The 115343-nt window shown below is 59.3% G+C and carries 97 protein-coding genes and 1 tRNA gene (2 of these 98 only partly in view); 35 read left to right on the top strand and 63 right to left on the bottom strand.

Annotated features, from left to right (window positions below):
- From nrfD to E6W33_RS08230, 4 genes are all read right to left on the bottom strand, one after another.
- On the bottom strand, positions 1-1115 hold the 5' portion of the coding sequence (gene nrfD, locus E6W33_RS08245) for an NrfD/PsrC family molybdoenzyme membrane anchor subunit (RefSeq protein WP_136416302.1). The gene continues 271 nt to the left of window position 1, outside the view; only the first 1115 of its 1386 coding nucleotides appear in the window; its start codon is at positions 1113-1115; its stop codon lies beyond the left edge, outside the window.
- A 19-nt stretch (positions 1116-1134) separates the two neighbouring features.
- Complete coding sequence (locus tag E6W33_RS08240; RefSeq protein ID WP_247869573.1) at positions 1135-4020, bottom strand: 4Fe-4S dicluster domain-containing protein; 2886 nt, start codon at positions 4018-4020, stop codon at positions 1135-1137.
- Positions 3999-4646: a cytochrome c3 family protein gene (locus E6W33_RS08235; protein WP_136416300.1), complete on the bottom strand. Its 648-nt coding sequence runs from the start codon at positions 4644-4646 to the stop codon at positions 3999-4001. Before E6W33_RS08235 ends, E6W33_RS08240 begins: the two co-directional genes overlap by 22 nt.
- A gap of 287 nt (positions 4647-4933) precedes the next feature.
- Positions 4934-5806 (bottom strand): MBL fold metallo-hydrolase, encoded by an 873-nt coding sequence (locus tag E6W33_RS08230; RefSeq protein WP_136416298.1) that lies wholly within the window; start codon positions 5804-5806, stop codon positions 4934-4936.
- A gap of 223 nt (positions 5807-6029) precedes the next feature.
- Between E6W33_RS08230 and E6W33_RS08225 the strand changes: the two genes are divergently transcribed.
- Positions 6030-7382, top strand: coding sequence for a sigma 54-interacting transcriptional regulator (locus E6W33_RS08225; protein ID WP_136416296.1), 1353 nt, complete (start codon positions 6030-6032; stop codon positions 7380-7382).
- A gap of 636 nt (positions 7383-8018) precedes the next feature.
- Here E6W33_RS08225 and cydX read toward each other — a convergent pair.
- From cydX to cydP, 4 genes are read right to left on the bottom strand one after another with little or no spacing between them, the layout of a single operon-like run.
- Complete coding sequence (gene cydX, locus E6W33_RS08220; protein WP_136416294.1) at positions 8019-8159, bottom strand: cytochrome bd-I oxidase subunit CydX; 141 nt, start codon at positions 8157-8159, stop codon at positions 8019-8021.
- 9 nt (positions 8160-8168) lie between these two features.
- Complete coding sequence (gene cydB, locus E6W33_RS08215) at positions 8169-9308, bottom strand: cytochrome d ubiquinol oxidase subunit II (RefSeq protein WP_211097263.1); 1140 nt, start codon at positions 9306-9308, stop codon at positions 8169-8171.
- Between the two features lie 9 nt (positions 9309-9317).
- Positions 9318-10868, bottom strand: a complete 1551-nt coding sequence (locus E6W33_RS08210; protein ID WP_136416289.1) for a cytochrome ubiquinol oxidase subunit I — start codon at positions 10866-10868, stop codon at positions 9318-9320.
- A complete protein-coding gene (gene cydP / locus E6W33_RS08205) occupies positions 10858-11064 on the bottom strand; it encodes a cytochrome oxidase putative small subunit CydP (RefSeq protein WP_136416287.1) in 207 nt (68 codons plus the stop codon). Before cydP ends, E6W33_RS08210 begins: the two co-directional genes overlap by 11 nt.
- 504 nt (positions 11065-11568) lie before the next feature.
- Between cydP and petA the strand changes: the two genes are divergently transcribed.
- The 3 genes from petA (at position 11569) to E6W33_RS08190 (ending at position 14219) form a co-directional block, all read left to right on the top strand.
- Positions 11569-12177 carry a ubiquinol-cytochrome c reductase iron-sulfur subunit gene (petA, locus tag E6W33_RS08200; RefSeq protein WP_136416285.1) on the top strand — a complete coding sequence of 203 codons (609 nt, stop codon included), beginning with the start codon at positions 11569-11571 and terminating at the stop codon, positions 12175-12177.
- 16 nt (positions 12178-12193) lie between these two features.
- Positions 12194-13624, top strand: coding sequence for a cytochrome c oxidase accessory protein CcoG (gene ccoG, locus E6W33_RS08195; protein ID WP_136416283.1), 1431 nt, complete (start codon positions 12194-12196; stop codon positions 13622-13624).
- A gap of 73 nt (positions 13625-13697) precedes the next feature.
- Positions 13698-14219 (top strand): DUF2478 domain-containing protein, encoded by a 522-nt coding sequence (locus E6W33_RS08190; RefSeq protein WP_136416281.1) that lies wholly within the window; start codon positions 13698-13700, stop codon positions 14217-14219.
- A gap of 28 nt (positions 14220-14247) precedes the next feature.
- On the opposite strand, the gene E6W33_RS08185 is transcribed toward E6W33_RS08190, so the two are convergent.
- Positions 14248-17988, bottom strand: a complete 3741-nt coding sequence (locus E6W33_RS08185; RefSeq protein ID WP_168798569.1) for an EAL domain-containing protein — start codon at positions 17986-17988, stop codon at positions 14248-14250.
- A gap of 541 nt (positions 17989-18529) precedes the next feature.
- Between E6W33_RS08185 and E6W33_RS08180 the strand changes: the two genes are divergently transcribed.
- Both E6W33_RS08180 and E6W33_RS08175 read left to right on the top strand, forming a co-directional pair.
- Positions 18530-19027 (top strand): protein-disulfide reductase DsbD N-terminal domain-containing protein, encoded by a 498-nt coding sequence (locus tag E6W33_RS08180; protein ID WP_136416276.1) that lies wholly within the window; start codon positions 18530-18532, stop codon positions 19025-19027.
- Between the two features lie 69 nt (positions 19028-19096).
- Positions 19097-19513: a DUF411 domain-containing protein gene (locus E6W33_RS08175; protein ID WP_136416274.1), complete on the top strand. Its 417-nt coding sequence runs from the start codon at positions 19097-19099 to the stop codon at positions 19511-19513.
- A gap of 64 nt (positions 19514-19577) precedes the next feature.
- Here E6W33_RS08175 and E6W33_RS08170 read toward each other — a convergent pair whose 3' ends face one another.
- The 5 genes from E6W33_RS08170 to E6W33_RS08150 all read right to left on the bottom strand — a co-directional run bounded on the left by E6W33_RS08170 (position 19578) and on the right by E6W33_RS08150 (position 26086).
- The gene (locus tag E6W33_RS08170) at positions 19578-20141 is read right to left on the bottom strand and encodes a phasin family protein (RefSeq protein ID WP_136416272.1); all 564 of its coding nucleotides are present in this window, start codon (positions 20139-20141) and stop codon (positions 19578-19580) included.
- A 53-nt stretch (positions 20142-20194) separates the two neighbouring features.
- The gene (locus E6W33_RS08165) at positions 20195-21913 is read right to left on the bottom strand and encodes an AMP-binding protein (RefSeq protein WP_136416269.1); all 1719 of its coding nucleotides are present in this window, start codon (positions 21911-21913) and stop codon (positions 20195-20197) included.
- A 196-nt stretch (positions 21914-22109) separates the two neighbouring features.
- The gene (locus tag E6W33_RS08160) at positions 22110-23516 is read right to left on the bottom strand and encodes a wax ester/triacylglycerol synthase family O-acyltransferase (RefSeq protein WP_168798568.1); all 1407 of its coding nucleotides are present in this window, start codon (positions 23514-23516) and stop codon (positions 22110-22112) included.
- 32 nt (positions 23517-23548) lie between these two features.
- Entirely contained in the window at positions 23549-25537 is a 1989-nt protein-coding gene (locus E6W33_RS08155; protein WP_136416265.1) for an SDR family oxidoreductase, read from the bottom strand.
- 472 nt (positions 25538-26009) lie between these two features.
- Positions 26010-26086: transfer RNA gene (locus tag E6W33_RS08150), tRNA-Arg, on the bottom strand.
- 576 nt (positions 26087-26662) lie between these two features.
- On the opposite strand from E6W33_RS08150, the gene E6W33_RS08145 reads away from it, so the two are divergent.
- From E6W33_RS08145 to E6W33_RS08125, 5 genes are all read left to right on the top strand, one after another.
- Positions 26663-28096: a histidine kinase gene (locus tag E6W33_RS08145; protein WP_136416263.1), complete on the top strand. Its 1434-nt coding sequence runs from the start codon at positions 26663-26665 to the stop codon at positions 28094-28096.
- An 18-nt stretch (positions 28097-28114) separates the two neighbouring features.
- Positions 28115-28765 carry a response regulator transcription factor gene (locus tag E6W33_RS08140; protein ID WP_136416261.1) on the top strand — a complete coding sequence of 217 codons (651 nt, stop codon included), beginning with the start codon at positions 28115-28117 and terminating at the stop codon, positions 28763-28765.
- A 243-nt stretch (positions 28766-29008) separates the two neighbouring features.
- A complete protein-coding gene (locus tag E6W33_RS08135) occupies positions 29009-30784 on the top strand; it encodes a GGDEF domain-containing protein (RefSeq protein WP_136416259.1) in 1776 nt (591 codons plus the stop codon).
- 91 nt (positions 30785-30875) lie between these two features.
- The gene (locus E6W33_RS08130; RefSeq protein WP_136416257.1) at positions 30876-33812 is read left to right on the top strand and encodes a tetratricopeptide repeat protein; all 2937 of its coding nucleotides are present in this window, start codon (positions 30876-30878) and stop codon (positions 33810-33812) included.
- A gap of 84 nt (positions 33813-33896) precedes the next feature.
- A complete protein-coding gene (locus E6W33_RS08125; RefSeq protein ID WP_168798567.1) occupies positions 33897-35378 on the top strand; it encodes a protein arginine N-methyltransferase in 1482 nt (493 codons plus the stop codon).
- Here E6W33_RS08125 and E6W33_RS27500 read toward each other — a convergent pair.
- The 9 genes from E6W33_RS27500 to E6W33_RS08075 form a co-directional block, all read right to left on the bottom strand.
- A complete protein-coding gene (locus E6W33_RS27500) occupies positions 35367-37877 on the bottom strand; it encodes a tetratricopeptide repeat protein (RefSeq protein ID WP_282183687.1) in 2511 nt (836 codons plus the stop codon). The two genes, E6W33_RS08125 and E6W33_RS27500, sit on opposite strands and share 12 nt — an antisense overlap.
- 70 nt (positions 37878-37947) lie before the next feature.
- Positions 37948-38712 carry a CmcI family methyltransferase gene (locus E6W33_RS08110; protein ID WP_136416253.1) on the bottom strand — a complete coding sequence of 255 codons (765 nt, stop codon included), beginning with the start codon at positions 38710-38712 and terminating at the stop codon, positions 37948-37950.
- 7 nt (positions 38713-38719) lie between these two features.
- Complete coding sequence (locus E6W33_RS08105; RefSeq protein WP_211097262.1) at positions 38720-39796, bottom strand: class I SAM-dependent methyltransferase; 1077 nt, start codon at positions 39794-39796, stop codon at positions 38720-38722.
- An 86-nt stretch (positions 39797-39882) separates the two neighbouring features.
- Positions 39883-40788: an NAD(P)-dependent oxidoreductase gene (locus tag E6W33_RS08100; RefSeq protein ID WP_136416247.1), complete on the bottom strand. Its 906-nt coding sequence runs from the start codon at positions 40786-40788 to the stop codon at positions 39883-39885.
- Positions 40785-41315 carry a dTDP-4-dehydrorhamnose 3,5-epimerase gene (gene rfbC, locus E6W33_RS08095; RefSeq protein WP_136416245.1) on the bottom strand — a complete coding sequence of 177 codons (531 nt, stop codon included), beginning with the start codon at positions 41313-41315 and terminating at the stop codon, positions 40785-40787. The genes E6W33_RS08100 and rfbC overlap by 4 nt, the downstream gene beginning before the upstream one ends.
- Positions 41312-42544 carry a class I SAM-dependent methyltransferase gene (locus E6W33_RS08090; protein ID WP_136416243.1) on the bottom strand — a complete coding sequence of 411 codons (1233 nt, stop codon included), beginning with the start codon at positions 42542-42544 and terminating at the stop codon, positions 41312-41314. The genes rfbC and E6W33_RS08090 overlap by 4 nt, the downstream gene beginning before the upstream one ends.
- Positions 42541-43602 (bottom strand): CDP-glucose 4,6-dehydratase, encoded by a 1062-nt coding sequence (gene rfbG / locus E6W33_RS08085; protein WP_136416241.1) that lies wholly within the window; start codon positions 43600-43602, stop codon positions 42541-42543. The genes E6W33_RS08090 and rfbG overlap by 4 nt, the downstream gene beginning before the upstream one ends.
- On the bottom strand, positions 43592-44368 hold the full coding sequence (gene rfbF / locus E6W33_RS08080; protein ID WP_136416238.1) for a glucose-1-phosphate cytidylyltransferase: 777 nt from the start codon (positions 44366-44368) through the stop codon (positions 43592-43594). Before rfbF ends, rfbG begins: the two co-directional genes overlap by 11 nt.
- On the bottom strand, positions 44365-50637 hold the full coding sequence (locus E6W33_RS08075) for a tetratricopeptide repeat protein (protein WP_136416236.1): 6273 nt from the start codon (positions 50635-50637) through the stop codon (positions 44365-44367). The genes rfbF and E6W33_RS08075 overlap by 4 nt, the downstream gene beginning before the upstream one ends.
- 696 nt (positions 50638-51333) lie before the next feature.
- Here E6W33_RS08075 and E6W33_RS08070 point away from each other — a divergent pair.
- The 8 genes from E6W33_RS08070 (at position 51334) to E6W33_RS08035 (ending at position 59082) form a co-directional block, all read left to right on the top strand.
- Entirely contained in the window at positions 51334-52884 is a 1551-nt protein-coding gene (locus E6W33_RS08070) for a flagellin (protein ID WP_136416234.1), read from the top strand.
- Positions 52885-52956: 72 nt separating this feature from the next.
- The gene (locus E6W33_RS27495; protein WP_136416232.1) at positions 52957-53331 is read left to right on the top strand and encodes a flagellar protein FlaG; all 375 of its coding nucleotides are present in this window, start codon (positions 52957-52959) and stop codon (positions 53329-53331) included.
- 100 nt (positions 53332-53431) lie between these two features.
- Positions 53432-56002 carry a flagellar filament capping protein FliD gene (fliD, locus tag E6W33_RS08060; protein WP_136416230.1) on the top strand — a complete coding sequence of 857 codons (2571 nt, stop codon included), beginning with the start codon at positions 53432-53434 and terminating at the stop codon, positions 56000-56002.
- Positions 56003-56014: 12 nt separating this feature from the next.
- Positions 56015-56497, top strand: a complete 483-nt coding sequence (gene fliS, locus E6W33_RS08055; protein ID WP_136416228.1) for a flagellar export chaperone FliS — start codon at positions 56015-56017, stop codon at positions 56495-56497.
- Positions 56498-56501: 4 nt separating this feature from the next.
- On the top strand, positions 56502-56840 hold the full coding sequence (locus tag E6W33_RS08050; RefSeq protein ID WP_136416225.1) for a flagellar protein FliT: 339 nt from the start codon (positions 56502-56504) through the stop codon (positions 56838-56840).
- Positions 56841-56950: 110 nt separating this feature from the next.
- Positions 56951-57994 (top strand): flagellar hook-length control protein FliK, encoded by a 1044-nt coding sequence (locus tag E6W33_RS08045; RefSeq protein WP_168798566.1) that lies wholly within the window; start codon positions 56951-56953, stop codon positions 57992-57994.
- Positions 57981-58268 carry an EscU/YscU/HrcU family type III secretion system export apparatus switch protein gene (locus E6W33_RS08040; RefSeq protein WP_136416221.1) on the top strand — a complete coding sequence of 96 codons (288 nt, stop codon included), beginning with the start codon at positions 57981-57983 and terminating at the stop codon, positions 58266-58268. Before E6W33_RS08045 ends, E6W33_RS08040 begins: the two co-directional genes overlap by 14 nt.
- A gap of 46 nt (positions 58269-58314) precedes the next feature.
- Positions 58315-59082, top strand: coding sequence for a flagellar brake protein (locus E6W33_RS08035; RefSeq protein ID WP_136416218.1), 768 nt, complete (start codon positions 58315-58317; stop codon positions 59080-59082).
- 63 nt (positions 59083-59145) lie between these two features.
- On the opposite strand, the gene fliE is transcribed toward E6W33_RS08035, so the two are convergent.
- Complete coding sequence (gene fliE, locus E6W33_RS08030; RefSeq protein ID WP_136416216.1) at positions 59146-59487, bottom strand: flagellar hook-basal body complex protein FliE; 342 nt, start codon at positions 59485-59487, stop codon at positions 59146-59148.
- 238 nt (positions 59488-59725) lie between these two features.
- Between fliE and fliF the strand changes: the two genes are divergently transcribed.
- The 13 genes from fliF to fliR all read left to right on the top strand — a co-directional run bounded on the left by fliF (position 59726) and on the right by fliR (position 70667).
- Positions 59726-61366 carry a flagellar basal-body MS-ring/collar protein FliF gene (gene fliF, locus E6W33_RS08025; RefSeq protein WP_136416214.1) on the top strand — a complete coding sequence of 547 codons (1641 nt, stop codon included), beginning with the start codon at positions 59726-59728 and terminating at the stop codon, positions 61364-61366.
- Positions 61359-62354, top strand: a complete 996-nt coding sequence (gene fliG, locus E6W33_RS08020) for a flagellar motor switch protein FliG (RefSeq protein WP_136416212.1) — start codon at positions 61359-61361, stop codon at positions 62352-62354. Before fliF ends, fliG begins: the two co-directional genes overlap by 8 nt.
- A gap of 81 nt (positions 62355-62435) precedes the next feature.
- Positions 62436-63083: a flagellar assembly protein FliH gene (locus E6W33_RS08015; protein ID WP_136416210.1), complete on the top strand. Its 648-nt coding sequence runs from the start codon at positions 62436-62438 to the stop codon at positions 63081-63083.
- On the top strand, positions 63080-64480 hold the full coding sequence (fliI, locus tag E6W33_RS08010; RefSeq protein WP_136416207.1) for a flagellar protein export ATPase FliI: 1401 nt from the start codon (positions 63080-63082) through the stop codon (positions 64478-64480). The genes E6W33_RS08015 and fliI overlap by 4 nt, the downstream gene beginning before the upstream one ends.
- Positions 64481-64509: 29 nt before the next feature.
- A complete protein-coding gene (gene fliJ / locus E6W33_RS08005) occupies positions 64510-64950 on the top strand; it encodes a flagellar export protein FliJ (protein ID WP_136416205.1) in 441 nt (146 codons plus the stop codon).
- A gap of 7 nt (positions 64951-64957) precedes the next feature.
- Positions 64958-66271: a flagellar hook-length control protein FliK gene (locus tag E6W33_RS27275; RefSeq protein ID WP_247869571.1), complete on the top strand. Its 1314-nt coding sequence runs from the start codon at positions 64958-64960 to the stop codon at positions 66269-66271.
- A 176-nt stretch (positions 66272-66447) separates the two neighbouring features.
- Positions 66448-66978, top strand: a complete 531-nt coding sequence (gene fliL / locus E6W33_RS07990) for a flagellar basal body-associated protein FliL (protein ID WP_136416198.1) — start codon at positions 66448-66450, stop codon at positions 66976-66978.
- Between the two features lie 4 nt (positions 66979-66982).
- Positions 66983-67984, top strand: coding sequence for a flagellar motor switch protein FliM (fliM, locus tag E6W33_RS07985; RefSeq protein ID WP_136416196.1), 1002 nt, complete (start codon positions 66983-66985; stop codon positions 67982-67984).
- The gene (gene fliN / locus E6W33_RS07980; RefSeq protein ID WP_136416194.1) at positions 67977-68396 is read left to right on the top strand and encodes a flagellar motor switch protein FliN; all 420 of its coding nucleotides are present in this window, start codon (positions 67977-67979) and stop codon (positions 68394-68396) included. Before fliM ends, fliN begins: the two co-directional genes overlap by 8 nt.
- A complete protein-coding gene (gene fliO / locus E6W33_RS07975; RefSeq protein ID WP_136416192.1) occupies positions 68393-68806 on the top strand; it encodes a flagellar biosynthetic protein FliO in 414 nt (137 codons plus the stop codon). Before fliN ends, fliO begins: the two co-directional genes overlap by 4 nt.
- Positions 68790-69566, top strand: coding sequence for a flagellar type III secretion system pore protein FliP (gene fliP / locus E6W33_RS07970; RefSeq protein ID WP_136416190.1), 777 nt, complete (start codon positions 68790-68792; stop codon positions 69564-69566). Before fliO ends, fliP begins: the two co-directional genes overlap by 17 nt.
- A 9-nt stretch (positions 69567-69575) precedes the next feature.
- Complete coding sequence (gene fliQ / locus E6W33_RS07965; protein ID WP_136416187.1) at positions 69576-69845, top strand: flagellar biosynthesis protein FliQ; 270 nt, start codon at positions 69576-69578, stop codon at positions 69843-69845.
- Between the two features lie 45 nt (positions 69846-69890).
- On the top strand, positions 69891-70667 hold the full coding sequence (gene fliR / locus E6W33_RS07960; protein ID WP_136416185.1) for a flagellar biosynthetic protein FliR: 777 nt from the start codon (positions 69891-69893) through the stop codon (positions 70665-70667).
- A 16-nt stretch (positions 70668-70683) separates the two neighbouring features.
- On the opposite strand, the gene flgL is transcribed toward fliR, so the two are convergent.
- From flgL to flgB, 11 genes are all read right to left on the bottom strand, one after another.
- The gene (gene flgL, locus E6W33_RS07955) at positions 70684-71889 is read right to left on the bottom strand and encodes a flagellar hook-associated protein FlgL (protein WP_136416183.1); all 1206 of its coding nucleotides are present in this window, start codon (positions 71887-71889) and stop codon (positions 70684-70686) included.
- 11 nt (positions 71890-71900) lie between these two features.
- Positions 71901-73859, bottom strand: coding sequence for a flagellar hook-associated protein FlgK (gene flgK / locus E6W33_RS07950; RefSeq protein WP_136416181.1), 1959 nt, complete (start codon positions 73857-73859; stop codon positions 71901-71903).
- Between the two features lie 87 nt (positions 73860-73946).
- Positions 73947-74813 carry a flagellar assembly peptidoglycan hydrolase FlgJ gene (flgJ, locus tag E6W33_RS07945; RefSeq protein ID WP_136416178.1) on the bottom strand — a complete coding sequence of 289 codons (867 nt, stop codon included), beginning with the start codon at positions 74811-74813 and terminating at the stop codon, positions 73947-73949.
- Positions 74814-74825: 12 nt separating this feature from the next.
- Positions 74826-75956, bottom strand: coding sequence for a flagellar basal body P-ring protein FlgI (locus E6W33_RS07940; protein ID WP_247869570.1), 1131 nt, complete (start codon positions 75954-75956; stop codon positions 74826-74828).
- Positions 75957-75972: 16 nt separating this feature from the next.
- Positions 75973-76644: a flagellar basal body L-ring protein FlgH gene (locus E6W33_RS07935; RefSeq protein WP_247869569.1), complete on the bottom strand. Its 672-nt coding sequence runs from the start codon at positions 76642-76644 to the stop codon at positions 75973-75975.
- A 24-nt stretch (positions 76645-76668) separates the two neighbouring features.
- On the bottom strand, positions 76669-77457 hold the full coding sequence (flgG, locus tag E6W33_RS07930) for a flagellar basal-body rod protein FlgG (protein WP_136416176.1): 789 nt from the start codon (positions 77455-77457) through the stop codon (positions 76669-76671).
- A 78-nt stretch (positions 77458-77535) separates the two neighbouring features.
- Entirely contained in the window at positions 77536-78279 is a 744-nt protein-coding gene (gene flgF, locus E6W33_RS07925) for a flagellar basal-body rod protein FlgF (protein ID WP_136416174.1), read from the bottom strand.
- A 31-nt stretch (positions 78280-78310) separates the two neighbouring features.
- Positions 78311-79804 carry a flagellar hook protein FlgE gene (locus tag E6W33_RS07920; RefSeq protein WP_136416172.1) on the bottom strand — a complete coding sequence of 498 codons (1494 nt, stop codon included), beginning with the start codon at positions 79802-79804 and terminating at the stop codon, positions 78311-78313.
- Between the two features lie 36 nt (positions 79805-79840).
- A complete protein-coding gene (gene flgD / locus E6W33_RS07915) occupies positions 79841-80512 on the bottom strand; it encodes a flagellar hook assembly protein FlgD (RefSeq protein WP_136416169.1) in 672 nt (223 codons plus the stop codon).
- 14 nt (positions 80513-80526) lie between these two features.
- Positions 80527-80931 carry a flagellar basal body rod protein FlgC gene (gene flgC, locus E6W33_RS07910; RefSeq protein WP_136416167.1) on the bottom strand — a complete coding sequence of 135 codons (405 nt, stop codon included), beginning with the start codon at positions 80929-80931 and terminating at the stop codon, positions 80527-80529.
- 2 nt (positions 80932-80933) lie between these two features.
- Complete coding sequence (flgB, locus tag E6W33_RS07905) at positions 80934-81347, bottom strand: flagellar basal body rod protein FlgB (protein WP_136416165.1); 414 nt, start codon at positions 81345-81347, stop codon at positions 80934-80936.
- 189 nt (positions 81348-81536) lie between these two features.
- On the opposite strand from flgB, the gene flgA reads away from it, so the two are divergent.
- From flgA to E6W33_RS07890, 3 genes are all read left to right on the top strand, one after another.
- Complete coding sequence (gene flgA / locus E6W33_RS07900; RefSeq protein ID WP_136416163.1) at positions 81537-82238, top strand: flagellar basal body P-ring formation chaperone FlgA; 702 nt, start codon at positions 81537-81539, stop codon at positions 82236-82238.
- A 121-nt stretch (positions 82239-82359) separates the two neighbouring features.
- A complete protein-coding gene (gene flgM / locus E6W33_RS07895) occupies positions 82360-82665 on the top strand; it encodes a flagellar biosynthesis anti-sigma factor FlgM (protein WP_136416161.1) in 306 nt (101 codons plus the stop codon).
- Between the two features lie 5 nt (positions 82666-82670).
- On the top strand, positions 82671-83141 hold the full coding sequence (locus E6W33_RS07890) for a flagellar protein FlgN (protein ID WP_136416158.1): 471 nt from the start codon (positions 82671-82673) through the stop codon (positions 83139-83141).
- Between the two features lie 63 nt (positions 83142-83204).
- Here E6W33_RS07890 and motD read toward each other — a convergent pair whose 3' ends face one another.
- The 28 genes from motD to E6W33_RS07750 form a co-directional block, all read right to left on the bottom strand.
- Positions 83205-83981 (bottom strand): flagellar motor protein MotD, encoded by a 777-nt coding sequence (motD, locus tag E6W33_RS07885; RefSeq protein ID WP_136416156.1) that lies wholly within the window; start codon positions 83979-83981, stop codon positions 83205-83207.
- An 8-nt stretch (positions 83982-83989) separates the two neighbouring features.
- Positions 83990-84727: a flagellar motor protein gene (locus E6W33_RS07880; RefSeq protein WP_136416154.1), complete on the bottom strand. Its 738-nt coding sequence runs from the start codon at positions 84725-84727 to the stop codon at positions 83990-83992.
- Positions 84709-85440, bottom strand: a complete 732-nt coding sequence (locus E6W33_RS07875) for an RNA polymerase sigma factor FliA (protein ID WP_136416152.1) — start codon at positions 85438-85440, stop codon at positions 84709-84711. The genes E6W33_RS07880 and E6W33_RS07875 overlap by 19 nt, the downstream gene beginning before the upstream one ends.
- A 50-nt stretch (positions 85441-85490) precedes the next feature.
- Positions 85491-86297 (bottom strand): MinD/ParA family protein, encoded by an 807-nt coding sequence (locus tag E6W33_RS07870; protein WP_136416150.1) that lies wholly within the window; start codon positions 86295-86297, stop codon positions 85491-85493.
- Positions 86290-87615, bottom strand: a complete 1326-nt coding sequence (gene flhF / locus E6W33_RS07865; protein ID WP_136416148.1) for a flagellar biosynthesis protein FlhF — start codon at positions 87613-87615, stop codon at positions 86290-86292. Before flhF ends, E6W33_RS07870 begins: the two co-directional genes overlap by 8 nt.
- Positions 87612-89699: a flagellar biosynthesis protein FlhA gene (gene flhA, locus E6W33_RS07860; RefSeq protein WP_211097261.1), complete on the bottom strand. Its 2088-nt coding sequence runs from the start codon at positions 89697-89699 to the stop codon at positions 87612-87614. The genes flhF and flhA overlap by 4 nt, the downstream gene beginning before the upstream one ends.
- The gene (flhB, locus tag E6W33_RS07855; protein WP_136416144.1) at positions 89696-90865 is read right to left on the bottom strand and encodes a flagellar biosynthesis protein FlhB; all 1170 of its coding nucleotides are present in this window, start codon (positions 90863-90865) and stop codon (positions 89696-89698) included. The genes flhA and flhB overlap by 4 nt, the downstream gene beginning before the upstream one ends.
- Before the next feature lie 177 nt (positions 90866-91042).
- Positions 91043-92257 carry an HDOD domain-containing protein gene (locus E6W33_RS07850; RefSeq protein WP_136416142.1) on the bottom strand — a complete coding sequence of 405 codons (1215 nt, stop codon included), beginning with the start codon at positions 92255-92257 and terminating at the stop codon, positions 91043-91045.
- Positions 92258-92312: 55 nt separating this feature from the next.
- Positions 92313-92957 (bottom strand): protein phosphatase CheZ, encoded by a 645-nt coding sequence (gene cheZ, locus E6W33_RS07845; RefSeq protein ID WP_282183686.1) that lies wholly within the window; start codon positions 92955-92957, stop codon positions 92313-92315.
- 1 nt (position 92958) lies between these two features.
- Positions 92959-93357: a chemotaxis response regulator CheY gene (gene cheY / locus E6W33_RS07840; RefSeq protein ID WP_136416137.1), complete on the bottom strand. Its 399-nt coding sequence runs from the start codon at positions 93355-93357 to the stop codon at positions 92959-92961.
- Between the two features lie 170 nt (positions 93358-93527).
- Positions 93528-94604, bottom strand: coding sequence for a chemotaxis response regulator protein-glutamate methylesterase (locus E6W33_RS07835; RefSeq protein WP_136416135.1), 1077 nt, complete (start codon positions 94602-94604; stop codon positions 93528-93530).
- Positions 94605-94668: 64 nt separating this feature from the next.
- Complete coding sequence (cheD, locus tag E6W33_RS07830) at positions 94669-95280, bottom strand: chemoreceptor glutamine deamidase CheD (RefSeq protein ID WP_136416132.1); 612 nt, start codon at positions 95278-95280, stop codon at positions 94669-94671.
- A gap of 3 nt (positions 95281-95283) precedes the next feature.
- Positions 95284-96171 (bottom strand): CheR family methyltransferase, encoded by an 888-nt coding sequence (locus E6W33_RS07825; protein ID WP_247869568.1) that lies wholly within the window; start codon positions 96169-96171, stop codon positions 95284-95286.
- A gap of 68 nt (positions 96172-96239) precedes the next feature.
- Positions 96240-97880 carry a methyl-accepting chemotaxis protein gene (locus tag E6W33_RS07820; RefSeq protein WP_136416130.1) on the bottom strand — a complete coding sequence of 547 codons (1641 nt, stop codon included), beginning with the start codon at positions 97878-97880 and terminating at the stop codon, positions 96240-96242.
- Positions 97881-98163: 283 nt separating this feature from the next.
- Entirely contained in the window at positions 98164-99882 is a 1719-nt protein-coding gene (locus E6W33_RS07815; protein ID WP_136416128.1) for a methyl-accepting chemotaxis protein, read from the bottom strand.
- A 253-nt stretch (positions 99883-100135) separates the two neighbouring features.
- Positions 100136-101857 carry a methyl-accepting chemotaxis protein gene (locus E6W33_RS07810; RefSeq protein ID WP_136416126.1) on the bottom strand — a complete coding sequence of 574 codons (1722 nt, stop codon included), beginning with the start codon at positions 101855-101857 and terminating at the stop codon, positions 100136-100138.
- Positions 101858-101909: 52 nt separating this feature from the next.
- Positions 101910-103631 carry a methyl-accepting chemotaxis protein gene (locus tag E6W33_RS27805; RefSeq protein ID WP_136416124.1) on the bottom strand — a complete coding sequence of 574 codons (1722 nt, stop codon included), beginning with the start codon at positions 103629-103631 and terminating at the stop codon, positions 101910-101912.
- Between the two features lie 113 nt (positions 103632-103744).
- Positions 103745-104257 (bottom strand): chemotaxis protein CheW, encoded by a 513-nt coding sequence (locus E6W33_RS07800; protein ID WP_136416122.1) that lies wholly within the window; start codon positions 104255-104257, stop codon positions 103745-103747.
- Between the two features lie 14 nt (positions 104258-104271).
- Positions 104272-106476 carry a chemotaxis protein CheA gene (gene cheA / locus E6W33_RS07795; protein ID WP_136416120.1) on the bottom strand — a complete coding sequence of 735 codons (2205 nt, stop codon included), beginning with the start codon at positions 106474-106476 and terminating at the stop codon, positions 104272-104274.
- Positions 106477-106533: 57 nt separating this feature from the next.
- The gene (locus tag E6W33_RS07790; protein ID WP_136416118.1) at positions 106534-106899 is read right to left on the bottom strand and encodes a response regulator; all 366 of its coding nucleotides are present in this window, start codon (positions 106897-106899) and stop codon (positions 106534-106536) included.
- A 60-nt stretch (positions 106900-106959) separates the two neighbouring features.
- Positions 106960-107505: a chemotaxis protein gene (locus tag E6W33_RS07785; protein ID WP_136416116.1), complete on the bottom strand. Its 546-nt coding sequence runs from the start codon at positions 107503-107505 to the stop codon at positions 106960-106962.
- Between the two features lie 52 nt (positions 107506-107557).
- Positions 107558-108508: a flagellar motor protein MotB gene (gene motB, locus E6W33_RS07780; RefSeq protein WP_136416114.1), complete on the bottom strand. Its 951-nt coding sequence runs from the start codon at positions 108506-108508 to the stop codon at positions 107558-107560.
- Between the two features lie 27 nt (positions 108509-108535).
- Positions 108536-109396, bottom strand: coding sequence for a flagellar motor stator protein MotA (gene motA / locus E6W33_RS07775; protein ID WP_136416111.1), 861 nt, complete (start codon positions 109394-109396; stop codon positions 108536-108538).
- A 201-nt stretch (positions 109397-109597) separates the two neighbouring features.
- Positions 109598-110395, bottom strand: coding sequence for a class I SAM-dependent methyltransferase (locus tag E6W33_RS07770; protein WP_136416109.1), 798 nt, complete (start codon positions 110393-110395; stop codon positions 109598-109600).
- A gap of 27 nt (positions 110396-110422) precedes the next feature.
- On the bottom strand, positions 110423-110983 hold the full coding sequence (flhC, locus tag E6W33_RS07765) for a flagellar transcriptional regulator FlhC (protein WP_136416107.1): 561 nt from the start codon (positions 110981-110983) through the stop codon (positions 110423-110425).
- A gap of 40 nt (positions 110984-111023) precedes the next feature.
- A complete protein-coding gene (gene flhD, locus E6W33_RS07760) occupies positions 111024-111341 on the bottom strand; it encodes a flagellar transcriptional regulator FlhD (RefSeq protein ID WP_136416105.1) in 318 nt (105 codons plus the stop codon).
- Positions 111342-112827: 1486 nt separating this feature from the next.
- On the bottom strand, positions 112828-114756 hold the full coding sequence (locus tag E6W33_RS07755) for an FTR1 family protein (RefSeq protein ID WP_136416103.1): 1929 nt from the start codon (positions 114754-114756) through the stop codon (positions 112828-112830).
- Positions 114757-114857: 101 nt separating this feature from the next.
- A protein-coding gene (locus E6W33_RS07750; protein ID WP_136416101.1) for a heavy metal translocating P-type ATPase crosses the window boundary here: on the bottom strand, positions 114858-115343 show its final stretch. Its footprint extends 1740 nt past the window's final position; the window shows 486 of its 2226 coding nt (coding positions 1741-2226); its start codon lies beyond the right edge, outside the window; its stop codon occupies positions 114858-114860.

Below are 115343 nucleotides of genomic sequence, written 5' to 3'. Positions count from 1 at the left end.
CGCACGCGGCGCGACCACAGCAGTTGCGGCAGCAGCACGTTGCAGACGATCATGGCCCAGTACACCGGCGCGTACGGTCCGGTCCAGCGGTTGATCGTCATGTATTGCTCGAATTCGTCGCCGCTGTAGAAGGCGGTAAAGATCTCCGACGCATAGCCGTAGATCACGATCAGGCAGGTCGCCAGCATCACCTTGGCGGCATTCGCGAGATGGCGTTGCGTGATGAAATCCTGCAAGCCGAAGAAATGCCGCAGCGGAATCGCCAGCGTCAGCACCATCGCAAATCCCGAGAACAAGGCGCCGGCCACGAAGTACGGCGGAAAAATCGTCGAGTGATAACCGGGCGTGTTGCCGATGGCGAAGTCGAGCGACACGACCGAATGCACCGAGATCACCAGCGGCGTCGCCAGCCCGGCCAGCAGCAGGTAGGCACTTTCGTAGCGCGCCCAGTGCCGCGCCTCGCCGCGCCAGCCCAGCGCCAGCAGACCGTAGGCGAAGCGTGCTCCGCGCCGCCCTTTCGAACAGGCACGGTCGCGCAACGTGGCCAGATCGGGAATCAGGCCGACATACCAGAACAGCAGCGACACGATCAGATAGGTGCTGATCGCGAAGATGTCCCACACCAGCGGGCTGCGCCATTGCGGCCACACGTTCATCACATCGGGATAGGGAATCAGCCAGTAGAAGAACCACGGGCGGCCGAGATGCAGGATGGGAAACAGGCCTGCGATGCCTGCCGCGAACAGCGTCATCGCCTCGGCGAAGCGGTTGATCGAGGTGCGCCACTTCTGCCGCAGCAGGAGCAGGAAGGCGGAGATGAAGGTGCCCGCGTGGCCGATGCCGATCCACCAGACGAAGTTGCCGATCGCAAAACCCCACGCCACCGGGATATCGACACCCCAGATGCCGATGCCCTTGGTGAACAGGTAGGCGGTCGCACCGAAGAACACCAGCGTGCCGGCGAACGTGAACAGAAACGCGGTCAGCCAGGGCCAGCGTACCGGTCGCGTGAGCACCAGCCCGGCGATCTTGTCCGACACGCTCGCATAGCCCCAGCCGGCGCGCAGCACACCGATATCCTTGGAGACGGGAGCTTGTTCCGATGCGTGGTCCATGATTGCCTCGTTACCTCCTTCAGCCCAATTCATCATCCGGGTTCAACACTACCGCAGCATATGTCGTCCGCGGCCGCGTGTTCAATTCCGCGAGCAGCGCGTAATCGAGCGGCGATGCCTTCGCCCGATTCACCTTGCTGCCCGGATCGTTCAAGTCGCCGAACACGATCGCCTCGGTCGGGCACGCGGCCTGGCAGGCCGTCATCACTTCCCCATCCTGCACGCGCCGCCCGAGCTTTTCCGCCTCGATGCGCGCGCGCGTGACGCGTTGCAGGCAGTAATTGCATTTCTCCATCACGCCGCGCCGCCGCACCGTGACCTCGGGGTTGTAGGCCGGTGCGGGCCGATCGAGGCTGGTCTCGGTGTACTTCAGAAAGTTGAAACGGCGCACCTTGTACGGGCAGTTGTTCGAGCAGAAGCGCGTTCCGACGCAGCGGTTGTAGACCTGGACATTGAGTCCTTCGCTGTCGTGCACCGTCGCGCCCACCGGGCACACTTCCTCGCAGGGCGCGGTCTCGCAATGCATGCAGGGCACCGGCTGGAATGCGCTGCGCACATGCGTGGCCGGGCCGATGTCGTAACGGTCCACGCGTATCCAGTGCATCTCGCGCCCGCGACGCACCTCTTCCCTGCCCACCACCGGGATATTGTTCTCCGCCTGGCAGGCGATGGTGCAGGCGCGGCAGCCGATGCAGGCGTTCTGGTCGATCGCCATGCCCCACTTGTAATCCTTGTACTGCCACTCGGCGTAGAGGCTGATTTCCGGCGTGCGTTCGCGCGGCTGGTCGTTGGCGAAATGCGGATTGCGGCGGAATTCCTCCAGCGTCGCCATGCGCACGATGTCGCGTCCTTCCATGCGCTGATGATTCTGCGTGGTGGCAAAGGCGATCTGGCGGCCGGTCTTTTCCAGCTTCAGCGCATGCGGGCCGCGCAGCGTCTTCAGCCGGTAGGCATCGAAGCCGACACCATTGCCCACATGCCCGGCCGCGCGCCGCCCGTAACCAAGATGCAGCGTCACCGCGCCGTCCGCATGCCCTGCCCACACCCATACCGGCGCCTCAATCGTCGCATCGGCCGTCGCATCCGTGCGATCCGCCAGCGACAGGCGCACCACGTCGCCGGTTTGCAGCTGCAATGACCGGGCGGTGTTTTCGCTGATCATGGCCGCGTTGTCCCAGGTCAGCGTGCTGAATGGCCGGGGCAGTTCCTGCAGCCAGGCATTGTTCGCATATTCGCCGCCGCCGACCGACGCATCGGGTGCGAACAATGCGCGCAATGCAGGACCTTCGAAGGCTGGCGGCGGCACCGAGCGCGTCGGATGCAGCGTCAAGACGGTGCTTTCGCTGCCGTCTATCACGCCCTTGCGCAACGCAGCTTCCCAGAATGCATCGAGATCGCGGGCCCCGCTTCTGGCCTGCCAGAAGCCGCGTACCAGCGCATAAGCGGAGCGCTCGCCCTCCCCGGATAACAAGTCGAGCAACTCGTGCGCCGAGCGGCCGCCATACAGCGGCGCGATCACCGGCTGCACGATCGAGGCACTGCCGTCGAACGCGCGTCCGTCGCTCCACTGTTCATAGCCGTGCGCCTGCGGCAAATGCCAGGTCGATACGCGCGCGGTTTCGTCGCGATACAGGCCGAGGTGCACCGAGAACGGCAGCTTGCGCAATGCCTGCTCGAAGCCGATGTCGGCCGGCGCGTCATACACGGGATTGGTGTCGAACATGACGAGCGAGCTGACCGCGCCGGCATGCATGTCCTTGGCCAGCGATGCAATCGATTCCGCATGGTTCTGCGGACTGGCCTCGACCGGCGCGATCGGCATGACGGTCTTGCCGAGGTTGCCGAGATGCGCATTCATCAAGTGCACCAGCGCGCGTGTCTGGGGCGAGAGGCTGCCGCCCGCCACGATCAGCGATGCGCCGCGATGCCGTGTCAGCCGGTCTGCCAACACCTCTTCCCATTTGCCAGCGCGCGCGTCGTTTGCGGGCGGAACCTGCGGCAGTCCCGCCATTCCCAATCGCGCGGCGATGCGCCAGACGGTTCTCTCGATATCGTGCGGCGGCAGCGCAATGCGGTTGTCCGCCATCGCGCCGAGCAGGCCCGGCGACGCCTCCAGCGTGTACAAGCGCTTGTCGAATTGCGCCGCGCTGCTGCGCCGTCCTTGCACGAAGTCGCGCGCGTAGCGTATGGCGCCCGGCCAGTCGCTGAAGGGATCGGCATCGAGACTAAACACGATGGCGGCCCGATCGAAACGGTACAACAGGTCCGCCGGCTGTCCGAAGGCCAGGCGCGTTGCCTCATACCCGGCGTCGTCATGCAGCGGATCGTGGCAATGCCAGCGCGCCTTCGGATAGCGCCGGAGCAGCGCCGCGATCTGCGCCGCCAGCGTGGGCGAACTGACAGTCCCGGTGAGGATGCGCAAGCCGGCCCCGCCGTCCGACTGCCACGCCTTGCGCCGCTCCAGCAGCTTCGTCTTGAAGGCATCCCAGGTCGCCAAGGTCGCGCCTTGCCGCACGGTCTGCGAACGATCCGGGTCCCATAGCTGCAGCACCGACGCCTGCGCGAACACGCCGCTTGCGCCGAGGCTGGCCGGGTGATGCGGGTTGCCCTCGACCTTGGTCGGCCGCCCCATGTTACTTTCCACCAGCACGCCCTGCGCGTAGCCGCGGTGCATGAATGCGGTGGCGTAGTACAGCGGCCGGCCGGGTACCAGCATTTCCGGCATCTGCACGTAGGGAAGGATGGGCTCGCGCGGCGGGCCGCCGCAGCCGCCGGCCGCCAGCGCCATGGACGCCGCCATGATCTTCAGGAAGCTGCGCCGCTCCGCGCTCTGCGGCTCGGCATCAATCGGCGTGATAGGAATGTGCGGACGGCGGCTCATGGTCAGCGGTGACAGGTCGAACAATCGGTCAGCCGCCGCGTGTCCTGCAGATGGTACAGGCGGGCCAGCTGCGCGGCCTCCTGCGGCGAGGGCCGCGCAGCCGTCATGGAAAACACCTCGGACTTCGGCCGGATGTGCTGCTGCGCGTGGCGGTGGCATTCCAGACACCACTGCATGTCGAGCGACGCTACGCGCGTGGTCAGCGGCATCTGGTCGACGCGGCCGTGGCATTCGACGCAGGCAACGCCCTTGCTGACATGAATGCTGTGATCGAAGAACACGAAGTCCGGCAGGTCGTGCACGCGATTCCAGCGGATTGGCGTTTGGGTGCGCGCGCTCTCATGCAAGGGCGACAGCATCGGCGCATCGCGGAACAGTTGCGAATGGCAGGTCAGGCAGATCTGCGTGGTCGGCAGTCCGGCGAACGAGGATTTCTCGACCGAGGTATGGCAATAGCGGCAGTCGATGCCATCGTCGCCCGCGTGATGCTTGTGGCTGAAAGGAATCGGCTGCACCACGGGTTGATTGATTGCATCAGCCGGCGACATGGCCCAGCGCGCAGCAGCAACCGCCGCAGCCAGCAAGAGCGCCGCGCCCAGGAAGAACAGCTTGATTGCAAGAATCTCAGGTTGACTGAACGCCTGCGCCATGGATGCCATCCGACAAAAGCCGACAGATTTGCCCGGTGCAATTCAATCCCGGGTTCACCTTGACGCAAGTCGGATGCCAGCGCTTTTACGGACGGTGCGATGACGCCAGCGAGGAACAAAGACGGACGCGGCAATGCCCTGATTGCCACGCTTGTCGGGAGTGCAACTACATTCGATCAAATATAAATTACAAGCGTTTGTAAATTGTCGCGCCGGCTCTTGCTGGGGATCGCATGAATCATGGCAAGGACAAGGCGGCAATGCCGCTGCGGACCGATGACGTCGCGTCAGCCGGAAGTTTCAGGATTGAATGTTCTCGTCTTCCAATTCGGAAAACGTCCCGCGCGCACATTGACCTGAACCGAAGGCAGGAACCGGTCCGGCACGTCCAGCACGGCATCCTGCCGCGCGCGCAAGGCAACGAACTCCTCTTCGCTGACGCCGTCGCGGACGTGGATATTCGCCTCGCGCTCCTCGGCGACCGTGCTGGAGAACTGCGCCTCGCCGCCATCGGATTGGACGCCGTGGCACATGTACAGACGTGTGTATGGCGGCAGGCTCAGCACCCGGTTGATGGAGCGATACAGGGCGCGTGCGCTGGCGCCCGGAAAATCGCAGCGCGCCGTGCCGAGCTCCGGCATGAACAGGGTGTCTCCGACGAAAGCCGCGATGTCGTTTTCGTCGCGCACCACATAGGTCATGCATGCAGGCGTATGGCCGGGGGTGTGCAGTGCGCGGCATGTCAGGGTGCCGACTTCGAAGCATTCCTCATCGGCGAAAAGATGGTCGAACTGCCTGCCTTCGCAGGAGAAGCCGGAGCCCTCATGAAACAGGTTGCCGAACATCTGCTGGACCGCCATGACCTGCTGCCCGGTGCCGGTCTTGCCGCCGAGCTTCTGCTGCAGGTAATGCGCCGCTGTCAGGTGGTCGGCATGCACATGGGTTTCGATGATCCACTGCACCGTTGCCCCGAGAGCATGCACGCGCGCGACCAGCTTGTCGGCATTGGCGCCGCCGATATTGCCGGTGCGCGGGTCGTAATCCAGCACGCTGTCGATCAGCGCGCATTGGCGCGACTCCGAGTCGAGCAGGAGATAACTGACGGCCCGCGTCAGCGGATCGAAGAAGCCTTCAACATACATGCGGCGACTGCTGATCATGATCTTTCCCCGGCAAATAACGCACGCCCCGGCGGGAGTTGTGCAAGAGACATACCAGATCGGATGCTGATCGCGGATGTTCGATACATCCTTGATTTCACACGAAGTTTTTCGGGTGATGCGAGGTTGCCGGCAGAATCGGCAAGCACCATTGCTGCCATTGACATAGCTCCTTGACAGTGATGGCAGCAGGCGTCACAGTGAAACCAGACAAGGAGCCATCATGAGCAGTTCTTCCCTTCCCCCGGTTTCCGGCACCACCCTGCGCTCGGCACCACAGGTTCAGGCCCTGGTTTCCTTCCTCGAACAGGAAGCGCAACCGATGATCGTGCTCGATCCCGAGTACAACATCCTCGCCGCCAACACCTCCTATCAGCGGCAGTTCGCGACCGCGGACAAACCGTATATCGGACACAAGTGCTACCGCATCTCGCATCATTACGACGTCCCCTGCGATCGTGCGGGCGAGCACTGCCCGATGAAAAAGGCCTACGAAAAGCGCGGCCCGGACCGTGTACTGCACATCCACCATACCCCGCGAGGCCCGGAACACGTCGACGTGGAACTGCGTCCCATCCTCGACGAACAGCACGAAGTCGTGGCCTACGTCGAGCGGCTGGCGGTGGTACGCAGCGTCTCTGCAAGGCCGAGCGCCGAAGGGCTGGTCGGATGCTCCGCCCCATTCAACGAAGCCTTGTCCGCCCTGCAACGGGTCGCGCCGTCCATGCTGCCTGTCCTGTTGCAGGGCGAATCCGGCACCGGCAAGGAATTGTTCGCGCGCGCCGTGCATGAGATGAGCGATCGCGCCAACGGTCCCTTCGTCGTGGTCGATTGTTCCGGCCTGACCGAAACATTGTTCGAGAGCGAACTGTTCGGCCACGAAAAGGGATCCTTCACCGGCGCCAACACTCGCAAGCAGGGACTGGTGGAAACCGCACAGGGCGGCACCTTGTTCCTCGACGAAATCGGCGACGTGCCGCTGGCGATGCAGGTCAAGCTGCTGCGCCTGATCGAGTCCGGCGCCTTCCGCCGCGTCGGCGGGCTGGAGACGCTGCGCGCCGATTTCCGCCTGGTCGCCGCTACGCACAAGCCCTTGAAGGAAATGATCACCGACGGCCGCTTCCGGCCCGACCTCTATTACCGCATCAGCGCCTTCCCGATTCACCTGCCGGCACTGCGCGAGCGCGTCGACGACATTCCGCTGCTGGTCAACTCCATCCTGCAGCGCCGGCCCGGCGGCAAGGGGCGCATCAGCGTGGCGCCTGTCGCGATGAGGCAGTTGCAGTCATATGCATGGCCGGGCAATGTGCGTGAACTGCGCAATGTGCTGGAGCGCGCGATGCTGTTTTGCGACGACGGCGTGATTCGTCCGGAGCATCTGCCGCCGGACCTGGGCATGGAGGCGGTCGAACGGCCGGTGTTACTGGTGCATGCTGGCGGGCCGCAGGGGGAATCGGACGAGCACCTGCGGAAGGTCATGGCAGGGTTCCGTGGGACGCGCAAGGAGCTTGCGTTTCATCTCGGGATGAGTGAGCGGACCTTGTATCGGAGGTTGAAGGCGCTGGGGTTGGATTAGCTGTGTTTTTTCTTCGGTGATTCGGTGCGGGTGGTTCTCCGTGGAGGCTTGCCGGGGGCGGCCCGGCAGCCGCTCACTTTCTTTGCTTCGCCAAAGAAAGTAAGCAAAGAAAGGCGACCGCAAAGTCTCCGCCCCTGTCGGGGTGCCCGAAGCGATGCAGGCAAAAGCGGGAAGCGAAATAACTCGCCCTCGCTATGCTCGGAGCTCAGACAGATTTCGCTTCTTTATCCGCTTTTGCCTGCATCGCTTCGGCGGAGCCAGAGCGGGTGTTTTTCAAACCATCCCCACCCCGACCCTCCCCTTGAAGGGGAGGGAGAATTCCGTTCTTGACCTTGCACCTGAAAACGATAAAGGACAGTCCAACTCCCTCCCCTTCAAGGGGAGGGTCGGGGTGGGGATGGGGTATGCATTTCCCTTTCTGACGACGCCAAAAGCGCGCCTGTCAAAACGGATCAAGAAGCGAAACCTGTCTGAGCCGAAGGCGAGTTTGTTTCGCTTCCCGTTTTGGCAGGCGCGCTTTTGGGAACCCGCGCAGCGGGCGACGGCAGTAGGGTCGCCTTTTTTGCTTACTTTTTTGGCGAAGCAAAAAAGTGAGCGGCCCGCCGGGGCCGGTCCCGGCAAGCCCCCACGAAGAAACTACAGCGCTGAATCACCGAAGAAAGCCTCCTCCTCAAGCCCCGCCTTCACCCGCACCTCCTCATTCTCGCCCCACATCGCATTAAGAATCCCAAGCAGCACCGCAAACCCTATTCCCAATACCCACGCGAAATACCACATGACACGCTCCTAATAGACGGAATGCTTGTCCTTCCAGATGCTGTTGGCCGTGACCTTGCCCGCCATGACCTTGTACGCCCAGCTCGTGTAGAAAATCACGATCGGCATGAAAATCATGGTCGCCCAGAACATGATGTTCAGAGTCAGATGACTGGACACGCTGTCCCACACCGTCAGGCTGGACCGCAGGTCGGTCGACGAGGGCATCACGAACGGGAACATCGATACCCCCGCGGTGCCGATCACGCCCAGCTGCACCACGGATGACGCGACGAACGCAGCGAGCGTCCTGCCGCGCAAGCTCAGCAGCAGCGCCGCGAACGCGCCGAGATAGGCCAGTGCCGGCACCAGCATGGTCCACGGATGGCGATGATAGTTGCCCAGCCAGGCGCCGGCTTCGCGCACCACTGTCTTCGACAGCGGACTCACTGCCGCAGCCGCATCGACCGGCGAAGTAATCACATAGCCCTGCCCGCCGAATGCCAGCGAGATACCCGCAGCGGTAAACGCCACCAGCATCAGGACACCGAACACCAGCGCGGCCAGGCGCGCCCGCTCCTGCACCAGCCCGTCCGTGCGATGCACCAGGTAGATCGCGCCGTGAAAGGTGATCATCGCGCTCGACACCACGCCACACAGCAATGCGAAGGGATTGAGCAGCGCAAAGAATGACCCGGTATAGAAAACCAGCATGTTCTCGTCGAAGTGGAACGGCACGCCTTGCAGCAGGTTGCCGAATGCCACGCCGAAAATCAGCGGCGGCACTGCGCCTCCGGCGAACAAGCCCCAGTCCCAGGCCGACCGCCATGCCGGGTTGTCGATCTTGCTGCGGTAATCGAATCCGACCGGCCGGAAGAACAGCGCCCACAGCACCGCCAGCATGGCCCAGTAGAATCCGGAAAATGCGGTCGCATACACCAGCGGCCACGCGGCGAAGATGGCGCCGCCGCCGGTGATGAACCACACCTGGTTGCCGTCCCAGTGCGGGCCGACCGTGTTGATGACGATGCGCCGCTCCGTGTCGTCCCTGCCGACGAAAGGCAGCAAGGTGCCGACACCCATGTCATGGCCGTCCATGATGGCGAAGCCGATCAGCAGCACGCCGACCAGCAGCCACCAGATGATTTTCAGGCTTGCGTAATCCAGCATGATGTTCTCCTATGCCGCTTCGGCGAGATAACGGCCGGTCCCCAGGCTGCCCGGCCCCTGGCGCGCGAAGCGCACCATGAGGAACATCTCGGCAATCAGCAGCAGCGTGTAGAAACCGACAAAACCGGCGAGCGATCCATACAGGGACGCCACCGACAGCGTTGACACCGAGAGATGGGTCGGCAACACGCCATAAATGGTCCACGGCTGCCGTCCGTATTCGGCGACGAACCAGCCCAGTTCGCAGGCGATCCATGGCAGCGGCAGCGACCACAACGCAGCCTTCAGCAGCCAGCGTTTCTTCACGAACGCACCGGTGACCGAATACCAGGTCGACAGCACGAACAGCAGCAGCATGGCGAAGGCGATCGCCACCATGGCGCGGAAGGACCAGAACATCGGCGTCACGCGCGGCACGGTGTCTTTCACCGCCTTGTCGATGACGGCAGAGGTCACCTGGTCCATGCTGCCGACATACTTCTTCAGCAGCAGGCCGAAGCCGAGGTCGGCCTTGTGTCGCTCGAACCTTGTTCTTGCCGCCGCATTCTGCGGATTCGCACGCAAGGCTTCGAGCGCCTTCACGGCTTCGATACCCGACACGATGCGTTCGCGGTTCTTGCTCTGGATGTCCTTGATGCCGGGTATCTGCTTGTCTAGCGAGCGCGTGCCGATCAGCCCCATCACCCAGGGAATCTGCAGCTCAAAATCGTTCTTCATCTCGGCTTCGTTGGGGAAGGCGATCAGGTTGAACGGCGCCGGCGCGGGCTCGGTTTCCCACATCGCCTCCATCGCTGCCAGCTTGGTCTGCTGCGCCTCGCCGACGGTATAACCCGACTCGTCGCCCAGCACGATCACGGAACAGGCAGAGGCAAGGCCGAACGCGGCCGCGATGCGGAAGCTGCGCTTGGCGAATTCGACGTCGCGCCCGCGCAGCAGATACCACGACGAGATCGCCAGCACGAACATCGCGCCGGTGACATAGCCGGCCGATACCGCATGCACGAACTTCGACTGCGCATCGGGATTGAACAGCACCGTCCAGAAGTCGTTCAGCTCCATGCGCATGGTCACGTAATTGAAGTGCGCGCCGACCGGATTCTGCATCCAGCCGTTGGCGACCAGGATCCACAGCGCCGACAGATTGCTGCCGATGGCGAGCAGAATGGTCACCATCAGATGCTTCTGTCGCGACAGGCGGTCCCAGCCGAAGAAGAACAGGCCGATAAAGGTCGATTCGAGGAAGAAGGCCATCAAGCCTTCGATCGCCAGCGGCGCACCGAAGATGTCGCCGACGTAGTGCGAGTAGTAGGCCCAGTTGGTGCCGAACTGGAACTCCAGCGTGATGCCGGTGGTGACGCCGAGCGCGAAGTTGATGCCGAACAGCTTGCCCCAGAAGCGCGTCATGTCCTTGTACACCACCCTGCCCGTCATGACGTACACGCTCTCCATGATCACCAGGATCCAGACCATGCCGAGCGTGAGCGGGACGAACAGGAAGTGATACATCGCGGTAGCGGCAAACTGCAGGCGCGAGAGATCGACCAGTTGTTCAACGGCCATGTTGCGCTCCTTGTTGTTCAGGTGTTGCGGAGGTGATGACAGTGGTGATAGTGGCGCCGACGATGGCGCGCGCGGCATGTTCGGCGTCGACGCTTACCCGTTCGTCACGGACGAACGCCCACCACAGCGCGAAAAGCAAAAGCATCTTCAGGATGAGCACAATGCTCAGTTCGAGGAGCAAGCGTCGGTCGGTCACGGTGGCGCTCTTTTTCTTGTTGAACCGTCATGCAGTTACTCAAGATGCGTGCCAAGCCCGGGCCCGATGTCGAATCGCTTTTGTTTCAAGCACTTGGAGCCGGCTTCGCTGCACCCGCGGCATGCCACATGCTGCCATGCCGTCAGTGATGGCAGGACGACGCGCGGACGCCATGCGCAGGCCGGGCCTTATTCGCGGGCAGGCGTCATCTAATTCCATGCTAGTCAGCAAACCTGGTTTGCAGATGATCGATATCAATCAAAGCGCCACAGGCATGTATCCGCACCCTTGGGCGCTTGCGCCGCTGCGCTGCCAAACACTGTCATGGCTTGACAGTCAGCGCTGACAGAGCTCATCGCAGCGACCTTCTCCTCTTTCAAATTCGTCGTAAAAACAAGGATTTGCGCACATCTCCGCGCTTCAGCTGCGCGTGGCACGCATGTTGCGTATAGCGGGATCAGGGAATGCCGCGAGCCGCGGCATTGAATGAATCATGGGAGCGCGATGAGCATCGAAGCACAACTTGATAACGAGCGGCGCATGCTGCTGATCACCACCGGGGTCGCCGCCGCGGTGCCGGCCGTCTCGACAGTCGGCGCGCTGGTGAGAACCTTCCAGCCCTCGGAACGCGCGAAGGCCGCCGGTGCGCCGGTCGAAGTCGACATCGCGGACCTCGCGCCGGGAGAAATGAAGACCGTCGAATGGCGCGGCAAGCCGGTCTGGATACTCAAGCGCACGCCGGAAATGCTGGCTTCGCTGAAAGCCACCGAAGCTCAGGTGGCGGATCCCGCTTCGGAGCGCAACAAGGATGAGATGACGCCCGAATACGCACGCAACGTCCATCGTTCGATCCGGCCCGATATCCTGGTCGCGGTCGGCATCTGCACGCATCTCGGTTGCTCCCCGACCGCCAAGCTCGGCGGCGGCCCGCAGCCATCGCTGCCCGACGACTGGGTGGGCGGATTCCTTTGTCCCTGCCACGGCTCGACCTTCGATCTGGCCGGCCGCGTCTTCAGGAACAAGCCCGCGCCCGACAATCTGCCGGTTCCGCGCCACATGTATACGAGCGATACCCGCATCGTGATCGGCAAGGACGAGCAAGGCGAAGCCTGATGCACAGGAGAACAGAATGCGCAGCCAGAATCTGAAAGTCGTCCCGATCACGCCGGTGGTCGAGACGCAGCAAGTCGAACAGAGCCTGTATCAGGCGCGAAGAAAGATCTATGCGCGCTCCGTGAAAGGCGCATTCGTGCGCTGGCGCTGGGTCATGGTCTGGCTGACCCAGACAGTGTTTTACGGATTGCCCTGGCTGATGTGGAACGACCGGCAGGCCGTGCTGTTCGACCTCGACGCGCGCAAGTTCCACATCTTCGGCCTGATCTTCTGGCCGCAGGATTTCATCTACCTGTCCGCCCTGCTGGTGGTATCGGCGCTGTCGCTGTTCCTGTTCACCGCGGTCGCCGGCCGCCTGTTCTGCGGCTATGCCTGCCCGCAGACGGTATACACGGAAATCTTCATGTGGATCGAGCGCAAGATCGAAGGCGATCGCGCGGCGCGCATGCGACTCGACCGCGAACCGCTCTCGGCACGCAAGTTCGGCCTGAAGGCGGCCAAGCACGCATCCTGGCTGGCGGTCGCCGGCTGGACCGGCTTCACCTTCGTCGGCTATTTCACGCCGATACGCTCGCTCGCGCATCAGATCGGCGCACTCGGCCTCGGCCCGTGGCAAACCTTCTGGATCTGCTTCTACAGCTTCGCCACCTACGGCCAGGCCGGCTGGATGCGTGAACAGGTCTGCAAGTACATGTGCCCGTACGCCCGCTTCCAGAGCTCGATGTTCGACAAGGACACGCTGATCATCACCTACGACAGCGAGCGCGGAGAACCGCGCGGCGCGCGTGGCAAGAAGGCCGACCCGAAGGCATTGGGACTGGGCTCCTGCGTCGATTGCGGGCTGTGCGTGGAAGTGTGCCCGACCGGCATCGACATCCGCAACGGTCTGCAATACGAGTGCATCGCGTGCGCAGCCTGCGTCGACACCTGCAACCAGGTGATGGACAAGATGGGTTATGAAAAGGGCCTGGTGCGCTATACCACGCAGTACGCGATCAACAACAAGCTCGACAGGCAAGGCATATGGCACCGCGTGCTGCGCGTGCGCACGCTGATCTACTTCGCGATCCTGCTGACGATCATCTTCGCCGCCGGCCTGTCGCTGGCGCTGCGCACGCCGCTCAAGGTCGACGTCATCCGCGACCGCGGCCTGCCGCGCCTGGTGGAGGAAGGCGCGATCGAAAACGTCTACCGCCTGCAAGTGATGAATACCGACGAACGCCCGCACCACTACATCATCGAGGTGAGCGGCCTGCCCGGCATCAAGCTGTCTTCCGACGACGACTTCGATGTGCCGGCCGCAACGACCAAGGCGGTGCCGGTGCGCGTACAGGTCATGCCGCAATCCGGCCAGTCGGGTTCGATGCCGATCCGCTTTGTCGTGCGCGAAGAGCGCAACGCGGCCATCTCCGTGACGGAAAAGGCGGTATTCCTGATTCCGAAATAGAGCGATCGCAAGGGGGCGGCCGCCCGCATGGATATAATGACCCGCACAACCCTTTGCGCTCCAAACCAGTGCCATGACACGACAACACTCCGCCGCCCTGATCTACGCTCCCGACGCCGACCCCGCCCCGATGCTGGAACAGGTCGTGCGTGCGTTCCAGGCGCGCGGCGTGCCGCTGGCCGGTGCCATCCAGCATGCCAGCGGCCCCTGCGACATGGAGCTGGAGCTGCTTCCCTCCTCCACGCGCATGTCGATTTCACAGAACCTCGGCAGCGGCTCGAAAGCCTGCCGTCTGGACGCGGCGGCCATGGCCGAAGCTTCTTCGATCATCCGGAAATCCATCGACAAGGGACCTTCCCTCGTCATCTTCAACAAGTACGGCGCGCAGGAGACGGAAGGCAAGGGTCTGCATGACGAGATCGCGCTGGCGATTTCTGCCGGCATTCCTGTTCTCATTCCCGTACCGGAACGTTTCCTGCCGCAATGGTCCGCCTTCACCGCGGGCGAATTCACCGCCCTGCCCTGCACCGCCGAGGCTGTTCTTTCCTGGTGGGATGCGCTATCGGGCGACGCGAGCCTTCATCAGGCATCCTGATGAGCACGCCCGCCGCTTCAGTCGAGCTTCAGTCGAGCGTCTGCATCACTTTTCCGATCGCCAATTTCTTGCCTTCCTTTAGCAGCATTTCGAATGCATCCGGCGCGAGCGGCTTGCTGAAGTAAAAACCTTGCATCTGATCGCAATCCCGCTGCCGCAAGTGCGCGAGCTGCTCCTCCGTCTCCACCCCTTCGGCAATGACTTTCAGGCGCAGATTGTGGGCGAGGGAAATGATGGAGTGCACGATCGCGGCATCGGCGCCATTCGACGTGATGTCGTTCACGAAAGAGCGGTCGATCTTCAGCACGTCGATCGGGAAGCGTTTCAGGTAGGACAGGCTGGAATAGCCGGTACCGAAATCGTCGATCGACAGGTGCACGCCAAGCGCTTTCAGTTCGCGCAGCACGCCGATGGTGAATTCGACATCCGTCATCACCAGGCTCTCGGTAAGTTCGATATCGAGATACTGCGGCTCCAGCCCGGTCTCCTGCAGGATTGCGGCGATCGACTGCACCAGATCCTGCTCGGCAAACTGGCGCGCCGACAGGTTGACCGCCACGCGCAGATTCCCCAGGCCGGCGCGCTGCCACGCGCGATTCTGCCGGCAGGCGGTGCGAATCGCCCAATCGCCCATCGGAACGATCAGGCCGATCTCCTCGGCCAGACCAATAAAGCGTGCGGGTGGAACCATACCGAACTCCGGGTGCTGCCAGCGGATCAATGACTCCATGCCGACAACGGCGCCGGTCTCCAGGTCGACTTGCGGCTGGTAATGCAGTACGAATTCGCCGCGCTCGACCGCGTTGCGCAGGTCGCCTTCCAGACGCAACCGCTCCAGCGCCTTTTCGTTCAGCGCCGCGGTATAGAACTGGAAATTGTCGCGTCCGACTTCCTTGGCGCGGTACATCGCAATGTCGGCGTGCTTGATCAGCGTGTCGGCATCCTTGCCGTCCGCAGGGTAAGCCGCAATGCCGATGCTGCAGGTCAGGAAGAATTCATGGCTGCCGATGATGAATGGCGGAGCGATGGCATCCATGATCCGCTGCACGACCTGAGTGTCGAGATTTTCATCGGGATGCTCGGACAGCACCAGCACGAATTCGTCGCCGCCAAGCCGCGCCACGGTGTCCGTATGGCGCACCGCGGACAGAAGGCGATCGGCCACCTGTTTCAGCAGCGCATCGCCGGCCTGATGGCCCAGCGTGTCGTTGACGAACTTGAAGCGGTCGAGATCGACGAACACGACCCACAGCGGCGTGCTGTAACGCGAGGAGAAGGCGATTGCCTGGTTCAGGCGGTCATGCAGCAGGTTGCGGTTGACGAGCGAAGTCAGCGGATCGCGGCTGGCCTGGAACTCAAGCTCCGCCTCGTAGCGCTTGGTCGTCGTGACGTCATACTTGGCGGCCACGAAGTGCGTGACGACGCCGGCCTCGTCCCGCACCGGTGCGATATGGATATCGGTCCAGAACATGGTGCCATCCTTGCGGTAATTGCGGATGGTCACCTGGCCTTCGCGTTGCGCCAGCAGCATCGCGCGCAATTCGTCCAGCCCCGGCTGATCCTTGTCGTCGCCGTGCAGGATGCGCATGTTCTGCCCGATGATTTCCTGCGCGCTGTATCCCGTCATGCGTTCGAACGCCGGGTTGACATACTCAACCAGGTATTCCGGCGCCTTGGCGCTGGCGATCACGATGCCGTTGGTGCTGGCTTCGATGGCCCGCTCGCGCAGGCGGAAAGCGGCCTCCGCCGCCTGCTGCCCGCTGCGGTGGCGCAGGAACTGGATGGCGACCGTCACCGCACCGGCCAGGCCCATCAACAACTCCACCTCTTCCGTATCGAAGGCGTCTGCTTCCGCGGCATACACGTTCAGCAGACCGATGGCTTTCTCGTCGTGGAACAGCGGCAGCGCAATCTTCGAATTGAATCCCCGGCGCAAGGCTTGCTCGCGCCAGGGCGCCATGCGGGGATCGGTGAGAATATTGTTCTGGATCGTCGGCTTGAGCGTGCGCAGCGCGATGCCGACCGTGCCAACTTCCGCCGCTTCGTGAATGCCCTCTTGCAGCGATTCGGCAATGCATTCCAGATAGCCGCCATGCTCGCCGGCGATTCCGGCAGGCGTCACGCTGCCGTCGCTGTTCAGCAATCCGGACCAGGCCATTCGATAGCCTTCGCGCACAGCCACTTCGCAGATACCTTGCAGCAGCGCGGTTTCATCCGTGGCGGTGGCGATCTCCGCATCGCATGCATGGATTGCACGCAAGGCACGGTTGCTGCGGCGTAGCGATGTTTCCATCTGGCGCTGCGCCGTGATGTCGCTGCCAAGGCAATCGACCCGCCCCGCTCCCGGCTCGGTGCCCGGCACATAATGTGCGTCATAGCGCATCCAGCGCACCGTGCCGTCGGGGCGCACGATGCGGAATTCCAGCGCGGCCCAGCCGATGTCGGCAACCGCCCGCGAAAAACGGATGACCTGCTTGCGGTCTTCCTGATGCACGCAGTCGAGCCAGAGAAGCGAACTGTCATAGAAGGCCTGCACCGGGTGGCCGTACAGGCGCTCCACCGCCGGGCTGACGTAGCTCACCTTGCGCTCCCGCAGATCGAAGGTCCAGAGCACCTCGTCGATCGACTCCAGGATGCCGTCGAGCTGCTTCTCCTTCGAATGCAGGGACAGATATGCCTCGCGCGCACGCGCCTCGGACGCCTGGCGCGCATAGGTCTGCGAGCGCATGAAGAAGAACGCGAGGAAGCTCGTCAGGACGCCGGCCAGCGCGACAATCGGCGGCAACCAGTATTGCGAGCGCTTGCGGAATTCGGGACGCACCTTCAGGTTCAGATGCCAGGTACTGCCGCCGAAGCTGAGGTCAAAGTCGCGCCGCAACCGGGCGTTGACATCGGCCATGCCGGACATCGCCGCCGACTGCTCCGGGTTGCTGTCGAAAATCAGGGAGGCCGCGTCAGTACCGGCATCCGCCTGTTCGCGGCTTCGCGCATCGAAAATCTCGATGTCGAGATCGTCAAGCAGCTTCGGGCCGAATACATTGCGCAGCATCTCGTCGACCCGGATCGCCAGAAACACGAAACCACGGAACGACGTGCGCCGCTGTGCAAGGGTGTCCGGTGTCTCTCCGCGATAGACGGGCGCGAAAAACACCACGCCTTCGACATTGCCCGGCTCGACAAACAGGCGTACACGCTGGCTGGCGGCCCATTCGCCGCTGTCGCGCGCGCGCTCGATGGCAACCAGCCGCCTTGGATCGCTCGCCTGGTCGAAGCCGATGCCGCTGCGATTCTTCACGAACGGCTCGATGTACTGCACCATGAAGGTATCGGACGTCAGGGATGAGGGGATCGGATGAAGCAAGCTGAACGGCAATTGCGCGGAGTCGCTCGCATATTCCTTGCGCAGCAGATGCTCGAATGCAGAACGCTCCTGCGGCCGGACACGCTGACTGAAACCGATTGCCTGGACGGCAGGCAGGCGATCATCGAGCCGCAAGCGCTTCACACTCCGCTGAAAATCCTGGCGCACCATGACGGACGATGCCGTGTATTCCACCTGCACGTCATGCAAGGCTTCCGCGTAAGCGTCAAGCTGACGTACCAGATTGTGTTTCACATCCCGCGCGCGCACATCCAGTTGCGATGCCAGCTCCTGATCGATCAGACGCGTCCCTTCCCAATAGACGACGGTCGACGTCAGCAATCCGGCAATCAGGAATGCCCAGGCAAGACGGCGTCCCTTCCCGTCTATCACATCCGTTGCTTTCATTTGCATCGCTCAGCGCACCCTCAAGCGAACCGAAGAGCGGTGCGTGTCCGATCTGCAATCCTGACGGAGCCCTCTGCCGCCCGTACCGTTTCGGTCATGCAGCGTCGATGCAGGGCGATGCGAAAAAAGCTGACTAATCCGGCCACAATCGAGGTGGCCGTCTGTAGCAGCACCAAGCCGGATCCGACGCCGAGGCGATGTCGGATGTTGATGCTTCCTAGTGACATTGTGCGGAGCTCTGGGATGGAAGAGGATAAGCCGTGCGGGACGGGCGGACGCGCCGGAATTTTGTTCGAGCTAGTCCTGACTCAACCGGAAGGATACAAAAGAAATTTCTACTGAGCAATAAATATATGAGGATGGCAGCAGAACCGCAATAGCGCTTAATGCGTAAGTGGTATTACCCGGATGCGTCGGAGGGAATATTCGTGCCCTGTCGGGAAGGATGCCGCGTCATCCAGGTCGCCTCCCGGCCTCGCAAAACGGCATGTTCTTTGCTTGAATTCAATATGCCCTCGACATATGGATTGGGATTCCCGAAATGAAGAAACGATTCGCACTTTACGCTATCGCTGCCGTGAGCCTGGGCGCGGCACTGCCTGCATTTGCCCAGCAATCTCCCGCACCCGGCGCACAAAAAGGTTTGAGCGGACTGTTCGCCAGCCCGAAGCCGGACGAGTTGATTGAGCCGGACCTGGCTTTCAAGCTGAAGGTCGCAGTCAAAGGCCCGAACGTGCTGCAGGCCGAACTGCTGCCGGCGCCCGGCTACTACCTTTACAAGGACAAGATCCGCTTTGCACTCAAGGATGCCAACGGCGTGGCCATCAGCGCGATCAAGCTGCCGCCCGGTGAAATGAAGGTCGACCAGATTTTCGGCAAGACCGAAGTCTATCGAAAAGCCGTACCGGTGGAACTGACATTGAACCGCAGCGGCAAGGCCAACAAGATCACGCTGACGGCGTCCTATCAGGGGTGCCACGAAAAGCTGGGCGTGTGTTATCCGCCGATTGAAAAAACAATCAATCTCACTCTACCGTAATGAACGCCGGGAGCGTGTTCCCGTTTTCGGGAACATCAAGCTAGCCACAATGCCATCAAGGAAACAGCCATGAAAAAATTCATCATTGCCGCGCTGCTCACTGCGACATACAGCATCGCCTTCGCTGCAGGCGAAGCGATTACCGTCTACAAGGACAAGAATTGCGGCTGCTGCGAAGGCTGGATTGCCCATCTTCGCGAAGCGGGTTTCAAGGTCAAGGCCGTCAACTCGGATGACATGTCGTCGATCAAGAAACGCTTTGGCGTTCCCGAATCGATGATGTCCTGCCACACCGCCGTGATCGACAAGTCGGGCCAGGTCATCGAAGGCCACGTGCCCGCCAAGGCGGTCAACAAGCTGATCGCACGCCCTGCGGTGAAAGGCGTCGCCGTGCCCGGCATGCCAACCAATGCACCCGGCATGGGCAAACAGGACGGCTCGCTGATCACCTACGATTTCGCGGGCCGGTCCTTCTCGATGGACTGATTGCGGCAAATTCCTCAGGCCGGCCGGGCACACTCCGCTCCGGCCGACGCCGCAGCGAAAACCGTCAGTGGCTCATCCTGCTTGGAGCCGCGACCGTTCCTCTGCGCGCCGAGACTCTTGGCGCAATCTTCGCGGAGCCTGCCTTGGCGGCTTTCGTCGCAGCCGGCTTCTTCGCCGCCTTGGCGGCAGGTTTCTTCGCCGCAGCTTTTTCAGGCGCCTTCTTGACAGCGAGTGCGTCGACCGACTTGCGCAATTCGCTGACCTGCGTGGTCAGCGCCTTGATATCGCTTCGGTTCGGCACGCCCAGCGCATGCAAGGCATGCGACACGCGCTCTTCGAACACGTTCTCCAGCTTTTCCCACGAACCGGAAGCCTGCACGCCGAGGTTTTCCGCCATATTCCTGACGGCGCCGGTCAGTCCGCCGACCTTGTCCTCGGCGAGATGCTGCGCGTGCCGCTGCACTTCCGCGCCTTCCTGAACCAGTCTGGAGAACATCTCCTCACCCTCTTTTTGCGCCTTGGCAAATGCTCCAAGCCCGGCCTGCCAGATCTGCTCGGCCGAATTGCGCACCGCTTCGAAAAATCGGGGATTGTCGAGATGCTCGGATTTAGTCGATTTGCTAGTCATGTTGATTCCCTTCGTCGTTTTGGCCAGATGGATAAAAACGAGACTTCATGCGCTCAATACGCTTCCTGCACGGAACCGCTCTCTGCAACATCGCCCCGCGTCGCGTGTTCCTCTTCCTCCCTCACGATTCGCCGCAGTATCTTTCCGATGTTCGACTTCGGCATCGGACTGTTCCGGAACACGACATACTTCGGCACCTTGTAGGGCGTGAGGTTTTTCCTGCAATGCTCGATAATCTCTTCGACGGTGAGCGCCGGATCTTTCCTGACGATGACCGCCTTGACCGCTTCATTGGATTGCGCATCGACAGCGGGAATCGCCGCCACTTCAAGCACGCCCGGATGCATTGCGATCACGTCTTCCACTTCGTTGGGGAACACCTTGAAGCCGGAAACGATGATCACGTCCTTCTTGCGGTCCATGATCTTCACGTAACCGTTTTCGTCCATGAAGCCGATATCGCCGGTGCGCAACCAGCCGCCGTCAGTGAACACATGCGCGGTTTCTTCCGGCCGGTTCCAGTAACCCTTCATCACCTGCGGCCCGCGCACGCAGATCTCCCCGGACGTACCCAGCGGCAGTTCATTGCCCTCGTCATCCAGGATCGCCACCTCGGTCGATGGAATGGGCAAGCCCACCGTGCCGGTGTACTTGTCGATATCGAGCCGGTTGGCGCACACGATAGGCGAGGTCTCGGTCAGGCCATAACCCTCGATGATCGGCATGCCCACTACCTGATGCCATTTTTCCGCCACCGCGCGCTGCACCGCCATGCCGCCGGCGACGATGATCTTCGCGCCGCTCACGTCCACATGCTCGAAGCCCGGCGCATTGAGCAAGGCATTGAACAGCGTATTGACACCGATCATCGCGCTGAACTTCGTATGCTTGAGCTCCTCGATGAAGGCAGGCAGATCGCGCGGGTTGGTGATCAGCAGGCTGGTCGCCCCCAATGTGAAAAACGAGAGCATGGCGGTCAGCGCAAACACATGATAGAGCGGCAAGGGAATGACCGCCGTCTCCTTTCCCTCTTCCAGCACGCCGGCAATCCATGCGACGGTCTGCCGCACATCGGCCAGGACGTTGCCATGCGTCAGGATCGCGCCCTTGGGCACGCCTGTCGTCCCGCCCGTGTATTGAAGAAAGGCCACATCCTCGGCGCTTAACGGGATATCGAGCAAAGGCATCGACTCCCCGCGATGAAGCGCGTCGGGCAAGGCGACGGCATCGTCGATGTGCCATGCAGGGACCATGTGCTTGACATGATGGACGACGAAATTCGCGATCTGCGCCTTCGGGAAATGGAGCAGATCTCCGAGGCGGCTGACGAGGACATGCCGGACTTCGGTTCTCGGCAGCACTTCCTGCACAATATGGGCAAAGTTGTCCAGCACGACAATCGCCTTGGCGCCGGAATCGGCGAGCTGATGCTGCAGCTCGCGCGCGGTGTACAGCGGATTGGTATTGACCACCACGCATCCCGCGCGCAAGGCGCCGAACAGCGCGACCGGCTGCTGCAGCAGATTCGGCAGCATGATCGCGATCCGGTCGCCTTTCTGCATGCCGCAGGCAGTCTGCAGATAGGCCGCGAACGAACGCGACAAATGCTCCAGCTCGCCATAGGTAATCGACGCACCGAGATTGCCGAATGCCGGCCGGTTCGAAAACCGCGTGCAGACCGATTCCATCATCGTCTTGAGCGAAGCGCTTTCGTCCACGGGGACCTGCGCCGGGACGCCGGCCGGATAGCTCTTCAACCAGATCTTTTCCATGAGCACACTCGATCAATCAAGCTGCGAAGTGCGACGCTTTCTTGCGCCGTCTGCTCCGACTCTCCCGTATTTGTTGAGAAGATGCTCTTGAGTGCGCAGCCACTCTTTGCGCTAAATCAGTTGATGCACAATCGTGTTGAAAACCCGACCCTCTGATGTGCGAAACATGGCGTCATGCGCCGCCGGAACGGCGATGTCAGGGATCGGTTCGCGCCGGTTCGCCAGGCCAGGGCATGAGCAATGCCGTCAGCAGCGTGGCTTCAAACTCATCCGTGAAACGCCTGACGAGCGTGGCCGGATCCGGCACGCGCTGAACGTCCGTGGCGACGCCGAAGTCGACGTTCCCCGCATAGCTGAGAATGCTGATGCCCATGCCGATGCCGCCCGATTGCGGCACCCAGAACACCTGGCGCTCGATTCTTTTTCCTGCGAAATACTGCGGCTTCGCAGAGCCGCGCACATTGGTGATCACCGCACTCGCGTTGGCGGCCAGCGCCTCAAGTACCCGCTCCTTCATGTCCTCCGGCAATAGCCCCATGCTGATCAGAATGCCCATTGCGACCAGCGGCTGCCTGGAGCTTTTGAGCTCGTTCATCCGCTTGCGCATTTCCAGCATTCGCCCGATAGGATCCTCGATCCCGACCGGCAAACTGACGAATACCAGGCTGAAGTCATTCCCCAGCTCGGTCACCCGGCCCGGCGGGCGCTGATTGACCGGCACGAGCGCGCGAATCTCCACGCCTTCCACATCATCGCCCTGCTCCAGCAAATAGGCGCGCAAGGCGCCGGCCACACAGGACAGCAGGACGTCATTGACCGAACATCCGAACGCCTCGGCCACCGCCTTCACTTCGAACAGCGAGAGCGGCGATGCCCAGGCAGCCCGTTTCATCACCCCCATCGGTCCCTTGAAGCGGGTTGGCGAATCCGGCGTCATGCCGGCAATCACGGCCGCATCCCGGGCCAACCCCAGGCCCGCCTCGCCATACTGGACAAGACGGGAAGGCTCCGATACAAGGTCCCATCCGGCACTCGCCAGCGTCTGCGCGGCGCGATAGGCCCCGCTCACGACTTCAGATGCCGGCCCCAATATGCGCTCCCACGCACTGCGCGTGTCGTCGTTGCGCCCCAGGTCGCCCAGCGGATTGCGCGGATTGCCGGGCTCCGTATCGGTCATTGTCGCCAGGACGTACGTCAGTGCAAAACCATCACCATAGCTGTGATGTATCCGCATCACCAGCGCGCTGCCCGACTCCGTATCGACAACATGAAATTGCCACATCGGCTTGCTTGGATCGAGCGGCGTGCTGATCAAATCGCTCACCACCTCTTCCAGATCACCGGAGCGCGGCAAGGCGATGTGGCGCACATGCCAGTCCAGATCGAAATACGGATCCGTCTCCCAGTACGGCGAGCTGTCACGTACCGCGCGTTGCGTAAAGCGCCGGAAGCACAGCATGCGCGTGCGTATCACCTCGCGCACGTCCTCCAGGTCCAGCCTGTCCGCGAACATCATCATGCCGCAGATCATCATCAGGTTGGTCGGACGATCCATCCGCAACCAGGCAGCATCAATCAGCGACATCGGCTCGCGTTCGGTCATCACAAGGCTCATTTGGTGGAAGCTCGCCAAGATCAGAAGTGCAGGCCGCGCAGCAGGTTCTGCATTGCAAGCCGCTCCGCAGACGGCAGCGGTGCCTTTGCTCCCTCCTTGCCGGCTGCCGCTTCCGTTTCGGCAAACATGCGGAACATCGCGTTAAGGATGAACTGCGCCACGCGCGGTGTGAGCGCATGGATTGCCTGTCCGGCGACGCCCACCCGCGTCGCGATGCGCACCGGCGCGTGTATGATCGCCTGCACCACGAGATCGGCCGCCTCATCCGGCCGCAACGCGCTGATATCGCGGTAGACAGCGGTCGGTGCAATCATCGGCGTGCGCACCAGCGGCATGTTGATGGTCGTGAACTTGATCCCGACGTCGGCAAACTCGGACGCCGCACACAAGGTCCATGCGTCCAGCGCCGCCTTCGAAGCAACGTAGGCGGAAAAGCGCGGTGCATTGGTCAGCACGCCGATGGACGAAATGTTCACCACCTGCCCGGAGCGGCGTGCAAGCATCGACGGCAGCAATCCCATCGTGATTCGCAATGCCCCGAAGTAATTCAGTTGCATGGTTCGCTGAAAATCATGGAAGCGGTCAAAGCTGGCCTCGATCGGCCTGCGTATCGAACGCCCTGCGTTGTTGACAAGAATATCGACTCCGCCGCGCTCGGCGAGCAGGACTTGCAGAAAACGATCGCAATCCTCCATGTCCGAGAGATCGACCTGATAGGTGCCAAGCTCGAAGCCGCGCTCGGCAATTTCGCTTTTCGCCGCCGCCAGCTTTGCCTCGTCGCGTCCGCAAATCAAGGTGACCGCGCCGGCCTCCGCAAGCTTGTGCGCGGTAGCGAGGCCGATACCGGACGAACCGCCGGTCACCAGCACCGTTTTCCCCGCCACGCGACCACGCAGGCTGCGATCGACAAACAGATCAGGATCGAGATGGCGTTCCCAGTAATCCCAGATGCGGTCCGCATAATCCTCCAGGCGCGGACATGCGATGCCGCTATCCTTGAGAGCGGCGGCGGCCTGGCGATTGTCGAAGCGCGTCGGGTAATTGACGAACTGCATGATATCGTCCGGAAGCCCAAGGTCCGCCATGACGGCATCCTTGATCTTGCGCACCGGCTCCATCTCCATCACGCCGCGCCGAATTGACTCGGGGATAAAGCCGAACAAGGCGCCGTTGATCAGCAGGCTCATGGTCGGCGCATGCGCGGAGCGCGCGAAGACATTCAACACCTCGCCCACGCGCAAGGGCTTCGGATCGGTCAGATGGAAGCACTGCCGGTCAAGCCCGGGAAGATGCGCGATATGACACATCGCATCAACGACAAAATCGACCGGCACAATATTGAGGCGCCCGCCTTCGAGTCCCACGGACGGCATCCACGGCGGCAGGATCTGCCGCGAACGCTGGATGAGCTTGAAAAAATAGTACGGACCGTCGATCTTGTCCATTTCACCCGTGGACGAATCACCGATCACCATGCCGGGGCGATACACACGCCACGGCACCTCGCATTCGTCGCGCACGATCTTTTCCGAATCATGCTTGGTCTTGAAATACGGATGGTCGAGGTTTTCCGCCTCTTCAAACATGTCTTCACGGAAGCTGCCCTGATACAAGCCGGCAGCCGCAATCGAGCTGACATGATGAAAACACCCGGCCCGCCACTGTTTGGCGAGTGCGACCGCGTGACGCGTGCCTTCGACGTTCGTCACCACCTGCGGCGCGGCTTCCGCATTGAGATCGTAAATCGCCGCAAGGTGAAAGAAATGGTCGATCTTCCCGGACAGGGCGTCCAGATCGCTGTCCGCAATGCCGAGACGCGTCGCGCGCACATTGCCGAACACCGGTACGGCCCTTCCCTCCTCGACGCCCCAGAAGTCAAACAAGGCAGGAAGTTTGTCGCGGCTTTCCTCTCGCATGAGGAAATAGACGGTGGCATCCCCCCGCGCCAATAGCTTTCGAACCAGCCTTTTCCCGATAAAGCCGGTTCCCCCGGTAACGAAATATCGCATGGCGCCTCCTAGCAACAGCTGTGGCAGTCGGTGCCTGTATCGGTGGGAGCGTCTGCGGATCGCGCGGGCGAGCCCAGCTTGAACAGGCTCCTGGCAGGAAGAGATGATTGGCGAAGAGTCGACTCATTATCCCGTGCAAGTCCTTGCGACGGGTTTGAACGAGATCAAAGGCCGGTGAGTGAGTGTGACCAAAGTTTGCGCTCGGACATTGGCGAAAAGCGCGCGAAGATCAGGAATTGAATCACATTCGGCGGGCATGCAGATGCCTTGGCGGCATCCGTCTGGTAGGCATTGCTTTGGGGGCGCGGCTGCGATTGAGCGCAACAACGAAGAATCATCGCCCCGGGAGGCACGACAAGGCGACGTCACCTCGCCGGATGAGGAAGGCGCAGTTACCGCGCGCCCAAAGAAAAACGGGTTAGCGCTTTTAACACTAACCCGTTCTTGGTGCCTGATCTCTCAAGCGTATTTCTGGTGCGGCTGGCAGGAATCGAACCCACGACCCCTTGGTTCGTAGCCAAGTACTCTATCCAGCTGAGCTACAGCCGCGTAAAACGAAATTATAGCACCCATTCAACAGGGATTGGAAGCCCCAATGGGAAGGATTTTTCATCGCATGGTTTTCGGCGAAGGCATTACCTTGACGACGCTGATTTCGACTGTGGCCGGAGTCCAACAGTCGTGTCGCTGACGTAGATTTCTTCCATCACATGGCTTCTGGCGATTCCCGTCGAAAAAACTTGTGATAAAGTCGTCCAGATAAAAAGTTTCCGGATGCCACGTTTTCACCGTCCGCCTTTTCAACACGCCGAAGGACAACCCAATGGAACGACCGCACATTCCTTCACTCCGCGTGGAGCAATCGGCGCTGGCGACGCGCAATACCTCGTTCCGCGGCCTCCCTCTTCCGCTACCGACATCTCCTGACCGCTTCTGTTGCTTGACGGCTCACAAGGCACGAGAATTGCTTGCAGGAATGAAATGCGATCGAGGACATGGCCACCATATCAGCAAGCCGATACCGGAACACCCGGCGAGCATTTAATACAGTCCTTTTTCCTGAGTGGCCTCACCCCGGGTCGCCGCAATGAGTTCAAGAAGACATACAGTGAAAGACCAATCGACATGATGCAAGCGGAATGGCTGCCGATTGTCATGCAGGGCTCGTTCAGCGAGATCTACGTCGTGGATTGCGACAGCTTGCGATTCGTGGAAACCAACCAGGCCGCGCGCAAGAATCTGCAATACAGCGCTGCAGAACTGTCGGCGATGACGCCTATCGGGATCGCGCAAAGCCTCTCCAGGGAAGTGCTGGAGAACATCCTGTTCCCGCTGCGTTGCGGCCGTTCGCACCGTGCCGCACTCGAGACGGTCCATACGCGCAAGGATGGATCGAGCTATCCGATTGAATTCCGCCTGTTCTACTGTCCATCCGATACCGCGCCGGTCTATATCGCCATCGGCAATGACATCAGCGCGCGCCACGCATCGGCCAAGGCATTGCGCATCAGCGAAGCGCGCTTTCGCGCCATCGTTTCCAACACGCCAGGACTGTTCTTCCAGTTCCTGAAAAAGCCCGACGGCAGCACTTCATTCCCGTATTTGAGCGAAGGCTGCCGCGCGCTGCTCGGCGTCACGGCGGAACGCCTGCGCGCCGACTCCGCCCAATTTCTCGAGCTGATCGTGCCCGAGGACCGGTCCTCGTATCTCGAATCCATGGCAGCGTCGGCCACCGAAATGAAAGAGCTGAACTGGGAAGGCCGCATCTGGGTCGAGAAGTGGAAGGACATCAAATGGATCAACCTTCGCTCCACGCCACGCGCCCTGCCCGGCGAAGGCGTGCAGTGGGAAGGGATCATGACCAATATCACGCAGAGCAAGCTGGAAGAAGCCGAAATCAAGCGCTCGCGCGAACAACTGGCCGAACTGTCCGCGCATATCGAAAGGGTCAAGGAAAAGGAGCGCACCCGCATCGCGCGCGAAATCCATGACGACCTCGGCGGCAACCTGACCGCGATCAAGATGGCGCTTGCGCTGGTGAAGAAGCGCCTTCCTGCGGACGATCCGACCCTGGCCGACAAGACCGACTATGTCGATGCACTGGTTGACCGCACCATCGAGGCGATACATCGCATTTCGGTCGACCTGCGTCCGAGCATTCTCGATTTCGGGATTGTTGCGGCAGTCGACTGGCAGGCAAAGGAATTCGAAAAACAGTTCGGTATTCCGTGCAGTTTCTCGTCGAACAAGAAGGAAATCGACCTGCATCCAGATCAAGCAACGGCGCTTTTTCGCATTTTTCAGGAAGCGCTTACCAATATTGGGAAACACGCGCGTGCCAGCCAGGTAACAGTCCGGCTGGCACGTACCAACCGCAACGTGCGTCTGGCAGTCACGGACAACGGCTGCGGTATCGCAACCAAGGACCGATTGAAGCCGAAATCCTTCGGTATTCGCGGCATGGTGGAGCGAGCAAACGCGCTAGGGGGGAATCTGTCGGTCAGCAACGCCCCTGAGGGAGGGACCGAAGTGGCGCTCAAGATTCCATTATCGGAATAACAATTTGAAAGTAGTGTTATGACAGCATGCGAAACAATAAGAATTCTGATTGCAGATGATCATGCGATCGTGCGTGAGGGATTGAAGCAGATCCTGGCGGACACCAAGGACATGGTCGTTGCCGGCGACGCCGAAAACGGCCTCGACGCCATCAAGCTCGCCCGCAACGGCGACTCCGATGTGCTGCTGCTCGATATCTCGATGCCGGACAAGAGCGGCATCGAGGTTCTCAAGCAAGTCAAAAAGGATGCACCCAAGCTTGCCGTCCTGATGCTGTCCATGCACCGTGAGGACCAGTACGCGATCCGCTCGCTCAAGGCCGGCGCCGCCGGTTACCTGAACAAGCAGAGCGCTCCGGCCGAACTGGTCGACGCCATCCGCCAGGTCGCTTCCGGCCGCAAGTACATCAGCCAGGCGCTCGCGCAGGAGCTCGCCAATCAGGTCGGCGATGAAAATCGCGAGGTACCGCCACATGAAACCCTGTCCGACCGCGAATACCAGACACTGATCATGATCGCTTCCGGCAAGACGGTCAGCGACATCGCGACGGAGCTGACGCTCTCGGTGAAGACGATCAGCATGTACCGCTCACGCCTGCTGCAGAAAATGAAAATGCGTCACAACGCGGAACTGACGCATTACGCGATCAAGAATCATCTGGTCGAGTAACCGGCCATCTCCGACGCCCGATCGGGGATGATTCGTCAATCCGCAGCGTTGACAAAAAGTCATGAAACTACCCGCGCATCGTTTCAAGCGATGCGCGTTTCGGCAGTGCCTCTCCGGCTCAGCCAAAACGCAAGGTAGGCAGAATTTCAACTCTTAATCCGGCTATCGTCGGCGCGGCAACTGGAATAGTATTGCTCCTTATTCGGGCGCAAAATTCTTGCGCCCCGGGCATCCCGCACCGCCATGCAAGACAAGACACAGAAACCGGAACAACAGAGTCCCGCCGATGTCGCTCGCGAGGCATTTCGCCGTCTCGCGAGCCGCCGCATTGCGCCTACCCCGGAAGCCTACCGCGAAATCTACGACGAAATCCTCGGCGTAAGCCGCCAGTCGAGCGCAGAAAAAATCCTGACGGAGTACGTCGCGAACCTGGCAAACGCTACCGAGGATATCGCGCGCTTTGCGACACCCATGAAGCGCGCGCTCGAAAATCGCGATTGGCAGGAATATGGCAAGAGTTTGACCGAACTGCTCGAGAAGCACGTCAGGGTTTCGACCGAACTGGTAGCCGCAAATGCGAAAGCGGCGTCCGCCAGGTTAGCGGAAAAACCGCCGGCCGCACGCCCCGCCCCCGGCATATCGCTGGTGGATGAGGTGCCGCCGGAACCCGCGAAGTCGCGTGCGATTCCACTGGTCGATGATCCGGCGCCCGCAGTATCCCGATCCGCATCAATTGCCTTGGTTGACGATGCCGAACTGCTGCCGGCCAAAACGAGATCAATCCCGCCAGCCGCGTCCCCGGCCATTGAAGAAAGCCGGCAGATCCTGCTGTTGCGCGACCTGCTGACCCGCACGCTGACACTCGCCGTCGGATCCCTGCTGCGCGGCACACCAGCGCTTCAGAAAGAATCGGAAGCGCTCGCCGAAGCGATCAAGGATGCCCTCACCGAGCAGGCGCTCATCGACATCAGCGCACGCCTGAAGCAACTCTGCTTCAAGGTCGAGCTCAAGAGTGAGGACATGGCGGAAGAGCATGAGCTGCTGCTGCGCCTGTTCAAGCTGCTGCTGGAAAACGTCAGTGAACTGCTGGACGACGATTCCTGGCTCAGCGGCCAGATCAGCAGCGTGCAAGAGCTGTTGTCCGGCCCGATTACGCACAGCGCGTTGATGGATGCAACGCGCAGCCTGAAGGAAGTCATCTACAAGCAGAGCCTGCTCAAGCACAGCCTCGCCGAAGCCAAGGTCACGGTCAAGAACATGATGATGACCTTCGTCGATCGGCTGAGCGCTGTGGCGACCAGCACTGGCGATTTTCATCAGAAGATCAGTCAGTATTCACAAAAGATCAGCCAGGCGAAAGGCATCGTCGAACTCAACACCATCCTCCAGGATGTCATGCGCGACACCAAGCTCGCGCAGGAACAGGCGCTGCGCTCGCGCGACGACATGCTGGCGGCGCGCCAGGAAGTCCAGCACGCGGAAGGACGCATTCAGGACCTGGAATCGAAGCTCGAACAGATGAGCGAGCTGGTGCGCGAAGACCAACTGACCGGCAGCCTCAACCGGCGCGGACTCGATGATGTGCTCGAACGGGAGCTGGCGCGGTCTGAACGGCGCAAATCGCCGCTGTGCGTCGCGATGCTCGATCTGGATGACTTCAAGCGGCTCAATGATACGCACGGCCACAGTGCGGGCGACCAGGCATTGATCCACCTGGTCAAGGTGGTCAAGGACACCTTGCGTACGCTGGACGTCATCGCGCGTTTCGGCGGTGAGGAATTCATGATCGTGCTGCCGGAGACGTCGCTGCCGGACGCCATGCAGACAGTGACCCGGGTGCAGCGTGAATTGACCAAGCAGATTTTCATGTATGAGAACAAGAAACTGCTGATTACCTTCAGTGCCGGAGTCGCGCTGCATGCGCCCGGGGAAGACCCAGCGGAGATGATCAAGCGTGCGGATGAAGCGTTGTACAGGGCGAAGCGGGCCGGCAAGAACCGTGTGGTGGCGGCGCAGTAAGGTGGCGCACACGCTGTCATTGACCGGTCCAACGAAGAACCGCACTATTCGATAGTGCACCAGAAATCCGTGATACCCGAAAGTTGATCACATGAACAAACCCAGGCATCAAACCTATATTCCCGCCCAACTTCAGGCAGCCTTGCAGCACCATCAGGCAGGACGCCTTCAACAAGCCGAAGCGCTATACAAAAAGCTGCCTGGCCACCCGGAAGCATTACATCTGCTCGGTGTCATTGCATTTCAGACCGCAAACTATGAACTTGCGGTTGATCGCATCGGCAAAGCGATTCGCTACAATCCTTCCAATGCGACGTTCCATTTCAATCTCGGCATGGCATTCAATGCACTTGGCAAATTCGACAATGCCCTGGAATCTTATCGGAAGGCAGTCGCACTCAAGCCTGATTACGCAGATGCGTTTTACAACCTCGGCGTTGCGCTCCAGGGACAGGGAGAATTCGGTGCTGCGGCCGACAGTTATCGCAAAGTCACCAAGCTTCAGCCCGACAATTCCGATGCCCACTTCAACCTTGGCGTAGCGCTCCAAGCCTGTGGTCTCCTTGATGCCGCGATCGAGAGTTATCGCAACGTACTTCGCCTTCGGCCCGATTATGTTCAGGCGCATGGCAGTCTCGGCACCGTACTGCAGGCGCAAGAGAAGTTCGAGGCAGCGGCAGAACATTATCGCCACGCGCTCACGCAGAAAACTGAACAGCCCGAGACGCTCAACAATCTCGGTGTGACGTATCAGTCGCTAGGCAAACTGGACGCCGCCATTGAATGTCTCAAGAGCGCATTGTCGCTGAACCCAGGGTATGCCGATGCCCACTACAACCTTGGCAATGCCCTGCATGCACAAGGTCAGCAAGAGGCCGCTGTCGAGTGTTTCCGCCGTGCGGCGTCGTTGAAGCCCGACTTCGCCGCAGCGCATTTCAACCTCGGAAACGTTCTGCTTCAACAAGAACGGCTCGATGCGGCCATAGATAGTTATCACGCAGCCTTGGCCCTGAGATCCAATGACGCCGATGTACATTACAACCTTGGAAACGCCCTTCATGCGAAAGGCGCGCACGATGCGGCTGTAGAAGCTTACCTGCACGCTCTCGCTCTCAAACCTGCTTATGTCGCGGCACAAAGCAACCTGGGCGTTGCGCTGCAGGCTCAGGGCAAGTTCGATGCCGCAATCGACGCTTATCGCAATGCGCTGGCGTTGAAACCCGACTATGCCGACGCAAACAGCAACCTTGGCACAGCGTTGCAGGCGCAGGGCGATCTTGACACAGCGATCGACTGTTTCCAGCGCGCATTGGCGGCAAAACCCGATTGCGATAGCGCATACAATGGCCTGGCGATCTGCCTGCTGCTGCGAGGCGACGCGTTGGAGGCATTAAAGATCGCCAAGAAAGCCTTGCAGACCAATGAGAACCACGGCACCCGGGCACTCGTTTTTGAATGCCTTCGAAACGTACGATTCAGCGAGGACGATGGTGACGCGCGTGCACTCTTGATTCGAGCGATGTCGGAACCTTGGGGCAGGCCGGCACAGCTGGTGGAAGCATGCATTTCGCTGCTCAACCAAAACACCGAAATCAAGGAATGCGTTGAACGCGCCGAACATGCGTGGCCGGAACGACTGACGGGCCACGATCTGTTTGGCAAGAACGGGCTCACCGAGGCTTGTAACGACACCTTGTTCCAAAGCCTGTTGGAAAATACGACCGCAGCTCATCTCGGGCTGGAACGTTTTCTGACCATGACGCGGCTCGCACTACTGGAAAAGGTAGTGAACCCTGTTGACGAGCAGGTGGTGGAACCTGACGTGCTCGCGTTCCATTGTTCGCTGGCGCGGCAGTGCTTCATCAACGAATACGTGTATTCAGTGACGGATGAAGAGCAAGCGCTGGCTGAACGTCTGCGACAGGAGGTTTCGACAACAATGGCATCGGGTGCGCAGCCGGCTGCTGTCGCGCTCGTCGCCACAGCATGTTATTTTCCTTTGCACACCCTTCCTTCGGCCACGTCTCTGTTGGATCGGGCATGGCCCGACAGTGTAGCGGCTCTGCTGACGCAACAAGTTCGCGAGCCACAAGAAGAACTGCACTACGGCGAAAAAATCTCTGCCCTGACCACGATTGAAGGGGATGTCTCGCGCCAAGTGCAACAACAATACGAAGAAAACCCCTACCCGCGCTGGGTCAAGGTGCCCTCCGGTGGAAAAGCCACGACGATCGACGCCTTTCTCCGACAACAATTTCCGTTCACGCCATTTCAACCAATCCACAAGGTTGACAAAATTAGCATACTGATTGCCGGCTGCGGAACAGGCCAGCAGTCGATCGAAACCGCGCGCCAATTCCGCGGCGCAAAAATGCTGGCGGTGGATCTGAGCAAGGCCAGCCTGGCTTATGCACTCCGCAAGACCCGCGAACTCGGAATTGAAAACATCGAGTATGCGCAGGCGGACATCATGACGCTGCGCTCGACCGGCCGCACGTTCGATGTCATCGAATCCGTCGGCGTCCTGCATCATCTCGCCGATCCGTTGGGCGGATGGCTCGAACTGCTGTCAATGCTGCGACCAGGCGGTTTCATGCGCCTGGGCCTCTATAGCGAGCAGGCGCGCAGGCATGTTGTAGCCGCACGCAACTTTATCGCCGACAAGCAATATGCGTCGACAAGTGAGGACATACGCCGGTGTCGCGAGGAATTGCTTTCAGAAAGCGTTGGCGAATCGTTCACAAGCCTGACGTCACTGCGTGATTATTACGAGACGAGCGGATGCCGCGATCTTCTGTTCCATGTGCAGGAACATCGCTTTACGCTGCCGATGATCAAGGACGCGATTGAGCAATTCGATCTGGACTTTGTCGGTTTCCTGCTGAGTCCTGCCATCGGCCGCCGGTACAGCGAGCGATTTCCGGACGATCAGCCCCGGACGAATCTCGACAACTGGCACGTCTTTGAAAACGAAAACCCGGATACTTTTGTCGGGATGTACCAGTTCTTTGTGCAAAAACGCAGGTGAATCAAGGCACAACCTGGATGTAGCAAGTAGCGACCTTCAACGGAAAACGTCGGACAAGGCAAGATTCACCGGATGAGTACGCAAATGCAGAATTCAAACCCAGAACAACTCCATATCGCCTTGCAGCACCATCAAGCCGGTCGACTGCATGAGGCCGAGGAAATCTACCTGAGGCTGGCCGGCAATTCGGACGCGATGCACCTGCTGGGCGTCATCGCATATCAAGTGGGAAATTATCCGCTCGCTATTGAACGCATCAACGCAGCCATTCAAGTTGTGCCGACCAATCCCACCTATCTTTGCAACCTCGGATTGGCCTATTCCGCCGCAAATCAACGCACACTTGCGATTGAATGCTATCGAAAGGCCATCGCACTGGAGTCGGGCTATGCCGAGGCGCACAATAATCTCGGGATTGCGCTCCAAGCGGAAGGCATGCGCGAAGCAGCGATCGAAAGTTACCGCAAAGCCCTGGCGATCGCTCCTAACTATGTCCACGCCTTGAACAATCTCGGCAGCACTCTGAAGGACTTGGGAAAATTCGATGAAGCAATCATTTGTTGCCGCAAGGCACTTTCGCTCATGCCCAACCTGGCCGAAGCGCACAACAATCTTGCGGATGCATTGAAGGAGCAGGGAAAACTTGACGAAGCATTGGCATCCTGTCGGCAAGCGCTGGCACTCAAACCGGACTTGACGGAAGCGTACACCACCCTCGGCATGATCGTTCAAAAAATGAAAGTGAACGAGGCAATGACGAGCCATTCACGCTCGTTGACCGGCAATGCAGAGGGTCGCGAGCCAGGGATGCTGGATGCGCTTGCTTTTAGCGGATTCAATTTCAATATCGCCGACCAGGCCATGTTCCACCGAGGTCTTGATCTGATCAAACAAAGTCTCGTTGACAAAGGCGCGACCTTGTTCTGCAGCGACAGCCTGATTACGTGGAACAAGAGCTACAGTTTTCTGAGGGAAGATTTCTTTCTCGATTTACTGCAGGATAAAAACAATTCGTTTATTGAAAGGAGCATTATCTGGCGCTCCTATTTCCTGCTGTATTTCGCGAGCGTTGCACAAGGCGCCGAAGGCGACTTCCTCGAGCTGGGTTGCTATACCGGATACACGGCATCACAGCTCATCAAGAAAGTTGATTTTCGCGGCTTATCGAAGAAGTACTTTCTATATGACCTATTTGAATGGAAGGAAGGCGATGCGCATGAAGGGCTGCATAACCTGCGTAAATCCGACCTGCATACGGAGGTGTGCGCACGATTTGCGGACTTCGAATTTGTAAAGGTCGTGAAGGGAAGCGTTCCGCAATCCTTCGAGCAGGCATTTCCTGACCAAATCGCATTTGCGCATATTGACATGAACAATCCTGTTCCCGAGTCGGGTGCGCTGGAGCAGGTTCTTCCAAGATTGAGCAAAGGCGGCGCCGTCGTGTTCGACGATTACGGATGGTGGGGCTACTGCAGACAGAAAACTGCGCTTGACCCGATCATACGCAAACATGACCTGAACGTGCTGGAACTGCCGACCGGGCAAGCGCTGGTGTTAAAACCCTGAACGGCCATGATTGCCCGGCGGCGTTCGCTCGCAATGTTGCTGCCACATGCCGATGAGAGCCATTTCAAGATCGCGTGCAAAACGGGGGGCATCGCATAGCGGCGATAGCGACAGGCGCCCACGCAACCCTGCACGCAGCGAGGTCAAGGCAGTCAGATCTGCTGCGTGTGCCACCGCCTTGGCGACATAGTCATCACAGTCATCTGCGATCCAGTCGGCCATTCCGAGATGATGCAACAGCCCTTCTCCCTGCCGCCCGAGCAGTCGGTCACCGCGCTTCGTCACGAGCGGCACGCCCATCCACAATCCTTCGACACTGGTTGTCCCGCCAGTGTAAGGAAACGGATCGAGCGCAATGTCGACCCGATTATAGGCTCGCAGATAATCGCCGCGGGAAGATGATCCCTCCATCAGGACGCGTTCGGCTCCGATACCGTGGGCAGCGAATCGCGCCAGCGTGCGTTGTCGGGTTGTCGCTTCGTTCAATTGCCTGGATTTCAGGAGCAAACGTGATCCACCAAGCTTCTGCAGCACGCGCGCCCATACGCCTACCACTTCATCGTTCATCTTCAACAGATTATTGAAACAGCCGAAGGTCAGTGTACCCTGAGCCAGGGCCGGTAACGGCGCCACAGAAATGTCTTCTGAAGGTGTACTGAAGCAAAGACGCGTACGCGGCAGGTACCACGCTTTCTCAACAAAGTGACCTTCATCGCTTTGCGGTAGCGCGATCTCGTCGCACAAAATGTAATCCATCTCGCGCATACCAGTTGTCGCGAAATAACCGAGCCAGGTCACCTGAATCGGCGCCGGCTTCCACGCGAATACCGCAAGGCGATTGCCGGCGGTATGTCCTGCCAGATCGATCAGGACATGGATACCGTCTTCGTGAATTCGGCGCGCAGCCTGTTCGTCGCTCATGTTGGCAATGGAGTGCCATGCCGCGAAGCGAGACTGGATCCGTCGCGTCAGTTCATCCTGACGCGAGTTAGTGGGATAGGCAAACAATTCGACCTGCGCGGGATCAAGATTCGCGAGGATGCTTTCAAGGAAGATGCCGACCGGATGCAAGCGCAAGTCGCCGGAAACCAACCCGACACGCAAGGGGCGCGCATCGCTTTCGCAACTGTCAACTTTCCAGCTTGAATACGGCGTAGCCCGCTGTGCCACCTGTTCGCCAAAACGGAGTGCTTGCGCCAGATATTGCTCAGGCGTGCATGCCGGATTGAAGCTTTGCGTTAAGAGCAGGTTGCTGAACGCATTGTCATAATCCGGCCGAACGGCCAGCGCGCGTCGATAACATGCGAGGGCTTCATCCAGCTCGCCTTGCTCCTGCAGTGCATTGCCGAGATTATTGAGCGCCTCCGCGTAATCAGGCCGCAGATGGAGTGCATCACGAAAGTGCGCCGCTGCATCTTCCGGTCCTCCTTGTACAAGTACGACATTGCCGAGATTGTTATGCGCTTCGGGATAGCCATGCCTGAAATTGATCGCCTTCCGATAGCTCTCGGCGGCGCCATCTACTATACCGCACGCCTCAAGGGCTTTTCCCCGGTTGTAATGCGCCTCGGCAAAATCCGGCCTGAGCGCGATCGCAGATGCATAAGCTTCCGCTGACTCAACATATTTATCCTGTGCCAGCAGCGTATTTCCGAGGTTATAGTGCGCCTCGGGATAATCCGGCTTGATTGTCAGTGCGCGCCTGAAACTGTTTTCCGCGGCGCCGAGTTCACCGATGCCTTCCAGCGCATTGCCGAGATTGTTCAGCGCTTCCGGATAATCGGACCGGATAGCGAGTGCCTTACGGTAGTTCTCCTGCGCCGCACAAGCGTTTCCCTGATCCATCAGCGCATTGCCGAGGTTGTAATACGCGTCCGCGAAATCCGGCTTGAATCGAACGGCCGATTGCAGGCATTCGACCGCTTCGTCGAGCCGCCCCCGCGCAGCCAAGGCATTACCAAGATTGTTCCATACACCGGGAAGGTCTGGCCTGAGGTTCAATGCATTGCGATAACACGGTATCGCGTCGTCAAGCCTTGCCTGTGCATGGAGCGCCGCTCCAAGACGAAACCAGGCATCAACGTAATCCTGTTTGAGCGCAACCGCACGCCGCAAGCAATCGATCGCCTCGTCGATTTTGCCCTGCGCTTGCAGCACTCCGCCAAGGTTGAAGTACATCGGTGCCGTAGGAGCGATGTCGATGGCCTTGGTAATCAGCGTCTGAGCCTCAGCGTGCCTGCCGCCTTGATGTGCGATGAGCCCAAGATAATGCAGCGCATCGACTTGATCCGGCGTGCTTTCAAGAACCCGACGATAGAGTTCTGCTGCCTGTTGCAAACGCCCGGCCTGATGATGCACAAGTGCGACGCGGATCGTTTCCTGCGGCACTAGGGCGGCCGGCGTATCGGGCCGTATGTCGTGCGCTCGTTGCTGACAACACAGCTTGTATTTTCTTCCACTGCCGCAGTGACATGGATCGTTACGACCTGCTTTATTCATGGGTAGTTGAACCGCAGTTCATTGTTGCAGCCCGTCGCTCCACTCGCCGCCATGATATGCCATCGCCGCATCAAATACGGCGAAGCCATGCGCCCGGCCAATGCGAAATGTTGTCGGTGAGGCCGCTCTCGTTGAAGGGCCAGGACGGTTGCTCGATTACAAACTCGGGATGCCGCTGTGCAAATTCCGCAGCCGCTGCCGTCGGGTGGTTCCAGGACCAGTCCGCAGCGCCGCGCGGCACATCGTGCAGGTCGAACATGATGCCATCCGTCGCCACGATATAGGAACCGGGCGTAACCAGGTCACAATAGGCTTCCAGTTCATCGGCAACATGCTGCTTGGTATGATTAGAGTCAAGAATCACGAGCGCAGTCTCGCCTGGTTTGACCATGGCCTTGACCTTTGAAACGATATCGGCTCCCGTCGAGCTTCCCTCCACCAGCGTGATGTAGCCGAACAGCTCATGCGCCTCAATGGCCTTGCGATTATGCGGACGGATTTCGATGTCGATGCCGATCACCCTGCCCTTTTCCATCGCCTTGCACAGGCTCGCATAAAAAATGAGGGAGCCGCCATGCGCAACCCCTGTTTCAATGATCACGTCCGGCTTCACACGATAAATCACTTCCTGGATGCGGATCATGTCTTCCGGCAGTTGAATGATCGGCCGCCCCATCCAGCTGAAGGTGTACTGGTACTTCTGGTTCCATCCCACGCGCACCCATTGGCGTGAAAGGCACTCGAAAGCCTCCTTGCTGTAGAGATCAAACTGGCGTACAACCCCGTTCTGCTCTTCGATCAGCGTTTTCGCTTCGGTGTCCAGGATCAGTTTCATGTTTTCCTCATTCAACGAGTTGAAGCGCAATGCCGGCCGCTGCGAGCAAGCGCATATTTTCATCGCGATAGTTGGGATTCATCAGGATTGCGCTCGTCACGCCGCGCGATTTGAGACCCTCGATGCCAACAATCGGATGACCGGAGCCCGGAACAAACTTTCCCTGCTTGTTCGGATTCAAGTCGACCAGGCAATCGATACCTGCACCGTCAGGGTCGATCATATGTGCAAAGGTTGTTCCCTTGGCACCGGCTCCCCAGATTGCGACTTTTCCTTGCGACATAAGTCCGCTGATTCGTGCGAGCCATTCATCGCGGAGCTGCCTGTCCTCGTCGGCGAACTGGCGCGCCAAGTGCGAGATCTCGCCGGCTTCCATTGCAAGGGCCTCCGGCTCTTCCCCCAGCGACGCCTCCAGCCATAAATACTGACCGCCGAACACATGCTTCACGTCGTGGACAGCAAAACCGGTTTGTTCAAATGCAGCGCGCAGGGACGACGCAGTGAACAGCGAACAATGTTCGTAGAAGAAATCCCAGATCACTTGATTGCGCAGTATCCACTCGACGCAAGGCGTCTCAAAGAAAATCCGGGGAGCTACGGCGTTGCGCAACGCACGCTTGACGGCGCGCAGCAATTCCAGTGGCTGCGGCACATGCTCGATCACATGTCGGCAAACGACGACATCCGCCGGAACGTCGGCGCATGCCTCATCATAAAAGCGTCGCTCGAACCGCAGGCGCCCGTCGAGATCGACCAATGGTCCGGCGTAACTCGGATCAAATCCGATGCCGCTATTTCCAGAAACGGAATCGGCAACCAGCATGCGTAGGAATACCCCTTTGCCGCATCCGACTTCCACGATTCTGCAGTCACGCACCCCGGCGTCACGTACAAGATGTCCGGCCAGGTCGGCCATGTACCTGGCAAAATACGGCGAATGAGATTGCGTGTTGTCGTAATCCGCGCCGTAGGCAAGCTTGCTGCCATCAAATGCGGCATTGAAGACAAATCCGCAGACTTGGCAAACATAAAGATCCAGGTCGCCGCGCGGAGCCCTAAGCGCTTCTTCCCTTGTTGGCAACACGAGGTTCTGATGCACAGGCACCGATACACGCCTAAGAAAACGATGTGCCTCGCCGCTTGCGCAGACGGGACAGGTATGGGAGCGCGTCATTTTTCGCCCTTTCCCTGCCAGTACTTGACGGTCTGCGCCATGCCGGCTTGCAGGTCAAGGCGCGGCTTCCAGTTCAACTCCGTGCTCAATCGGCGAACGTCCGCCACTAGTAGGGGCGGTTCGTTATCAGGAGCGGGAATTGCCCCAAAATTTACCTTATCCCTTGCACCGATACAATCGGCAGCAAAGTTCACGATTTCACGCAAAGTCCGTGCTTGCCCGGATGCGATGTTGATCGCGCCGCGCACGTCGCTGGCCAGCAATGCGGCGAAGGCGTCGGCGACATCGTCCACATGCAGGAAATCGCGAATCTGGCTCCCGTGCGTGCAGCGCGCTGTTTCTCCGCGGAGCAGCGCACCGACGACGGAGGCCACCAGTCGCGATGGATTCTCGCCCGGCCCATACAGAAAAAATATGCGTCCCCAGGCACTGTTCATGCCGGTTTCGCCTGAAAAACTGCTCAAGGCTTCTTGCAAGGCATTCTTGCAAACGCCATACGGTGTTGCCGGCCGCTTCGGCGTGACCGTCTCGGAACAGAAGCCGTAATCCCAATCGTATTCCGCACAGGTGCCCGCCATTACCGCACGTTCGCCGCCCTGCTCTCGAAAAGACCGCAGCAGCGCGATGCTGGCTTCCAGCCAGCGATAGTTTTCGAGTGAGCGCCAGAACTTTCCAGGCTCGGCATACCATGCAAGATGCAGGAGATGCGTCGGGCGAATCGTCTCCATGAGGTGTGCAGACGCAACGGTATCAAGCAGGTCCGTCTGATGCCAGACCACGCCTTGAGTCTGGCGTGGCGCCTTGGTGCTTACCGCGTGAACTTCGTAACCGCTTGCGACAAGGCGCGGCAGCACATGACCGCCGATAAATCCCGTTGCGCCGGTAAGCAGGACGCGCTTCATGCATCAAACCCCGGATAACTGTTGTCACGGCTCGAAATAACCTGGACCTGCGCCGGCCAATCGATTGCGAAAACCGGATCGTTCCATCGCACGCCGGCAGCGCATTCCGCATGAAAGAATGCCGACATCTGGTAGAAAACCTCGGTGTCGTCGACCAGTGTCAGGAATCCATGCGCAAAACCTTTCGGGACATACAGCGCACTGCGGTTTTCCGCATTCAGCTCCACTGCGGTCCACTGCCTGCAAGTCGGGGAATCGGGACGCAGATCGACGATCACATCGTGGATCGCGCCCATCGTGCAGCGAACCAGTTTTGCTTCCTCGTGCGGCGATTTTTGATAATGCATGCCGCGCAAGGTGCCTTTCAACTTGTTGTATGAAATGCTGCACTGGACCAGCGATGTCTCCAGTCCGTGCTCCGCGAATTCGTGCGCGCAAAAGGTGCGCGAAAAGAAACCGCGTTCGTCCGCAAGCGGCTCCGGCTCGATCAGGAAGGCACCCGACAGTCGCAAGGGCGTGAACTTCATTCAATCACCTCGACACGGGGAATCGGCACGACAAACCTGCCTCCCCATGAACGCACATGCGCCATCTGCGCGAGGACTTCCTCTTTCAGGTTCCACGGCAGAATCAGTACATAATCCGGCCTGGTCTCGCTGATCTTGTCCGGTGAATGGATCGGTATATGCGTGCCGGGCAGATAACGGCCCTGCTTGTGCGGACTGCGATCGACGGTATAGTCCAGAAAATCCTGGCGGATGCCGCAATAGTTCAGCAGCGTATTGCCCTTCGCCGGGGCGCCGTAGCCCACAATGCGCTTTCCGGCACGTTTCGCATCGATGCAAAATGCCAGCAGTGCACGCTTGGTCTCGCACACTTGCTCGGAAAAGGCGGCATATGCCGCCATGTCCGTCAGGCCGCATTCCGCTTCGCGACGCCGCAAATCGTCGATAGCCGGCATCACCGCTTTGCTCTCGTCGGCGGTATGACGGCCGTAGATGCGCAAGGAACCTCCATGCGTGCCCAGCTCCTCCACATCGAACAAAGTCAAACCGTGTGCCGCAAAGATCTTTTCGACCGTGGTGAATGAGAGGTACGAGAAATGCTCGTGGTAAATCGTATCGAACTGGTTCTGCTGCATGAGTTGCAGCAGATGGGGAAACTCCATGGTGATGACACCGTCGGACTTCAGTGCCACCTTCATGCCAGCGACGAAGTCATTGATGTCAGGTACATGCGCCAGCACATTGTTACCAAGCAGCAGATCCGCCTGCAGCCCTTCCTGAACCAATCCATGCGCCGACTGCCGGCCAAAAAACTCCACGCGCGACGGAATCCCTTTTTTGCGCGCCACTTCAGCAACATTGGCGGCGGGTTCGATGCCCAGCACCGGGACCCCCTTTTCCTTGAAGTACTGCAGCAGATAACCATCGTTGCTGGCAATTTCAATGACCTGATGCTTCGTATTGAAACCGAAGCGCGCAATCACCGTTTCGGTGTACTTGCGCGCGTGTGCGAGCCAACTGTCGGAATAGGAGGAGAAGTAAGCGTAGTCGCTGAAAATATGCTGCGGGCTTTCAAATTCCGGAAGCTGTACCAGGAAGCAGGAGGCACATACATAGGCATGCAATGGGAAAAACGGTTCCATCTTCTGCAGGCCGTCTTCTGCGACGTAGGAATTCGACAGCGGCGACATTCCGAGGTCGCAAAAGGAATCGCGTAGTCCCGCGCCGCAAAAACGACAAGTGTGCGTCATCCCATGGCCTTTATCAGTGCTTGATAGTCCTCGAGCTGTTGCTCGGTCAATGTGCGCATGTCGGCACCCGCCTGATAAGCCCGGTACCACTGCACGGTCCAGTCCAGGCCGGCGGCAAGAGGTAGCCGCGGACGCCAACCGAGATACGCGCGCACCTTTGAGCAGTCGAGTTTCAGATACTGTGCCTCATGTGGATGCACGCCGGCGTCCTTCTCCCATCCCATGCCCGGCCACAATGCGGCAATTTGTCCGGCGATCCATTCCACCGTTTTCGCATCGTCCTCGGCTGGCCCGAAATTCCACCCTTCCGCATATTGCGTGCCGTCCGTGTACAAACGCTCAGCCAGCGCAAGATAGCCCGACAGCGGCTCCAGTACGTGCTGCCATGGGCGAATGGCGCCCGGGTTGCGGATATAAACGGCACACCCGTCGATTGCAGCGCGCATCATGTCGGGCAGCAGGCGGTCCTGTGCCCAGTCGCCGCCGCCGATGACGTTGCCGGCACGCGCGGAAGCGACTGCAACACCATCATTCATGAAAGATCGGCGATACGCGGCAGTCACGAGTTCGGCGCAAGCCTTGCTGCTCGAGTACGGATCATGCCCGCCCATGGGATCGTTTTCTCGATATCCCCAGGCCCACTCCCTGTTCTCGTAACACTTGTCCGTCGTGACGACCAGCACGGCGCGCACTCCGCCGGCTTGACGCGCCGCCTCAAGCACGTGTACGGTACCCATGACGTTCGTTGCGTAGGTTTCCACCGGCTGTGCATAGGCGGGACGGACCAGGGATTGCGCCGCCATGTGAATCACAATTTCGGGACGCTGGGTTGACATCGCCGATTTCAGTGTTTCCAGGTCGCGAATATCTCCTCGCAAATCGGTAATGCCGTCATACACACTCGCAATTTGGAACAGATTGGGTTGCGTCGGCGGCTCCAGCGAAAACCCCATGACATGCGCCCCGAGGCGATGCAGCCATAATGCAAGCCAGCTCCCCTTGAAGCCGGTATGGCCCGTGAGGAACACGCGCTTGCCGCGCCAGAATTCAAGCATCATCCCAGACCTTCCAGGGCGCGCTGCCGGAGTTCCAGAGTGCGTCAAGCTGGTTCTTTTCCCGCAAGGTATCCATGGGCTGCCAGAAACCGCGGTGCTGGTACGCAGCAAGCTGACTCTCGCTTGCCAGTCGCTCCAGAGGATCGAGTTCCCATGAAGTCTGATCTCCCTCGATGTAGTCGATCACCTTGGGCGACAGCACGAAAAAGCCACCGTTGATCCAGCCGCCGTCGCCTCGCGGTTTTTCCATGAATCCGTTGACGACATGGCCCTCCATCTCAAGCGCGCCATAGCGGCCGAGCGGCTGCACCGCCGTTACCGTCGCCAATCGGCCGTGTTCCTTGTGAAACCTTGTCAGCGCACCGATATCGATGTCGGCAACGCCATCGCCGTACGTCAGGCAAAAGTCGTCGTTATCGAGATATTTCCGGACACGCTTCAGGCGTCCGCCGGTCATGGTGTTGTCGCCGGTATTCACCAGCGTGACGCGCCACGGCTCCGCGCTGTTCTGGTGCACCTTCATCTTGTTCGAAGCCATGTCGAAGGTCACATCCGACATGTACATGAAGTAGTTGGCAAAATATTCCTTGATCATGTATCCCTTGTAACCGAGACAAATGATGAAATCGTTGATGCCGTAGTGGGAATAGATCTTCATGATGTGCCACAGGATCGGCTTGCCGCCCACGTCGATCATCGGCTTCGGCTTGAGCACGGTCTCTTCGCTGATCCGGGTGCCGAGCCCCCCTGCAAGAATAACGGCTTTCATTGGTTTTTCTCGCTCCATGCCCTGAACATCCTTCGATATGCGTCCTCAACGCCACGCGCGAATCCTGCTCCGTCCATCACCGGAGAAGCGCGCATGCGGTCGCGCATTCCCGTGCGCAGCTCCGTCAGTCTTTGCGGCTCGCCGGCAAACGCGCAAGCTTTGTCAATATAATCATTCTCGTCTGTCACCACCCACTCCGGCAAGCCCAGGTTCATCATCAGGCTGGTTCCGATACGCCCGACCGGGGGACGGCTGGGCATTGTCAAGGCGGGAACGCCCATCCAGAGCGCGTCGAACAGCATGGTACCGCCGCTATGCGGGAAGCAATCCAGCAAAATGTCGAATTCGTTCAGCCCCTCAAAGATGTTCGCGCTCTTGCGCATGATAACTCGGGAGGTATCAACGCCAAACCCGGACATGAACGTTCTGTAGTATTCCTGCGTCGCAGGATCAGCAAACGGAGCGAAATCGAGTATCAGTCGGGCCGACGGCAAGCGCTGCAGAATCTCGCCCCATACACGGAAGGTGCGATGATTCAGCCGTTCGCTGCGTCCGGAGTAGCCAAAACTCACAAAGCCGTTGCGGATGCATGGGGGTGCAACAATTTCTGCGGTTATTTCCGGTGGATTGAAGGCGACGAAAAAATGCGGAAGGCGAACGATGGTCTCGCTCGTCAGCGTACCTTCCGGTGCCATGTAAGGATCCGACAGAACATAATCGACGGTTTTCAATCCAGTCGTCCACGCGGCGCCGAGCCATGTCGCCTGGATCGGCGCCGGCTTGCGTGCAAAAATGCCAAGCCGGTCGTCCATCATGTGATTGCAGCAATCGACCAGGATGTCGATATGATCGTCGCGTACCATTTTCGCGGCCTGGTCGTCACTCACGCCTCGAATATCGCGCCAATGGTCGAACAGCTCCTTGAATTGCCCGGTAAATTCATCCTCCCGCTCGACGTTGGAATACGCGTACAGCTCGAATGCGGTGCGGTCATGATTGGAAAAGAAAGGCCAGAAGAAAAAGCGCGAGGTATGGCGACGGAAATCAGGGGAAACGTAACCGATACGCAAACGTCGCGCGGGGTTTCGATCATGGGTTGAGAAGTCGACAACCGGCGGGGCAAAACGGCTTCCCCAGTGCGCGAATTCACTGAAAATCTGTTCGGCGGACAAATCCGGATGATAAGAAAATGCGTAAAGCCGCTGCTCCCATGCCTCTGGATCATCGGGCTTGAGTTGTTGTGCAATGTCACTTTCAGCAACCACTTCGCGATAATCGGACAAATATGCCATCCTCAAGGACAGCGCCCGATGCGCTTGCGCATACTTCGGATCAAGCTCCACGGCATGTCGGTAACACTGCGCCGACTCGACGATCCGATACTGTGCATTGAGCACATTGCCGAGATTGAAGTACGCAACGGCATAGTCGGGCCGAAGTTCCAGCGCCTGGCGCAGGTAAGCCTCGGCATCCGCAAGCCGTCCCATCGCATGCAACACCGCGCCGAGGTTGCAATGCGCATCGGCATAGCGAGGTTTCAGCCGGATGGCGGAGCGATAGCTCGCCTCTGCATCTTTCAGTCGGCTCATGCCTTTCAGCGCATTACCAAGATTGTTATGCGTTTCGGCATCGCCAGCATTGATTTTCAGCGCGCGACGCAAGGTCTCTTCTGCTTCTGCCGAACGGCCGCAGGCCTGCAATGCAACACCCAGATTGCTGTGAACCTCGATATCCCGAGGCAGCAACTGCGCCGCCCTCTGCATGGGTGCCACGGCATCCTCGATCCTGCCGAGCATCTGAAGCACTGCGCCAAACGCTTTCCATCCGAAACCAAACTGCGGAAATCGCTTGGTGAGGGAACGTGCCAGCGCCTCGGCGTCGGCCAACCTGCCTTGATTGAACAGTCCGACGAGGGCATTGATCTCGCCTGGCCCCGGCTCCTTGCCACCGGTCTTGCGCGGTGGTGCTGAAGCAAACCTCCCCGCCGTGGCGGGCTCTGCTCCCTTGCCTGCGAATTTCTCGAACATGTCGCGAAACGCTGTCTCGACCTTGCGTGCAAAACCAGCCTCGTCCATCAGCGCACTCGCCTGTAACTGCCCGCGCAAACCTGCCCGCAATGCCGCAAGTGTCGGCAGGTCCGATGCCAGCGCCACCGCCTTGTCCACGTATTCTTCTTCCGATCCGGCAATCCATTCCGGATGCCCCGCGCCTTCCAGGATCGTGCTGCCCAGGCGCCCCACGCTCGGCCTCCCCGCCAGCGTCACATACGGAATCCCCATGTACAGCGTTTCGATCAGCGTCGTACCGGAATTGTGCGGAAAGCAGTCCAGCCCGATGTCCACTGCGCGCAGCACATCCCATGGCGGCGTGTGATAGCCGATCGACAGACGCTCGCGGTCAATGCCATGCACCCCGAATTTCACCGCCAGCGCTTCCTGCATCGCAGGATCGATGAAGTTGCCGCTGTCAATCACCAACCTTGATCCTGGTACGCGCTTCAATATCTCTGACCACACACGGATCGTGCGATGGTTGATGCGCACCGCGCGCGTGAGCGTGCCGAAGGTGACATGGCCGCGTTGCAGCGCGGGCAGCGGCCCGGCTTCGCCCATGCCTTCCGCCGGCCGGTACGCATAGCCAGGCACCGGCACCCACCACGGCTGCTCCGAGAACAGGTGCTCGCTTCCCGGCGGCGCACTCACGTTGTCGGTCAGCAGGTAATCGATCGCACTCAAGCCGGTGGTGTAGCCATACCCAAGCCACGACAGCGACACCGGCGCCGGCTTGCGGGCAAACACGCCCAGCCGGTTTCGTGCAGTGTGGCCCGCCAGGTCCACCAGGATATCGATGCCGTCGGCGCGAATGCGCTCCGCCAGTGCCGCATCGCCCATCCCGCCGGTCGGGATGAAGTGGTCGACATAGCCACGGTAGCGTGCCGTCACTTCGTCCTCCACCGACAGCTCCGCGTACGCATACAATTCGAATGCGGTCTTGTCGTGATGCGCCAGCAAGGGCTCGAGGAAGTGGCGCACCGCATGGCGCCGGAAATCCGGCGAGACGTAGCCCACCTTCAGGCGACGCTGCGTGTCGCGGCTGTTGCCGTGGGCCTGCCACTCGCCCTGCAGCGGCTTGCCGAAGCGCGCGTCGTATTCCCGATAGGCGTCGAAAATCGTTTCCGCGCTCTTGTCCGGCGCATAGTTCAGCACGAACAGCAGGTTGCTGAACGCGTCTTCGTAGTCCGGCTTGAGTTCCAGCGCGCGGCGCAGGCTTGCTTCGGCCTCGGCATGCCGCCCCTGGTCCTGCAGCGTCACGCCAAGGTTGCAATGCGCTTTCACATAGTCCGGCTTGAGCTCCAGCGCCTGCCGGAAACACTGCTCGGCCTGGAGCAGTTGCTCACGGTCCTTGAAGCTGTTACCGAGGTTGTAATACGCCGCCGGGTAGTCCGGCTTGAGTTCGATCGCGCGGCGCAGGCAGGCTTCCGCCTCCTCGTGCCTGCCCTGCTCTTGCAGAATGACGCCAAGATTGCAATGCGCGTCGGCATGACCGGGATGAAGCCGCAGCGCCGCCCGATAGCTGGCTTCTGCTTCGACAATGTGCCCGAGGGCTTGCAGGGTCACACCGAGATTGCTTTGCGCCTCGACATCCTCCGGCAACAGTAGCGCAGCTCTTTGCATGGGTGGCAATGCTTCTTCAATGCGTCCCTGCAATTGCAGCAAAGCGCCGAGTGCTTTCCATCCGAATCCCAAATCCGGAAAGCGCTCTGTCAATGAACGTGCTTGTGTCTCAGCCTCACTGAGTCTTCCCTGGTTGAACATTCCGATGAGCGCATTGATTTCATGAGGATCGCACTCTGCTATCGGTGCTGCGGCATCCTTGCCTGCGAATTTCTCGAACATGGCGCGATACGCTGTCTCGACCTTGCGTGCAAAACCAGCCTCGTCCATCAGCGCACTCGCCTGCAACTGTCCGCGCAAACCTGCCCGCAATGCCGCAAGTGTCGGCAGGTCCGATGCCAGCGCCACCGCCTTGTCCACGTATTCTTCTTCCGATCCGGCAATCCATTCCGGATGCCCCGCGCCTTCCAGGATCGTGCTGCCCAGGCGCCCCACGCTCGGCCTCCCCGCCAGCGTCACATACGGAATCCCCATGTACAGCGTTTCGATCAGCGTCGTACCGGAATTGTGCGGAAAGCAGTCCAGCCCGATGTCCACTGCGCGCAGCACATCCCATGGCGGCGTGTGATAGCCGATCGACAGACGCTCGCGGTCAATGCCATGCACCCCGAATTTCACCGCCAGCGCTTCCTGCATCGCAGGATCGATGAAGTTGCCGCTGTCAATCACCAACCTTGATCCTGGTACACGCTTCAATATCTCTGACCACACACGGATCGTGCGATGGTTGATGCGCACCGCGCGCGTGAGCGTGCCGAAGGTGACATGGCCGCGTTGCAGCGCGGGCAGCGGCCCGGCTTCGCCCATGCCTTCCGCCGGCCGGTACGCATAGCCAGGCACCGGCACCCACCACGGCTGCTCCGAGAACAGGTGCTCGCTTCCCGGCGGCGCACTCACGTTGTCGGTCAGCAGGTAATCGATCGCACTCAAGCCGGTGGTGTAGCCATACCCAAGCCACGACAGCGACACCGGCGCCGGCTTGCGGGCAAACACGCCCAGCCGGTTTCGTGCAGTGTGGCCCGCCAGGTCCACCAGGATATCGATGCCGTCGGCGCGAATGCGCTCCGCCAGTGCCGCATCGCCCATCCCGCCGGTCGGGATGAAGTGGTCGACATAGCCACGGTAGCGTGCCGTCACTTCGTCCTCCACCGACAGCTCCGCGTACGCATACAATTCGAATGCGGTCTTGTCGTGATGCGCCAGCAAGGGCTCGAGGAAGTGGCGCACCGCATGGCGCCGGAAATCCGGCGAGACGTAGCCCACCTTCAGGCGACGCTGCGTGTCGCGGCTGTTGCCGTGGGCCTGCCACTCGCCCTGCAGCGGCTTGCCGAAGCGCGCGTCGTATTCCCGATAGGCGTCGAAAATCGTTTCCGCGCTCTTGTCCGGCGCATAGTTCAGCACGAACAGCAGGTTGCTGAACGCGTCTTCGTAGTCCGGCTTGAGTTCCAGCGCGCGGCGCAGGCTTGCTTCGGCCTCGGCATGCCGCCCCTGGTCCTGCAGCGTCACGCCAAGATTGCAATGCGCTTCCGCATAATCCGCCTTGAGCTCCAGCGCCTGCCGGAAACTTTGCTCTGCCTCGGACAAGAGCCCCCGATCCTTAAGCACATTGCCAAGATTGTTATGCGCTTCCGCGTAATCGGGCTTGTGTTCCAGCGCGCGACGCAGGCAGACTTCCGCTTCCGACAAGCGCCCCTGATCCTGCAGCATCGCACCCAGATTGCAATACGCATCCGCATAATTCGGCTTGATCTGCACTGCCTTGCGAAAGCACGCTTCCGCTTCGGGCAAGCGCCCCAGTCCCTTCAGGCTATTGCCAAGGTTGTTGTGCGCCTCCGCGTCGATTGGCTTGATCTTGATTGCGCGGCGCAAGCTTGCCTCCGCCTCTGAGAAACGGCCTTCGGCGTGCAGCACCGCCCCCAGGTTGCTGAGTACCTCCACGTCGCCAGGCAGCAGCTGCGCCGCGGTTTGCATGGGCGCGATGGCTTCCTTCGTCCTGCCCTGCAGTTGCAGCACCGCTCCCAAAGCCTTCCAGCCAAATCCGGAACGGGGAAAGCGCAAGGTAAATGACTTCGCGAGCGTTTCCGCCTCGCCGAATCGGCCGCGATTGAACAATGACATCAAGGCGTTGATTTCCTGCGGTCCGGGATCCTTTCTTCCTGCCTGCCGGGCCTGCTCTTGCCTGACAGCCGGAACGGCCTGCTGTTCCTGGGCCATCGCAAGTCGCTCAGCCAAGCGCAAAACGCCTTCTCCGGCCAATCCCCGCTGCATACCAAGTTCCAGCACCTGGCGCGCCAAATCCTGCTGTCCGGTACGGATCAGGGCATCGATGTAACTGGTCCAGAACAAGCTTTCTTCCGGGCGCGCGTCGAGCGCCGCCTTGAAATACAGCACACCTGCATCCGCTTGCTGGCGCTGGATCGCGAGGATCCCCAGATTGTGATTAGCATCAGGATGGCCCGGGTTCGCAGCCAGGAGGCGTCGATAGAGGACTTCCGCCTCATCGAGCTGACCAGCCTGATGGAAATTCGCCGCCTGTTGTAAAACTTGGTCCGGATTATCGAGGGTGGGTTGCTGCGGCGTCTGGGAAACGGTCATTATGTCAGGAGATGAATCAATAGGGCCGGCTCAGGGTGCGACAGGAGATCGATTGCCGCAGCTGTCAGCACGAATATTATCCCTGCCAACTGTACGGCAAAAGAATGGGAAGCTCAACCGGATAGACGCCGACATCGCGACAACAAGGCAACATCGCAGAATCTGGCTCCAGCTTGCCAAAACGTCCACTACCCATTTCTTATCTAAAAATACAAGGTCAGCCAGAAACCCCTGCTTCCCCCCTGATCAAATTTGCGCATGAATGAATGAGCGCAATCAACCTGACCGTCTTGCAAGCCGAGAAACACCGTGTCCGGCTGATTACGACCATGTTTTAGGAAACTTGAGAAGGAAATTTTCTCTATGCCCCTGACCAGTGACGAACCGGCGAATGCGTCCTCATAGGGAAAACAAGCTTTTCGTTCTGCATTCAATTCGCCGCAGAACAAATGAAATAGCTCCCAAATTTTTTTGCGTATTCGACAGCATTAAAGGTTTTTCCGCGGCCACCGAAAAAGGAAGTGTCCGGCCTGAGATTGGACGGGACTGAAAAAATATCCGAAATTTAGCCCTAAACTTTTTTCAGCTCCGTCCGATAAACCTAGCAACAACGGTTGCAAGCCTGCTGAATCCAAGGCGAACCAACAGAATTAGTGCTTGAGCCGGAAACAATCGGACCTTTACAGGAGAAACAAAATGGCCGCATTTATCAACACAAACATCGCCTCGTTGAACGCACAGCGCAACCTGACGACGTCGCAGTCCTCCCTGACGACTTCCCTGCAACGCTTGTCCTCCGGCCTGCGCATCAACAGCGCCAAAGACGACGCAGCGGGCCTAGGCATCAGCGAGCGTATGACTTCACAGATCCGCGGCCTGAATCAGGCAACGCGCAACGCCAATGACGGTATCTCCCTCGCTCAAACCGGCGAAGGCGCGCTGGCAGAAATCAGCAACAACCTTCAACGTATCCGCGAACTGGCCGTGCAATCGGCAAACTCCACCAACAGCTCGAGCGACCGCGCAGCGCTGGACCTGGAAGTTCAACAACGTATCTCTGAAATCGACCGCGTCGCTTCCCAGACATCCTTCAACAATCAGAAGATTCTGGACGGCACGTTCGGCACTGCAGCATTCCAGGTCGGCGCGAACGTCGGCGAAACCATCAGCGTCGGCCTCTCGACCAGCATGCGTGCAACCTCGATCGGCAAGACCGCTGACTATGTCAACGGTTCAACGCAATACAGCACCAGTCTGGCAGTCGGCCAGCAAGGCACCGGCGTCAGCAGCGGCAACGCACTGGCAACCGGCGACCTTACTATTGCTCTTGGCAGCGGTACCGCGGTCAGCGTCCCTGGATCGGCCTCCTATACCGGCAGCGGTCAGGGTCAAGGCGCAACCAGCGCATACGCCAAGGTTGCCGCGATCAACGCAGCCGGTATCGGCGGCCTGACAGCAACGGCCGACACGACCGTTGACCTCGACTTCGTAGCCGTGACGGATACCGCTTCGGACTACACACTGACCGTCAACGGCCAGTCGATCTTCACCGCGTACGGCTCGGCATTGACCGGCGACCAGGTTGCTACTGCGATCAACGGCGCTGCAGCATCGTCCGGCGTAACAGCGACCTTCGACAGCGCGAACAACCGCATGACACTGACCGCTTCGGATGGCCGCGACATTACCGTGAGCCAAACGACCGGCGCCGCCAACGCAGGCCTCGGCCAAGGTCTCACCACGACCAGCGCAGGCCGCAACAACTCGGCTAATGATGCATTGACAGCAGCGACAACCACGAGCGCCGCAGCAGTCTCCAACACCTTCGTCGGCACGATTCGCCTGACCGCAGCAAGCACAATCACGCTCGGCGGCGCAAACGAAACCTATATCGGTTATGCTGACAGCAGCCAGATGGCCCTCGGTTCGTCCGCCCTGAACTCGGCTTCGGTGACCACGGTCGCTAACGCGAACACGGCCATCAGCAAGATCGATGCGGCAATCTCGTCGGTCAACACTTTGCGAAGCACCTTCGGTGCGGTGCAAAACCGCTTCGAATCGGCGATCTCCAACCTGCAAGCAACGTCGGAGAACCTCAGTGCCGCACGTAGCCGGATCATGGATGCTGACTTCGCTCAGGAAACCGCCTCCCTTACCCGAGGCCAGATCCTGCAGCAAGCTGGTACCGCGATGCTGGCCCAGGCAAACTCGCTGCCTAACGGCGTGCTGGCCCTGTTGCGCGGCTAATCGAAAGCGACTAGCGTGTTTAACCCGGCCGGTTCCGACCCGCCGGGTTTTGCTCCTTAAAAGGAGATCGTCATGGACATAAGACCTATCGGCAATCACCCGCACATCGGGATGGCACATCTGGAGAAAGTCGAGCCTGGTGCCAGCATGCCCGCTGCGACGGCCAAACCAGTTTCGTTGCCGGACTCCCCGACCGCGGTGCAGCACCCCGGATCCGTGCCCACCATGGAGCAGGTCAAGCAAGCGGTCCACGAAATCAACAAAGCGATGAAATCGCTATCGCAAGACCTTGAATTCTCGGTGGATGAAGATAGCAATCGCACCATCGTGAAGGTTGTAGACCAACAGACCAAGGAAATCATCCGCCAAGTGCCCACCAAGGAAGCACTCGAAATCGCCAAGGCGCTCGACAAGGTGCAAGGATTGCTAATCAGGCAAAAGGCCTGAAGTTTGACGCACTGCGAAATAAGCACGTAAACCGCCCTCTAAAGTCCGGTTTAACAGAGCCGATATTAAAGTACAGTGTGGTTTTTCGTAGGAGAAGCACGTGGCGCTTTCCTCTCCCGGCATCGGTTCCAATCTGGATATCAACGGCATCGTCAGCCAGCTCATGGCAGTCGAATCCCAGCCGCTGACTGCGCTGGCCAGGAAAGAAGCCAGCTACCAGGCGAAGCTGTCGGCATTCGGCAGTCTTAATAGCGCGCTTTCGACCTTCCAGAATGCCGTTTCCGCGTTGAGCAACCCAAGCAAGTTCCAGTCGACGACACTATCGTCAAGCGACCAGGCAGTCCTTAGAGGCACATCCACCAGCGATGCCGCCGCCGGAAGCTATAACGTCACCGTAACTCAGCTGGCACAGTCCCAGACAGTCATGTCAGCCGGACAAGCTAGCACCACGGCCACCATCGGTGCGGGCGCGTCGACCACTCTCACCTTCGAGTTCGGAACCATCGGAGGCGGAACCTTCGTCAGCACGGGGTCAAAACTACCGGCCAGTATTGCCTCCGGCGGCATCGCTGCGAACTCGCTGACCATCAACGGGACGACGATCGTTACCAGCGCATCGACCAACAGCGCCAAGAATCTCGCCACCCAGATTAACCTTCTCACCTCGGATACCGGGGTGACCGCGACAGCGCAGGCGACGGACACCGGCGCACTTGGTAACTTTACGACGACCACAAGTGCCGCGACATATACCCTCGATGTCGGCGGCGTCAATATCATTTCCAATGCTGCCATCGGTACCACGGCAACCGATATCGACGCGAGGCTGATCGACCCGACCGTCGCGGCCAACCTGACTGCTGCGGGTATCGCCTTTTCCGGCACCGCCGCAGCGGGAACGCTGAAGTTTACGAAGGCGGACGGTACGAACATCGCGATCCAGGAATCCGGAGCGGGCGCCGCAGGCGGATTCACCACGACCATCGGTGCAGGAACGACCAAGACGTTCACCGCTGCAGTATCGTTAAGCTCCTCGGCGGCAATTACGGTCGGAGGAACAAACCCCACCGCAGCCGGTTTTACTACAGGCATCCAGCCGAACACTTATACAGGCGCCAGTTTTACGCAGGATTCGGATCAGACCACTGGCACTGTCACGATCGACAATACCAACAATACCTTGCAGGGAATCCGGGATGCAATCAACAAGGCCAACCTCGGTATTACTGCTACCATCGTTTCCGACGGGAGCTCTACGCCGTATCGGCTGGTCATTGCATCGAACAAGACCGGCGCAACATCGAGTCTGAAGATTGGCGTATCCGGCGACGCAGCATTGGATAATCTGCTCGGCTACGACCCCGCCGGCGCCCAGAACATGACGCAGACTGCCACCGCACAAAGTGCAGCGCTTTCGGTCAACGGTGTAGCGGTAACGAGTAAAACCAATTCAGTGAATGAAGCAATTCAAGGCGTCACACTGAACCTGAGCAAGACCGGCAGCTCAACCATCACGGTGGCACGCGATACCAGCTCAGTCAGTGCGGGCGTTAATTCCTTCGTCAAGGCGTACAACGATCTCAACAAGACACTGAAAGACCTGACTGCCTATAACGCCGAAACCAAGGAAGGCGGACCTCTTCTGGGCGATGCCACGGTCCGCACGATCCAGAACGGCATCCGCCAGACCCTGAACACTGCAATTGCGCAGTTGAGCGGCACAGTAACGAAATTATCGGACATCGGCGTGACCGTTCAGAAAGACGGTTCCCTTGCACTCGATTCTGCCAAGCTGCAAACCGCGATTACAAACAACTTCAGCGGCATCGGCGCCCTGTTTGCGACGATGGGCTCCACGACAGACAGTCTTGTCAGCTTTTCCAGTTCCACACTGGCGAGCAAACCCGGCAAATACGACGTCAGCGTGACGACCCTGGCAACACAAGGCAAGATCGCCGGATCAGCAGCGGCCGGCCTGACCATTACTGCCGGTGTAAACGACCAACTGACGTTGACCGTCAATGGCACAAGCGCCACCGTGACTTTGGTTGCCGGCACCTATTCGGTCGATTCGCTGGTCAGCCACGTGCAATCTGTAGTCAATAGTGCGTCGGCATTTTCCTCGGCTGGCGTTGCAGTCAAGGTCAGCGCCGATGGAAGTGGCATTATGACGATCGAGTCCAACAAGTATGGCTCAACATCGACTGTTAGCGTGGGAGGAACAGGCGCATCCAATCTGCTTGGTGCAGCCCCCCTCAGCACCGCCGGGGTGGACGTGGCTGGAACGATAGGCGGCTATACGGCAACTGGCTCCGGCCAGACCCTGACAGGCGCAGCCGGATCGGTTGTGGAAGGCCTGAAACTGCAGATCAACGGCGGCTCCACGGGGGCGCGCGGAACAGTCAGCTTCACGCAAGGTTATGCTTTTCAGCTGAACAAGGTGGTAGAAGGCTATCTCGGCAGTTCAGGCCTAGTGTCGGGACGCACTGATGGCATCAACTCCAGCATCAAGGACATCGGCCGTCAACGCGACGCTTTAAATGCCAGATTGCAAAGTACTGAAAAACGGCTGCGCGCGCAATTTACAGCGCTAGACACCCTCATTGCAAATATGAATAAAACCAGTAGTTACTTGCAGCAACAGCTAAGCAACCTGCCCAAGATTGAGTAAAGGGACATTTGAATGTTTGGATCAACAAATAGCGGCGCAAAGGCATACGCGAAAGTCGGCGTCGAGACTGGCGTTGCTGCGGCCAGTCCGCACAAACTGGTTGTCATGCTTTTCGAGGGCGCAATGGTTGCTGTTGCCTCCGGCATCCAGCATATGCAGTCAGGCGACACTGCCGCCAAGGGCGCAGCCATTTCGAAGGCGATCTCAATCATCGACAGCGGCTTGCGCGCCAGTCTCGACAAGCAGGTCGGCGGTGAAATCGCCCTGAATCTTGATGCCCTGTATGAATACATGAGTACGAGGCTGGTTATTGCAAATTTGAAGAACCAGCCGAAGATCCTGGAAGAAGTGTATCAACTGCTCAAGGGTTTAAAAGACGCATGGGAGGCAATTACGCCTGTGCCAACGGCGGGCGGCCCCGATCAGCAATCAGCCCCAGCGCCGCAACCGTACGACCCTCTCGCTCCGCAGCAATCCCGCCTAGTGAAAGCCTGATCAAATGGACAACCAAGAAATTCTTGCACTCTACGAGACCGTTGCCGACATCACCGATCAGATGCTGGCGGCCGCACGTACGGGCGATTGGGAACAGCTGGCCGCGTTAGAGTCTCGCTGCTCCAGCCAGGTGGAAATCATCAAGCAGAATGATCAGCCGCGCCAGCCCCTCACACCCATGGCGCGTGAGAAAAAGACACGAATCATCAAGAAGATCCTTGAAGACGACCGCCAGATTCGCGACATCACCGAACCGTGGATGGCGCGGCTGTCGGCCATGATCAACAGCGCAGGCACCGAGCGCAAACTCTCGAAGGCCTACGGCGCGAACCAGGCCGGGTAGCGGCCATGCTTCCGCGGGCCGACCTCAACACTACCCGGCCCCCGGCCTCGCTTGAGGCCCCTACGCCTGTCGTCTCCGCGACCGATTCGCGTCAGGAGATATTTCGCAGGTTGACGCAAATCGCGATCGGCAAGGAACTGCACGCAACCGTGGATGCGATGCTGGACGACGGCACCTATCTGGTCAAGGTTGCCGATACGACCGCGCGCATGGCGCTTCCGGTCGGCACCCGCGTCGGCGACCAGCTTTCCATGGTATTCGTGGCGCGAGAACCACGCCCCACCTTTCTGCTGATGCAGCAAGGCAGCACGACGGCATCCCTCAGCACAACCGCGCGCTTGATCGATCATCTTCTGCAATCCGCCGAGCAGGATGGTGCGCCGGACGTAATTCCCGGACGCACGCCGCTGGTGAGCGCTCCGGCGGTGGCAGCGACCGACCCGAAGACGGTCGCTGCCAGCCTTTTCCGTGCACTCGCCTCCAGCGGCGTGTTCTACGAGTCGCATCTGCATGATTGGATCAGCGGCAGCCGTTCGCTGGCCGATCTCGCGCAAGAACCGCAGGTGCAACTCCCCCGACAAGCATCGTCGAATCCCGCTCATCGCACGTCTGAGCAAAACCCCGCCAATATTGACCTGACCAGGCTGGCGGCGGGCATGCGCGAGCTGGGCAGCGGCGCGCAGGCATTGCTCGACCTGATGCGCGAAGCGCAATCCCAGCCGGGAAATCCGGCCACCACCGATGTCGACGTCATCTCGCGTGCGCCTGAGGAGTTGCCGACGATCGATCAGGAATCGGGCCGCCTCATCAATCTTCAGCTCAATGCGCTGGAACATCACCAGGTACGCTGGCAGGGTGAGCTGTGGCCTGGCCAGCCGATGGAATGGGAGGTCAGCGAGGACAAGCAGAAAGAGGGATCTGCGACGCCGGAACAATCGTCCTGGACCAGCACGGTACGCTTCGAACTGCCGCATCTGGGCGAAATATCGGCAACGGTGAGGCTGACCGATTCGCGCGTGCATGTCCAGATCAATGCCGCAAGCGAGGATGCGGCTGAATCACTGCGCCAGCATAGCGGCAGTCTTGCCGACGCTCTGGAAGCGGCGGGCGCGCCGCTCGACATGTTTTTGGTGAAGCGCAATGAATCGCCCTAACCCCGCCCAGAACGCCGTTGCGCTGGCCTATCAGACCGGAGATCTGGCACCGAAGGTGGTCGCCAAGGGCCGCGGGCTGATCGCGGAAGAGATCATTACCCGCGCACGCGAGCACGGTGTCTTCGTGCATGAGTCGAAGGAGCTGGTCGCGCTGCTCATGCAGGTTGACCTGGATCGCCATATTCCGCCCGCCTTGTATCGAGTAGTAGCGGAATTGCTCGCGTGGCTATACCATATCGACGCCACCAGGCACAATGGAGACAAGGGAAGGTAAGCCCTGCCTTGACAAATAGAAAACTGCGCACCAAAAGTTGATATCAATGGCATTCAATACCAAGTTCGGAACGGAGGATGTTAGCCCTTACCAGGTGCATTCCCGGCGCGAGATCATCAGCTTGCTGCGCGCCATGCAGGAGCGCAACCAGCTCGTCAGCATGGAAGCCGACGGCGGTTCGGACTCCGTCGTCACTTCGGTGCTGACGGTCGACGAAAAAGCCGGCATCGTGGTGATCGACCGCGCGCCGAGCAATATACTCAATCAGCGCATTCTGGAAAGTGACAACGTCTCATTTGAGACCGTGCTGGATAACATCCGCATCCTGTTTTTCACAGACAAGGTCGGGGAATGCCTGTATGAAAACCTCCCTGCACTGTATATCGCCATTCCCGCGACGCTGGTACGCCTGCAGCGGCGCGAACACTACCGCATACCGACTCCGGTCGCCAATCCGCTTCGCTGCAGCATTCATGTTCCTCCCGATGATATCGGCGGCGCCGGCACGACGGTCATTGTCACGCTAAAGGACATCAGCGGCGGAGGTATCGCTATCGTCGATGAGAAAAAGATGCTCGACAATACGATCGGCCGCATTTACAAGGCGTGCCGGATCGATCTGCCCGGCGGCAGCCAGGTCGTGGTGGATCTGCAGATTCGCAATTCGCACGATTACACGCTGACCAGCGGAAAATCGATTCGCAAGCTGGGATGCATGTTTGTCGATCCGCCCAAGCCAATGATGTCGGCGGTACAGCGTTACATCACAAAACTCGAGCGCGAGCGCAATGCAAAAGCGACCGGGATGGGCTGAAGCGGCGTAGGCGGAGGTACAGCGGGCGCGCGCGTGCGTTGCCCGGAAGGCTGGAAAGGCGCCCTAAACCTGCATGTTCATGATGTCGTGGTAGGCGGATACGAGCTTGTTGCGTACCTGGACGGTTGCCTGGAAAGCGATGCTGGCCTTCTGCGAATTGATCATCACATCCGACAGGCTGACGGTATCGTCGCCGAGGACGAAACGCTTTGCCATATCTTCCGACTTCTGCTGCGCGCCGTTGACCTGATCCAGCGTTGCCTTCAATGCGCTGGCAAAGTCGACCTTGGGCGCCGCCTGGCCGAGTTGGGGTGCGTCGATGCCATCCTGAGGGCGGGTCGCCGCAGCCTTGAGCTGAGAAATCATCGCCTCGATCCTGCTTGCATCGATCATTCCGGTTTTCATGCGGCCCCCATTCAATCAAATACCGTCAGCCAGCAACGGCAGACACCTTTTTCCACGACGCTAAGGTATCACGCGAATCGGCTTGGCCTGCGGAAGATAAACGGCAAGAATCGCGCTCTGTTCCAACGATTAAATTTGTGCAAGAAGCCGAAAATCCTGCACTAAGGCATAAACCTCGAATATGTGGACATGACATGAAAAACAACACGCATCGCGGCACCTACCCGGGAGGCGGACCATGGCTGTAGCAGGCGAAAACGCCGTCGTCCCCGCTGGTTCAGGCATTGTCGGCTTCGCGCAGACGCCGGGAGGACGGAATTTTTTCCTGATGCTCGGTGTGGCAGCGGTCGCTGCCGTCATGTCCGGCGTGTGGCTGTGGAGCCAGCAGCCGGATTATCGCGTGCTGTTCTCGAATTTTTCCGATCGCGATGGCGGCGCTATCGTGTCGTCCTTGCAACAGATGAATGTGCCGTACAAGTTCGCCGAAGGCGGGGCCGCCATTCTGGTGCCAGGCAACCAGGTACACGATGTGCGGCTGAAGCTGGCTTCGCAAGGCTTGCCCAAAGGCGGCAGCGTCGGCTTCGAGTTGATGGAAAACCAGAAGCTCGGTGTTTCGCAGTTCCTCGAACAGGTCAACTTCCAGCGCGCACTGGAAGGCGAGCTGGCACGTTCCATCCAGTCGCTTGCCGCCGTGCAGGCAGCGCGCGTGCATCTGGCGCTGCCGAAAGCATCGGTGTTCATCCGCGACCAGCAAAAACCGACCGCATCGGTGCTGCTGAACCTGCATGCCGGCCGCACGCTGGACGAACAGCAGGTCAGTGCCATCGTGCACCTGGTGGCCAGCAGCGTCCCTGACCTGCCGACCAAGAACGTCACCGTCGTCGACCAGAACGGCAACCTCCTGTCGGAAATCCGCGCGCCGGGAAGCGGCAACGGCCTCGATCCGACCCAGCTGAAGTATGTGCAGGAGCTGCAGCAAAACATCGTCAAGCGCATCGAATCGATCCTGACGCCTATCGTCGGACTCAACAACGTGCGCGCGGAAGCCACCGCAGATGTGGACTTCTCCCACACCGAGCAGGCGGCGGAGATCTACAAGCCGAACCAGGCACCGAACACCTCAGCCATTCGCAGCCAGCAGTTGAGCGAATCGCAGAACGGCGCGCCTGCCACTGCATCCGGCGTACCCGGTGCGCTGACCAATCAGCCGCCCGCGCCCGCCACCGCCCCGCTCACCGCGCCTGCCGCAAGCGCCAGTGCCGCCGCACCCGCATCCGCATCCGGCAATGCGCACAAGGACATGACCGTCAATTACGAAGTTGACAAGACGGTGCGCTACACGCAGCAACCCATGGGCGGCATCCAGCGCCTGTCGGTGGCGGTCGTGGTGAACTACAAGAAGGAAACGGGCAAGGACGGCAAGGTCACGATGAAGCCCCTGAGCGACGCCGAGAAAGCCCAGATCACGGATCTGGTCAAGGAAGCCATGGGTTTCAGCAAGGATCGCGGCGACTCGCTCAATGTAGTGAACAGCCCGTTTGCCGGTGCCGAGAAGGAAGTGATTCCCGAGACGCCGATCTGGAAGCGTCCCGAGGCGCTGAACATGGCAATGGGCGCCGGCAAGTATGTCATCGCTGCAGCGATCCTGGCCTACCTGTTCTTCGCGGTGTTGAAGCCCTTGCTGCGCAAGATCGCAAAGACTTTCGAGCCGCCCGAACCGCAGCCGGAGGCCGCGGCAGCGCAGATTTCGCATGATGTGGAGCCGATGGGAAGCAAGCAACGCACCTATCAGGACAACCTGGACGCGGCCAAGCAATTGGCGCGAAACGATCCCAAGATGGTCGCAAACGTGGTAAAGGCATGGGTGGGAAATGAGTGAAGACGGCGTCATGAAAGGAGCAATCCTGATGCTGGCACTGGGCGAGGAAGAGGCCGCCGAAGTGATGAAATACCTCGGCCCGCGCGAGGTACAGAAACTCGGCGCGGCCATGTCGACCATGAAAGCGGTCGCCAGCGAACAGCTTGAAAAGGTGCTCGACGATTTCCGTTCGGAGACCGAGCAGAACACCTCCTTCGGCCTCGATTCGGACGAATACATCCGCACCGTGCTGACCAAGGCACTGGGCGAAGACAAGGCATCATCCCTGCTCAACCGCATTCTCGGCACGCGCGACGCCAGCGGCATCGAAAGCCTGAAGTGGATGGACGCGCAGTCCGTCGCTGACCTGGTGCGCAACGAGCATCCGCAGATCATTGCCACCATCCTGGTCCACCTGGAGCGCTATCACGCGTCCGAAGTCCTGACGTATTTTTCCGAACGCCTGCGCAATGATGTGGTGCTGCGCATCGCCACGCTGGACGGCGTGCAGCCGGCCGCACTGCGCGAATTGAATGAAGTGCTGACCAAGCTCCTGACCGGCAACGAAAGCCTGAAGAAGAAACCGATCGGCGGCGTGCGCTCGGCAGCGGAAATTCTCAACTTCCTGTCCGGCGAAGTCGAAACCTCGGTGATGGACAGCCTGAAGAACTACGACGGCGACATGGCGCAGAAAATCATGGACGAGATGTTCGTGTTCGACAACATCATCGACATCGACGACCGCGGCATCCAGATCCTGTTGCGCGAAGTGCAGTCCGAATCGCTCATCGTCGCGCTCAAGGGTGCCAATCAGGATTTGCGCGAGAAGATCTTCAAGAACATGTCGCAGCGCGCGGCCGAAATGATGCGCGAAGACCTCGAATCGAAAGGCCCGGTACGACTGTCGGAAGTGGAAGCGCAGCAAAAGGAAATCCTGCAGATCGTGCGCCGCCTGGCGGACGAAGGTCAGATCATCCTTGGAGCCAAGGGCGAGGATGCCTACGTTTGACGGCGTCCTTGAGGACCGCCGAACGCTTGCGTCGCCGACAAGCCTTGAATCGCGAAAATACTCTATTGTCAGGATCAAGCCATGAGCTCCAATGCCATCCCCAAAGAGCAGTTGTCCGCCTACCAGCGCTGGGAACTGGCCTCCTTTGGCGACGAGCGTCCAAGCATGCAGCACAACGCGCAGGCCAACGCGAAACTCCAGGCGGAGCAGCTTGCCAAACTGCGCGAGGACGCACGTCGTCAAGGCCATGAGGAAGGTTTTGCGCAAGGGCGTACAGCCGGTCTGGAAACCGGGCGTGCAGAGGCCGCACGCGAGCTGATGCTTCTGCGCCAGGTGGCCGAGAACTTCTCCGGCGAGGTTGCGCGCGCGAGCGAAGCGGTCGCAGACGATATCCTCAACCTCTCGCTCGACATGGCCAAGGCCATGCTGAAAACGGCGCTCAAAGTGCGCCCCGAACTCGTGCTGTCCATCGTCGGCGAAGCGATCCGCTACCTGCCCAGCCTGCAGCAACCCGCCCTGCTGGTGCTGCATCCGCAGGACGCCGAAATCGTCAAGAACCACATGGCCGATGAACTGGCCAAGGCCGGCTGGCGCGTCGCAGAGGATTTGCAGATGGAGCGCGGCGGCTGTCGCGTTGAAACCGCCAGCAATCAGATCGATGCGGCACCCGCCGTGCGCTGGCAGCGCATCGCCGACGCGCTCGGCAAACAATCGGACTGGCTGGAATGACAGGCGGTCACAACGCGCGCTGGCAAGCGTACCTGCGCGACTGCAGGGCGCTGGTATCGATTCCCGAGCCGATGCAGGTATCCGGCCGCGTCACGCGCGTGGCCGGCCTGGTGATGGAAGCCGTCGGCTTGAGGCTGGCCGTCGGCAGCGCATGCACGGTCCCCCTGCCCAGCGGCGCCCGCATCGAGGCCGAAGTGGTCGGATTTGAAAACGACAAGCTGTTCCTCATGCCCCAGAGCGATGTGGAAGGCATCGTGCCGGGCACCCGCGTGTTTCCGGTCGAGGTTGCACAAAGTCTGCCGCGTCCCGGCACCGTCGCCCACCCGCGCCGTCGCCCGAGCGATCGCGGACGGCACCTGCCGGTCGGCGATGAATTGCTCGGTCGTGTGCTCGATGGCGCCGGCAGGCCGCTCGACAACCTCGGCCCGCTCAACACCATGCATGCCGCGCCGCTCAATGTGCGCGCCGCCAATCCGCTGACGCGCGCGCCGATCACCGACATCCTCGACGTCGGCGTGCGGGCGATCAACAGCATGCTGACCGTCGGTCGCGGCCAGCGCATGGGACTGTTCGCCGGTTCCGGCGTCGGCAAGAGCGTGTTGCTCGGCATGATGGCGCGCTACACCGGAGCGGATGTGATCGTGGTAGGACTGATCGGCGAACGCGGACGCGAAGTGAAGGAATTCATCGAACAGATTCTCGGCACGGCCGGACTGGCGCGCTCCGTCGTCGTCGCTGCGCCGGCCGACACGCCGCCACTGATGCGCCTGCAAGGCGCGGCCTACGCGCATTCGATTGCCGAGTATTTCCGCGACCAGGGCAAGAGCGTGTTGCTGATCATGGATTCGCTCACCCGTTATGCAATGGCGCAGCGCGAAATCGCGCTAGCGATCGGCGAGCCGCCTGCGACCAAAGGTTATCCGCCATCGGTCTTTGCAAAACTGCCAACACTCGTCGAACGCGCGGGCAACGGCAAGGTTGGCGGCGGCTCCATTACCGCTTTCTACACTGTGCTGACCGAAGGCGACGACCAGCAGGATCCGATCGCCGATGCGGCGCGCGCAATCCTGGACGGCCACATCGTGCTCAACCGTACCCTGGCCGATGCCGGTCACTACCCCGCGATCGACGTCGAACAGTCGATCAGCCGCGCCATGCACAACATCACGAGCGAAGACCACCAGAAGCTCACGCGCCAGTTGAAACAGTTGTATTCCCGCTATCAGCGCAACCGCGATCTGATCAGCGTCGGCGCCTACAGCGCCGGCTCGGATCCGGTACTCGACCAGGCCATCGCTCTGCATCCGAGAATCGAAGCCTTCCTGCAGCAAGGGATCATGGAACGCTCTGGCATTCAGGAGAGCTTGGGGCAACTTGCCGCGCTATTCCGAGGATAGGTTTTGAAAATGCAGACCTATAATGAATCATGGCAACAAACTCTGCTCTCGACACGCTTATTGAATTGGCAACAAGCCAGACTGACGAGGCTGCAAAGCGACTCGGTGTGGCGATTCGTACCTGTGCAGACACCGAGCAGAAGCTCGCGCTGCTGCTGCAGTATCGCGAAGACTACGAATCGCGCCTGAAGGCAGGCATGGCGGCGGGTATCAGCGCGGCGGGCTATCGCAATTTCCAGATGTTTCTGGAGAAGCTCGACACAGCAATCGCCGGCCAGCAGCAGATTGTCAATGATGCAAAGCACCGCATCGCGGCCGAACGCAGTGCATGGCAATCCTGCGAGCGCAAGCGCATCTCCTACGACACGCTTGCGACGCGCGTGCATCAGGCGGAGCAGCGCAAGGAAAACAAGCGCGATCAGAAGTTGATGGACGAATACGCAACCCGGCAGGCAAACTACAAACGGTAAGACAGACATGCAGACATCTCAGGTTATGAATCCGGTCAATGTGCTTTCGAGCCCCGCGCCGGCAGCAAAGCAGCCCGATGCCAATTCGTCATCCGCGCCGTTCGGCCAGGTGCTGTCGCGCGAAGTGGCGAATCGCCATGAAGCGAGCGAAGCCCCTGCCCGGCCTGACGCGGGGAACACAAACGCCGCAAAGAACTCTTCCAAAAGCGATAACAAGCAAGCGTCCGAGGCCAAATCGGCTGATGCAGACAGCGCCAAAGAGGATACAGCCAGCACCAGCGATGCTACGCCCGCAGGCGTGACGCTGCCGGAGGAAATGCTTGCACTGGTCGCCAACCTCACGCAAATGACGAACCCGCTTGCGCAAAAGGGAGAAGCCGCGGCGACCAACGTGAAGGACGCATCGACACCGACAGATCCAGCGCTGATCCCTGCTGCCGGCACGACGGATGCTTCCACGGTCGCAGCACTCGCAACAACGCAAGTGACCGACACCACGCAGGCACTCGCTCCCAAAGGAAAACCCCTTTCGGAGAAGCAGGACACCACACTCTCTGCCTTGACGGACAAGACAGCAACGACACGATCGCGGCCGGAAACAAACGGAGCACGGCGCGCGGATCTGCCTGCGACAGCAAGCGCCACTGCAACCGCCACTGCAACCGCCACCGCAAGCGCCACTGCAACCGCCACTGCAACCGCCACGGCAACTGCCACCGACATCTCCGTCAAGGACAAAGACCCGTCCCACAGCGCGGCGCTGGCGACAAGCGTTCCGGATTTCGTCAACGAGATGAAAGAATCCATCGCCACCACCGCGAACGGCATGCAGCAGATTCAGTCGGCCGCACTCCATGCGGCGCAACCCGCGCTTGCCCATGCTGTGGAACAGCTCTCGCCACGCGTCGGCACACCGGCGTGGGATCAGGCCTTGGGGCAAAAAGTTGTCTGGATGGTAGCAGGTGAACAACAAAGCGCATCCCTCACGCTCAATCCGCCGGATCTCGGCCCCTTGCAAGTCGTGCTGAACGTCACGAATTCGCACGCCAGCGCCACCTTCACCGCGGCCCAGCCGGAAGTGCGCCAGGCTCTTGAAGCGGCGCTGCCGAAACTGCGCGACATGCTGGGCGAGGCAGGTATCCAGCTCGGACAGGCAACGGTCAACAGCGGCTCACCGAATCAGCATAGTGCGCCGGATCAGCACAACGCCCATCCGACGCATCGCACTGAGCAGGCGGACACCCGCAACGATGCACCGATACGCGTCACCCGCATCCAGCCGGCAAACTCCGGGCTGGGTCTGGTCGACACCTTCGTCTGAGTGCCGAGGTTCGGAGAGGTTTGCGCTGCCCCTGGAAGCGCGAATATGCATTGACTTCATCCCTCTTTTCGACGCATCCTGACGATAGTTTTTCCGGATAATCGGAAGCAAGCATACGCGTGAAAAATCTGAATGAAGACCGCACTGCGGATTCAGCGGATTGAAAGAGGAAAACGATGGCAACAGCCCCGAAACAAAACCCGAAAGTCGTGCCGATCGCGGAAGCGAGCGCCGAGGGCGAAACAGCCGCTCCCAAGAAATCGAAGAAGAAGCTTTTCATGCTTCTTTCCATTGCCCTGCTCCTCATCGGCGGCGGCACAGGCGCCGCGTGGTACTTCATGGGTTCCGAGGCCGAATCCGGAGCTACTGCACACAAGCACGAAGCCCCCAAGCCGCCGGTCTTCGTCGTGATGGATCCGTTCACTGTCAACCTGCAGCACGAGAACGGCGACCAGTACCTGCAAGTGGCGTTTACGATGCAGGTTGCCGACGAAGCACAAGTCGAGCTGATCAAACTTTACATGCCGCTGGTGCGCAGCCGTATCCTGCTGCTGCTGTCCACCAAGAAGCCTTCCGAACTCTCGACCGAGGAAGGCAAGAAAAAGCTGCAGGATGAAATCATCGCCAAGGTGAAGCAGCCGTTCACGCCGCAGAGCCCGCCGCAGGCGGTGACAGGAGTCTTCTTCACGTCCTTCGTCATTCAGTAACATCATGGCTGACAATTTCCTTTCCCAGGAAGAGGTCGATGCCCTGCTCAAGGGCGTCACCGGCGATCAGGACGAAAGTGCCGCGCCGGAAGACGAATCGGGGATACGTCCATACAACCTGGCCACGCAGGAACGCATCGTCCGTGGCCGGATGCCGACGCTGGAAATCATCAACGAGCGTTTCGCGCGCCTGCTGCGCATCGGCTTGTTCAACTTCCTGCATCGCAGCGCCGAAGTGTCGATCGGCCCGGTGCGCGTGCACAAATACAGCGAATTCATCCGCAACCTCGTAGTGCCAACCAACCTCAACCTGGTCCACATGAAGCCGCTGCGCGGCACCGCGCTGATGGTGTTCGATCCGAACCTGGTGTTCCTGCTGGTCGACAATCTGTTCGGCGGCGACGGGCGCTTCCATACGCGCGTCGAAGGCCGCGACTTCACGCAGACCGAGCAACGCATCATCCAGCGCATTCTCGGCATCGTGTTCGAAACCTATGCGAAATCGTGGGAGCCGGTCTACCCGGTCGAATTCGAATATGTGCGCTCCGAAATGAACACGCAGTTCGCCAACATCGCCACGCCGAACGAGGTGGTGGTCGCGACCACCTTCACCATCGAGCTCGGCCCGGTCAGCGGCGAAATGCACTTCTGCACGCCCTACTCGATGATCGAACCGATCCGCGACATCCTGACCAGCAGCCTGCAAGGCGAGACGCTGGAAATGGACAAGCGCTGGGTGCGCCTGATGACGCAGCAGATCCAGACCGCGGAAGTGCAGCTTGTCGCCGACCTGGGCACCGCGAGATCGTCGCTGGGCGACATCCTGAACATGAAAGTCGGCGACATCATCCCGATCAGCATCCCGGATACCGTCGCCGCCAAGGTGGACGGCGTGCCGGTGATGGAATGCAGTTACGGAAAATTCAACGGTCAGTATGCCCTGCGCGTGGAAAAGCTCCTGACCTATAGCACCAACGATTTCACGCAAGGAGAAGAACATGGCTGACGAAAACGATACCCAGACGACAGCCGACGACGATTGGGGTGCGGCTTTCGCCGAGCAGGCACAGGCCGAACAGGCAGCGGTGCAAAAGCAGCAAGCCGCCGCGGCCATGTTCCAGGATTTTTCCAGCGGCAGCGTCAAGACCGGCACGCATAACGATATCGATTTCATTCTCGATATTCCGGTGCAGCTCACAGTGGAACTCGGCCGCACGAAGATCGCGATCAAGAATCTGCTGCAACTGGCGCAGGGCTCCGTCGTGGAGCTCGACGGCCTGGCCGGCGAACCGATGGATGTACTGGTCAATGGCTGCCTGATTGCGCAAGGCGAAGTCGTGGTTGTGAACGACAAGTTCGGTATCCGCCTTACCGACATCATCACGCCGTCCGAACGGATCAGAAAACTCAACAAATGATGCGTCTGCGTATCCTCCCGGCGCTGTTGCTTGCCACCCCCGGTTTTGCGGCTGAGCAGGCTCCCGCTTCCACCGGGAGTCTGCTGCAGGTGTCATTGGGATTGGCCGTCGTGCTTGCTCTGATGGCGGGCGCGGCGTGGATTCTGAAACGTATCGGCCTCGCGGGCACGGGCACCAACAGTGTCGTCAAAGTCATCGGTGGCGTCAGCGTCGGCAATCGCGAGCGCGTCATCGTGGTGGAAGTCGCCGATCAATGGATCGTGGTTGGCGTGGCTCCGGGCCAGGTCAACGCCCTTTCCAGCATGCCGCGCCAGGAAATCTCCTCGGCGCCGGACAACGCGCCGGCCGCAACGAATTTTGCCGCATGGCTCAAGCAAACAATTGAAAAGCGCAATGGCAATCAACACTAGCAACGTTGCGTACTCCGCAGTAAAAATCCTGTCCCGCCTCCTGTCCCTGGCCTTGCTCGGCATGCCGCTCATAGCGGCTGCGCAGGTCGGGCTGCCGGCAATCACCAGCACACCTGGCCCCGGCGGAGGACAGACCTACTCGCTCAGCCTGCAGACGCTGATCCTGCTCACGGGCCTGTCGCTGTTGCCGGCGGCGCTGCTGATGATGACGAGCTTCACCCGCATCATCATCGTGCTGTCGCTCTTGCGGCAGGCGCTCGGCACGCAGACGGCGCCGCCCAATCAGGTATTGATCGGACTCGCGCTGTTTCTGACACTGTTCGTGATGGGGCCGGTATTCGACAAGATTTATACCGACGCCTATCAGCCGCTGTCGGAAAACAAGATCACGATGTCGCAGGCAATGGAACGCGGGGCTGCACCACTCAAGGGCTTCATGATGAAGCAGACGCGACAGGCCGACCTTGCGCTGTATGTCAAATTGTCCAACACACCGCAGCTGAACGGTCCGGAGGACGTACCCCTGCGCGTGCTGATCCCGGCGTTCATCACCAGCGAACTGAAGACCGCCTTCCAGATCAGTTTTGCGATCTTCATTCCCTTCCTGATCATCGACATGGTGGTGGCCAGTATCCTGATGTCGATGGGCATGATGATGATGTCACCGGCCATCGTGTCGCTGCCCTTCAAGCTGATGCTGTTCGTGCTGGTCGATGGCTGGCAATTGCTGATCGGCTCTCTTGCGCAAAGTTTTTATTGAGGATAAATCATGACTCCCGAAAGCGTGATGACCATCGGCCGCCAGGCCATCGAAGTGACCCTGATGGTGTCGGCGCCCATGCTGCTGGTTGCGCTGGTAGTGGGTCTGATCGTCAGCATCTTCCAGGCCGCGACGCAGATCAACGAGATGACCTTGTCTTTCATTCCCAAACTGATCGGCGTCTTTGTCGCCATGATCGTGGCGGGGCCATGGATGCTGACGGTCATGCTCGACTTCATGCGGCAGATGTTTTCCAGCATTCCGGGCATGGTCGGGTAAGCGCAGCGCTTTCGTATTGCGGGAAGCTCAGCGCCGCCTTCAAGCATGATTACATTCAGCAGTACCGATCTCTATGCCTGGATCGCGGCCTTTCTATGGCCACTCACCCGCATTCTCGGTCTGATCGCAACAGCCCCCCTGTATGGCAACCTCAGCGTTCCGATACAGATCAAGCTCGGCCTCGGGGTCATGCTTGCGCTCGTTATCGCGCCGACCTTGCCGTCGCTACCGCCCGCCGATCCGATGTCGCTGGCCGGCATCCTGATTCTTCTTCAGCAGCTATTGATCGGACTTGCGATGGGGTTTGCGATGCGTATCGTTTTCGCAGCCGTCGAACTGGCTGGCGAAGTGGCCGGATTGACCATGGGGTTTGGCTTCGCCACGTTCTTCGACCCGCAGACGCGCGCGCGCTCGTCCGCCATCTCGCAGTTCCTGGCCTTGCTCACGTTGATGCTGTTTCTCGCGTTGAACATCCATCTGATGCTGCTTTCCACACTGGCCGAGAGTTTTGTCAGCATGCCGATTTCAGCCACTCCGTCGGGGGCAGAGAGTTTTCGCCATCTCGCAAACTGGGGTGGATTGATTTTCAGTGCCGGGCTCCAGTTATCGCTGCCAATCGTCGCTACGCTGCTGATAACCAATATTGCGCTGGGCATCTTGACGCGGGCGGCTCCGCAGCTCAATTTGTTCGGAATCGGATTCCCTGTGACACTCGGCGTGGGATTCCTGGTGCTGGCGCTAGTCTTGCCCTATCTCGCCACCCCGCTTGGGCGACTGTTCCAGGAAGGACTGGAAGCGATACAGCGAATGGCGGCGCCATAGTCGCCGCCATCAGCCGTCACTGGAGGTAGCTGAACAATGAGAGGTTCGCCGTCTTCACAAAGGCTTGCTGCGCGGCTTGAAGCATCGTTTGCTGCTTGGTCAGATCGGTGATTGCCTTCGTGTAGTCCAAGTCCTGCAATTGCTGCAGCGACTGTGCATACTGGATATCACGGTCATCACCTTGGCTATCCAATGAATCGAGTTCCTTCAGGCGCGCACCGACAGACGCACGTACTGTGAGCACGTTATCCAGCGCGTTTCCGAGGTTGTTAAGCGCCGTGTTCAAGCCATTAGTCAATTTTGCCTGGCCAGCCGATCCGGAGGTGGAGCCGTTCAAAACTCCGATCAGGTTCGTCAAGGTCGCGAACAGGTCCTGGTTATCACTTGGCTTGACGCTGAAGGTATCGGCAGGTGCCGTCGCGCTCGGGCTGCCCGTGATGGTGAGCTGATACTCGCCGACTGTAATCGCCTGGCCGCTCACATAATTGTTGCCCGTGGAGACAGTTGTATTCGTCGTCACGTTATTGATGGTGAACTGTGTAGCGCTCGTGAACACAATGGCATATTCATCGCCGGTGGATGCGCCGACAAGTGTAGCATTCGAAATGATTCCCGAACCGCTGTTGGTACTTGCGGCGGAGGTTACCGTTGTCCCGTTGCCGGTCTTGATACTCTGGAAGATCGCGGAGCCCGAATCGCTCATGGCCATTTGTCGGGATGGTCCGACCTGCAGCATGCGCGCTCCCTGATCGCCTGCGTAGGAAGCCCCTGCCGATGTTCTCGCAAACGGTTGCGTTGCAGTGCTGAAGCCGGAAAAAACATAATTTCCGGCGCCATCACGGGTGTTTGCAAGGCCCACCAGTTCGTCAAGCCGTTGACTCAACTCGGTCGCAAGATATGATCGTTGCTCGTTATCCAGCACGCCGCTACCTGCATTCACCGCCATGGTTTGCACGTCCTGGATCAGGCTCGTGACCCCCTGCAAGGTCGCCTCCTCGATGCCGAGCGAATTCTTGACGTTCTTGCGATTGACCGCGAACTGACTATTGATCGATTGCGACTGCGTCAGCTCAAGTGCCTGGGCCGCCGCGACCGGATCATCTGCCGGGGTAAGAATGCGGCGCCCTGTCGCAATTTGCTCCTGGGTCTTGGACAAGCTCGCCTGCGCTTCCCCCAGACGGGTAGCGCCTTTCTCGAAAATGGTATTGGTGCTGATGCGCATGATGAATCGCCTTAGGTTCCGAGATTGAGCAGCAAGTCGAACAATTGGCTGGCAGTCTGCATGACTTTGGCCGCGGCCTGATAGGCTTGCTGATAGCGCATCAGGTTGGTTGCTTCTTCATCCAAATTGACGCCGGATTCGGCTTGGTTGGCTGCGTTCGCCTGCTCGAGGTACCGCGACTCTGCATTGCTCGTCACTTCCAGTTCGCGCGTCTTGTTGCCGATAGCGCTCACCAATTGCGAGTATGCCCCTTGATAGCTGGTCGTTCCATTGCCGAGTGTATTGCCTGATTGCAGAAGGCCTAGTGCGACGGCATTGCGTCCATCACCGACCGTGACCCCGCTGGTGTTCGGGCTGATCGTGAATGTGTCGCCGTCAGCAGGAGAGCCGCTGACCACAAAGCTCATGCCCCCAAAGCTGATGGTCGCGCCGTCGGTATAGGTAACGGGAGCGCCAGCCGCAAACGTGGTCGACGACGTGCCGTTGGTGACCGTGACTGCCATCGTGGCGGGGAATCCGGTCAGCGTATTTGGCGAGCCAGCGTTGTACGTCAATGACACTGGAAGCGCAGCAGCGCTGGCACTGGTAAATCCGGAATTGACGGAGCCGGCACTGATCTTGCCGGAGCCTTTGTTTGCACCGGCCGCGGCGGCCAGGATCGGTGCAGCGGCAGCGATCTTGCTGACATCGCTGATCGCCGCCCTGAAGTTGGATGCGCCATCGACCGTCGGACGAACCACAAACTCGTCGCCGTCGGCATAGGTGCCGGAGGTATCAATGTCCACGCCTTCGACGTTGAAGGTCGTGCCAAGAGCCCCTCCACCGAGATTTTCATTGTTCGAAAGACGCGTTACTACAAAGTTGGAACCGACGACCTTCACACGGTAATCGCTGCCGCTCAATTGGTCGGGATTGGAAATGCTTGCGGTGATCTTGTCGCTGCTCGCCGCATTTGTCGAGCTTCGATCGACGCGCGGATCGGCCGCAGTGAAAAAATCGCCACCGGCCGCGCCGGACAAATCCACGCCCAACGCATGTTGCGCATTAAAGGTCATCGCCAGTCCGATTGCGATCCGACCCAGCGAATTTTGCGCCGAATCCAGCGAATTGGCGCGAAACTCGAGCAAGCCGCCGAGCTTGCCGCCGGGAAGACTGCTTTCAGGCAGGGTAATGACCGTGCCATCGGATACATATCCAACAGCCGACCGGCCGGGATCGGTCGTTGAGCTTGTCGACACGAGATTGTAAGGCTGAGCACCAACTACCAGCGGCTGGCCGTTTCCGACGAATACGTTATAGCTGTTGCCTTGCTTGACGACGGTTGTTTTGACCTCCTTGCTCAACTCGGTGACCGCCAGGTCACGCTGATCAAGGAGGTCATTGGATGCCTTGCCCTCACCATTTCCCTGCGCCTTTTCAATCGCATCGTTCAGCGTCGCGATTTGCTTCGCATAAACGTTAATGGAGCTGACACTGGATTGAATCTGACCGTTGACGCTCTCCATCACCTCGCTAAGTTGTCCGGAGAGACTCTGAAAGCGGGCAGCAAGAGTTTGCGCCGTCGACAAGACCGTCTGGCGCGATGCCGCCGCGCTTGGGTTTGCCGCCATGTCCTGTACGCCCTTGAAGAAGTCCTGCAATGCCGGCGACAAGCCTGCATCGGGGTCGGCGAGCTGATTGTTAATACGGCTGATCTGCGCGTAATACGTTTCGACCTGGTTCTTCGTCGTTTCCGCGGACCGAACCTGACTCGCCAGAAGATCGTTGAACACTCGCTTGACGTCGGTAACCGTTGTTCCTTTTCCAACAAAACCGAAGCCCGCGTCCTGCGAGCCCGCCGAGCCTTGAATCACCATCTGCCGCGAATATCCCGGCGTGGACGCGTTGGCAATGTTATGGCCGGTGGTGACAAGCCCGGCCTGTGCTGCAGCCAGCGCGCTCTGACCAACGCCTAGAATGCTTGAGCCCATGGTGTTTTCTTCTATATAGAGATATCTTGATGATCGGCAGGATGCGGCGGAACTTGAGGCAATGACGGCAAATTTATAGTTTGCTTATCAAGCAGACAAGGACTGCGTGATGATACGCGTGAGCTTGGCAGCGTAATTCGGATCAGTTGCATAGCCGGCGCGTTGCAATCCCTGCGCGAAGCCCGCGACGTCCCGCGCATTCGCCAGTACTTCTTCATAGCGCGGGTTGCTGCGCAATAGCTTGGCATAATCGCGGAATGCATCGGCATAGGAGTCGTAGGCGCGGAACTTCTCCATGCGCGTCTGGGGCACGCCGTTGACGTATTCGGTTGTGGCGGCCTCGACCACCCTGCCCTTCCAGCCACCGCTTGCCTTGATGCTGAACAGGTTGTGGCTGTTGTTGCCATCGGCCGCAACGATTTCACGGCGTCCCCATCCGCTTTCCAGTGCCGCCTGTGCAATCATGAATTTGGCCGGTATGCCGGTCGCGCGGCTGGCCTCCTCGGCATGCGGTGCAAGCCGTTCCTGGAATGCGCGCACGTGCGCCGGCTGGGACGCATTGCCTCTGTCCGAATCGATCGCCCCCGGCGCCGAGCGCGGAGCCCGAGGTGCGTCAGCAACACCGCCCTGAGAACCTTGGGATTGCGCATTCACGACATTCGACAGTTGGCGAATCAGCACGTCGGCAAGCCCGACACCGCGGGACGCCATGGTCTGGCTCAACTGCTGATCGAGCATCGAGGTATACATCCTGCTCTGTTCGCTGTCGAAAATACCATCTTGAGGCGTCGCATCGCGCATGCTCTTCAGCACCATGTTCATGAAGAGTGCTTCGAATTGCTTGGCGGTCGCTTTCAGCGCTTCCGGCGAATTTTCCCGCGCAGCCTTCTGCAGTTCACTCACACCATGGACATCGAGCGCAAAACTGGAATTCGGATTGATGGGGCTGACCATGATGTGCCTGCGTCAGATGATTTCGAGTTCGGCGCGCAAGGATCCTGCCGCCTTCATCGCTTGCAAAATCGCTAGCAAGTCCTGCGGCGTGGCACCAATCGCATTAAGCGCTTTGACGACGTCGGCAAGTGAGGTGCCGCCCTTCAGCAACAGCACTTGGCCGGGCTCTTTTTTGATATCGATTTGCGAAGTCGATGCAATCACCGTCTGGCCACTGGAGAATGGCGCCGGCTGGCTGATCACGGGCTCCGTACTGATCACCACCGACAGGTTGCCGTGGGAAACCGCGCAATTATCCAATGTCACCGCCTGATTCATGACGACGGACCCTGTGCGCGCATTCAAGATCACTTTCGCGACGGTTTGTGCCGGGGTCACCTGCATGCTTTCAAGAGCGCCGAGAAAAGCAACACGTTCATCGCTGCCAAGCGGCGCACGCACACGGATCACGCGCCCATCCTGCGCGGCTGCGGTTTCCGGGCCAAACTGCCGGTTCACCGCCTCGACCACGCGACTTGCCGTAGAAAAATCGGTATCGTTGAGCTCCAGATAAATCACGTCGCCCTGGCCGAGGGAGCTAGGCACCGCCCGTTCGACGGTCGCACCTGTGGAAATGCGACCGACGCTCAAATGATTTACCTGCGTTTTGCTGCCGCTGGCCGATGCACCCACACCGCCGACCAGCACGTTACCCTGCGCCATGCCGTAGATCTGGCCGTCCGCACCTTTGAGCGGCGTCATCAGCAGCGTGCCGCCGCGCAGGCTTTTCGCATTGCCCATCGACGAAACGGTGACATCCAGTGTTTGCCCCGGGCGCGCAAAAGCAGGCAAGGATGCGGTGACCATCACCGCTGCGACGTTCTTCAATTGCAGGCTGGCTCCGGGTGGCAGATTGACGCCCAAGCTCTGCAACATGCTGACGACGCTTTGCACCGTGAACGGCGTCTGCGTGGTCTGGTCGCCGCTGCCATCGAGGCCGACAACCAGCCCGTAACCGATCAATTGGTTCTGGCGAACGCCTTGAATCGAGGCGAGGTCTTTCAAGCGCTCGGCACGGCAGGCCTCGGCCGCGAAGAGGAAAATGGCCGACAACGCAATCGTCAGGAATTGCTTGGCGGTCGGCGCGAAGAATATTTTCATCATCGATTGTCACACCGCGTCAGAGCGGCATCAGACTCAGGAAAAAGCGAGCGAATTGCGACATCATTTCCGCCTTGTCGATGCGGCTGTTGGTTCGGTACTCGACGCGCGCATCCGCGACTTGGGTCGAGTACACGACATTGCCGCTCGCAATGTAATCCGGATTCACTATTCCGGAGAAGCGGACATATTCGATGCCCTTGTCGAACGCGACCTGCTTTTCGCCACTCACGAGCAGATTCCCGTTCGGCAGTACTTCCATTACGGTAGCGGTAATTGTCCCGCTGAAGGTATTGCTGGAGCTGATCGAGCCCTTCTCTTCGAACTTGTTGTCGCCGGACGCGGAAATCGCCGCCTTGGCGGTCGTGGTTGACGGTACGCCAAACAAGGTTGGTGCGCCGAATTCCACGCTGCCGGACTTGCTGCCGGTATTCGCGTTGGATTTGCCCGCGCTGGTCTTTTCGCTGATCACAATCGTCAGCATGTCGCCAACCAGGCGCGCGCGACGATCCTCGAACATTGGCCGGTAAGCTGCGGATTGGAAGATCGCACCATTTGCCGGAGCGGCTACGGGCGCAGGCGCAGATTGCGGGCGCGCGCCAGGCTGGTAGGTAATGGATTCCGGCACTGTTGTGCACCCAAGCACACTTGCTGCAAGCAGCGAGCACATCATCACGGAAAAATTCTTCATCTCACCCCCGCCAAACAGAAACCGTCAGAGTTGCGACAGACGCTGCAACATCTGATCGGATGTCGTGATTGCCTTGCTGTTGATTTCATAAGCGCGCTGAGTCTGGATCATATTGACCAGTTCCTCGACCACGTTGACATTCGATGTTTCCACATAACCCTGCGCGAGCGTTCCGGCGCCATTGGTGCCCGGCGTGTTGGTATTGGGCGTTCCCGATGCCGTGGTTTCCACATACAGGTTCTCACCCTTTCCCTCGAGTCCGGCGGGGTTGGCGAAAGTGCTCAATTGCAGGGTGCCAACCTGTGTGGTCACCGTACCGTTGGTAGTCAGGTGCGTCTCCGACACGGTCCCGTCACGGGCTATCGTAATATTTTGTGCGTTTTGCGGGATCGTGATTGCCGGCTGCACCACGAAGCCGCTGGAGGTCACCAGTTGTCCCTGGCTGTCGACCTGGAACGAGCCATCGCGGGTGTAGGCAGTTGTACCGTCCGGCATCAATACCTGGAAAAAACCGGCACCCTGGATCGCAACATTTCTTTCATTGCCGGTCTGCTGCAGGTTACCCTGAGTGAAGATGCGCTCCGTCGCGACCGCGCGCACACCGGTGCCGACTTGCAGGCCGCTCGGCAGCTGCGTCTGCTGCGAAGATTGCGCGCCGGGCTGCCGCACCGTCTGGTACAGCAGGTCTTCGAAAACAGCGCGCGAACGCTTGAAGCCGGCGGTGCTCACGTTGGCCAGGTTATTGGCGATCGTATCCATCTGCGTCTGCTGCGCGTCCAGACCGGTTTTCGATATCCACAATGAACGAATCATTTTTTCTCCAATAAGCCAGCTTGATCAATCAGGCAAGTTCCGCAATGCCAAAGCGTTGTTTCCATTTTCATTCAACCGTCAACCTGTCAGCGACAAGAGCTGACTGGCTTTCGTCTCGTTGCTCTCCGCGTTCTTCATCAAGTTCATGTGCATCTCGAACTGTCGAGCGAGATCGATCATGTTCACCATTGCATCAACCACATTGACGTTGCTTCCTTCCAGCGCGCCGCCGATCAGCGTGACGCCGGCATCCGCATCTGCCTCGCTGCCATCCTTCATTCGGAACAAACCGTCGTCGCCTCGCGCAAGGTTTTCCTCGGGAGGATTGACCAGCTTGATTCGCCCCAGCACGGTTGCTGCGCCAGGTTTGTACCCTGTCGCTATGGCCGTCACTGTGCCATCCTTGGCAACCGATATCGACACGTCGGGCGGAATCGCAATCGGACCGCCGTCGCCCATTACCGGAATACCGGTCTGGGTTTGCAGCACGCCGTTCTCGCTCAATTTGAGGCTGCCGTTGCGCGTGTAGCCTTCGGTTCCGTCTTCCAGTTGCACGGCAATCCATCCCTTGCCCTGCACCGCGACATCAAGATCTCGTCCGGTTTGCTGAATCGGGCCTGCGCCGAAATCGGTGCCGACCGTTGAATCGACCACAAACGCGCGCGTCGGCAGCGCCGCTCCAAGCACAGGCACGGCGCGGAACGAATCGAGTTGCGCGCGGAAGCCGGTCGTCGACGCATTCGCGAGATTGTTCGACGTATTCGCCTGCTTCTCCAGGATATGCTTCGCGCCGGTCATGGCGGTATAAATAAGGCGATCCATCCGGTTCTCCCTTGCTATCGGCTAGCGCTCATTACCTCAGATTCACCAGCGTCTGCAACACCTGGTCCTGCGTCTTGATGGTTTGCGCATTGGCCTGGTAGACGCGCTGTGCGGTAATCATGTTGACCAGCTCCGCGGTCAGGTCCACGTTGGAATCTTCCACAGCGGAGGACTGCAAGACACCCAGGCTGCTTGAGCCGGGCGAACCGATCAGTTCATCGCCGGAAGTCGAGGTCGCTGCCCACACATTGTTGCCCAGCGGCTGCAGACCGTTCGGATTCCTGAAGTTAGCCAGCGCCACTTGCCCGAGCGTGGCCGACCGGCCGTTGGTGTAGCGGCCGACAATCGTGCCGTCGCTGCCGACGTTAAAGCCGGACAGCCGGCCCGATGCGTAGCCGTCCTGGCTAAGCTCGTTGACACCGAAATTGGAGCCGAACTGGGTCGTACCTTCATACTCGATGTTGAGCACGAGAGGGTCGGTTGCATCGGTGGACGGATAGATCGGTAGCGACGCGGACAAAGGCAATGTTGTTCCAGCCGCAGTCATCGCTGCTTCGTCAAGATGTCCGCCGGAATCGAACATCAGCGTGCCGAGACGGCGTGGCGGTACGGTCCCTGCTGCGACGGCGCCGATCGTGTCTGACGTCGCCCCGGAAGCAGCCATCGCATCGGAGATGGCGGTCAGTTCCGGTGAGCCCGCCGTGCTGGCGGCCGTCCACGCTGCGAGTGTAGCCGCATCGCCTGCTGCCGTTGCGGCTGCCACGGTAGGCGCCCAAGCAGCGGTAAGGATGGAGACATCCGTTGCCCCACCAGCCGCTGCGGCCGTGATGGCAAGCGGCGTCGCCTGCAGTTGCGCGACTTCGGTGCCGTCGTTGGACGCGTACACATCCCAGTCGCCCGGCCCTGTCTTGACGTAGAACGTCTGGAGCACATGCGCGTTGCCCAGGCTGTCATACACGCTCACCGAAGTCGCATTGTTGTAGCTTCGCGCATCGGTCACGTCGAACGGGGTGTTGGTCGGCACCGTATTGCGGGAATCCAGGTTCAAGACTGCCTGAACTTGCGTCGTTGCGGAGGGATCGAGATCCCTGCTGTCCATTTGCAGATCGGTCGGCTGCCCTGTGTTCAGAACACCGCTTGAATTCACGCTGTAGCCGGTCAAATGTGCACCGCTGGAATTGACGATGTATCCGTCCTTGTTCAGCTGAAACTGACCGTTGCGGCCGTACGTGATAGTGCCCTGATTGCTCATGCGGAAAAAGCCACCGCCGTTGATCGCGAGATCGAGCGGATTATTGGACGATGAGATGTTGCCTTGCGTGAACTGCTGAAAGACCGTTGCCACCTTGACGCCAATACCGACCTGCCCCGTGCCTGCACCGGACAAAGAGTTCGCAAATACGTCTGCAAACTGCGCCTGGGAAGCCTTGAAACCGACTGTGTTGGAGTTAGCGACGTTGTTACCGATCGCTTCCAGACTCTTGGATGCGGCATTCAGGCCGCTCAACCCTTGTTGAAAACTCATCTTGTTCTCCTTGCTTTCTGGATAACTGCTGGTCGATTAGAGGATTTGACGGATGTCGGACAGGTTGACCGCCCCCAGACCCGGCACATTCAGGCTCACGCCTTGGGTGCCTGTGGTCACGCTGCCCACCACGCCAAAGGACAACGCCGTTGCGGGAATCGCCTTGCCGCCCCGCGTGGCCGTCACATCAAAGGAATAAGCCCCATCCGGCGCGGTACCGCCGCTATCGGTTTGCCCGTCCCATGTCAACGGAACCATGCCTGCTTCTTTTCCACCGAGGTCGACGGTATGCACCGCGAGCCCGGCAGCATTGCGTATGGTGACCCGCACGTTGTCGGCGGGTTCCGTCACCTCGACGCCAAGCACCGCCTTGCTGTCCGCGAGACTGACGCTCGAACCCGGAACCAGCACACCATGGCCGATCATGTTTGCGGCTTGCAGCGACTGACTGGTCTGATAACTGCCCTGCAAAGCCTGCAACGTCGCATTCAGCTTATCAATGCCTGTCACGGTCGAAAGCTGGGCGAGCTGGCTAGTGACTTGCGCATTGTCGAGCGGATTCAATGGATCCTGGTTGCGCATCTGCGTCACCAGCAAGGTCATGAATCGGTCCTGCGCCTCCTCCGCGGTGGAAGCGGCGGTTTTTCTTGTGCCATTCACGGCCGCAAGCAGATCCGGGGAAACAGTATTGGTTTGCACGGTTGTCATTCAAAACCCCTTGTTCATTGACCCAGGGTCAAGGTCTTCAGCAGCATGGTTTTCGCTGCGTTCATGGTCTCGACATTGGTCTGATAGGAACGCGATGCGGAAATCATGTTGACCATTTCCTCCACCACATTGACGTTGGGCATCGCGACGTAGCCATTCTCGTCAGCCTGAGGGTGCTTGGGATCGAACACCATCCTCAGCGGCGCCTGGCTCTCGACCACCTGCTGAACCTTGACGCCACTGGCGGCCGGATCAGCCAGCGGCACAGTCTGGAACACCACCTGCTTCGCGCGATACGTCTGCCCGGTTGAGCTGGCGGTGCTGTCGGCATTGGCGATGTTGCTCGCAACCGTATTCAGGCGCTGGCCCTGCGCACTCATGGCCGAGCCGGCGATATTGAAAATATTAAATAGCGACATGATTATTGCCCCTGTATGGCCGCGAGCAGGTTTCGCATTTGCGCGCTGACGAAACTGACGCCGGCCTCATAACGAAGCGCGTTATCGGTGAACTGGTTGCGCTCCACATCCATATCCACGGTATTGCCATCCACATTGCCCTGTTGCGTAGTGCGGTAAAGCAGCTGTGCGCCGCTGGCAGTCGTGCCTGCAACGACGCCTCCAAGATGCACTGCGGAAGTCTTGACCATTGCGGCCGTTGCTGGCGCACTGCTCGATAATGCTTGCTTCAGCGCGCTGTTAAAATCGACATCGCGCGCCTTGTAATTAGGCGTGTCCGCGTTGGCGATATTCGATGCCAGCACCTGCTGACGCTCCGCACGCAGCCTTAATGCCGTTTGCTGGAATCGCAAGGTCTCGTCGAGTTTTCCGATCATGACTTCCTCCGGAAACCATCGGTTAAAGTTCTGACAACTCCGACCGATGATAGATTGATATAGCCTCGATCATACGAAGCCTGCAATCGCAATGATCAGCAGAGAAGACTCTTAATCCCTCGTTTGTTCGCGCTTTTAATTTAGAGCCCTCTCAGTAAGATTGAGCCTGAATTCAAAGCTCGGTCCGTCATGAGAACATCCTTCAATGCGTCGCTCGCTGCACTCTGCCTGCTGGCAAACGGTGCAGTGGCGCAGACAACCGCACCGCGCCAGGACCCGACCGTGCTGCGTCAAGGCGTTCAAGAGTTCCTGCGCGTGCAGACCACTGGATTGCCCGGTCAGGTCAAGATCAACGTTGGCCAAATCGACAATCGAACCCATCTTCCAGCGTGCGCTGCTCTCGAAACCTTCCTCCCGAAGGGTAGCCGGCTCTGGGGCAAGACAACCATCGGGATACGTTGCACGGCGCCGTCGCCATGGACCATCTATGTATCGGCAAACGTGCAGGTGCTCTCCGAGTATCTCGTGACCGCGGCCCCCGTGGCTCAAGGACAAGTGATCAGCCAGAATGAAGTTGCCAAAGTCAAAGGCGACCTCACCACACTCCCACCGGGCATCATCACCGATACGTCACAGGCAGTCGGCAGGACAGCCGCGGTTTCCCTCACGGCAGGCACTCCGCTACGAAGCGACTCCTTGCGAAGCCAACAAGCAGTTCAACAGGGACAAACCGTGCGGCTGGTGTCGGCAGGTCCGGGTTTTACCGTTTCAGCGGAGGCGCGAGCACTGAACAACGCCGCCGAAGGCCAGGTCGCACAAGCCCGGACAACTTCCGGACAAGTCGTCAGCGGTATCGCAAAGGCTGGCGGTGTAGTGGAAGTAAGCTACTAATTCACGTGCTTTTTCCTGATTTCGGGATTCAATGCTAAAGTTTCGGAAGAATGCGTCGATAAACAACATGACAAGATGCGAAAATCCGTCAACCAGACATTAACAAGACAAGGAAGATGCCGTGAAAATCAATGACTCGCTGAAGAAGACCGCGGGCTTGGGCGTCGAGACGACGCAAACTCGCTCGGGAAAGAGCGCCGACAAGGCAGGCAGCGTCAGCAAGGCGCCGGCCGAATCGGATAGTGTCCACATCTCGTCGAAACTGGAGTCGCTGGCGCAAGTCGGCGGCAACAGCGTGTTCGACGCAGGCAAAGTGGAAGAAATCAAGGCTGCGATCGCCAATGGCACATTCAAGGTCGACCCGGAAAAGGTCGCGAACGGATTGCTGGACACGGTCAACGACCTGATTCATACGCGCAAGGCTTAATAAAGATGCAAACTTCAGGCAAGAGCCCGGCCGACGGCCTCGGCGAAGAAATCAAGGAGAGCAGCGCACTGCTGCAATTGCTCAAGGAAGAGCAGGCTCTCCTCATCAGCGCCGACGTCGATGGACTGGTCAAGCTGACTGAAGAAAAGAACAAGGCGGTGGTGCGCGTGGCCGAGCTGGCGCAGCGTCGTCACCGCATCTTGGCGGCTGCCGGAATGGAAGCCAGCGAAGCCGGCATGACGACCTGGTTGAAAACGGCGGCGCTGGACGCTATCCAGGCATGGAACGCGTTACTGGATCTCGTCAAAGAGGCAAAAGAGATCAACCGCGTCAATGGTCTGTTGATCGGCAAGCATTTGACCCGCAACCAGGCAGCGCTGCAGGTGTTGCATGGCAGCCCGCAAAGCGGAGCCCTGTACGGACCTAACGGGCAATCCACCGGGCAGGCCGCCAGTCGTAAACTGGTCGTCGGCTGACAAGAAGCATCTACCACGTGCCGGCTCCCTTGCCGGCATCGAGCGTCTTTCCTTGTTCGTTTCCTATTTCTTCCCCGGTGCCTCCACCGGCACTTCAGTCGCCGGGTCCGGCAAATTCGACAGGATCATGACCGCAACCCGGCGGTTGCGCATGCGCCCTTCCGTCGTTTCGTTCGATCCCACCGGCTGTGTCGGCCCATGTCCGACCGCGGTCAGGCGAGCCTCGTCGATGCCGCTATCGATGAACAGCCGTATCACGCTCGACGCACGCACCGCCGACAACTCCCAGTTCGAGGGAAACAGCGCATTCCTGATCGGCACGCTATCGGTATGCCCTTCCACCTGGATCGCGTGGTCGTCATTCTTGAGTACCGCTGCCACCGCCCGCAGCGCCTGACTGCTGGTCTCCGAGAGGCTGGCATCGCCCGGCGCGAACAGTACGCTCGCATTGATCTCGACAGACACACCCCGCCCTGATTGCGTGACGCGCACCTTGCCCTGCTCGACCAGTGGCGCCATGACCTTGAGAATGTCGCGCGCAACGCCGGTCAGTTGCTCCTTCTCCTTGCGCAATGCTTCGGAATTGCGCGGTCTCACCGGCGGCAGGCTGCGTGGAAGGATGGGCGTCACCGGCGGCGGCGTTCCCTTGATGGGCGCCATCTGCACGCCACCGAAGGCATTGACGAGTGAATTCGACAGTACCCGATACTTGCCCTCGTTGACGGAGGACAGGGCATACATCACCACGAAAAAGGCAAACAGCAAAGTGATGAAATCGGCATACGATACCAGCCAGCGGTCGTGATTGTCGTTCTCTTCGTCGTATTTTTTGCGCGCCATGGTGCGGGCTATTTGTATGCCAACCGGCGCTCTTCGACTACGCGCGCATTATCGCCATTCGCCACGCTGCAGAACACGTCCGTCAGCATTTCGCGTCGACGCACCTCGTCGGAGATGATGGTCTTGAGCTTGTTGGCGACAGGAAGAAAAACCAGGTTGGCCAAACCGACGCCGTAGATCGTCGCAACAAACGCGACCGCGATGCCGCCACCCAGCTTGCCCGGGTCGGTCAGGTTTTCCATCACGTGAATCAAACCCAGTACCGCGCCAAGAATGCCGATGGTCGGAGAATATCCGCCGGCCGCCTCCCAGATCTTGGCGCCGTGCCGCTCGCGCCGTTCATAGGTCGAGATGTCGACTTCGAGGATTTCACGAATCTTGTACGGGTCAATGCCGTCGATGATCATGCGCAGTCCCTTGGCGGTGAAATCGTCCCTCACTTCATCGAGAAAGCGCTCCAGGCTGAGCAAGCCTTCCCGGCGCGCGGTCGTGCTCCAATTGGTGATGTCCTGCACCAGCGTGCGGCTCTTGTCTTCCGGCGGGAAGAAAATCCAGCGCGCCATCGCGACGCCGCGAACGAAGCTGACGGAGCCGCTTTGCAGCAGTACGGCGCCGATAGTGCCGACGACGACGATCACGAATGCCGCCGGCTGCACCAGAGAGTCCATGTGCCCGCCTTCGAGAAACTGCCCCGACAGGATGCCCGCGACCGCGAGCAACAGGCCGGCTAGGCTAGCCCAGTCCATGCCTGCTCCTTGAGCCGCGCACGCATGCGTGCAATGGCCTGGCTGTGCAACTGGCACACGCGCGACTCGGACACACCCATGACCGCACCGATCTCTTTCAGGTTCATCTCCTGTTCGTAGTAGAGCCCCATCAGAATCTTTTCACGTTCCGGCAAGGCCTCGATCGCGCGAATGACCGCCTCGCGGAAACCGGTATGCATCAGGGCCTTCAGCGGATCGCTCGACTCATCGACGCAGTAACGATCGAGGAAATGTTCGTTCTCGTCCTTGTCGTGAAAATCTTCGTAATAAACCAGCTGGTGGCCGCTGCCCTCGCTGAGCATCTCCTGGTATTCCTCCAGCGAGACCTTCAGTTCCTTCGCAATCTCGGCTTCCTTCGCCGTACGGCCGAGGCGCTGCTGCAACCTGTTCATCGCCTCTTCGATCTTGCGCATGTTCTGACGGATGCCGCGCGGCAGCCAGTCGCTGTTGCGCAATTCATCCAGCATGGCGCCGCGAATGCGTTGCACCGCATAGGTTTCGAACTGCGCGCCGTGGGTTTCCTCATAGCGGTTGATCGCATCCAGCAAGCCAATCATGCCCGCCTGGATCAGGTCATCGACCTCGACGCTCGGCGGCAGCTTGGCTTTCATCTGATGCGCAAGCTTCTTCACCAGCGGAACATGCATCTCCAGCAGGTGATTCTTGTCGGATTTTCCGCTAACGGTATACATAGTGTCTTTTCCGGTTGCATGCGGCGACCGGCAGTTGCAATTGCACCATGTTATCCCGCGGTAGCTACTTCAGACAATACGACCCGGCCTGCCAGTTTCCGAAATGCGACCGATGCGCCCGCCAGCGGGAACGCGTCCACCACCGCGCGTCCAAGATGCATGGCGCGCTTCAGGTGCTCGTCCGCAGGAACGGAGCCCATCGAATTGAGCTTGACAGCAAGATAACGTTTCGCGACTTGCGCCATGTTTTCGAAGACGACCTGCGCTTCCTTTTCGCTGGCTCCGGTGACCAGCAGACTGAACGGCCGCCGTCCCAGACGTCCGTTGACGCGCTTGATGATCGCATAGGCGTTCTTGATCGAGGCCGGATTGTTCGACACCTGCACCACGATCTCGCTGCTGGTGAGCGCCGGGATCGCGAAGTTGTCTTCCTTGTCCAGCTCCGCATCCACCACCATGATGTCGGCACGCTTGGCCAGCACGCCAAAGGCATCTTCCAGACGGCGCGCCTGCTCCGAATCCTTCTCCATCCTGCTCGGTCCGCGTGACAGCGCCGCCACGCCAAAACCTTGCGGCATTAGCTGAATGACATCGTCAAGCGAACGCTCGTTGCGTGCCACCTGCATCAAACTCGCACCGCGCGTCGCTTTCAGACGCGTCGCGATGCCGTCTTGCCCGAGGCAGGCATCCAGCAGCAACACATCCCTGCCCGCCTGTCCCAGCGATGCGCCGAGGTTCACCAGCATGGCGCCTTTTTCCTCGGATGATGCGGCCGACAAGAAGGTGAATACGCGCGGCTTCGGACCGGCCAGCATCCGGCGCAGGCCTTCGGCCTGATCAAAATCGAAACTAGCCAAGAGTCACCTCGCGCAAACTTTTATCATTCATGGCATGTGCCGTAGTAGCGATCACCAGCGGTAGCTCCTCGTCCTGATACTGGAACGGCGCAGTTTCGCGCTTCAGCTTGAATGCGCGGTCCACCAGATAATGCTGGTTCGGCACGTGCAAGTCCTCCGGTACGCGCTGGCCGTTGGCCACGTAGTACAGGCTCAGCTTCTGACGGATCATGACGTCGAGTACATTTCCCACCGTCGCAGCCTCATCCAGCTTGGTCATGATGCAGCCCGCCAGGCCATCGCCCTGATACGAGCGCACGACTTCGTTGAGTGTTTCGCCGGTCGAGGTCGCCGACAGGCAGAGCAGGCGCTTGACCTTGCAGTCGGTACCCGACAGCATCGCGATCTGGTCAGCGACCATCTTGTCGCGCTGCCCCATGCCGACCGTGTCGATCAAAACGGTATGCTTGTTTTTCAATTCATCCAGTGCGATGCGCAAGTCGGTTTCGTCCTTCACCGAATGCACCATCACGCCGAGGATCTTGCCGTAGATGCGCAGTTGTTCGTAACCGCCGATACGATAGCCGTCAGTGGTAATCAATGCGAGCTTGCCGGCGCCATGGCGCATCACGCAGCGTGCCGCCAGCTTCGCCGTTGTCGTGGTCTTGCCGACGCCGGTCGGGCCGACCAGCGCATAGACACCGCCCTTTTCCAGGATCTCGTTCTCGTTGCCGATCACATTCAGGTTGCGCGAGAGGACCGACTTCACCCAGTTCAGGCCGTTTTCCGGTTTCTCGCCTGCCGGCAGTTTTTGCGTCAGGTAGCGCGCGAGACTGGCGCTGAAACCTGCCGAGAGCATTTCACGCATGATCGATGCCTTGATCGGCTCACGTTTCTGCTGGCTGCTCCAAGCGATTTCTGCCAATTGCGATTCCAGCATGCCGCGCATCGATCGCAACTCCGACATCACCTCGGTCAGTTCCGCCGCTGCTTTCTCCTTCGGCTGGGCTGCGCCGCGACTGGACGCAAGCGCGTCGGCCAGGTTGGACGCCTGGTCACTGTCGATCGGCCGACCGGCGCCGAATGCGGAAGGTGCGTTGGCGGGATTCGCATCGGCCTGGCGTTTGGCGCCGAAGGCAGCCAGCGTCGAGTCCGACACTGCGGGTTTTTCAATCACTGGCTCGGCAAGCGCCGACATGTCTTCCGGCGCCAGCGCGAGAATCTCGACCATGCCGTTGATCGTGCGGTTGGAGAGGATCACCGCATCCGGGCCGAGGGCATCGCGCACCAGGCGCCACGCCTCACGCGAGGTTTTTGCGGAGAATTTTCTTACGTTCATGCTTGGCCTCCAACTAGGCTGGTAACTCTAATCGTCTTGGAATCGGGAAGTTCGGCGTGCGACAACACCTTGAGCTGCGGCAGTGCGCGGCGCAGGAAGCGCGCCAGCAGTGCGCGCAGCGGGCCGGGCACCAGCAGCACCGGTGTCAGGCCCATCTGTTCCTGCTGGCGTGTCGCCTGTTCGGCTTGCGCCACAATCGTGTCCGCCAGGCCCGGCTCGATGCCGGCGCCGTCCGGTCCGCCGGATTGCATCGCCTGCATCAGGATGCGTTCCAGGCGGCTGTCCAGGGTAATGACGGAAAGTTCATGGCTTCCCGGGAAAATCTGCTGCACGATCGCACGGCCGAGCGCAATGCGCACCAGGGCCGTCAGTTCATTCGGATCCTGGACCTGGGTCGCGTATTCGGACATGGTCTCGATAATGGTGCGCATGTCGCGGATATGCACACCTTCCATCAACAGGTTCTGCAATACTTTCTGCAAGGTCGACAGCGGGATCAGCTTGGGCACCAGGTCTTCCACAAGCTTCGGCGATTCCTTGCTGAGATGGTCGAGCAACTGCTGCACTTCCTGCCGGCCGAGCAGCTCGGAAGCGTGCGTCGTGATCAAGTGGTTCAGATGTGTGGCGATGACGGTGCCGGCATCGACCACGGTATAGCCCATCGCCTGCGCCTGATCGCGCATGCCGGCATCGATCCAGACCGCGGGCAGTCCAAATGCCGGGTCGGAGGTGACTGTGCCGGGCAGATTGCCGCTGACCATGCCGGGATTGATCGCCAGGAACTGCCCGACGTAGGCTTCGCCGCTGCCCACTTCCACGCCCTTGAGCGTGATGCGATAGGCGGTCGGCTTGAGTTCGAGATTGTCGCGAATGTGCACGGACGGCGACAGGAAGCCGACCTCCTGCGCGAACTTCTTGCGGATGCCCTTGATGCGACGCAGCAGTTCTCCGCTTTGGCCCTTGTCGACGAGGGAAATCAGGCGGTATCCGACTTCCAGTCCCAGCGTATCGACCGGGACAACGTCCTGCCAGGTTGCCTCCTCCACTTCGGGCGCGGTCATCGCAACCTCCGGCGTGGGCGGCGGCGGTTCCGCAGCCTTTTCGGCCCGCTTCTTCAGCATGTACGCGCCGCCGGCCAAGACACCGCCGAGCATGATGAAGGCGATATGCGGCATGCCCGGGATGATGCCCATGCCGCCGATGATGCCGCCGGTGATGTACAAGACTTCCGGCTTGGCGAACAACTGGTTGACCAACTGCCCGCCGATATCATGTTCGCTTGCGACGCGCGACACCACGACGCCGGCAGCGGTCGAGATGATCAGCGAAGGAATCTGCGCGACCAGGCCGTCGCCGATGGCCAGCAGCGTGTAGTTCTTCAGCGCCATGCCGAAATCAAGATCGTGCTGCACCATGCCGACAATCAGGCCGCCGAAGATATTGATGATGGTGACCATGATGCCGGCCACGGCGTCGCCGCGCACATACTTGCTCGCACCGTCCATCGCGCCGTAGAACTCTGCTTCCTGACCGACTTCCTGACGGCGGCGGCGCGCTTCCGCTTCACCGATCATGCCGGCATTCAGATCGGCATCGATCGCCATCTGCTTGCCGGGCATCGCGTCCAGGGCGAAACGCGCACCGACTTCCGCGATACGGCCTGCACCCTTGGTAACAACCACGAAGTTGATGATGGTGAGGATGATGAACACGACGATACCGACGGTGTAATTGCCGCCGATCAGGAAGTGGCCGAAGGCCTCGATCACCTTGCCAGCGGCGTCCGGACCGGTGTGACCTTCGGTCAGCACCACGCGGGTGGATGCGACGTTAAGCGACAGGCGCAGCATGGTGCTGACCAGCAGCACGGTCGGGAACACCATGAAGTCCAGCGGCTTGACCGTGTACAGGCTGGTAAGCAGCACGATGATCGACAGCGCGATATTGAAGCTGAAGAACATGTCGAGCACGAACGCCGGCAAAGGCAACACCATCATCGCCAGCATCATGATGATGAGGATCGGCGCCGCGAGCGCCTTGCTCGACGAACCGCTCAACCATGCAGGCAGTGTCAGGTTATTCATTGCGTCAATCCGTTATCGGGCCGCACCTGCGCGGCATTCAGCGGATCCAGTTCGGGCGGAACGTCCAGCTGATCCGGCTTCGCCGGACGAACGCCACCGTGCTTGCTGTAAGCGCGCAACTGGAACACGTAGGCGAGCACTTCGGCTACTGCGGTATAAAGGGCGGCCGGAATTTCATCGCCCAGCTCGGTATGGCGATACAAGGCACGCGCCAGCGGCGGCGCCTCCAGCAATGCGACCTTGTGTTCGGCAGCAATCTCGCGAATCTTGGCAGCGACTTCATCGGCGCCCTTGGCAATCACGGTCGGCGCGCGCATCTTGCCTTCGGTGTACTTGAGGGCCACGGCATAGTGAGTCGGGTTGGTCACGACCACATCGGCGTTCGGCACTTCGGACATCATGCGGCGCTTCGCCATCTCGCGCTGCATCTGGCGGATGCGCGCCTTGACTTGCGGATCGCCATCCGATTCCTTGGCTTCCTGACGCACTTCTTCGCGCGTCATCTTCAGCTTGTTGGCGTACTGCCACATCTGGTACGGCGCGTCGATCAGCGCAATCACGACCAGGCTGGCGACGATGGAAATAAAGCTGGTCAGCAGCAAGTGAGCAAGATGGGCGCTGCCAGAGGCCAGCGGCTCGACGCTCAGTGCGAGCATGGATTCGATTTGCGAGGAGACGACCAGCCAGGCGACGGTACCGACCAGGATCGTCTTGCCGATCGCCTTCAGCAATTCCACCAGCGCGCGCACCGAGAACATATTGCCAAGACCGCTCAGGGGATTCATGCGCGAGAAATTGGGCTGCAGCGATTTGGTCGTGAACAGCCAGCCGCCGATCAGCAACGGAGAGCCGAGCGCCACCAGAACCAGGATACCGGCCAGCGGAGCAAGGCCGATCACGACGTCGCCGAGGCTGAAGCCCAGGCGCATCAGCAGGAGGTTGAAATCGAATGCCTGCTCGCGATCGAAGCTCAATCCGGATGCGAGCATGTGATTGAGACGGCGGATCAGGCCTTCGCCCGTAAACCAGAAGCCGAGGCCCGCGGCGAGCAGAACCGTGCAGGTAGCGAGTTCCCGCGAGCGGGGAACGTCGCCCTCCTCACGCGCCTGCTCCAGTCTTCTGGGCGACGCCGGTTCTGTTCTTTCGAGATCGCTATCTTCGGCCATCGCCGACTCCTGTTTCACCCCGTGCGACGGATGCGCCGATACATTGGGGGCTAATAGATAGGATTATTGGCGATATGGCAGGAAGACGATCCCGTGAATAGGAGAGAAAACCCCTCGCTATTCGCAAATGCGAAGGGGCCGGCTATGCCGAAGGGAGATTTTCGCCGGGGCGGAAAGCTACAGTTTGAGGCTCTGCGCCCAGGCAAGCGCAGCCATCTGTGCATCGCTCACCTGCCTGGCATCGATGCACAAGGACGTGGCCATCGACTCCAGTTCGGGGCTGTTCAGCTCACAGGCTTCCGCCAGAGCCAGGAAGGGACCGTAAATGCCCTCGCGCGACAGGAGTGCTTGCGTGACCGACTCGGACAACTGGATCTTCTCCAGCACGTCCTCCATCGGGACACCGAGCAATTTGTCGAGCAAGGAGAACATGCCGGCCACAAACAGGTTTTCGGCTTCATGCTTGGGCAGGAAGGTCTGGCCGAGCAGCTCCGCAAAACGTCCGCGGACCACGGCCGTCTGCATCAAAACAGGCGAATAACCGGTCGACGTGGCCGTTGCCAGCAGCAGCGCCAGCCAGCGATAGAGCGGCGAATAGCCGAGCATGGTGACGGCATGTTTCAAGGATTGAATCTCGCACCCCAATCCGAATCCCGCCGAGTTGATATACCGCAGCAGCTTGTACGATATGGCGGGATCGCGCTTCAGCACGTTTTCAAGTTGTCTGACATCGACGTTTTTCCGCACCATGTCCATCAACTGCAGGATCATCGCCTGTGCCGGATTGATATCCCGCGAATAATTGTTGGGCCGCAGCGTCAGATGCAAATGGCCGACAAACGCATACAAACCCAGCTGGGCGCAGGTATCGTACGCTTGCCAGTTGTCCACCTGCCGCGCGACCATGCGCAGCGACATCAGATTGAGCGAGCGATGAAGACGCACTTGCGCTGCAAAATCCGGCGAACCGATCGGCGCCTCAAAATACGACACGTGCTGCAACACACTCTTGTCGATCGCGCCCAGATCAGCGTCCCGCAGCGATATGCCATATCCGAATGAACGCGCGGCTTGAATCGCCGTGATTGCCTCGGGCGAGGCGACATCCGACCCACGCAAGGAAAACACGGTGCCCTTCGGCGGCAATGCGCAAAGCGCTTCATGCGCAAGCAATGCCGGCGTCGCCTCCACGAAAAGTATCTGATCCCCCAGCAAACCACCCGACTCGGTATCGTTGAGATGTCCTGCGACAAAACGTGCCAATGCAATAATTTCCGCATCGCTTGGCTTGCGGCGGCCCGCTGTGGTGTTGTGCCAGGAAAGCTCGAAGCCGATAACGCGCTCCTGCGTGTTGACCAAGGGCTCCCGGACAATGAAGTAATCTTCGTGCATCTGTGCTTATCTGGTGATGTAGATCGACGTCATCAACGCCGATATTGGCGGGCGGTCAAAAGCCCAGGCTTTCCAGCAGGTCGTCCACCTGCCCTTGATTGGCAACCACATCGGCACTGGCATTGGGATTGATCTGCGGACCGTTCAGCAAACTCTGCCCTGCCTCACGCCGCACTTCAGGCGGCGCGTAATCAATGAGCAACTGAACAAGTTGCTGCTCGATTCCATGTGCAAGTTCGGTTACCTTTTTGATAACCTGCCCGGTCAGATCCTGAAAATCCTGCGCCATCATGATGTCCAACAACTGCTGCCTGGTGACGCTGGCGTTGCCTCGCGCTTCGCCAAGATACGCAATGGTGCGCTCCGCCATCTCGCGGCATTGCTGCTCGGTGAACGGCGACTGCATCAGCGTCCGCCATTCCTGTTCGAGCTTGTCGCAACCGGAAACGATTTGTTCCTGCAGGGGGCTCGCCGTTTCGGTCGCCGTCAGAACGCGCTGCGCGGCCTGCTCGGTCATTCTTGCGACATAATCCAGTCGGTCCCTGGCGTCGGGAATATCATGTGCGGCCTTGGCAAGCAGCTTGTCGAATCCCAGTCCGCGCAGGTTTTCATGCAACAAGCGCGTCATCTGGCCGACGCGCGCCAGCACCTCTTCCTGCACAAGATCAGTGGACCCCGACTGGGTCACCGCGTTGTCCACGTCAGGCCCCAACTTTTTCGAGCTTTTCAAAAATCTTTGAAAGTTTCTCGTCCAGGGTGGCCGCGGTAAAAGGCTTCACCACGTATCCATTCGCTCCCGCTTGCGCCGCAGCGATGATGTTTTCCTTCTTTGCTTCTGCCGTCACCATCAATACAGGCAACTTGGACAAGGCGGCGTCGGCCCGGATCTGCTGAAGCATGGTCAGTCCGTCCATCACCGGCATGTTCCAGTCGGAGATCACGAAATCGAACTGTTCGCTCCTGAGTTTTGAAAGCGCCATGGCACCATCTTCCGCCTCATCGACGTTTGTGTAGCCCAATTCTTTAAGCAGATTGCGAACGATACGACGCATTGTCGAAAAATCGTCAACCACCAAGAATTTAGTATTTGGACCAGCCATGAAATGCTCCATTGATTCTATAAAACGTTATAGACCGGCCGCTCACCTGCGAATTCGAGCGGCGTACTAAGTATAATCCTTCCACTGTTTTTTATGCACCTAAACAACCCGGTCAGTGGCGTGACAAATACAGGCTGCAGCAAGCTTGTGTGGTCGTTCTTGCAACGTCGTCAGACACGCAATGCACGACTGCTGTGCGCCGCAAGATAGCCCAGCACCATGCCGGGCAGCGCATGCAGCGCGCCGACTTCGTGCGCCGCACCAATCGCGATCGCCTCGCGCGGCATGCCGAACACAACGCAACTCGCTTCGTCCTGCGCAAAGTTATAGGCGCCCGCGTTCTTCATCGTCAGCATGCCTGCCGCGCCATCCTTGCCCATTCCCGTCAGAATGACACCGACAGCGTTCTTGCCTGCGAATCGCGCAGCCGAATCGAACAATACGTCGACCGAGGGGCGGTGCCGGTTCACCGGCGGCCCCTGATCGAGCTGCGTCACATAGTTGGCGCCGCTACGCGCCAGCAGCAGATGTGAATGACCCGGCGCGATGAACGCATGGCCGGGGAGAACGCGCTCGCCGCCCTCGGCTTCCTTGACGGAGATCTTGCACAGACTGTCCAGCCGTTTCGCGAATGAGCGGGTGAATCCCTCCGGCATGTGCTGCGTAATAAGGATACCGGGACAGTCTGACGGCATCTGCACCAAAAATTCCTTGATCGCCTCGGTGCCGCCGGTCGACGCGCCGATGATGATCAGTTTCTCGCTACTGGTCAGCGGATTGCGGATCAAGGGCAGGCCTTCCGACGGCGGCCGGTTCGGATCGGCATGCGCGATGGTGCGCGGCTTGACTCTCGCCTTGGCAGCGGCCCGGATCTTGTCGGTGATCAGCTCCGCGTATTCCAGCATGCCGCTCTGGATCGACAGTTTGGGCTTGGTCACGAAATCGACCGCGCCCAACTCCAGTGCGCGCAACGTGATTTCCGAACCGCGTTCGGTCAGCGACGACACCATCACCACCGGCATCGGCCGCAAGCGCATCAATTTCTCAAGGAAGTCCAGACCGTCCATGCGCGGCATTTCAACGTCGAGCGTAAGCACATCGGGATTGGTCTGCTTGATCAGCTCGCGCGCGACGATCGGGTCCGGCGCCACGCCGACGACCTCCATATCCGGCTGCTGCCGGATGATCTCATTCATCACGCTGCGAATCAGCGCCGAATCATCAACAATCAGAACTTTAATTTTCATGACACATACTTTCCATTGCGGGCGCCACCCTTTGCGCAGGCATCTTGCCGGCCGTTGTGCAAAGTTAACCGAACAGCTCGATATCGCCAACCACCGGCGTCGTCTGGAGACGGCTTGCGTAATCCTGCTCGCGGTTGACCAGCGTATTGTTATTCAGTTGCTTGAGTTTTTTGACCAGCACTTTACCGGTCCGCGGAAAAAAATAAACCTTGCGCGGGTAGATATCATTCAGATCTTCCGCGACGACGCGGATATTCTCGGCACGCAGATAGTCGCGCACAAATTGCGCGTTGCGCTCACCGACATTGATCGCGACAAAGCCGCGCAGCACATTGCCGCCACCGAAGACCTTCGCCTCCAGGTTTTCCCGTCTTGCACCGGCCTTCAGGACATCGTTGATCAAGACCTCCATCGCATAGGTGCCGTAACGCATCGAGGCCGACACCGGGCTGTCGATGTCCCCGCCGCCATCCGGCAGCATGAAGTGATTCATGCCGCCGATGCCCGTCACCCGATCCCGGATGCAGGCGGAGACGCAGGACCCGAGCACCGTCACGATCATCATATCCTTGCAGGTGAAGTAGTACTCACCGGGAAGAATCTTGGCGGCGTCACAATCGAAGGTCCGATCATAGTAGACGTTCGTCGCAAACTGCTCTTCGATACCGTAGCTCATAGATTATTTCTCGACACGGCGCGCGACCATGCGATGCGCGGAGTGGGTCGGATCGAGCTCGTAGACCGTCTTGCCTCGCAATTTGAATGCATCGGACACATATAGAAAATTTTCGGAATGGCCGGCAAACAGCAATGCATCCGGCTTCATCAAAGGTGCAAACCGCGAAAGAATTTTACCTTGCGTAGGCTTGTCGAAATAGATCATGACATTCCGGCAGAAAATCGCATCGAAGGGACCTGAGATCGGCCAGTCGTCGGACAGCAGATTCAATTGCTTGAAGGTCACCATCTGTCGCAGTTCAGGACGCACTCTCACCAGCCCGTCCTGCTGCCCTTTGCCACGCAGGAAAAAACGCCTGGCGCGCTCCGGAGACATCTTGTCCAGCCTGTCCAATGCATAAACTCCGCTGGCAGCGGTATTGAGGACATTGGTGTCGATATCCGTTGCGATCACATGCGATTGCGACGCTGCCGGACCGAGCGCTTCGCACAAGGTCATCGCGATCGAATACGGCTCCTCGCCGGTCGAGCTTGCGGCACACCACACGGTGACAGGTTGCGGCCTAGCGCGGACGTGTTCGGCGAGTATCGGGAAGTGATGCGCTTCGCGAAAGAACGATGTCAGATTGGTCGTCAGCGCATTGGTGAACGCCTCCCATTCTTCGCTGTCCGGCCTGTTTTCCAGAGTATCGAGATAGAGCTCGAACGAGCGCACGCCCGTTGCGCGCAAGCGGCGGGCCAGGCGGCTGTACACCATCTCGTGCTTGCTGTCCGCGAGCGCGATACCGGCACGCTTGTAAATGAGGCCTCGTACCCGATTGAAGTCGCGAGTCGTAAACTCGAACTCCTTGACTGTATCCGGCTTGTTTGGTCGTACCGTAGTTGTCACGCCAGGCATCTTTCCGCTATTGATCTTGTCCAATTTCAAAATACTGTCGGCCCGCATCGACATCAAACCTATCCATGTGTGACGAGATCACGCTTCTTGCTGCTCGGTGCCGGCGCCTGTTTCGTCAACTTGTTCAAGGTCGCGGTTTCCGGCGCAACAGTGGATCGATAACCGACACGGAAGGCCCCCCAGTGCCGTCCGTTCACATAGATCGGCACCGACAAGTCATGCATCACCTCGCCCGTATCGCGCTTGTAGGTCTGCAGCATGAACGGTTTGGTGCTTGTGCCGCATCGTGCTCCGGTTCGGTCATTGAAGATCCGCTTGGTGCGGTTGTTCACTAGGTCGGTTTCGTAATCCCCGGTCAGAGGCTTGGAGAACCGCTTGTTGTGCGTCGGGAAGTAGCCATGATCATCCACCGCCCCGGCATAAGTCAATTGCGGCATCTCTTCAAGGATGCGTTCCTGGATCGCTGGCAGCACACGGTCGGTAAACGCATCGAACGCAGTCGTATGCTTGAGCGGATTGGTGTTCGGAATCGGTCTGTATGTGCGATCGAACAGCGCCATCTCGCTGATCTGGCCGCTTGCAATCGCCTCCTCAAACAACTTTCCGACCTCGCTTGCGCCATGCTCCGCGGCGATCCGTATGTTGTCATGCGCCGTCCGCGCATGGGAGTGCGACAGCACATCGAAAAGTCCTTCGCCGCGTTCCGACAGCATCATTGCGGAATTCGCGGCGCGCGGCAGCTCATCCTCGGTCGCCAGCATGCCGTCGCGGATGTGCGAGATTGCATCCGCGATCAGTTGGGTGGTTTCCACATGTTCCCGCGACGCGGCGGAAATCAGCAGGACTTCGTTTTCCGACATCCCTGCCGAGCGTTCGATGCTGCCGAGCAGAGTGTGGACCTTCTCGACATTCTGGGCGGCGTCCAGCACCTTGCCGGTCAAGGCCGTCATGCCAGCCGCGGCGCGCTCCGCCTCTTCATTGATCTCGCGCACCATCACGCCAATGTCGTCGGTTGCGGACTTGGTGCGTTGCGCCAGTTGCCGTACTTCGCCGGCCACGACGGCAAAGCCGCGACCATGCTCGCCGGCACGCGCTGCCTCGATCGCTGCATTCAAGGCAAGCAGATTGGTGCGTGCAGCAATCTCGTTGATCACTTCGGTTATCACATGGATGCGACGTGCCTTCTCCTGCAACACGCTCATCATTTGCGAGGCAGTTTGCGCGTCCTGACGGGCATGATTGATGCGCCGCAGTCCTTCGTCGACCTCGGCACGCCCGGCAACGCTTTCGTTACGCACATCGGCCGCCACCTTGGATGCCCGCTGCGCGTTGGCGGCGATCTGTTCGGTGGTTTGCGCGGTCTGGTCTGCCTTGCCGACGATATCTTCTGTCGTCTGCAAGTCCGTATCGACGCGCTTCTTGATCAAGTCGACGAAGTAGGAGGTTTCAGCCGCGCCGATCATGAAGTGGTCGACTTCCTGACCGATCTGTTCAACCACTTGCGCCAGTCCGCGAGTGTTATTCGGACAAGTTGCCAATGCGACAACGGCTGCCACGGCAGATGCAATGGCGGCCAGACCAATCGGGCCGATCGTTGTGGCTGCAACCCAGTTGAGCAAGGCCGCAAGCAAAGTGCCGGCAGCGAGCGCAACAAGGCCCGCCAGCACATAACGGAGTGATTTTCTATCAATTGTCTTCATTCGGCCTCCCAAGAATCCGATCCCGCCCAATCGCTGCGGAGACCCGCCGGCCGCAATTCGGCTAATCCACTTCTGTTATCGACGCCATGCCTGCCGAACTTAAGGCCGCACAACCCATATCGCAAGAAAACGCTGCCTCGATTATGCGCAGTCGCGACCGCGAACAAAGGGGGAAACAGAACATGATTACCGCGTCAATTGGCATAAAGAAAAGGCGCGCCGCAGCACGCCTCCGCTTTTCTCCTGAAAATCCGGCGCACACGAATCGCCCCTTTGCCGGAGCTCAGAACTCCTCCCAATCGCCATCCGAGCTTGCACCCACCTTTGCCTTTGCGATTGCCTTTGGCGCGGCCGGCAACTGTTTGGCGCGTTGCCTGGGCATGGCTTTGGCCGGCACGGCGCGCTGCGCAGCATGTGCGCTTGATTCAACAGGCGCAGGCTGTAGTGTGAAACCGCCGCCCTGCAACTTGAATACCGCCACCGCCTGCGCGAGGGTGACGGACTGCTGCTGCATGCTCTCGGCGGTCGCAGCCGCCTCTTCCACCAGCGCCGCATTCTGCTGCGTCATTTCATCCATCTGATTGATCGCCAGATTGACCTGCTCGATACCGGCGCTCTGCTCCTGGCTGGCAGCACTGATCTCGTTCATGATGTCGGCCACATGCTTGACCGAGGTCACGATCTCGTTCATCGTCTTGCCCGCCTCGTCCACCAGCTTGCTGCCAGCGTCCACCTTCTCGACCGAGTCGCTGATCAGCGCCTTGATCTCCTTGGCCGCACCGGCCGACCGTTGCGCCAGGTTGCGGACTTCCGCTGCCACCACCGCAAAGCCGCGCCCCTGCTCGCCCGCACGCGCCGCTTCCACCGCCGCGTTCAAGGCCAGGATGTTGGTCTGGAAGGCGATGCCGTCGATCACGCCGATGATGTCCACGATCTTGCGCGAACTGTCCTTGATCGCGCCCATCGTATCGACCACCTGTCCTACCACCCGACCGCCGCGCATGGCGACGTCCGACGCGGACACGACCAGCTGGTTGGCCTGGCGCGCATTCTCCGCGTTCTGCTTGACGGTCGAGGTCAGTTCCTCGATCGATGAAGCGGTTTCCTCCAGCGAGCTCGCCTGCGACTCGGTGCGCGACGACAGATCGGCATTGCCCTCGGCGATCTCCCGCGAAGCCACCCCTATGCTCTCGGTGCCGACGCGAACGTTGCCGACGATTTCGGCAAGACTGCCGTTCATCTGCCGCAATGCGTCAAAGAGCTGGCCGATTTCGTCCCTGCTCCTCTCGTCGATCTGCGAAGTGAGGTCGCCGGTGGCAACCCGGCTGGCAACGGCAACTGCCTGATTCAAGGGCACGGTGATGCTTTTCGTGATGACCCATGCGAATACGCCGCCGATGGCCAATGCCACCGCCAGGACCGAGAAGGACATGAGCACGAGCTGGTTATCGTCCGCAACCGAACCTTCGAGCACTTCCTTTGCGGCGACTTGTTGCAATCCGATCAGCTTGTCCATTTCCGCCACGGCCTGCTGGTTGAGCGGGTCAATCCGGCTCGCAATGGCCTTGGCAGCGCCTTCGCTATTGAATGCCAGCGCCTGGCCAATCGCCTCCTTGAACGGTGCGGCGATCTCCTGGTCCAGGCGGGTAATCTCGGCAAGGATCTTCTTTTCGGAATCGGTAAGCCCGAGTGCCGTCAGCTTGTCGCGAGCTTCGGCATAGCGCTTGTTCTGCACCTTGACGCGCGCCTCTTCCTTTTGCATCGCAGCGACTTCGGACTGCAAGCCAATGTTGCGCATTGCGACGCCACCTTCGAGAACGGCGCTCTTCATCGTGGTGACGAGTTGTCCCTTGCTGGTCGACAGTTCCACCCCTTGAATGAGTTTTTGCTTGTTCTGCTTGGTGAGTGCATTCCCGACGAGCACCACCAGAATGAGGAGGGCCAGGACGACACCGAAACTCACCCCAAGTCGAGCGCCGATTCGCAAGCTACGCAGATTCATATTTTTCCCCACTTTCACAGCTTTCGATTGATGAATCGTGCTGAATAAACCAATTCAATAAACCCAGTTTCTGGATCGTCCAAATATATTACTCTCAAGAAATACGGCGAGCCATCCCTAATTCGACATCGAAGCTGAAAATTCCTCATGCTCAAACACACTGGGGCACTTGAACTGATGGACGTGCATCTCGATCATGATGGTGTCACACGGTCGAATGTTTGTAGCATGCCGCGAGAGCCATCCTGCGCCTTCAGAATTCCTCCCAATCGTCATCGCTTCCTGACGGCTTTCCCTTGCCCTTGGCGAGCGCCACCACGGCTGCGGGTTTGGCCGATTTTGCGGGATTGCCAGGCAAGGAGCGTTTCCCCGTCGCAGGAGCCGCGTTGGAAGCGTGCGACGCAAACTGCAGCGCCGGCTGACTCCCCGCTCCCAGCTTGAACACAGCAACCGCTTGTGCCAGCTTGACCGACTGATCCTCCATGCTTGCCGCAGCAGCCGCTGCCTCTTCCACCAGCGCAGCATTCTGCTGTGTCATTTCATCCATTTCGGCGATCGCGCGATTGATCTCCTCGATACCCGAGCTTTGCTCCTGGCTTGCGGCCGTAATCTCGCTCATGATGTCCGCCACGTGCTTCACCGAAGTCACGATCTCGTCCATCGTCTTGCCCGCCTCATCCACCAGCTTGCTGCCTGCGTCCACCTTCTCGACCGAATCGCTGATCAGCGCCTTGATCTCCTTGGCGGCACCGGCCGACCGTTGCGCCAGGTTGCGAACCTCCGCCGCCACCACCGCAAAGCCGCGTCCCTGCTCGCCCGCGCGCGCCGCTTCCACCGCCGCGTTCAAGGCCAGGATGTTGGTCTGGAAGGCGATGCCGTCGATCACGCCGATGATGTCCACGATCTTGCGCGAACTGTCCTTGATCGCGCCCATCGTATCGACCACCTGATCGACCACATTGCCGCCCTTGACCGCAAAGTCGGAGGCCGACACGACGAGCTGGTTGGCCTGGCGCGCATTCTCCGCGTTCTGCTTGACGGTCGAGGTCAGCTCCTCCATCGACGAAGCCGTTTCCTCCAGCGAACTCGCTTGCGATTCGGTACGTGACGACAGGTCGGTGTTGCCGGACGCGATCTCGCGCGACGCGACGGAAATGGTTTCCGTACTTTGCTTGATATGGTTGACCGTATTGACCAGATTGCCTTGCATGATTTTCAGCGAATTGACCAGCTTTCCCGCTTCGTCATTGCTCGTCACATCGATCTGCGCGGTCAGGTCGCCGCCGGCGATGGTGTCCGCGATTTGTGCAGCCTTGTGCAGCGGTGCGGTGATCGTGCGCGTGATGACCAGTGCAATGAACGCGCCGAGCGCAATGGTGAGAACACCAATGGCCAGCATCCCCATTTGCGTATTTTGATAATTCTGCTGCGACTCTTCGTAAGTCGCCTTCAGCGTCTTCTGCTGATAGTCCGCCAGCGCCATCAGGCTGGTGATCCACTTGTCGTGCAAAGGCAGGAAATCGCTCTTGAGCATGTTTGCGGCGTCGAAGAAATTTCCTGCGGCCGCGAGACCCTTGATCTTCTCCACCACTGGAAGTACAGCCTGTTTCTGCTCAATCGCCGGCGCCAGCACCGCTTTTGCGTCACTGCTGGTCGAATATTTTTTCAAGGTGTCTTCAGCCTTGGCGTAGCCCTCCATCAAGGCGACCAGATGTTTCATCTCGCGCTCGCCTTCCGTCGCGTCAGTCGGCGTGGCGATCTTGCGCAGCGCCAGAGCCACGCCCAATCCCGCTTCACGCATTTCCATTCCGCTCGTCAGGCTGCCGACTTTTTCGCTCACGATCACATCGGCGCTCGCATGCAATTCGCTCATTCGCCACAATCCGAGCACAAGCAGCGCAGTGGCGCACAAGAGCACCAGACCGAACCCGACAGCAAGGCGCGTGCCAATTTTGATATCGGAGAACTTGAACATGATGTGTTCCTTCTAATGGAAATGAATAAGTGAAATGATTGGGGAGTGCAACTTAAAACTCTTCCCATTCATCACCTGTTCCCGCCGGAACGACAGACGTTCTTGCACCCGGAGGCTGACTCGGTTTCAGCGCGACAGATTTGGAAGCGGTGGCCTGACGTACTGTGGGAGGCTTGCGCGATTCGCTTGTCGCATGTTGTTGCGGTGTCGACACCGCCGCCATCTGATCTGTATGGTTCAGTTTGAAAACAGCGACCGCCTGGGCCAGCGTCGCCGCCTGTGTCTGCATGCTATCTGCGGCCGCTGCAGCTTGTTCCACCAGCGCCGCATTCTGCTGCGTCATTTCATCCATCTGATTGATCGCCAGATTGACCTGCTCGATACCGGCGCTCTGCTCCTGGCTGGCAGCACTGATCTCGTTCATGATGTCGGCCACATGCTTGACCGAGGTCACGATCTCGTTCATCGTCTTGCCCGCCTCGTCCACCAGCTTGCTGCCAGCGTCCACCTTCTCGACCGAGTCGCTGATCAGCGCCTTGATCTCCTTGGCCGCACCGGCCGACCGTTGCGCCAGGTTGCGGACTTCCGCTGCCACCACCGCAAAGCCGCGCCCCTGCTCGCCCGCACGCGCCGCTTCCACCGCCGCGTTCAAGGCCAGGATGTTGGTCTGGAAGGCGATGCCGTCGATCACGCCGATGATGTCCACGATCTTGCGCGAACTGTCCTTGATTGCGCCCATCGTCTCGACCACCTGATCGACCACACTGCCGCCGCGCATGGCGACGTCCGACGCGGACACGACCAACTGGTTGGCCTGGCGCGCATTCTCCGCGTTCTGCTTGACGGTCGAGGTCAGTTCCTCGATCGAGGAAGCGGTTTCCTCCAGTGAGCTCGCCTGCGACTCGGTGCGCGATGACAAGTCGGCATTGCCGGACGCGATTTCGCGCGATGCTACACCGATCGTCTCGGTGCCGCTGCGGACCTGCCCGACCGTATGCGACAGGCTGTCGTTCATGATCTTCAGCGCGGCGAGTAACTGGCCGGTCTCATCCCGCGAGGTGATTTCAATCTTTTGCGACAGATCGCCTTCCGATACCGCCTTGGCAAGCCGCACGGCCTCATTCAAGGGCACCGATATCGCCTTGATCAGCCACATGCCGATGAGCGCCGCAAGTCCTACGCCGACGAAAATCGCAAGAATGGAAATATTGCGGACGGTGAGGTAAGTGCTCTGCCCTTTTTCAAATGCGGTTTTCGCCTGATCGCGCTGCAGCTTGATCAGCGCGTCCAGGCTTTCCTGGAACGCTGAGTATTGCTGCGTCATCGGGCCGGCCTCCAGTTCCATCGCCTGCTGCACATTGGCGTTGCGCAAGGCCTCTACGGTGGGCTTCAATCCGTCAGTAACAAATTTCTGTCGAAGATCGCGAGTCTTTTCCGCGAGCTTCTTCTCATCAGGATCCAAGGTGCGGGAAGAGTACGCGTCCCACAGCTTGTTCACCTCGTCCATCCGCGCCATGACCGCATCCATTCGCTTGACGACAACCGCAGGATCGCCGTTCATTGACTCGGCGACCGACACGCGGTTGTCGCCGATCATTCGCGCCACCTGACTCAACTGTTGCGTTGGAACGAGCTGTTCCTCATACATCGTCTTCAACGAGCTGTTCGCACCGCTCAAACTCGTTATTCCGACAATCCCGCTGCCAATCAGCAAAAACGAAAGAAAGCTGATCACGAACACCAGTCGTGATTTGATAGTCAAGTTGCTAAGCATGGTCGCACCCTCAGTTTGTGGATCGGTTCACCGATACTTTGCCGATGACCCTGATTTGTCTCTTCCCATGTTCCGGAGCCGTTCTGTGCGGCTTCTTCCGAAACGGCTTGTTCTTATGCTGCGATCTTGTCAATCAATCCCATTTCCGCGCTCGACATCAGCTTGTCGATGTCGACCAGGATCAGCATGCGCTGATCAATCGTGCCCAGACCGATCAGGTAGTCGGTATTGAGCGCCGTGCCCATTTCAGGAGCGGGCTTGATCTGTTCCGGCGACAGCGTGGTCACATCCGACACGCTGTCGACGACCATCCCCACCACACGACCGGCGACGTTCAGGATGATTACTACCGTGAACTGGTCGTAGGTCGGCTCGCCGAGATGGAACTTGATGCGCATATCCACGATCGGCACGATAATGCCGCGCAGGTTCACCACGCCTTTGATGAAGTCGGGTGCATTGGCAATGCGGGTAACGGTTTCGTAACCGCGAATTTCCTGTACTTTCAGAATGTCGATGCCGTATTCCTCCTTGCCCAATGTGAAGGCAAGGAATTCACGGCCGGCGATATCACGATCGGTTTTTTCGCCGATTGCCTGAACGTTGTTTTGAACAGTTTGTGTCATGGCTGATTTCCTTATCAGGAGAAGATGGACTCGTCGGCGAGCTGTCGACTTGAACGCAACAAGGCTGCCACATCGATGATCAGGGCGACGCCGCCGTCGCCAAGAATGGTTGCGCCGGAAATGCCGGCCACCTTGCGGTAATTCGATTCAAGATTCTTCACGACGACCTGCTGCTGTCCAACCAGATCATCGACAAACAGGGCCGCCTTCTTCCCTTCCGATTCGAGGATCACGACGATACCCTGTGACGGGTCGGTAAAGCGTGGTTCGATGCCGAACATCTGATGCAAGGGAATGAGCGGCAGATACTCTCCGCGCACTTTCACCACCCGTCCCTGGCCGGTGATTTCCTTGACGTCGATCGGTGCCGGTTGCAGCGACTCGACCACATAGCCGAGCGGCAGAATGTAAATTTCCTCGCCAACCTTGATCGACATGCCGTCCAGGATCGCCAGCGTCAACGGCAGCGAGATCGAGATCGTCGTGCCGAAACCCTTCGCCGAGCGGATTTCGACAATCCCGCCCATGGCCGTGATATTGCGCTTGACCACATCCATGCCGACGCCGCGTCCCGACACATCGGTCACGATTTCCGCGGTTGAAAAACCCGGCGCGAAAATCAATTGCCAGACATCGGCGTCCGTCATTGAGTCCGACACCGCCATCCCTTGCGACTTGGCCTTGGCGAGAATTTTTTCACGGTTGAGGCCGCCGCCATCATCGGTCACTTCGATCACGATGTTGCCGCCCTGATGCCCCGCCGACAAGGACAACTTGCCGACTTCGCTCTTGCCTGCGGCCTTGCGCACGTCCGGCATTTCGATGCCGTGGTCGATGCTGTTGCGCACCAGGTGCGTGAGAGGATCGACGATGCGTTCGATCAAGCCCTTGTCCAGTTCGGTGGCCGCGCCATGGGTCACGAATTCGATGCGCTTGCCCAGCTTGGTCGCGAGATCGCGCACCATGCGCGGAAAACGCGAGAACACATAATCCATCGGGATCATGCGAATCGACATCACCGCTTCCTGCAAATCGCGTGTGTTGCGAGTGAGTTGACTGACGCTGTTGAGCAGGCGCTCATGCACCATCGGATCCAGCGATCCGGTGCGTTGCTCGATCATCGCCTGCGTGATCACAAGCTCACCCACCAGATTGATCAGCTGATCGACCTTCTCGATGCCGACCCGGATCGAAGTCGTCTCCTGGTTATGATGCGCACCCTTGTCGTCGCGCTTGGGCGCCGACTTCTTTTCCGGTGCTGGCATTGCCGCCGCCTCACGTGGCTCTGCCTGCGCGGCCGCGGCAGTTGTTTGCTCGACTCTGACGATGCCTTCTCTCGCATCTTTTATGGCCTGAGTCTCGAACGGCTGCTCAAAGAACCCGTAGCCCTGCTTCGCCTCCTGGGCCGCCTTGGCAGCAGCTGCAACGGCCGCAGAGTCCTCGGGCTGATGTTCCAAAGGCTCGAAGAAGCCATATCCCTGCGCTTCCTCCTGGGCAGCCTTCAGTTCCGCCGGCGTCATCGCGCGCGGCGCGGCCTCTTCGGAAATCTTCAAATCGTCGGGATCGAGGATGAATGAACAGATGGCGACGATATCCTCGACGCTGCTCGCAGTAACAAGGGTAAAGACCGTGTGTCCGCCGTCACCCGCCGCCCTGCTGATCTCGCCCAGCAAGCCCATCTCCGCGCCAAGTGCTTCGATATCCTTGTCCGGTACTTGCGGCAATTCGATTCGGAACTGGCGGGTACCAGCGTTCCGCGAGCCAGCCGACTTCTGCTCACCGCCGGACGGTTCGACGTCGAGCGCTGCCGCCGGCATCGCGTGCGGCACATCACCCTGCGACAATTCCTGCAGCATCATGCGCGCATCGCCCACGGCTTCCTGATCCACCGGGGTCTGAAAGCGATGGCCATCCAACTGCATCTTGAGAACATCCTTGGCGACGAGGAATGCATCGACATGCTCCGCCGAGAGCGCCATTTCTCCCTTGCGAATCTTGTCGAGCAAGGATTCCAGCACGTGTGTCACTTCGGTCAGATCCGTCAGGCCGAAGGTACCGGCACCACCCTTGATGGAATGCGCCGCGCGAAAGATCGCGTTCAAGTCCTCTTCGTCGGGCGATGCCACGTCGATCGCCAAGAGCAGCTTTTCCATTTCAGCGAGAAGTTCTTCGGTCTCATCAAAGAACACCTGGAAGAACTGGCTCATGTCAATGGTCATTATCGGACTCCATCATCTACACTTCATGTGATTCTGCAGTTGCGCATCGGCGATGCATCAGCCAATGACTTTCTTCACGACTTCCGTCAGGCGTTGCGGATCAAACGGCTTCACCAGCCAGCCGTTGGCGCCGGCCGCGCGGCCCTTGGATTTCATTTCGTCGCTGGATTCCGTTGTCAGCATCAGGATCGGCACCTTCTGATAGGTCGCTAGACCACGCAAGGACCGGATCAGGGTCAGGCCATCCATGCGCGGCATGTTCTGATCGGTCAGCACGAGATCGAAGACTTGCCCCTTCGCCTTGTCGAGGCCGTCCTGACCATCCACGGCCTCAGTCACCTGGTAGCCCGCCGCCCTCAAGCTGAATACAACCATTTGTCGTAGTGAACCAGAGTCGTCCACCGCCAGTATCGTTTTTGCCATCTTTGTAACTCCTGCTATTCTCGTTGGCGGGACGCACCCGCTTTCCTAAATTTTGTCGTGCTAAAACAGCTCGATATCGCCGCTCTCCATGTGGGTCTGGCAGACCGCCTTCCACAGCGCGCTTTCAAGTTTCAGGCTCTGCTCTTCAAGCACCTTGTTGATACTGTTGAGCGTGTCGATGATTTCTTCCGAATTGCCTTCCGTGATGCCGGAACTGCCGGATCCAATGCCGCCAAGGACCTCGCGCAGTCCGGTCACGCGTCGGACGGTACGTCCTATCAGCTGACTGGTCATGTCCTGGAATTGCAGTCCGGTGACGGCCGCGTTCACGTGCTGACCGATCTCTTTGTGCTTGGCCTTGAGTTTTTCGGCGATTTCGGGAGTCGGCTTTGCGCCTGAAAGCAGCAAGTCGATTGCTTCCTGCTGCGCCGTGATCGCCTCGTGGATTGCCATGAAACTGGCACCGAGTTTCTCGATCGCTTCGCCAAGCAGGAAACTCGTCTGCACAAGGTCTGTCTCGACCTCGGTCAGATGCTGCGTCCCGTGATCAGACAAGTTGGATAACAAGTGCCTGACTTGCGAGCCCAACAATTTTTCTCTTGTCATGAAATTATCCTGCCCCCATACCGCTAGTCGTCCAGACTACAGGTAACATCATTCAATGCGCGGCGGCCGCAGCGTTAACCAGTTCTTTCTTGGCTTGCGCTTCACTGGATACGTCTACCGTCCCACCGTCCTTGGATGCGGATTCTTCCGTCTTCTTGTTCATTACGATGATGCTGATCCGTCTGTTGATCGGGTTGAACGGATCGTTCTTGTCCGCAGGCACGGCCGATGACAAACCGACCACTCGCAGCACCTTTGTTTCATCCATGCCCCCCGCGATCAGTGCCCTGCGCGACGCATTCGCCCGATCTGCAGACAATTCCCAATTGCTGTAACCCTTCTCGCCATTGGCATACGGCTTTGCATCAGTATGGCCCGACAGGCTCACCCTGTTGGGCACGTCGTTCAACGCACGTCCTATCTCGACCAGAATCTCCCTGGTATAAGGTTGCAGCTCCGCGCTCGCGAGAGCGAACATAGGTCGATTCTGCTCGTCTACGATCTGTATACGCAAGCCCTCTGTTGTAATATCAATCAAGAGCTGCTTCTTGAACTGCCTGAGCGTGGGTCTTGCCTCGATCGCTTCCTCGATGCGTGCCTTCAGGCTTCGCAAGCGCGTCAGCTCCTGGCGCTCCAGCTCCTTCTCTGCATCGCGCAGGTGGGTTGCCTGCAAATTGTAGGTCTTCTTGATCTCGGGATCATCCGCTTTTCTGATCTGACCGTCCTTGCGCGTCAGATCCTTGCCACCGCCCTGCACGATGCTTGAACTGTCGCCGGCACCGCTGCCGCCGGACATCGCCACCTTCAAAGGTGTCTTGAAATATTCCGCGATCCCTTGCAGATCCCCCTTCGCCGTCGAGCCCATCAGCCACATCAGCAGGAAGAAGGCCATCATCGCAGTCACGAAATCCGCATACGCGATCTTCCAAGCGCCGCCGTGATGGCCGCCACCGGATTTATTGACCCGCTTTACGATGATGGGACGAAGCCCTTCGTCGGCCATGTTGTCTTCCGTTTCTGAGGTTCGTTCTTACTTGGACTTGGACTGTTTGATGTGTTCTTCCAGCTCCATGAACGACGGCCGTTCCGTCGAGAACAGCACCTTGCGGCCAAACTCGATGGCCAGCGCCGGCGCATAACCATTCAAGCTCGCCAACAATGTCACTTTGACACATTGGAACATCTTCGATGACTCGTGCAGCTTCTGCTCCAGCACGCTGGACAAGGGGCCGACGAAGCCATAGGAAAGCAGAATACCGAGGAAGGTGCCGACCAGCGCATGCGCGATCAGGATGCCGAGCTCCTGCGGCGGCAGGCCGACCGACTCCATCGTGTGCACCACGCCCATCACGGCGGCCACGATACCGAATGCCGGCATCGCGTCGCCCATCTTGGCAACCGTATGCACAGGGATCTCCCCCTCCGAATGATGCGTCTCGATTTCGTTGTCCATCAGATTCTCGATCTGGAACGCGTCCATGTTCCCGGAAACCATGAGCCGCAGGTAATCGGTCATGAATTCGATGATGTGATGGTCCGACAGAATGCCGGGGTACTTGCTGAAGATGGGGCTCTCTTCCGGCTTGTCGATGTCGCCCTCGATGGACATCAAGCCTTCCTTGCGGACCTTGGTGAGAATTTCGAACAACAAGGTCATCAGCTCCATGTAGAGCGCTTTGGTGTACTTGGAACCCTTGAGCGCCGTCGGCAATGCCTTGAGCGTGCCGCGGATCGCCTTGCCGTTGTTACCGACAAAAAAAGCGCCGACCGCCGCACCGCCGATCATCAGAAGTTCAACCGGCTGCAGCAGCGCAGCCAGATGCCCGCCGGCGATGACGAAGCCACCGAAAACGGAGCCAAGAACAATGAGATAACCAACAAGGACTAGCAAGGGTAAGTGCTCCGGTTGTTAGAAGAGGCTATTTCCTCAATTCAACATTCTGCCAATTCGCATTCAGGATAACAACCAGTAAATTTTTATAAAGGTCGAACAGGTATCCGAAAGACGCCTTTCATTTGGGGTTACGACCCGAAAGCGAGGAACTTGAGCAGAGACAAGCAGCGACGATGCGAAGCGCGTGCTCGACGCCCGTCAAAAGCGCCATCCGTACAAGGGAGCGGCATCCTTCGTTACGTGCTTGACGATGTGAGGCTCGACACCGGGGATGTCGAACTCGCAACTGAGCAGTAGCGAACCCGGACGCATCTCCGCGTTCGCCTTGCGCCACAGCGAAGGCATCGCCGCCGGAGACAAATAGGCAAACACGACGTCGAAGTCAGCCAAATCCAGCCGCTCGTAATCACCGCGAACGAATCGCGCGTTGCTGCGAGTGGTCACAGCACGCAATGCACTGACCAGCCAAGGCAGCGGCGCCACCTCGATACCCGTGAAAACGCTCTCCGGCCTCAGGGCCGACGTGTGCAGAACGAAGCCGCCAAACCCGCTGCCGATATCGATACAGCGTAAGGAGCGATCTCGTGGCAGCAAGGCGGAGACCGCCTCCCATATGGCCGGCGTGGATGGATAGTAAGGAACCTGCGTACGGAATGTCGTCCAGAACAAGCCGAGCAGCAGAATGAATGCGGTGAGAAATATCCACGCCGGCAAATGCATCGCATGCACGATGATTGCCGCCATCGGAAACAGCAGCTGAATCGGTGCCCACCATGCTGCCATGTCGCGCCAGCGTGTAATGCTTGCGGCAACCACGCCTTGCAGGATCGCGGCGGCACCTATGCTGAGTTGATTGTTTGTCAGCGTGGTCATGACGTACGCCATGACCAGCACCAAGGTGAAAGAGATTGCCTGGATCAGCAGCGCCTGAACGGCTGGAACGCTGCGAAATACCTTGGCGTTCGGCACACCCTGTTGCGGACGGCCGCCATCCATTATTGATCTTTTGATATCAAGCAGAAATCAAATCGACGATACGGCTGCAGAACCTGCGGCCTCGTCCCTTGCCTTCTTGGTTTTCCCGGCACGCGACGGCATATGGCACAGTCCGCACGTATAGTCGGCGTGGAGGTCGAGACGGTGCACGACAAAATCGCCACCGCACTTGTTGCAGCAGGCTGTCTCCAGCATTTTGCTTTCGAAGAAACGCACCAGGGTCCAGGCGCGCGTCAGCGACAAGACCGGCTCGCCGCTCGCATCAGGCTCCACCTGCTCAAGGTAGAGCTTGTAGGCCTTCATCACAGCCTCGATCCCCGAGATCTGCGCGTGCTCAACCAGGTATTTGTGGATATTGATGAAGAGTGAAGAATGGATGTTTGGCTGCCAGGTAATGAACCAGTCGGTCGAAAACGGCAGCATTCCTTTTGGCGGCGAAACTCCCTTGAGTTCCTTGTACAGCTTCAGCAACCGCTCCCGCGACAGGGAAGTTTCGGATTCAAGCAGCTGAAGGCGCGCGCCCAGATTGATGAGCTCGATCGCGAGCTGAATTTCCTGCGCTTCCGTGACTACGCTTTTCTTCGCCATGTTGTCCTCGCCTCGTCTCCAACACCTGCAATAAAACCGGTCAGGAAATTTCCTCGACCTGCTGGCCTGCCATCAGGATTGCCGCATGCGAATGCGCCAGCTCGCGGTCCTTGTTGTAATTCGTCAACATACCGAGAATTGCACCGTCATCGAAGCGAAACCGCGCCAGCATCATGTTGGTACCGGCGAGCTTCAGAATCTGGGCATTGTTCAGACCTTCGATCAAATCCGCGATTTCGCTGCTGATTCCCAGCCGGAAAATGGCTGTTGCTTTATCGGAACGAATCATTTGCTGCGCGAGCATCAAATAGCTCAAATTAGCATCACGAATTTCAGCCATCATGTCGTTCGTGTTCATTTTCATCTCCTTGCCCTATGGAAAATATTTCCTACTGGCATCCCAGTGAGATGAATTCTGAGCTTGAACTTGCTTGATGGAAATAGGCACTGCGCCGTATTTTCAGTCAGGCGCACGCGAACGCCACCTGTAGGCGTTTGTCTTACAAGCGCCAGGCAGCGTCGCATCCGCACTCTCGGAAAAGTGCGGAGATCGGCTCGTGGCGCGGCTTTCAAGGCGATCAGGGCGGATCGCTTCAGCCGTCCCGGCCGGGGAGCAAATTGTAAAAATTTGTTTTTCTTATATGCGTTCAGGATTGCAATAAGTGGCTTTCGCCGATTTATTTCAAACTATTCGTCATACCGCTGTGTTGTATAACGGCCGCATTTCGCCAAACTTTAGGGTTCGGCACAAAAATATTTGAAATATTTTTGCTCGCTTACCTGCTTTGAGGTTTATCGGATGCAAGAAGCCCAAACTTTAGGGTGGAGGGCAAATTTTTAAAACCACGGCCCACCATCAGCCTTCCCATTGTTTTTTTATTAATTTTGTTGGGAGCAAAGAGAATACTTGTCAGCTTGGCGCCTGCTCGACCTTGGCATGCGCCGCGGCATGAATCGCAAAGCGGGTATTGTGGCCGCGCCTGCCGGTCTCCGAGCAAGCCGTACTACACGCAAAGCCGCCCATTTATATCGATGGCAGTTGATGCGGCAGAAGAAATGGGATTGTGCACAGATCGCGCCCGCCATCCACTGAGCAGTGGCTCGACGTATCGGTGTGGCGCGACACCATAGCCCTTGACTGATCGAAGATCAATGCGATGTACGACGACAAACTCGCACATCGCTATCCCTGCAAATCATGGATCGGAGGAGCTCTATCGCCTAGGGCCGCCGGATTCTGCGGTGCTCGGGAGTGAAATGGCATGACATGGATATCATCACGCATGCCGTGAGATAAAAAAACAAAAAGCCCCGATCGGGGCTTCATGTTATCTGGCGGACGGAGGGATTCCTATGATGCCTTACAACCCGCATGGTTCCTAGACTAAGGCGAATATCGATTTCGTCATGGCCGCAAATATGGCCTTAAAACTTCGCATTGCGGGCCGTCCACAAAATGCGCCTGTAACCGAACCACACGCAATATTATTAGCAATTCAGATCTGGAGCCCGCTCTTCACTCAATCCGTATTTGGTCATTTTACATACCAAAATGACAACAGCGCCAGATCTTCGGCGCTATTCCCAATCGACAAAGCTGTAACAGCGCAAGCAGGTCTCTGCGAAATGCAAACTCATCGGGTTTGCCGGAGCGTCTGTACAACCACAGAAACGTCTTCAAGATGGTACGCCTTTTTTCTCGAAGAGAACTATATGAATTGGAGTGGGGTGAATCACGCGTTGTGTTGTCCAAGCAGCCGAATACTTCAGGGATATGCTGATTCGACCGCCCCAACAGTTATCGCTCTGCAATTTAATGGCGCAATGCGGAATGACTCGGCCTGTTATGCAGCCTTCGCCTTCCCCTGCGCACGTACGTTATAGGTGATGCTGGCCACGATCACCAATAAAATCAGGACCTGCGCCACAATTGTTTGCATCGACGGATAGATGCCCAGCACATCGATCCGCGGCATGGTGATCGGCGTGATCTGCAGGAAGCCGACCTTCTGCAGTGCAGCGACGCCCTTGCCCATCAGGACAACCGCCAGCACCCCGACCAAGGCGGAACTGAACGCGAAGAACTGGCTGATCGGCAGCCGCGCGGTGGAACGCAGCAGTATGGCCGCAATTGCGCTGAGAATCGCAATCCCTGAGCCAAGGCCGGCGAGCATGTATATGCCATTACCCTCTGTCCAGAGCGCTGCGTAGAACAGCACGGTTTCGAACACCTCACGGTAGACCGTGACGAACGATAGCAGGAACAACATCATCGCCGATTTCTTGTTCAGCGCTGATGACAGCTTTTGCTTTACATAGGCTTGCCAGCGCCCTGCCAGGCTCTTCTGGTGCATCCAGATGCCCACGCCCAGTAATACCATGGCGGCAAAGATGGCGGAAAAGCCTTCGGTCATCTCGCGGCTCGCACCGCTCAGGTCAACCAGGTAAGTCGCCACCGCCCAGGTCAACCCTCCTGCGGCCAGCGCGGCGACCCAACCCGCATGCACGTAAGGGAGTACGTCTTTGCGTTCGGCTTTCTTCAGGAACGCCAGCATCGCGACCACTACCAGCAATGCTTCCAGTCCCTCACGTAGCAGAATCGTCAGGGCACCGATGAAGGTGGACAATGGATCGTTCGAGCCACTCAGCGCGGACTGAGCCTCGGTCAGTAGCGTCTGCAGACGTTGTTCGATCTCGTGTGCCTTCTGGATCTGACCACTCGTCACCGCATTGCGATAGGTACCCATCGTTTTTTCGATATCCTCGAACAGCGTCTGATTCTTTGCCGCGAGCGCCGGCTCGACCGGTTCGAAACCGTCGAGATAGGCAGATAACGCCAGTTGCGATGCGACCGACGTGTCGCCCTTGTCCAGCGCCACCACACTTTCCTTCAGTTTGTCCTTGGCAATGAGGAGGCTGTCTGCGCTCGATGCATTCAATGCTTCCGGCGTACTCCGGAGATAGGCGACCAAACTACGAGCAGTATCGGCACCAGTGGTCTTGGCCAGCGCCGTTTCAGAGGTCTCGCTCAACTTGGCGAGCGTAGGCACGACCGCATGCAAGTCAGGGCGCGATGACCATAGCTTGGCGCCAGCCTGCCGGTCGCTATCCGAATACGACAGTGTCGACGCAAAATAAGCGATGGCCCAACGATCGCCCTCCGACAGTTGCGCAAAGCTTGCCATCGAAGTGCCCTCTACGCCGCGCGTAATAATCTGCTGCAGCGAGAACACGCTGCGCTCCTGCGCCCGCTCATGGTCAGCCAGCGCAATCGGCGGCGGGCTCAACTTGGCCGCCAACGGCCCATCGGCATGCCCGGAGACACCATGGCAAGACGCGCACTGGCTTTGATAAAGCTTCACCCCTTGCTGCAGGTCTGGCAGCTTGGTGGGTGACATTGGCACCGGATAGGCGGCTAGCAGTCCGGATGCTAGGTTGCGGGCCTGATCGCCGACGGTCGCCGGCGGGGCTTTCTCCGCAATCGCTGCACGCAATCCGGCTGCGCCTTTCAGCAACGCGGGCGTGGCGGGAGTTGCCGGCAGTTCGGCCAACTGCCGCTCGGCGGCGTGCGCGAATTCCTGCATCTCGGCGTATTCATCCTTGCTAGCCACCTTGCCGTCCTTGACTGCCTTGCCATAGTCGACGGCAAGGTAATCAAGCAGTTGCCAGATCTGTTTTGCCTTGTCTTGTGTACCGGCTTCATCGGCCTGGGCCGTCGAAACCGACGATATCAGACAGAAAAGTGCAATTAAGAAAAGTCGCAGCGCTTGCATAGGATTTTCACCAAAAGACGAGTGACCCGGCGGCCAAATGAGAATAATTATAGTTTAGATTTGAGCGGGGCGCGACAACGGCCATATATACGGGAGAACCGTCATTTAGTGTGTGCGTTATCCAGTTTTAACAGCCGCAGACCATTCATGACGACCAACAGGCTGGCGCCCATGTCGGCGAACACGGCCATCCAGAGCGTCGCCTCTCCGGCTAGCGCGAGCACCAGAAACACCGCCTTGATCGACAAAGCCAGTACGATGTTTTGCATCAGGACCGAACGCGCCTTGGCGCTGAGCCGTATGAAATCGGGAATCTTGCGCAGGTCGTCGTCCATCAGCGCCACATCGGCAGTTTCCAGCGCCGTGTCGGTGCCGGCCGCTCCCATTGCAAAGCCGATACTGGCCTTGGCCAATGCGGGCGCATCATTGATTCCATCGCCCGCCATCCCGACGTAACCGTGCGTGTGAATCAGCTGATTGATCGCCGCGAGCTTATCTTCCGGCAGCAGGTTGCCGCGGGCATCGGCGATGCCGGCCTTGTCAGCGATCGCCCGTGCAGTATGGTCGTTGTCACCCGTTAGCATCAC

The organism is Herbaspirillum sp. ST 5-3, assembly GCF_004804275.1.
Taxonomy (GTDB): Bacteria; Pseudomonadota; Gammaproteobacteria; order Burkholderiales; family Burkholderiaceae_D; genus Noviherbaspirillum.
This window is presented reverse-complemented; position numbering and strand designations above follow the sequence as displayed.

Excerpts from the sequence above, each read along its gene's own strand:
- flgB (WP_136416165.1), bottom strand. The coding sequence starts at position 81,347 with ATGATCGGAAAACTCGACGAGACCTTGCGATTCCAGCAAACGGCATTA.
- flhD (WP_136416105.1), bottom strand. The coding sequence starts at position 111,341 with ATGAACACGAACGACATGATGGCTGAAATTCGTGATGCTAATTTGAGC.
- E6W33_RS08230 (WP_136416298.1), bottom strand. The coding sequence starts at position 5,806 with ATGATCAGCAGTCGCCGCATGTATGTTGAAGGCTTCTTCGATCCGCTG.
- E6W33_RS08040 (WP_136416221.1), top strand. The coding sequence starts at position 57,981 with ATGAATCGCCCTAACCCCGCCCAGAACGCCGTTGCGCTGGCCTATCAG.
- fliJ (WP_136416205.1), top strand. The coding sequence starts at position 64,510 with ATGGCAACAAACTCTGCTCTCGACACGCTTATTGAATTGGCAACAAGC.
- E6W33_RS08225 (WP_136416296.1), top strand. The coding sequence starts at position 6,030 with ATGAGCAGTTCTTCCCTTCCCCCGGTTTCCGGCACCACCCTGCGCTCG.
- petA (WP_136416285.1), top strand. The coding sequence starts at position 11,569 with ATGAGCATCGAAGCACAACTTGATAACGAGCGGCGCATGCTGCTGATC.
- E6W33_RS07935 (WP_247869569.1), bottom strand. The coding sequence starts at position 76,644 with ATGAAGAATTTTTCCGTGATGATGTGCTCGCTGCTTGCAGCAAGTGTG.
- E6W33_RS08165 (WP_136416269.1), bottom strand. The coding sequence starts at position 21,913 with ATGGAAAAGATCTGGTTGAAGAGCTATCCGGCCGGCGTCCCGGCGCAG.
- E6W33_RS07880 (WP_136416154.1), bottom strand. The coding sequence starts at position 84,727 with ATGGACTGGGCTAGCCTAGCCGGCCTGTTGCTCGCGGTCGCGGGCATC.
- E6W33_RS27805 (WP_136416124.1), bottom strand. The coding sequence starts at position 103,631 with ATGCTTAGCAACTTGACTATCAAATCACGACTGGTGTTCGTGATCAGC.
- ccoG (WP_136416283.1), top strand. The coding sequence starts at position 12,194 with ATGCGCAGCCAGAATCTGAAAGTCGTCCCGATCACGCCGGTGGTCGAG.
- E6W33_RS07835 (WP_136416135.1), bottom strand. The coding sequence starts at position 94,604 with ATGAAAATTAAAGTTCTGATTGTTGATGATTCGGCGCTGATTCGCAGC.
- motB (WP_136416114.1), bottom strand. The coding sequence starts at position 108,508 with ATGGCCGACGAAGGGCTTCGTCCCATCATCGTAAAGCGGGTCAATAAA.
- cheA (WP_136416120.1), bottom strand. The coding sequence starts at position 106,476 with ATGACCATTGACATGAGCCAGTTCTTCCAGGTGTTCTTTGATGAGACC.
- flgL (WP_136416183.1), bottom strand. The coding sequence starts at position 71,889 with ATGCGCATCAGCACCAATACCATTTTCGAGAAAGGCGCTACCCGTCTG.
- E6W33_RS08130 (WP_136416257.1), top strand. The coding sequence starts at position 30,876 with ATGAACAAACCCAGGCATCAAACCTATATTCCCGCCCAACTTCAGGCA.
- motD (WP_136416156.1), bottom strand. The coding sequence starts at position 83,981 with ATGGCGCGCAAAAAATACGACGAAGAGAACGACAATCACGACCGCTGG.
- E6W33_RS07810 (WP_136416126.1), bottom strand. The coding sequence starts at position 101,857 with ATGTTCAAGTTCTCCGATATCAAAATTGGCACGCGCCTTGCTGTCGGG.
- E6W33_RS08170 (WP_136416272.1), bottom strand. The coding sequence starts at position 20,141 with ATGACTAGCAAATCGACTAAATCCGAGCATCTCGACAATCCCCGATTT.
- E6W33_RS08190 (WP_136416281.1), top strand. The coding sequence starts at position 13,698 with ATGACACGACAACACTCCGCCGCCCTGATCTACGCTCCCGACGCCGAC.
- rfbC (WP_136416245.1), bottom strand. The coding sequence starts at position 41,315 with ATGAAGTTCACGCCCTTGCGACTGTCGGGTGCCTTCCTGATCGAGCCG.
- E6W33_RS07890 (WP_136416158.1), top strand. The coding sequence starts at position 82,671 with ATGCAAACTTCAGGCAAGAGCCCGGCCGACGGCCTCGGCGAAGAAATC.
- E6W33_RS27500 (WP_282183687.1), bottom strand. The coding sequence starts at position 37,877 with ATGAATAAAGCAGGTCGTAACGATCCATGTCACTGCGGCAGTGGAAGA.
- fliP (WP_136416190.1), top strand. The coding sequence starts at position 68,790 with ATGGCAATCAACACTAGCAACGTTGCGTACTCCGCAGTAAAAATCCTG.
- fliM (WP_136416196.1), top strand. The coding sequence starts at position 66,983 with ATGGCTGACAATTTCCTTTCCCAGGAAGAGGTCGATGCCCTGCTCAAG.
- flgG (WP_136416176.1), bottom strand. The coding sequence starts at position 77,457 with ATGATTCGTTCATTGTGGATATCGAAAACCGGTCTGGACGCGCAGCAG.
- flgJ (WP_136416178.1), bottom strand. The coding sequence starts at position 74,813 with ATGGTCAGCCCCATCAATCCGAATTCCAGTTTTGCGCTCGATGTCCAT.
- E6W33_RS08160 (WP_168798568.1), bottom strand. The coding sequence starts at position 23,516 with ATGACCGAACGCGAGCCGATGTCGCTGATTGATGCTGCCTGGTTGCGG.
- E6W33_RS08145 (WP_136416263.1), top strand. The coding sequence starts at position 26,663 with ATGATGCAAGCGGAATGGCTGCCGATTGTCATGCAGGGCTCGTTCAGC.
- E6W33_RS08185 (WP_168798569.1), bottom strand. The coding sequence starts at position 17,988 with ATGAAAGCAACGGATGTGATAGACGGGAAGGGACGCCGTCTTGCCTGG.
- fliE (WP_136416216.1), bottom strand. The coding sequence starts at position 59,487 with ATGAAAACCGGAATGATCGATGCAAGCAGGATCGAGGCGATGATTTCT.
- E6W33_RS07940 (WP_247869570.1), bottom strand. The coding sequence starts at position 75,956 with ATGATGAAAATATTCTTCGCGCCGACCGCCAAGCAATTCCTGACGATT.
- flgD (WP_136416169.1), bottom strand. The coding sequence starts at position 80,512 with ATGACAACCGTGCAAACCAATACTGTTTCCCCGGATCTGCTTGCGGCC.
- E6W33_RS08070 (WP_136416234.1), top strand. The coding sequence starts at position 51,334 with ATGGCCGCATTTATCAACACAAACATCGCCTCGTTGAACGCACAGCGC.
- E6W33_RS07820 (WP_136416130.1), bottom strand. The coding sequence starts at position 97,880 with ATGAAGACAATTGATAGAAAATCACTCCGTTATGTGCTGGCGGGCCTT.
- rfbF (WP_136416238.1), bottom strand. The coding sequence starts at position 44,368 with ATGAAAGCCGTTATTCTTGCAGGGGGGCTCGGCACCCGGATCAGCGAA.
- flhB (WP_136416144.1), bottom strand. The coding sequence starts at position 90,865 with ATGGCCGAAGATAGCGATCTCGAAAGAACAGAACCGGCGTCGCCCAGA.
- E6W33_RS08180 (WP_136416276.1), top strand. The coding sequence starts at position 18,530 with ATGAAGAAACGATTCGCACTTTACGCTATCGCTGCCGTGAGCCTGGGC.
- fliR (WP_136416185.1), top strand. The coding sequence starts at position 69,891 with ATGATTACATTCAGCAGTACCGATCTCTATGCCTGGATCGCGGCCTTT.
- E6W33_RS08090 (WP_136416243.1), bottom strand. The coding sequence starts at position 42,544 with ATGACGCACACTTGTCGTTTTTGCGGCGCGGGACTACGCGATTCCTTT.
- E6W33_RS27495 (WP_136416232.1), top strand. The coding sequence starts at position 52,957 with ATGGACATAAGACCTATCGGCAATCACCCGCACATCGGGATGGCACAT.
- E6W33_RS07850 (WP_136416142.1), bottom strand. The coding sequence starts at position 92,257 with ATGCACGAAGATTACTTCATTGTCCGGGAGCCCTTGGTCAACACGCAG.
- E6W33_RS07770 (WP_136416109.1), bottom strand. The coding sequence starts at position 110,395 with ATGGATGGCGGCCGTCCGCAACAGGGTGTGCCGAACGCCAAGGTATTT.
- E6W33_RS08110 (WP_136416253.1), bottom strand. The coding sequence starts at position 38,712 with ATGAAACTGATCCTGGACACCGAAGCGAAAACGCTGATCGAAGAGCAG.
- E6W33_RS07755 (WP_136416103.1), bottom strand. The coding sequence starts at position 114,756 with ATGCAAGCGCTGCGACTTTTCTTAATTGCACTTTTCTGTCTGATATCG.
- E6W33_RS08155 (WP_136416265.1), bottom strand. The coding sequence starts at position 25,537 with ATGCGATATTTCGTTACCGGGGGAACCGGCTTTATCGGGAAAAGGCTG.
- flhA (WP_211097261.1), bottom strand. The coding sequence starts at position 89,699 with ATGAATAACCTGACACTGCCTGCATGGTTGAGCGGTTCGTCGAGCAAG.
- fliN (WP_136416194.1), top strand. The coding sequence starts at position 67,977 with ATGGCTGACGAAAACGATACCCAGACGACAGCCGACGACGATTGGGGT.
- flgK (WP_136416181.1), bottom strand. The coding sequence starts at position 73,859 with ATGGGCTCAAGCATTCTAGGCGTTGGTCAGAGCGCGCTGGCTGCAGCA.
- E6W33_RS07875 (WP_136416152.1), bottom strand. The coding sequence starts at position 85,440 with ATGTATACCGTTAGCGGAAAATCCGACAAGAATCACCTGCTGGAGATG.
- E6W33_RS08035 (WP_136416218.1), top strand. The coding sequence starts at position 58,315 with ATGGCATTCAATACCAAGTTCGGAACGGAGGATGTTAGCCCTTACCAG.
- E6W33_RS08015 (WP_136416210.1), top strand. The coding sequence starts at position 62,436 with ATGAGCTCCAATGCCATCCCCAAAGAGCAGTTGTCCGCCTACCAGCGC.
- E6W33_RS08075 (WP_136416236.1), bottom strand. The coding sequence starts at position 50,637 with ATGACCGTTTCCCAGACGCCGCAGCAACCCACCCTCGATAATCCGGAC.
- E6W33_RS08140 (WP_136416261.1), top strand. The coding sequence starts at position 28,115 with ATGACAGCATGCGAAACAATAAGAATTCTGATTGCAGATGATCATGCG.
- cydB (WP_211097263.1), bottom strand. The coding sequence starts at position 9,308 with ATGCTGGATTACGCAAGCCTGAAAATCATCTGGTGGCTGCTGGTCGGC.
- fliI (WP_136416207.1), top strand. The coding sequence starts at position 63,080 with ATGACAGGCGGTCACAACGCGCGCTGGCAAGCGTACCTGCGCGACTGC.
- E6W33_RS08210 (WP_136416289.1), bottom strand. The coding sequence starts at position 10,868 with ATGGCCGTTGAACAACTGGTCGATCTCTCGCGCCTGCAGTTTGCCGCT.
- fliL (WP_136416198.1), top strand. The coding sequence starts at position 66,448 with ATGGCAACAGCCCCGAAACAAAACCCGAAAGTCGTGCCGATCGCGGAA.
- cheY (WP_136416137.1), bottom strand. The coding sequence starts at position 93,357 with ATGGCTGGTCCAAATACTAAATTCTTGGTGGTTGACGATTTTTCGACA.
- E6W33_RS27275 (WP_247869571.1), top strand. The coding sequence starts at position 64,958 with ATGCAGACATCTCAGGTTATGAATCCGGTCAATGTGCTTTCGAGCCCC.
- flgF (WP_136416174.1), bottom strand. The coding sequence starts at position 78,279 with ATGGATCGCCTTATTTATACCGCCATGACCGGCGCGAAGCATATCCTG.
- E6W33_RS08175 (WP_136416274.1), top strand. The coding sequence starts at position 19,097 with ATGAAAAAATTCATCATTGCCGCGCTGCTCACTGCGACATACAGCATC.
- fliS (WP_136416228.1), top strand. The coding sequence starts at position 56,015 with ATGTTTGGATCAACAAATAGCGGCGCAAAGGCATACGCGAAAGTCGGC.
- E6W33_RS07920 (WP_136416172.1), bottom strand. The coding sequence starts at position 79,804 with ATGAGTTTTCAACAAGGGTTGAGCGGCCTGAATGCCGCATCCAAGAGT.
- E6W33_RS07790 (WP_136416118.1), bottom strand. The coding sequence starts at position 106,899 with ATGGCAAAAACGATACTGGCGGTGGACGACTCTGGTTCACTACGACAA.
- cydX (WP_136416294.1), bottom strand. The coding sequence starts at position 8,159 with ATGTGGTATTTCGCGTGGGTATTGGGAATAGGGTTTGCGGTGCTGCTT.
- fliG (WP_136416212.1), top strand. The coding sequence starts at position 61,359 with ATGAGTGAAGACGGCGTCATGAAAGGAGCAATCCTGATGCTGGCACTG.
- E6W33_RS07785 (WP_136416116.1), bottom strand. The coding sequence starts at position 107,505 with ATGACAAGAGAAAAATTGTTGGGCTCGCAAGTCAGGCACTTGTTATCC.
- fliQ (WP_136416187.1), top strand. The coding sequence starts at position 69,576 with ATGACTCCCGAAAGCGTGATGACCATCGGCCGCCAGGCCATCGAAGTG.
- rfbG (WP_136416241.1), bottom strand. The coding sequence starts at position 43,602 with ATGATGCTTGAATTCTGGCGCGGCAAGCGCGTGTTCCTCACGGGCCAT.
- flgC (WP_136416167.1), bottom strand. The coding sequence starts at position 80,931 with ATGTCGCTATTTAATATTTTCAATATCGCCGGCTCGGCCATGAGTGCG.
- E6W33_RS08125 (WP_168798567.1), top strand. The coding sequence starts at position 33,897 with ATGCAGAATTCAAACCCAGAACAACTCCATATCGCCTTGCAGCACCAT.
- E6W33_RS07800 (WP_136416122.1), bottom strand. The coding sequence starts at position 104,257 with ATGACACAAACTGTTCAAAACAACGTTCAGGCAATCGGCGAAAAAACC.
- flhC (WP_136416107.1), bottom strand. The coding sequence starts at position 110,983 with ATGGCGAAGAAAAGCGTAGTCACGGAAGCGCAGGAAATTCAGCTCGCG.
- E6W33_RS07815 (WP_136416128.1), bottom strand. The coding sequence starts at position 99,882 with ATGAATCTGCGTAGCTTGCGAATCGGCGCTCGACTTGGGGTGAGTTTC.
- fliO (WP_136416192.1), top strand. The coding sequence starts at position 68,393 with ATGATGCGTCTGCGTATCCTCCCGGCGCTGTTGCTTGCCACCCCCGGT.
- E6W33_RS08050 (WP_136416225.1), top strand. The coding sequence starts at position 56,502 with ATGGACAACCAAGAAATTCTTGCACTCTACGAGACCGTTGCCGACATC.
- cheD (WP_136416132.1), bottom strand. The coding sequence starts at position 95,280 with ATGAGCTACGGTATCGAAGAGCAGTTTGCGACGAACGTCTACTATGAT.
- E6W33_RS08235 (WP_136416300.1), bottom strand. The coding sequence starts at position 4,646 with ATGGCGCAGGCGTTCAGTCAACCTGAGATTCTTGCAATCAAGCTGTTC.
- flhF (WP_136416148.1), bottom strand. The coding sequence starts at position 87,615 with ATGAACGTAAGAAAATTCTCCGCAAAAACCTCGCGTGAGGCGTGGCGC.
- fliF (WP_136416214.1), top strand. The coding sequence starts at position 59,726 with ATGGCTGTAGCAGGCGAAAACGCCGTCGTCCCCGCTGGTTCAGGCATT.
- flgA (WP_136416163.1), top strand. The coding sequence starts at position 81,537 with ATGAGAACATCCTTCAATGCGTCGCTCGCTGCACTCTGCCTGCTGGCA.
- E6W33_RS08100 (WP_136416247.1), bottom strand. The coding sequence starts at position 40,788 with ATGAAGCGCGTCCTGCTTACCGGCGCAACGGGATTTATCGGCGGTCAT.
- E6W33_RS08135 (WP_136416259.1), top strand. The coding sequence starts at position 29,009 with ATGCAAGACAAGACACAGAAACCGGAACAACAGAGTCCCGCCGATGTC.